General features: G+C 70.2%; 100 protein-coding genes and 2 tRNA genes. 55 read left to right on the top strand and 47 right to left on the bottom strand.

Translation table 11 applies throughout. The features are described from left to right. Window positions 1-336: 336 nt before the first annotated feature. Complete coding sequence (locus MYK68_RS13755; RefSeq protein WP_349306137.1) at window positions 337-669, top strand: DUF8548 family protein; 333 nt, start codon at window positions 337-339, stop codon at window positions 667-669. A 146-nt stretch (window positions 670-815) separates the two neighbouring features. Here the strand turns inward: MYK68_RS13755 and MYK68_RS13750 are convergent, their stop codons facing one another. From MYK68_RS13750 to MYK68_RS13730, 5 genes are all read right to left on the bottom strand, one after another. Beyond that, complete coding sequence (locus MYK68_RS13750; RefSeq protein ID WP_247864243.1) at window positions 816-1640, bottom strand: sirohydrochlorin chelatase; 825 nt, start codon at window positions 1638-1640, stop codon at window positions 816-818. Window positions 1641-1740: 100 nt separating this feature from the next. After that, on the bottom strand, window positions 1741-3057 hold the full coding sequence (locus tag MYK68_RS13745) for a sulfate adenylyltransferase subunit 1 (RefSeq protein WP_247864242.1): 1317 nt from the start codon (window positions 3055-3057) through the stop codon (window positions 1741-1743). Further along, entirely contained in the window at window positions 3057-4028 is a 972-nt protein-coding gene (cysD, locus tag MYK68_RS13740) for a sulfate adenylyltransferase subunit CysD (RefSeq protein ID WP_247864241.1), read from the bottom strand. Before cysD ends, MYK68_RS13745 begins: the two co-directional genes overlap by 1 nt. Further along, window positions 4025-4786, bottom strand: coding sequence for a phosphoadenylyl-sulfate reductase (locus tag MYK68_RS13735; RefSeq protein WP_247864240.1), 762 nt, complete (start codon window positions 4784-4786; stop codon window positions 4025-4027). The genes cysD and MYK68_RS13735 overlap by 4 nt, the downstream gene beginning before the upstream one ends. A 12-nt stretch (window positions 4787-4798) precedes the next feature. Further along, on the bottom strand, window positions 4799-6586 hold the full coding sequence (locus MYK68_RS13730) for a nitrite/sulfite reductase (protein WP_247864239.1): 1788 nt from the start codon (window positions 6584-6586) through the stop codon (window positions 4799-4801). A gap of 325 nt (window positions 6587-6911) precedes the next feature. Between MYK68_RS13730 and MYK68_RS13725 the strand changes: the two genes are divergently transcribed. Next, window positions 6912-8474, top strand: a complete 1563-nt coding sequence (locus tag MYK68_RS13725; RefSeq protein ID WP_247864238.1) for a coproporphyrinogen-III oxidase family protein — start codon at window positions 6912-6914, stop codon at window positions 8472-8474. A 123-nt stretch (window positions 8475-8597) separates the two neighbouring features. On the opposite strand, the gene MYK68_RS13720 is transcribed toward MYK68_RS13725, so the two are convergent. Then, entirely contained in the window at window positions 8598-9113 is a 516-nt protein-coding gene (locus MYK68_RS13720; protein ID WP_247864237.1) for a type II toxin-antitoxin system VapB family antitoxin, read from the bottom strand. Between the two features lie 99 nt (window positions 9114-9212). Here MYK68_RS13720 and hrcA point away from each other — a divergent pair, with 99 nt between their 5' ends. The 11 genes from hrcA to MYK68_RS13665 all read left to right on the top strand — a co-directional run bounded on the left by hrcA (window position 9213) and on the right by MYK68_RS13665 (window position 19390). Next, the gene (gene hrcA / locus MYK68_RS13715; protein WP_247868059.1) at window positions 9213-10247 is read left to right on the top strand and encodes a heat-inducible transcriptional repressor HrcA; all 1035 of its coding nucleotides are present in this window, start codon (window positions 9213-9215) and stop codon (window positions 10245-10247) included. Between the two features lie 30 nt (window positions 10248-10277). After that, the gene (gene dnaJ, locus MYK68_RS13710; protein WP_247864236.1) at window positions 10278-11423 is read left to right on the top strand and encodes a molecular chaperone DnaJ; all 1146 of its coding nucleotides are present in this window, start codon (window positions 10278-10280) and stop codon (window positions 11421-11423) included. Next, complete coding sequence (locus tag MYK68_RS13705) at window positions 11420-12172, top strand: 16S rRNA (uracil(1498)-N(3))-methyltransferase (RefSeq protein WP_247864235.1); 753 nt, start codon at window positions 11420-11422, stop codon at window positions 12170-12172. The genes dnaJ and MYK68_RS13705 overlap by 4 nt, the downstream gene beginning before the upstream one ends. Continuing rightward, window positions 12169-12939, top strand: coding sequence for an alpha/beta hydrolase family protein (locus tag MYK68_RS13700; RefSeq protein WP_247864234.1), 771 nt, complete (start codon window positions 12169-12171; stop codon window positions 12937-12939). Before MYK68_RS13705 ends, MYK68_RS13700 begins: the two co-directional genes overlap by 4 nt. 83 nt (window positions 12940-13022) lie before the next feature. Continuing rightward, on the top strand, window positions 13023-14099 hold the full coding sequence (locus MYK68_RS13695) for a PhoH family protein (RefSeq protein ID WP_247864233.1): 1077 nt from the start codon (window positions 13023-13025) through the stop codon (window positions 14097-14099). Beyond that, window positions 14096-14653 (top strand): rRNA maturation RNase YbeY, encoded by a 558-nt coding sequence (ybeY, locus tag MYK68_RS13690; protein ID WP_247864232.1) that lies wholly within the window; start codon window positions 14096-14098, stop codon window positions 14651-14653. Before MYK68_RS13695 ends, ybeY begins: the two co-directional genes overlap by 4 nt. A 3-nt stretch (window positions 14654-14656) precedes the next feature. Beyond that, a complete protein-coding gene (locus MYK68_RS13685; RefSeq protein WP_247864231.1) occupies window positions 14657-16009 on the top strand; it encodes a hemolysin family protein in 1353 nt (450 codons plus the stop codon). Next, window positions 16006-16929, top strand: coding sequence for a GTPase Era (gene era / locus MYK68_RS13680; RefSeq protein WP_247864230.1), 924 nt, complete (start codon window positions 16006-16008; stop codon window positions 16927-16929). Before MYK68_RS13685 ends, era begins: the two co-directional genes overlap by 4 nt. A gap of 321 nt (window positions 16930-17250) precedes the next feature. Next, on the top strand, window positions 17251-17700 hold the full coding sequence (locus tag MYK68_RS13675; RefSeq protein ID WP_247864229.1) for a hypothetical protein: 450 nt from the start codon (window positions 17251-17253) through the stop codon (window positions 17698-17700). A gap of 53 nt (window positions 17701-17753) precedes the next feature. Further along, the gene (gene recO, locus MYK68_RS13670; protein ID WP_247864228.1) at window positions 17754-18557 is read left to right on the top strand and encodes a DNA repair protein RecO; all 804 of its coding nucleotides are present in this window, start codon (window positions 17754-17756) and stop codon (window positions 18555-18557) included. Between the two features lie 32 nt (window positions 18558-18589). Continuing rightward, window positions 18590-19390 carry an isoprenyl transferase gene (locus MYK68_RS13665; RefSeq protein ID WP_247864227.1) on the top strand — a complete coding sequence of 267 codons (801 nt, stop codon included), beginning with the start codon at window positions 18590-18592 and terminating at the stop codon, window positions 19388-19390. A 135-nt stretch (window positions 19391-19525) separates the two neighbouring features. Here the strand turns inward: MYK68_RS13665 and MYK68_RS13660 are convergent, their stop codons facing one another. The 7 genes from MYK68_RS13660 to MYK68_RS13630 form a co-directional block, all read right to left on the bottom strand. Beyond that, window positions 19526-21091 carry an APC family permease gene (locus tag MYK68_RS13660; RefSeq protein WP_247864226.1) on the bottom strand — a complete coding sequence of 522 codons (1566 nt, stop codon included), beginning with the start codon at window positions 21089-21091 and terminating at the stop codon, window positions 19526-19528. Between the two features lie 166 nt (window positions 21092-21257). Next, complete coding sequence (locus MYK68_RS13655) at window positions 21258-22568, bottom strand: NtaA/DmoA family FMN-dependent monooxygenase (protein WP_247864225.1); 1311 nt, start codon at window positions 22566-22568, stop codon at window positions 21258-21260. Then, complete coding sequence (locus MYK68_RS13650) at window positions 22565-23446, bottom strand: LLM class oxidoreductase (protein ID WP_247864224.1); 882 nt, start codon at window positions 23444-23446, stop codon at window positions 22565-22567. Before MYK68_RS13650 ends, MYK68_RS13655 begins: the two co-directional genes overlap by 4 nt. Continuing rightward, window positions 23443-24699 carry an acyl-CoA dehydrogenase family protein gene (locus MYK68_RS13645; RefSeq protein WP_247864223.1) on the bottom strand — a complete coding sequence of 419 codons (1257 nt, stop codon included), beginning with the start codon at window positions 24697-24699 and terminating at the stop codon, window positions 23443-23445. The genes MYK68_RS13650 and MYK68_RS13645 overlap by 4 nt, the downstream gene beginning before the upstream one ends. A gap of 45 nt (window positions 24700-24744) precedes the next feature. Further along, window positions 24745-25866: a GNAT family N-acetyltransferase gene (locus MYK68_RS13640; RefSeq protein ID WP_247868058.1), complete on the bottom strand. Its 1122-nt coding sequence runs from the start codon at window positions 25864-25866 to the stop codon at window positions 24745-24747. Window positions 25867-25973: 107 nt separating this feature from the next. Then, window positions 25974-27266, bottom strand: coding sequence for a hypothetical protein (locus tag MYK68_RS13635; protein WP_247864222.1), 1293 nt, complete (start codon window positions 27264-27266; stop codon window positions 25974-25976). After that, complete coding sequence (locus tag MYK68_RS13630) at window positions 27263-28084, bottom strand: alpha/beta fold hydrolase (protein ID WP_247864221.1); 822 nt, start codon at window positions 28082-28084, stop codon at window positions 27263-27265. The genes MYK68_RS13635 and MYK68_RS13630 overlap by 4 nt, the downstream gene beginning before the upstream one ends. A 443-nt stretch (window positions 28085-28527) precedes the next feature. Here MYK68_RS13630 and MYK68_RS13625 point away from each other — a divergent pair, with 443 nt between their 5' ends. Beyond that, a complete protein-coding gene (locus MYK68_RS13625) occupies window positions 28528-28935 on the top strand; it encodes a hypothetical protein (RefSeq protein WP_247864220.1) in 408 nt (135 codons plus the stop codon). A gap of 87 nt (window positions 28936-29022) precedes the next feature. Here the strand turns inward: MYK68_RS13625 and MYK68_RS13620 are convergent, their stop codons facing one another. From MYK68_RS13620 to MYK68_RS13610, 3 genes are read right to left on the bottom strand one after another with little or no spacing between them, the layout of a single operon-like run. Further along, window positions 29023-29760, bottom strand: coding sequence for a Clp protease N-terminal domain-containing protein (locus MYK68_RS13620; RefSeq protein WP_247864219.1), 738 nt, complete (start codon window positions 29758-29760; stop codon window positions 29023-29025). Window positions 29761-29813: 53 nt separating this feature from the next. After that, window positions 29814-30218: a Fur family transcriptional regulator gene (locus MYK68_RS13615; RefSeq protein WP_247864218.1), complete on the bottom strand. Its 405-nt coding sequence runs from the start codon at window positions 30216-30218 to the stop codon at window positions 29814-29816. Further along, complete coding sequence (locus MYK68_RS13610; protein WP_247864217.1) at window positions 30215-30547, bottom strand: ArsR/SmtB family transcription factor; 333 nt, start codon at window positions 30545-30547, stop codon at window positions 30215-30217. The genes MYK68_RS13615 and MYK68_RS13610 overlap by 4 nt, the downstream gene beginning before the upstream one ends. 94 nt (window positions 30548-30641) lie before the next feature. Here MYK68_RS13610 and MYK68_RS13605 point away from each other — a divergent pair, with 94 nt between their 5' ends. The 4 genes from MYK68_RS13605 to MYK68_RS13590 all read left to right on the top strand — a co-directional run bounded on the left by MYK68_RS13605 (window position 30642) and on the right by MYK68_RS13590 (window position 33852). Beyond that, complete coding sequence (locus tag MYK68_RS13605; protein WP_247864216.1) at window positions 30642-31091, top strand: nitroreductase family deazaflavin-dependent oxidoreductase; 450 nt, start codon at window positions 30642-30644, stop codon at window positions 31089-31091. Window positions 31092-31576: 485 nt separating this feature from the next. Then, a complete protein-coding gene (locus tag MYK68_RS13600; RefSeq protein ID WP_247864215.1) occupies window positions 31577-32167 on the top strand; it encodes a hypothetical protein in 591 nt (196 codons plus the stop codon). Window positions 32168-32276: 109 nt separating this feature from the next. Beyond that, on the top strand, window positions 32277-33662 hold the full coding sequence (locus MYK68_RS13595) for a glycine--tRNA ligase (protein ID WP_247864214.1): 1386 nt from the start codon (window positions 32277-32279) through the stop codon (window positions 33660-33662). Window positions 33663-33696: 34 nt separating this feature from the next. Continuing rightward, on the top strand, window positions 33697-33852 hold the full coding sequence (locus tag MYK68_RS13590; RefSeq protein WP_247864213.1) for a hypothetical protein: 156 nt from the start codon (window positions 33697-33699) through the stop codon (window positions 33850-33852). Window positions 33853-33889: 37 nt separating this feature from the next. On the opposite strand, the gene MYK68_RS13585 is transcribed toward MYK68_RS13590, so the two are convergent. Further along, window positions 33890-34528, bottom strand: coding sequence for a lipocalin family protein (locus MYK68_RS13585; RefSeq protein WP_247864212.1), 639 nt, complete (start codon window positions 34526-34528; stop codon window positions 33890-33892). A 41-nt stretch (window positions 34529-34569) separates the two neighbouring features. Continuing rightward, window positions 34570-34992, bottom strand: coding sequence for a hypothetical protein (locus MYK68_RS13580; protein WP_247864211.1), 423 nt, complete (start codon window positions 34990-34992; stop codon window positions 34570-34572). A 150-nt stretch (window positions 34993-35142) separates the two neighbouring features. Here MYK68_RS13580 and MYK68_RS13575 point away from each other — a divergent pair, with 150 nt between their 5' ends. The 6 genes from MYK68_RS13575 to MYK68_RS13550 are packed head-to-tail and all read left to right on the top strand — an operon-like array spanning window position 35143 to window position 40794. Next, complete coding sequence (locus MYK68_RS13575) at window positions 35143-36471, top strand: NAD(P)/FAD-dependent oxidoreductase (RefSeq protein WP_247864210.1); 1329 nt, start codon at window positions 35143-35145, stop codon at window positions 36469-36471. Further along, window positions 36468-37298 (top strand): DUF1365 domain-containing protein, encoded by an 831-nt coding sequence (locus MYK68_RS13570; RefSeq protein WP_247864209.1) that lies wholly within the window; start codon window positions 36468-36470, stop codon window positions 37296-37298. The genes MYK68_RS13575 and MYK68_RS13570 overlap by 4 nt, the downstream gene beginning before the upstream one ends. Next, complete coding sequence (locus tag MYK68_RS13565; protein WP_247864208.1) at window positions 37276-38628, top strand: SAM-dependent methyltransferase; 1353 nt, start codon at window positions 37276-37278, stop codon at window positions 38626-38628. The genes MYK68_RS13570 and MYK68_RS13565 overlap by 23 nt, the downstream gene beginning before the upstream one ends. After that, window positions 38625-39437 carry a DUF1295 domain-containing protein gene (locus tag MYK68_RS13560; protein WP_247864207.1) on the top strand — a complete coding sequence of 271 codons (813 nt, stop codon included), beginning with the start codon at window positions 38625-38627 and terminating at the stop codon, window positions 39435-39437. Before MYK68_RS13565 ends, MYK68_RS13560 begins: the two co-directional genes overlap by 4 nt. 12 nt (window positions 39438-39449) lie before the next feature. Further along, window positions 39450-40019 carry an ECF RNA polymerase sigma factor SigK gene (sigK, locus tag MYK68_RS13555; protein ID WP_247864206.1) on the top strand — a complete coding sequence of 190 codons (570 nt, stop codon included), beginning with the start codon at window positions 39450-39452 and terminating at the stop codon, window positions 40017-40019. Then, window positions 40012-40794: an anti-sigma factor gene (locus tag MYK68_RS13550; RefSeq protein WP_247864205.1), complete on the top strand. Its 783-nt coding sequence runs from the start codon at window positions 40012-40014 to the stop codon at window positions 40792-40794. Before sigK ends, MYK68_RS13550 begins: the two co-directional genes overlap by 8 nt. A 14-nt stretch (window positions 40795-40808) precedes the next feature. On the opposite strand, the gene MYK68_RS13545 is transcribed toward MYK68_RS13550, so the two are convergent. Further along, window positions 40809-41327 (bottom strand): TrmH family RNA methyltransferase, encoded by a 519-nt coding sequence (locus MYK68_RS13545; protein ID WP_247864204.1) that lies wholly within the window; start codon window positions 41325-41327, stop codon window positions 40809-40811. A 279-nt stretch (window positions 41328-41606) separates the two neighbouring features. Between MYK68_RS13545 and MYK68_RS13540 the strand changes: the two genes are divergently transcribed. Continuing rightward, on the top strand, window positions 41607-42131 hold the full coding sequence (locus tag MYK68_RS13540) for a cold-shock protein (RefSeq protein ID WP_247868057.1): 525 nt from the start codon (window positions 41607-41609) through the stop codon (window positions 42129-42131). Window positions 42132-42347: 216 nt separating this feature from the next. Continuing rightward, a complete protein-coding gene (locus tag MYK68_RS13535; protein WP_283255221.1) occupies window positions 42348-43640 on the top strand; it encodes a deoxyguanosinetriphosphate triphosphohydrolase in 1293 nt (430 codons plus the stop codon). 170 nt (window positions 43641-43810) lie between these two features. Here the strand turns inward: MYK68_RS13535 and MYK68_RS13530 are convergent, their stop codons facing one another. After that, window positions 43811-44659, bottom strand: a complete 849-nt coding sequence (locus MYK68_RS13530; RefSeq protein WP_247864203.1) for a response regulator — start codon at window positions 44657-44659, stop codon at window positions 43811-43813. Between the two features lie 691 nt (window positions 44660-45350). Between MYK68_RS13530 and MYK68_RS13525 the strand changes: the two genes are divergently transcribed. Further along, complete coding sequence (locus MYK68_RS13525) at window positions 45351-45551, top strand: hypothetical protein (RefSeq protein WP_247864202.1); 201 nt, start codon at window positions 45351-45353, stop codon at window positions 45549-45551. A gap of 20 nt (window positions 45552-45571) precedes the next feature. Here the strand turns inward: MYK68_RS13525 and MYK68_RS13520 are convergent, their stop codons facing one another. The 3 genes from MYK68_RS13520 to MYK68_RS13510 are packed head-to-tail and all read right to left on the bottom strand — an operon-like array spanning window position 45572 to window position 48867. After that, window positions 45572-46954, bottom strand: coding sequence for an alpha-hydroxy acid oxidase (locus tag MYK68_RS13520; protein WP_247864201.1), 1383 nt, complete (start codon window positions 46952-46954; stop codon window positions 45572-45574). A gap of 42 nt (window positions 46955-46996) precedes the next feature. Continuing rightward, window positions 46997-48433 carry an MFS transporter gene (locus MYK68_RS13515; protein ID WP_247864200.1) on the bottom strand — a complete coding sequence of 479 codons (1437 nt, stop codon included), beginning with the start codon at window positions 48431-48433 and terminating at the stop codon, window positions 46997-46999. Next, a complete protein-coding gene (locus MYK68_RS13510; RefSeq protein ID WP_247864199.1) occupies window positions 48433-48867 on the bottom strand; it encodes a MarR family winged helix-turn-helix transcriptional regulator in 435 nt (144 codons plus the stop codon). Before MYK68_RS13510 ends, MYK68_RS13515 begins: the two co-directional genes overlap by 1 nt. Window positions 48868-48919: 52 nt before the next feature. On the opposite strand from MYK68_RS13510, the gene MYK68_RS13505 reads away from it, so the two are divergent. Next, on the top strand, window positions 48920-49474 hold the full coding sequence (locus MYK68_RS13505; protein WP_247864198.1) for a cysteine hydrolase family protein: 555 nt from the start codon (window positions 48920-48922) through the stop codon (window positions 49472-49474). Window positions 49475-49477: 3 nt separating this feature from the next. Here the strand turns inward: MYK68_RS13505 and MYK68_RS13500 are convergent, their stop codons facing one another. Next, entirely contained in the window at window positions 49478-50116 is a 639-nt protein-coding gene (locus MYK68_RS13500; RefSeq protein ID WP_247864197.1) for a hypothetical protein, read from the bottom strand. Between the two features lie 145 nt (window positions 50117-50261). After that, entirely contained in the window at window positions 50262-56279 is a 6018-nt protein-coding gene (proA, locus tag MYK68_RS13495) for an anti-phage protein ProA (RefSeq protein ID WP_247864196.1), read from the bottom strand. Between the two features lie 222 nt (window positions 56280-56501). On the opposite strand from proA, the gene MYK68_RS13490 reads away from it, so the two are divergent. Next, window positions 56502-57071, top strand: a complete 570-nt coding sequence (locus MYK68_RS13490) for a metallophosphoesterase family protein (RefSeq protein ID WP_247864195.1) — start codon at window positions 56502-56504, stop codon at window positions 57069-57071. 163 nt (window positions 57072-57234) lie between these two features. On the opposite strand, the gene MYK68_RS13485 is transcribed toward MYK68_RS13490, so the two are convergent. Then, entirely contained in the window at window positions 57235-57930 is a 696-nt protein-coding gene (locus MYK68_RS13485; protein WP_247864194.1) for a S1 family peptidase, read from the bottom strand. A 210-nt stretch (window positions 57931-58140) separates the two neighbouring features. Here MYK68_RS13485 and MYK68_RS13480 point away from each other — a divergent pair, with 210 nt between their 5' ends. Beyond that, on the top strand, window positions 58141-58734 hold the full coding sequence (locus MYK68_RS13480; protein ID WP_247864193.1) for a class I SAM-dependent methyltransferase: 594 nt from the start codon (window positions 58141-58143) through the stop codon (window positions 58732-58734). Between the two features lie 110 nt (window positions 58735-58844). On the opposite strand, the gene MYK68_RS13475 is transcribed toward MYK68_RS13480, so the two are convergent. The 3 genes from MYK68_RS13475 to MYK68_RS13465 form a co-directional block, all read right to left on the bottom strand. After that, window positions 58845-60440, bottom strand: coding sequence for an HNH endonuclease signature motif containing protein (locus MYK68_RS13475; RefSeq protein WP_247864192.1), 1596 nt, complete (start codon window positions 60438-60440; stop codon window positions 58845-58847). A gap of 185 nt (window positions 60441-60625) precedes the next feature. Continuing rightward, entirely contained in the window at window positions 60626-61147 is a 522-nt protein-coding gene (locus tag MYK68_RS13470; RefSeq protein WP_247864191.1) for a hypothetical protein, read from the bottom strand. Between the two features lie 64 nt (window positions 61148-61211). Further along, window positions 61212-61919, bottom strand: a complete 708-nt coding sequence (locus tag MYK68_RS13465) for a hypothetical protein (RefSeq protein ID WP_247864190.1) — start codon at window positions 61917-61919, stop codon at window positions 61212-61214. An 81-nt stretch (window positions 61920-62000) separates the two neighbouring features. Here MYK68_RS13465 and MYK68_RS13460 point away from each other — a divergent pair, with 81 nt between their 5' ends. Both MYK68_RS13460 and MYK68_RS13455 read left to right on the top strand, forming a co-directional pair. Continuing rightward, complete coding sequence (locus MYK68_RS13460; RefSeq protein ID WP_247864189.1) at window positions 62001-62513, top strand: O-acetyl-ADP-ribose deacetylase; 513 nt, start codon at window positions 62001-62003, stop codon at window positions 62511-62513. Window positions 62514-62515: 2 nt separating this feature from the next. Continuing rightward, window positions 62516-62980, top strand: coding sequence for a hypothetical protein (locus MYK68_RS13455; RefSeq protein WP_247864188.1), 465 nt, complete (start codon window positions 62516-62518; stop codon window positions 62978-62980). Window positions 62981-62999: 19 nt separating this feature from the next. Here the strand turns inward: MYK68_RS13455 and MYK68_RS13450 are convergent, their stop codons facing one another. The 3 genes from MYK68_RS13450 to MYK68_RS13440 all read right to left on the bottom strand — a co-directional run bounded on the left by MYK68_RS13450 (window position 63000) and on the right by MYK68_RS13440 (window position 68722). Beyond that, window positions 63000-63836 (bottom strand): alpha/beta fold hydrolase, encoded by an 837-nt coding sequence (locus MYK68_RS13450; protein WP_247864187.1) that lies wholly within the window; start codon window positions 63834-63836, stop codon window positions 63000-63002. 31 nt (window positions 63837-63867) lie between these two features. Further along, window positions 63868-65199: an MFS transporter gene (locus MYK68_RS13445; RefSeq protein ID WP_247864186.1), complete on the bottom strand. Its 1332-nt coding sequence runs from the start codon at window positions 65197-65199 to the stop codon at window positions 63868-63870. Between the two features lie 196 nt (window positions 65200-65395). Beyond that, window positions 65396-68722, bottom strand: coding sequence for a DEAD/DEAH box helicase (locus MYK68_RS13440; protein WP_247864185.1), 3327 nt, complete (start codon window positions 68720-68722; stop codon window positions 65396-65398). Between the two features lie 111 nt (window positions 68723-68833). On the opposite strand from MYK68_RS13440, the gene MYK68_RS13435 reads away from it, so the two are divergent. Continuing rightward, on the top strand, window positions 68834-72022 hold the full coding sequence (locus MYK68_RS13435) for an ATP-binding protein (RefSeq protein WP_247864184.1): 3189 nt from the start codon (window positions 68834-68836) through the stop codon (window positions 72020-72022). Window positions 72023-72032: 10 nt separating this feature from the next. Here the strand turns inward: MYK68_RS13435 and MYK68_RS13430 are convergent, their stop codons facing one another. The 4 genes from MYK68_RS13430 to MYK68_RS13415 all read right to left on the bottom strand — a co-directional run bounded on the left by MYK68_RS13430 (window position 72033) and on the right by MYK68_RS13415 (window position 75714). Then, entirely contained in the window at window positions 72033-72902 is an 870-nt protein-coding gene (locus MYK68_RS13430) for an ABC transporter permease (protein ID WP_247864183.1), read from the bottom strand. Between the two features lies 1 nt (window position 72903). Beyond that, window positions 72904-73917 (bottom strand): ATP-binding cassette domain-containing protein, encoded by a 1014-nt coding sequence (locus tag MYK68_RS13425; RefSeq protein WP_247864182.1) that lies wholly within the window; start codon window positions 73915-73917, stop codon window positions 72904-72906. 82 nt (window positions 73918-73999) lie between these two features. After that, on the bottom strand, window positions 74000-74476 hold the full coding sequence (locus MYK68_RS13420) for a DUF4262 domain-containing protein (RefSeq protein WP_247864181.1): 477 nt from the start codon (window positions 74474-74476) through the stop codon (window positions 74000-74002). A 101-nt stretch (window positions 74477-74577) separates the two neighbouring features. Continuing rightward, window positions 74578-75714 (bottom strand): DUF3089 domain-containing protein, encoded by a 1137-nt coding sequence (locus MYK68_RS13415; protein ID WP_247864180.1) that lies wholly within the window; start codon window positions 75712-75714, stop codon window positions 74578-74580. Between the two features lie 176 nt (window positions 75715-75890). Between MYK68_RS13415 and dnaG the strand changes: the two genes are divergently transcribed. Both dnaG and MYK68_RS13405 read left to right on the top strand, forming a co-directional pair. Continuing rightward, window positions 75891-77810, top strand: coding sequence for a DNA primase (gene dnaG, locus MYK68_RS13410; RefSeq protein ID WP_247864179.1), 1920 nt, complete (start codon window positions 75891-75893; stop codon window positions 77808-77810). 88 nt (window positions 77811-77898) lie between these two features. Continuing rightward, window positions 77899-79896 carry an OPT family oligopeptide transporter gene (locus MYK68_RS13405; RefSeq protein ID WP_247864178.1) on the top strand — a complete coding sequence of 666 codons (1998 nt, stop codon included), beginning with the start codon at window positions 77899-77901 and terminating at the stop codon, window positions 79894-79896. A gap of 135 nt (window positions 79897-80031) precedes the next feature. Here MYK68_RS13405 and MYK68_RS13400 read toward each other — a convergent pair whose 3' ends face one another. The 3 genes from MYK68_RS13400 to MYK68_RS13390 form a co-directional block, all read right to left on the bottom strand. Next, the gene (locus MYK68_RS13400; protein ID WP_247864177.1) at window positions 80032-80490 is read right to left on the bottom strand and encodes a TIGR02611 family protein; all 459 of its coding nucleotides are present in this window, start codon (window positions 80488-80490) and stop codon (window positions 80032-80034) included. 85 nt (window positions 80491-80575) lie between these two features. Next, complete coding sequence (locus MYK68_RS13395; RefSeq protein ID WP_247864176.1) at window positions 80576-80875, bottom strand: hypothetical protein; 300 nt, start codon at window positions 80873-80875, stop codon at window positions 80576-80578. Between the two features lie 27 nt (window positions 80876-80902). Beyond that, window positions 80903-81205, bottom strand: a complete 303-nt coding sequence (locus tag MYK68_RS13390; RefSeq protein ID WP_247864175.1) for a hypothetical protein — start codon at window positions 81203-81205, stop codon at window positions 80903-80905. Window positions 81206-81326: 121 nt separating this feature from the next. Here MYK68_RS13390 and MYK68_RS13385 point away from each other — a divergent pair. The 11 genes from MYK68_RS13385 (at window position 81327) to MYK68_RS13335 (ending at window position 98564) form a co-directional block, all read left to right on the top strand. Then, window positions 81327-81400: transfer RNA gene (locus tag MYK68_RS13385), tRNA-Ile, on the top strand. 191 nt (window positions 81401-81591) lie between these two features. Continuing rightward, window positions 81592-81897, top strand: coding sequence for a M23 family metallopeptidase (locus MYK68_RS13380; protein ID WP_247864174.1), 306 nt, complete (start codon window positions 81592-81594; stop codon window positions 81895-81897). Continuing rightward, window positions 81852-82364 carry a peptidoglycan-binding domain-containing protein gene (locus tag MYK68_RS13375; RefSeq protein ID WP_247864173.1) on the top strand — a complete coding sequence of 171 codons (513 nt, stop codon included), beginning with the start codon at window positions 81852-81854 and terminating at the stop codon, window positions 82362-82364. The genes MYK68_RS13380 and MYK68_RS13375 overlap by 46 nt, the downstream gene beginning before the upstream one ends. 59 nt (window positions 82365-82423) lie before the next feature. Beyond that, a complete protein-coding gene (locus MYK68_RS13370) occupies window positions 82424-83332 on the top strand; it encodes a peptidoglycan-binding domain-containing protein (RefSeq protein ID WP_247864172.1) in 909 nt (302 codons plus the stop codon). 18 nt (window positions 83333-83350) lie between these two features. Continuing rightward, window positions 83351-84205 (top strand): hypothetical protein, encoded by an 855-nt coding sequence (locus MYK68_RS13365; RefSeq protein WP_247864171.1) that lies wholly within the window; start codon window positions 83351-83353, stop codon window positions 84203-84205. Window positions 84206-84221: 16 nt separating this feature from the next. Further along, window positions 84222-86243: a DUF6603 domain-containing protein gene (locus tag MYK68_RS13360; protein ID WP_247864170.1), complete on the top strand. Its 2022-nt coding sequence runs from the start codon at window positions 84222-84224 to the stop codon at window positions 86241-86243. Beyond that, window positions 86243-89983: a hypothetical protein gene (locus MYK68_RS13355; protein WP_247864169.1), complete on the top strand. Its 3741-nt coding sequence runs from the start codon at window positions 86243-86245 to the stop codon at window positions 89981-89983. The genes MYK68_RS13360 and MYK68_RS13355 overlap by 1 nt, the downstream gene beginning before the upstream one ends. A 25-nt stretch (window positions 89984-90008) precedes the next feature. Next, on the top strand, window positions 90009-94700 hold the full coding sequence (locus MYK68_RS13350) for a hypothetical protein (RefSeq protein WP_247864168.1): 4692 nt from the start codon (window positions 90009-90011) through the stop codon (window positions 94698-94700). Beyond that, window positions 94700-96433: a hypothetical protein gene (locus MYK68_RS13345; RefSeq protein ID WP_247864167.1), complete on the top strand. Its 1734-nt coding sequence runs from the start codon at window positions 94700-94702 to the stop codon at window positions 96431-96433. The genes MYK68_RS13350 and MYK68_RS13345 overlap by 1 nt, the downstream gene beginning before the upstream one ends. 17 nt (window positions 96434-96450) lie before the next feature. Further along, a complete protein-coding gene (locus MYK68_RS13340; protein WP_247864166.1) occupies window positions 96451-97371 on the top strand; it encodes a hypothetical protein in 921 nt (306 codons plus the stop codon). Between the two features lie 416 nt (window positions 97372-97787). Next, complete coding sequence (locus tag MYK68_RS13335; protein ID WP_247864165.1) at window positions 97788-98564, top strand: 3-oxoacyl-ACP reductase; 777 nt, start codon at window positions 97788-97790, stop codon at window positions 98562-98564. Window positions 98565-98571: 7 nt separating this feature from the next. Here MYK68_RS13335 and MYK68_RS13330 read toward each other — a convergent pair whose 3' ends face one another. Then, window positions 98572-99303 carry a hypothetical protein gene (locus MYK68_RS13330; RefSeq protein WP_247864164.1) on the bottom strand — a complete coding sequence of 244 codons (732 nt, stop codon included), beginning with the start codon at window positions 99301-99303 and terminating at the stop codon, window positions 98572-98574. Window positions 99304-99398: 95 nt separating this feature from the next. On the opposite strand from MYK68_RS13330, the gene MYK68_RS13325 reads away from it, so the two are divergent. Further along, window positions 99399-100298, top strand: coding sequence for a VOC family protein (locus MYK68_RS13325; RefSeq protein WP_247864163.1), 900 nt, complete (start codon window positions 99399-99401; stop codon window positions 100296-100298). A 71-nt stretch (window positions 100299-100369) separates the two neighbouring features. Here the strand turns inward: MYK68_RS13325 and MYK68_RS13320 are convergent, their stop codons facing one another. After that, window positions 100370-102022 (bottom strand): MDR family MFS transporter, encoded by a 1653-nt coding sequence (locus MYK68_RS13320; RefSeq protein ID WP_247864162.1) that lies wholly within the window; start codon window positions 102020-102022, stop codon window positions 100370-100372. Then, window positions 102019-102645: a TetR/AcrR family transcriptional regulator gene (locus MYK68_RS13315; RefSeq protein ID WP_247864161.1), complete on the bottom strand. Its 627-nt coding sequence runs from the start codon at window positions 102643-102645 to the stop codon at window positions 102019-102021. The genes MYK68_RS13320 and MYK68_RS13315 overlap by 4 nt, the downstream gene beginning before the upstream one ends. A gap of 49 nt (window positions 102646-102694) precedes the next feature. Here MYK68_RS13315 and MYK68_RS13310 point away from each other — a divergent pair, with 49 nt between their 5' ends. Beyond that, window positions 102695-103246, top strand: coding sequence for an MOSC domain-containing protein (locus MYK68_RS13310; RefSeq protein WP_247864160.1), 552 nt, complete (start codon window positions 102695-102697; stop codon window positions 103244-103246). Window positions 103247-103324: 78 nt separating this feature from the next. Then, on the top strand, window positions 103325-104260 hold the full coding sequence (locus MYK68_RS13305) for a hypothetical protein (RefSeq protein ID WP_247864159.1): 936 nt from the start codon (window positions 103325-103327) through the stop codon (window positions 104258-104260). A 35-nt stretch (window positions 104261-104295) separates the two neighbouring features. Here MYK68_RS13305 and MYK68_RS13300 read toward each other — a convergent pair whose 3' ends face one another. Then, window positions 104296-104886, bottom strand: coding sequence for a TetR/AcrR family transcriptional regulator (locus MYK68_RS13300; protein ID WP_247864158.1), 591 nt, complete (start codon window positions 104884-104886; stop codon window positions 104296-104298). Between the two features lie 81 nt (window positions 104887-104967). Between MYK68_RS13300 and MYK68_RS13295 the strand changes: the two genes are divergently transcribed. The 3 genes from MYK68_RS13295 (at window position 104968) to MYK68_RS13285 (ending at window position 107386) form a co-directional block, all read left to right on the top strand. Then, a complete protein-coding gene (locus tag MYK68_RS13295; RefSeq protein WP_247864157.1) occupies window positions 104968-105747 on the top strand; it encodes an SDR family NAD(P)-dependent oxidoreductase in 780 nt (259 codons plus the stop codon). Between the two features lie 44 nt (window positions 105748-105791). Next, entirely contained in the window at window positions 105792-106241 is a 450-nt protein-coding gene (locus MYK68_RS13290) for an SRPBCC family protein (protein WP_247864156.1), read from the top strand. Window positions 106242-106372: 131 nt separating this feature from the next. Next, on the top strand, window positions 106373-107386 hold the full coding sequence (locus tag MYK68_RS13285; RefSeq protein ID WP_247864155.1) for a DNA topoisomerase IB: 1014 nt from the start codon (window positions 106373-106375) through the stop codon (window positions 107384-107386). A gap of 109 nt (window positions 107387-107495) precedes the next feature. Here the strand turns inward: MYK68_RS13285 and MYK68_RS13280 are convergent. The 3 genes from MYK68_RS13280 to MYK68_RS13270 all read right to left on the bottom strand — a co-directional run bounded on the left by MYK68_RS13280 (window position 107496) and on the right by MYK68_RS13270 (window position 109474). Continuing rightward, window positions 107496-107568, bottom strand: a tRNA-Asn gene (locus MYK68_RS13280). 84 nt (window positions 107569-107652) lie between these two features. Beyond that, a complete protein-coding gene (locus tag MYK68_RS13275; protein ID WP_247864154.1) occupies window positions 107653-108345 on the bottom strand; it encodes a GntR family transcriptional regulator in 693 nt (230 codons plus the stop codon). Then, window positions 108335-109474, bottom strand: coding sequence for an acyl-CoA dehydrogenase family protein (locus MYK68_RS13270; protein WP_247864153.1), 1140 nt, complete (start codon window positions 109472-109474; stop codon window positions 108335-108337). Before MYK68_RS13270 ends, MYK68_RS13275 begins: the two co-directional genes overlap by 11 nt. 130 nt (window positions 109475-109604) lie before the next feature. Between MYK68_RS13270 and MYK68_RS13265 the strand changes: the two genes are divergently transcribed. Continuing rightward, window positions 109605-110420: a hypothetical protein gene (locus tag MYK68_RS13265; protein ID WP_247864152.1), complete on the top strand. Its 816-nt coding sequence runs from the start codon at window positions 109605-109607 to the stop codon at window positions 110418-110420. A 247-nt stretch (window positions 110421-110667) separates the two neighbouring features. Here MYK68_RS13265 and MYK68_RS13260 read toward each other — a convergent pair whose 3' ends face one another. Beyond that, window positions 110668-111861, bottom strand: a complete 1194-nt coding sequence (locus MYK68_RS13260; RefSeq protein ID WP_247864151.1) for a TetR/AcrR family transcriptional regulator — start codon at window positions 111859-111861, stop codon at window positions 110668-110670. 170 nt (window positions 111862-112031) lie between these two features. Here MYK68_RS13260 and MYK68_RS13255 point away from each other — a divergent pair, with 170 nt between their 5' ends. Next, the gene (locus MYK68_RS13255; protein ID WP_247868055.1) at window positions 112032-112832 is read left to right on the top strand and encodes an enoyl-CoA hydratase-related protein; all 801 of its coding nucleotides are present in this window, start codon (window positions 112032-112034) and stop codon (window positions 112830-112832) included. Window positions 112833-112878: 46 nt separating this feature from the next. Further along, window positions 112879-114474 carry a fatty-acid--CoA ligase FadD5 gene (gene fadD5 / locus MYK68_RS13250; RefSeq protein WP_247864150.1) on the top strand — a complete coding sequence of 532 codons (1596 nt, stop codon included), beginning with the start codon at window positions 112879-112881 and terminating at the stop codon, window positions 114472-114474. The last annotated feature ends 97 nt before the right edge of the window (window positions 114475-114571 follow it).

Raw genomic sequence — 114571 nt, 5'->3', positions numbered from 1 at the left:
GGACATAAAGGCGGGCACGGGTGCAGCGTCACTCATACGCACACGTTAGATCACAGTTCGGACAATCAGGCCGGGCGGCCGCGTGCGCTTGCTGGTTCGCGAGACTTGTAGGCGATGTTTCATCCGTTCAGATGACAAACGGCGGACGGCGGGAGAGCAGCGGGAGGATGTCGCACAATAGGGAGGATGGTGCCTGAAGGTCCGGCCGACCACTTGGCGGCGGTGGTGAAGCTCGACCTGCAGCCGCGAGGGCAACGCTGGTCGAGCCTGAGCTCTGCAATCGTCGACGCGGTGTGAAGCATCGGCGCACGCTCCAACACTGTTGTGGTACCCGTCGTGAAACGCGTGGCGGAGCATTCCGCAGCCGTCGAGTTGATGTCGAGTGACACTCGGCTCCCGGACCTCAACGCCGAGCTTCGCAAGATCCCGGGAGAAGGCGGGCAAGGTATTCGTCGTGGCTATCTGTGGATGTTGCTGGGTGATGACCACTTGATCAAGCCCGATCGAATGATGCTCCGATGGCTGGCGGCGCACGGCGGCGACGCCAATCCTGCTTCTGCGTGGACCCTGATTGCCGATCTGGCGGTCGCTGCAACCGGCGAGGTGGGGCGCGACGTCACTCCCTGGGAGATCGACCCTGCGATGTGGCTGGCTGCGCGACGCCGGTAGCATGCAGTTCGCCGCTCAGCGGCGGCCAGAGCTGTTGCCGCGGTCGCCGCCAGGTTTGCGTCCAGACGTGGCACCGCCGGGTCGGAGGCACCCGGACCGATCACTTGTCCCCGTGCAGGGTCGCGCTATCGGCGGCGCAGCCGACCTTAGTGGTGCGGGTCATAAGGATCGTGCCAGGGTGCGAAACCAGCTGGTGCTGTCGTCAATGGTCTGGATTCGCGGGCAGAATACGGTGGTGTCCGGGTATCGGCGCGGTAGAGGTGCACGATCGCATTGATCAGGGCGGGGTGGTCAGCGATCGGGCCGGCGACCAGGGAACCGGGCGCGACGTCGTCGAGGACGCGTTCGACACGCTCGGTGAGCAGTCCCGCCGAGAGGAACAGCGGAGAGGCCGCGATCCGGGACGCCCCGGCGCCGCGGAGCCGGGCGACGGCCTCGCGGACCGCCGCGCCGCCGCGGCCGAGCCGGGTGGCGAAGACGGTCTCCACGGGCACACCGAGCGCCCGGGACAGCTCCCGGCCGCGGGCGCGGACCGAGGCATCCGACCCGGTGTCCGACGAGCCGACCGCGTACATCAGCACCCCGTCCCGAGCCGAGGGTGCCTGCAGGCCGGCTTCGGCGAGCCGGTCGATCAGCGCGGGCACGGGGGAGTGGACCCCGATCACCGGGGTCTGGTGCGGCCGCAGCCGGGGGTTGCGCGCGGCGGCGCGGTCCAGGATCTCCGGCAGGTCGGTCTTGGAGTGATAGCCGTCGCCGAACAGCAGCGGCACCACCGTGACGTCGCCGGTCAGCGCGCTGAGGGCGTCGGGCAGCAGCGGCTCGTTCAAATCGAGGTACGCCAGCTCGACGCGGACGCCGGGCAGGGCGGTGGTGGCCGCGGTCGCGACGCGTCGTGCGGTCGCCGCGAAGCGCACGTCCCGGCTGCCGTGCGCGACGAGGAGCAGGGCCGACGCCGACTCGTCGGGCGTCATCGAGCCGGCCTCCACGCGTCCGTGTCGCGGGTCCATTCTCATGTCGCGGGTCCCACAGGACGCGCGACACGCAACAGGACCCGCGACACGCCGGACGCCATCAGGCCGGCGCCGGTGACGACAGGTGCAGCGCTTCCAGGGCGTCGCCGATGAGGCCCGCGCCGAGGGTGTTGCCGCCCTGCGGATCGATCAGCAGGAAGCTGCCGGTCTCGCGGTTCACCTGGTAGTCGTCGGCGGCGATCGGCTCTGCCGTGGTCAGCGAGATGCGGCCGATCTGGTTCAGTTCGACGGTCTCCGGATCGGGCAGCAGCGCGAGTTCCTGCTCGTCGAACAGGGTTTCCAGGCCGCCGATGATCACCGGCGTGGTCTTGGTGCCGTGCTTGCACAGCAGTCGTGCACCGGGCCGCAGCGGCTTGTCGCCGAGCCAGCACACGGTCGCGGTGAACTGCTGCGCGGGCTCCGGGGCGTCGCCGACGGCGGCGATCAGGTCGCCGCGCGAGATGTCGATGTCGTCGGTCAGCAGCAGGGTGACGCTGCGTCCGGTGTGCGCGGACGGCAGCTCGCCGTCGGGGGTGTCGATCTTGGCGACCGTGGACCGCTGACCGGACGGCTGCACGACGATCTCGTCGCCGACGTGCACGGTTCCCGCCGCCACCTGGCCGGCATAGCCGCGGTAGTCCGGGTACTCGGCGGTGCGCGGACGGATCACGTACTGCACCGGGAAGCGCAGACCCACCTCGCGGCGGTCGGGCTCGTTCGGCACGGTCTCCAGATGCTCGATCAGCGTGGGGCCGTCGTACCAGGGCGTGCTGTCGCTGCGCCGGGCGACGTTGTCGCCGTGCAGCGCCGACACCGGGATCTCCAGCACCTGCTCGTCGGTGTAGCCGAGCGAGCGGGTGATCGCGTTGAACTCCTCGGAGATCCGTGCGAAGACGGCCTCGGCGTCGTCGACCAGGTCGATCTTGTTGACCGCCAGCACCAGCCGCGGGACGCCCAGCAGCGCCATCACCGCGGCGTGCCTGCGCGTCTGCGCGACGACGCCGCTGCGCGCGTCGACCAGCAGGATCACCAGCTGCGCGGTGGACGCGCCGGAGACCGTGTTGCGGGTGTACTGCACGTGGCCCGGGGTGTCGGCGAGCACGAAGCTGCGCGCCGGGGTGGCGAAGTAGCGGTAGGCGACGTCGATCGTGATGCCCTGCTCGCGCTCGGCGCGCAGGCCGTCGACCAGCAGCGACAGGTCGGGCGTGTCCATGCCGCGGTCGACCGACGCCTTGGTGACGGCATCGATCTGATCGGCGAGCACCGACTTGGTGTCGAACAGCAGGCGGCCGACGAGGGTCGACTTGCCGTCGTCCACCGAGCCGGCGGTGGCGATGCGGAGCAGATCCCCGCCGTCGGTGAGGGTGGGAGCGGTCATCAGAAGTATCCTTCGCGCTTGCGGTCTTCCATCGCGGCCTCGGAGACGCGGTCGTCGCCGCGGGTGGCGCCGCGCTCGGTCAGCCGGGACGCGGCGACCTCGGCCAGGACGGCCTCGTTGTCGGCGGCGTCGGACAGCACCGCGCCGGTCGTGGAGCCGTCGCCGACGGTGCGGTAGCGCACCATCCGGGTCTGCACGCTCTCGTCCTCGCGGGGGCCGCCCCACGGGCCGGAGGTCATCCACATGCCGTCCCGCTGGTACACCTCGCGCTCGTGCGCGTAGTAGAGCGGCGCCAGCAGCACCTGCTCGCGGGCGATGTAGCGCCACACGTCGAGCTCGGTCCAGTTGCTCAGCGGGAACACGCGGACGTGCTCGCCCGGGGCGTGGCGGCCGTTGTACAGGTTCCACAGCTCGGGGCGCTGCCGCTTCGGGTCCCACTGGCCGAACGCGTTGCGCAGCGAGAAGATCCGCTCCTTGGCGCGGGCGCGCTCCTCGTCACGGCGGGCGCCGCCGAAGACGGCGTCGAACCGGTTCTCGGTGATCGCATCGAGCAGCGGGATGGTCTGCAGCGGATTCCGAATGCCGTCCGGGCGCTCGGTGAGGCGGCCGTCGTCCAGGTAGTCCTCGACCTTGGCGACGTGCAGCCGCAGGTTGTGCCGCTCGACGATCTCGTCGCGGAACTTGATGATCTCCGGCAGGTTGTGCCCGGTGTCGACGTGCAGCAGTGCGAACGGCAGCGGAGCGGGCCAGAAGGCCTTGAGCGCCAGGTGCAGCAGGAGGGTGGAGTCCTTGCCGCCGGAGAACAGGATCACCGGGCGCTCGAACTCGCCGGCCACCTCGCGGAAGACGTGGATCGACTCGGACTCGAGGGCGTCGAGCGTGGTGAAGGACCCTTCGGCGGGGCTCAGGGACCGCCCTGCGACGGGGCTCAGGGGACGGCCGTCGGACGTGGTTTCGGTGGTGATGCTCATGAGACGTGCAACCCGCATTCTGTCTTGGCGCTGCCGGCCCAACGGCCGCTGCGCGGATCTGCTCCGGGGGCTGGTTTGGCGGTGCACGGTTCGCACCCGATCGACGGATAGCCGTCGTCCACCAGCGGATTGACCAGGACACCGTTCGCGTCGATGTAGTCCTGGAACTGCTCATCGGTCCAGGCGGCGAGGGGATTGATCTTGACCAGACCGAAACCCTCGTCGAAGGAGATGAGCGGTGCGTTGGCGCGCGTGGGGGCCTCGACCCGGCGGATACCGGTGACCCAGGCGCGATAGGGGGCCAGTGACGCCTTCAGCGGCACCACCTTGCGCAGGCGGCAGCATTCGGCGGGATCGCGGGCGAACAGGTCCTTGCCGAGCAGCGAATCCTGCTGCGCGACGGTCTGTTCCGGTTCGACGTTGACCAGGTCGAGGTCGTAGACGCTGACCACGGCGTCGCGCGTGCCGATGGTCTCCACGAAGTGGTAGCCGGTGTCCAGGAAGAGGACCTTCAGCTTCTCGCCGTGCCCGGCGCCGCGAGCTTGCGAGCGGGCCGAATCGACACGGCTCGCCTGGATGGCCTTGCTGGCGACGTCGATCAGGACCGCGTCCTGCATGTTGGCCGCGATGATGAAGTCGGTGCCGAAGGTGTCGGCGGTCCAGGCCAGCAGCTCGTCCGCGGTGGCGTCCGGGCCGAGCCTGCGGGCGCCGTCCTCGGCGATCTCCCGCAGGTGAGCGTGTTCCAAGGTGGTGGTCATGTCACTCATCTCTCACTGCAACTCGGCGTCGTCGGCGCGAGCGGCCCATTCGGCGAAGCGCTCGCCCTCGGTGCGGCCGGCGATGAAGTTCCGGACCAGACGCTCGATGTAGTCGATCGAGTCGTCGGCGTAGATCTTGTGCTGGCGCAGCTTACGGCCGAACCCGCTGTCGAAGCCGAGGGAGCCGCCCAGGTGGACCTGGAAACCCTCGACCGGATGGCCGTCGCCGTCGTCGATCAACTGGCCTTTGAGGCCGATGTCGGCCACCTGCACGCGCGCGCAGGAGTTGGGGCAGCCGTTGAAGTTGATCGTGATCGGCACGTCGAGCTGCTCGTTGAGTTCGGCGAGACGCTGCTCCATCTCCGGGACCAGCGCCTGGCTGCGGCTGCGGGTCTCGGTGAAGCTGAGCTTGCAGTACTCCAGGCCGGTGCAGGCGATCAGGTTGCGGCGCCAGCGCGACGGACGCGCGGTGAGCCCGACGGCCTCCAGGTCGGCTTCGAGCCCGGCGATCTTGTCCTCGGGCACGTTCACGACCACGAGCTTCTGGTACGGCGTCAGCCGGATGGAGTCCGAGCCGGCGCGCTCCACGGCGTCGGCGATGGCGAACAGCGCCGTATCGGAGAGCCGTCCGGAGACCGCCGAGAAGCCGACCGCGAAGCGGCCGTTGGTCTGGGCGGTGATACCGACGTGGTCGATCGGCTGCGTCGGCCGCTCGGGAGCGGGACCATCGATCAGCGGACGCTTGAGGTACTCCGTTTCGAGGACCTCGCGGAACTTCTCGGGCCCCCAGTCCTTCAGCAGGAACTTCAGGCGCGCCTTGGAACGCAGCCGGCGGTAGCCGTAGTCGCGGAAGATCGAGATGACGCCCTCCCAGACGTCGGGCACCTCGTCGAGCGGCACCCACGCGCCGAGGCGCTGCGCCAGCATCGGGTTGGTCGAGAGGCCACCGCCTACCCACAGGTCGAAGCCCGGACCGTGTTCGGGGTGCACGACGCCGACGAACGACACGTCGTTGATCTCGTGCACCACGTCCTGCTGCCCGGAGATGGCCGTCTTGAACTTGCGCGGGAGGTTGGAGAATCGCGGGTCACCGATGTAGCGGCGCTTGATCTCCTGGATCGCCGGGGTGCCGTCGATCACCTCGTTCACCGACAGACCGGCAAGCGGGGAGCCGAGCATGCCGCGCGGGCAGTCGCCGCAGGCCTCGGTGGTGTCCAGGCCGACCTCGTCGAGACGGCGCCAGATCTCCGGGACGTTCTCGATCTCGATCCAGTGGTACTGGATGTTCTGGCGATCGGAGACGTCGGCGGTGCCGCGCGCGAAGTCGCGGGAGATGCCCGCGAGGGTGCGGATCTGGGCGAGGTCGAGGTTCCCACCGTCGGTGCGCACGCGCATCATGAAGTACGGCGCCTCGAGGATGTCGATGTTGTCGTCCCCGGTGAACGTGCCGTCGTAACCTTCGGCGCGCTGGGTGTACAGCCCCATCCAGCGGAAACGGCCGCGCAGGTCGGCCTTGTCGATGCCGTCGAAGCCGACATGCTGATAGGTGTCGATGATGCGGCGCCGCACGTTGAGCGGGTTGTCGTCCTTCTTGGACTGTTCGTTCGGGTTCAGCGGCTCGCGGAAGCCGAGCGCCCACTGGCCCTCGGCGCGCTTCTTGACCGGGCGGGCGCGCTTGCGTGGTGCGTCTCCGGCGGCCGCGGCACGGGCCGGCCGGTCGGCCCGCGGGGTCCGGGCCGGGCGCTCGCGGGTCGCCTCGGGCGGGGTGTCGCCGGTCGACTCGGGGGTGGTGAGCGTCATCGATTCTCCTCGCGCACCGCGCATGGCGGCACGTCAATGGGGCTGTCAGAAAACGGTGAGAGTTGCCATCGGTATCGGCACGCGGGAGGGGCTGTTCCCGCGGCGCGCCCGGTGAAGGGACTGCTTCAGCGACCGAATGCGGCTACGACAGACACGATGCGCTGTCGCAGCGCATCAGGTCGATGTGTCGCCGTGCGATGAGGCGCACGCCCGCAGTAGTCACGTCATTCATGGTGCCACGTCCCCGGGTACCGCGTCTACTTGGGCTTATTTTTCCGCAGGGTGATTTTAACTGTCTCTGCTGGTCGTGGGTCATGATGGACGCATGTCCCTGCGCGCGCCGTCGATTCCGTTGCCCGCCGAGGCGACGGGTCGTCTCAGGTCAGTGGGGGCGCGGCCGTTCGGGCTGTACCTGCACGTGCCGTTTTGCGCGACGCGGTGCGGCTACTGCGATTTCAACACCTACACCGCGGGTGAGCTCGGGTCGTCCACGTCGCCGGCCGCGTGGGCCGAGGCGGTCCGCCGCGAGCTCGACGCGGCGGCCCGGCTGCTGTCGCCGGCCCGTCCGGTGGAGACGATCTTCGTCGGCGGCGGCACGCCGTCGCTGCTCGGTGCGGCCGGGCTGGCCGACCTGCTCGGCGCCATCCGCAATTCGTTCGATCTCGCGCCGGGCGCCGAGGTGACCACCGAATCCAATCCGGAGTCCACGTCACCGGAGTTCTTCGACGGCCTGCGCGCCGCCGGCTACACGCGGATCTCGCTCGGCATGCAGTCCGCGGCGCCGCACGTGTTGCGGATCCTGGAACGCCGGCACACGCCGGGCCGCGCGCTCGAGGCGGCGCGGGAGGCGGCCGCCGCCGGTTTCGAGCATCTCAACCTCGACCTCATCTACGGCACGCCGGGCGAGACCGACGACGACCTCGCCGCTTCCCTGGACGCGGTCCTCTCGGTGCCCGTCGACCACGTGTCGGCGTACGCGCTGATCGTCGAGGACGGCACCGCCTTCGCCCGCAAGGTCCGCCGCGGCGAGGTCCCGATGCCCGACGACGACGTCCTCGCGGCGCGCTACGAGCAGATCGATGCACGGCTGTCGGCGGCCGGTCTGACCTGGTATGAGGTGTCGAACTGGGCGGCGGCCGCCGGGTCGGGGGGCTTTTCGACACGGCCCTCGGCTAGCGCCTCGGACCGGCTCAAAGGGCGGACACAGCCTTCGGCCAGCGCCTCGGACCGGATCGAAGGGCGGACACAGCCCTCGGCCAGCGCCTCGGACCGGATCGAAAGGCGGACACGGCCTTCGGCTGGCACGTCGGGCCGGATCGAGGGGCTGACACAGCCTTCGGTTAGCGCGTCGGGCCGGATCGAAGGGCGGACACAGCCCTCGGCCAGCGCCTCGGGCCGGATCGAAGGGCGGACACGGCCTTCGGCCGGCGCATCGGAGCTTTCGTCGCCGGCTGAGCCGGTGAGGAGCGCAGCGACGAGCCGTGTCGAAGCCGCCCCGGACCCCGACTCGGTCTGCCGGCACAACGAGGCCTATTGGCGCAGCGACGACTGGTGGGGGATCGGGCCGGGGGCGCACTCGCACGTCAACGGGGTGCGCTGGTGGAATCAGAAGCATCCGGCCACCTACGCGGCGTCCCTGGAATCGGGGTCGCTCCCGGTCGGCGGCTTCGAGATCCTCACCGACGACGACACGCACACCGAACAGGTGATGCTCCGGCTCCGGATGCGGTCCGGGCTGCCCGCCGGTGAGCTGACCGTAGACGAGGCCGACCGTGCGGAGCGGGCCGTCTCGGACGGTCTCCTGGCCCGTACCGGCGGCGCCTACGTGCTCACCGATCGTGGCCGGCTGCTGGCCGACGGGGTGATCCGGGACATCTTGGTCGATTGACCTGACCGTACTGTGGCGTCCGGCGCGCCGGTGTGAGGTGTTCGCGCAGGTCGCGGGCGCTAAGACGGGCGTGAACCGGCCGGATACGTCACGGTCGGGTCGGCCCGGTCCGGTGCCGAACCCTCAGTCGATGGCGCGGTGGGCGCCGGAACCGCGGCGCGCGGAGCGTCGCGGGTTGGCCGGGCGCGGGGCCAGGCCGGTGGCCGCGGCCGACGGGTCGAGCGGCGCGCCGACGGGCGGCAGCTGGCCGGTCGCGTTCAGGTCGATCGGCTGCGGTCCGGTGAACGGTCCCGAGACGGGCGCAGGCATGCGCGCGTTCGGGTCGAACCGCCCGGTGGCGATCAGTTCATCCAGGTCGAGGAGCCGCGCGTGGATGATCGTGCGGTTGCGCAACGCCGAACGCACGGCGCGGTGCAGGCCGTCCTCCAGGTACAGCTCGCCGCGATACTGCACGACGTGGGCGAAGAGATCGCCGTAGAAGGTGGAGTCCTCCGACAGCAGCTTGTCGAGGGCGAGAACGGTGGTCACGGTGATCAGCTGGTCGAGCCGGAACTGCCGCGGCGGGATCTGCGCCCACTCCCGCGCAGGCAGGGTCAGCTCCGGGTAGGGTCGGCCCTCCTGGACACCCTTGAAGATCATCGTCGGAGTATCTTTCGTCGATTCACTAGAATTGCCGATGTGACCATCGTCCGATGGTCGCAGATCCACTGTAGGCACAACCGTTGGCGAGGTGGGCGAGTGTCGAGCACCGACGACCGTCGTTTCGAGATCCTGCGCGCGATCGTGACCGATTTCGTCGCGACGCAAGAGCCGATTGCGTCCAAGTCGCTCGTCGACCGCCATCAGCTCGGGGTGTCGAGCGCGACCGTCCGCAACGACATGGCCGTCCTCGAGGCCGAGGGGCTGATCGCGCAGCCGCACACCAGTTCCGGCCGGGTGCCCACCGACAAGGGCTACCGGCTGTTCGTTGACCGGATCCACGAGGTCAAGCCGCTGTCCTCGGCGGAACGCCGCGGTATCCTGACGTTCCTGGACACCGCGGTCGATCTCGACGACGTGCTCCGCCGCTCGGTCAAGCTGCTCGCCGAGCTCACCCACCAGGTGGCCGTCATCCAGTACCCGGTGCTGTCGACGGCCCGCGTACGACGACTCGAAGTGGTGGCGCTGAGTCCGCAGCGCCTGCTGCTGGTGGTGATCACCGACACCGGGCGGGTGGAGCAGCGAATGGTGACGCTGCCCGATCCGCTGACCGAGGACGAGCAGTCGCAGCTGCGCAGCCTGTTCGGCGCCGCGCTCGACGGCAAACCCCTGCAGGAGGCGTCAGCGGCGGTCGCCGCGCTCACCGAGTCGGCGCCGCCGAAATTGCAGCGGCCGATCGTGGCGATCGCGTCGATCCTGATCGAGACGCTCGTCGAGCGGAACGAGGACCGGCTGGTGCTCGGCGGGACGTCGAACCTGGCGCGTAGCGCGGGCGACTTCACTCCGGAGATCGGTGGAATGGACTCGGTGCTGGAGGCGTTGGAAGAACAGGTCGTGATCTTGAAGCTTCTCGCGCACACGCGCGAGACCGACACGGTCACCGTGCAGATCGGCGAGGAGACGCGGGCGGAGAACCTGCGCAGTACCTCGGTGGTCTCGACCGGGTACGGTGCTTCAGGCACCGTTTTCGGTGGCGTCGGCGTCGTCGGACCGACCCGGATGGACTATCCGGGCACGATCGCCTCCGTCGCCGCCGTCGCCCGGTATGTCGGCGAAGTGCTCGCCGACCGATAGTCGAAGTGAGTAAGTAAGGACGATTGTCACGTGGCTCGTGATTACTACGGCACTCTGGGCGTGTCCCGGGGTGCCACCGACACCGAGATCAAGCGCGCCTACCGCCGGCTCGCTCGGGAACTGCACCCCGACATCAACCCGGCCGAGGAGGAGCGCTTCAAAGAGGTGACCACCGCGTACGAGGTGCTGTCCGATCCGGACAAGCGGCGCATCGTGGACGCGGGTGGCGACCCGCTGTCCGGCCCCGGCGGCATGGGCGGTGGTTTCGGCGGCGACTTCGGTGGCCTGGGGGACATCTTCAACACTTTTTTCGGCGGTGGCGGGGGCTTCGCCGGGGGGCGCGGGCCGCGTGGGCGCGTCCGCCCCGGTGAGCCCGCGCTGGTCGGTGTGACACTCGATCTCGAGGAGATCGCCGCCGGTGCCGAACGCGAGATCACCGTCGATACCGCCGTCCTCTGCGATGTGTGCGACGGTGCGGGCACGCGGGGCGATTCGCGGCCGCAGACCTGTCCCACGTGCAAGGGCCAGGGCGAGATCCAGTCGGTCCAGCGGTCGTTCCTCGGCAACGTGGTGTCGGTGCGCGAATGCCCCGAATGCCACGGCGCCGGTGAAGTGATCCCCGATCCGTGCCTCAAGTGCGGCGGCGACGGCCGCGTCCGCAGCCGCCGGACCCTGACGGTCAAGATCCCGTCCGGCGTCGAGGACGGCATGCGTGTCCGGCTCGCCGGGCAGGGTGAAGTGGGCCCCGGCGGCGGTCCGGCCGGTGACCTGTACGTCGAGATTCGCGAGGAACAGGACGAGGTCTTCGTCCGCGACAAGGACGACCTGCACTGCACGCTGCGGGTGCCGATGGTCGACGCCGCGCTCGGCTCGACGCTCGACGTCCCGACCGTGCTCGGCGGCGTCGCGACCATCGACGTCGCGCCGGGCACCCAGCCGGGCACCGTGGTGACGGTGAAGGGCAAGGGCCTGCCGCACCTCAACACCGGGCTGCGCGGCAACCTGCATGCGCACCTGGAGGTCGTGGTGCCCGCGAAGCTCGACGGCACCCAGTCCGACCTGCTGCGCAAGCTGCGCGAGGCGAGCGGCGAGGACGTCGAACTCGTGACCGCATCGTCCAAGGGCGGCAGCGGCGGGCTGTTCTCCCGGCTGCGCAACGCGTTCGCGGGCCGATGACACCGCCGGTCTTCTGGGTCGACGACGTCCCGCGCGCCGGAGAGAGCGCGCTGGTGACCGGCCCGGAGGGCCGACACGCGGTCACCGTCACGCGGCTCCGCGCGGGCGAGAAGGTGATCGTGGGCGACGGCCGCGGCACGCGCGCCGAGTGCACCGTGACCGACGTGTCCGGCAAGGACCGGCTGACCGTGCGCGCCGGCCGCGTCGAGTTCGTCGCCCGCCCGGTGCCGCTGGTCACCGTGGTGCAGGCGCTGCCGAAGGCGGAGCGCTCGGAACTGGCCGTCGACCTGATGACCGAGGCCGGCGCGGACGCGATCGTGCCGTGGCAGGCCGCGCGCTCGGTGGCCCGCTGGTCGGGAGCCAAAGCGGTCAAGGGCGTCGAGAAGTGGCGGGCCACCGCGGCGACCGCCGCCAAACAGGCACGACGCGCCTGGATCCCCGAGGTGCACGACCTCTCGACCACCATCGACGTCCGCGCGATCTGCGCGCGCGTGCACGCCGCGGGCGGTGTCGTCGCCCTGCTGCACGAGGACGGGGCGACGCCGTTCCGGTCCATCGATTTCTCGGCCGCGCCCGAGGTGGTGCTGGTGATCGGGCCCGAGGGCGGACTGACCGACGAGGAGGTCGCCGATCTCGCGGCGCTCGGCGGACGTTCGGTGGTGCTCGGTCCCGAGGTGCTGCGGACGGCCGCCGCCGGGGCGGTGGCGCTTGGCGCGCTCGGTGCGGTGACCGCCCGCTGGGCGCGGTGACGGTCGGCGTGAAGCGCTGCAAGATCGCCTACGGCGACCACCCTTCCCAGTTCGGGCACCTCTACATTCCCGCGCTGGCCGAGTCCGAACAGCGGGCGCCGCTGGTGGTCGTCGTGCACGGCGGGTCGTGGTCGACCGAGTTCGGGCTCACCATCGAGACCGCGGTGGCCCGGGATCTCGCGATACGCGGCGCCGTCGTCTGGAACGTCGAATACCGGCGCATCGAGGAAGGCGGTGGCTGGCCCACGACCGGCCGCGACGTGATCGCCGCCCTGCAAGCCCTGGACGGACCCGTCGCCGAGGCGCTGGCCCTCGCCGGAGCACGCGTCGACCGCACCGCGGTCTCAGTCATCGGGCATTCGGCCGGCGGACAACTCGCCACCTGGTCCGTCGCCCGGCTCGGCGCCCGGACCGCGAAGCACCGGATCGCGCTGGTCGTGCCGCAGTCCGGGGTCCTCGACCTCACCCTGCCCGGTGCCCGCGACCGCGCCTCGCTGGTCCGTTTCCTGGGGGCCACGTACGACGAAGCGCCCGAGCGCTACCGCGACGCCTCCCCGGCGCACGCCCCGGTCACCGATGCGACCGTTGCCGTCGTGCACACGATCGACGACGAGTCGGTGCCGGTGGAACTGAGTCGCCACTACGCCGAGCTGATGACCGGGCGCGGGCAGACCGTCTCGCTCACCGAGGTGCCGGGCGACCACGCGGCGTTCCTCGACCTGCGCGGCCTGGCGCATCGCGCCACCCTCCGGGTCCTCGGACTGTAGAGGCGGTCGGCCCGGGAACCGATTCGACAGGCCGGGATAGACTGGTTCCGACTGACCAGCGACTTTCAGGAGTGAAGACCTTAGTGACTGACGACGACCCCGCCGGGCGCCCGGCGCGTGGCGAGCGGGCCGGCCGTGAGGCGACGTCGAACCTGGAGATCCCGCACGAGCTGGTGGCCGGACTGCTGGGGGCCGCCGACGTCAACCTCCGCACCCTGGAGTCGCAGCTACCGGCGGCGGTGCACGTCCGCGGCAACAAGATGACGCTGACCGGACGGCCCGCCGATCTCGCCGCCTCCGAGCGGGTGATCGCCGAACTGGTGACGCTGGTCCGCACCGGCACCCCGCTCACGCCGGACCTGATCCGCGAGTCGATGTCGATCCTGTCCGACACCGCGGCTGCGGAGAGCCCGGCGCAGGTGCTCAGCCTGGACATCATCGCCCGGCGCGGCAAGGTGATCCGCGCCAAGACCCTGAATCAGAAGCGCTACGTCGACGCGATCGACGCCAACACGATCGTCTTCGGGCTCGGCCCGGCCGGCACCGGCAAGACCTACCTCGCGATGGCCAAGGCCGTGCAGGCGCTGCAGCGCAAGGAGGTCAGCCGCATCATCCTGACCCGCCCGGCCGTCGAAGCCGGGGAGCGGCTCGGCTTCCTGCCCGGCTCGCTGAGTGAGAAGATCGACCCCTACCTGCGTCCCCTGTACGACGCCCTGCACGACATGATGGATCCCGAGGCCATCCCGAAGCTCATGGAGGCCGGCGTCATCGAGGTCGCCCCGCTCGCATATATGCGTGGCCGGACGTTGAACGATGCGTTCATCATCCTCGACGAGGCGCAGAACACCACCGGCGAGCAGATGAAGATGTTCCTCACCCGGCTCGGATTCGGGGCCAAGATGGTGGTGACCGGCGACATCACGCAGGTCGACCTGCCAGGTGGCGCGCGGAGCGGCCTGCGGATCGCCGCGCGCATCCTCGACGGCATCGACGACATCCATTTCGCCGAGCTGACCAGTGCCGATGTCGTCCGGCACAAGCTGGTCGCCGACATCGTCGACGCGTACGGCCGCGCCGAGGAGGACGGCACCCTGAGCGGTCAGGCATCCGGCAATCGCGCGCAGCGGCGCGCCCACACCCACGGAGGCCGGCGACGGTGAGTATCGAACTGTTCAACGAGTCCGGGGTCGACGCCCCCGAGGACCAGATCATCGAGGTCGCGCGGTTCGCGATGGCCGCCATGGATGTGCACGCCGCGGCCGAACTGTCGATACAGCTGGTGGACAACGACACCATGGCCGACCTGCACATGCAGTGGATGGACCTGCCCGGCCCGACCGACGTGATGAGCTTCCCGATGGACGAGCTCACCCCCGGCGGCCACCCGGACGCCGCCGAACCCGGCCCGGCGATGCTCGGCGACATCGTGCTGTGCCCCGAGTTCGCCGCCGAGCAGGCCAAGACGCAGCGGCACAGCTACGAGCACGAGCTGGCCGTCCTCACCGTGCACGGCGTACTGCATCTCCTCGGCTTCGACCACGCCGAACCGGCCGAGGAGAAGGAGATGTTCGGGCTGCAGAACCGGATCATCGCCGACTGGTACGACGCCCGCGAGGTCCGGGCCCGGGAGGACCGCCAAGCGGCCAAGGACAGTCGCCTGATGCGCGACCTCGGCTTCGACTCCGGTTCCGGCGCGGGCCCCGGGAGGGCCTGATTCATGGTGCGCGACATCGCCTTTCTGGGTGTCGCGGCACTGCTGACCGTGCTGGCCGGCGCCTTCGCGGCGATCGACTCGGCGCTGTCGACGGTGTCCGCGGCGCGCGTGGAAGACCTGGTCCGCGGCGAGCGGGGCGGCGCCCGGCGGTTGCTGCGGGTGATCGAGCAGCGCTCCACCTATCTCGGGCTCACCGTCCTGCTGCGGATCGGCTTCGAGACGGCGTCGACCGTGCTGGTCGCCATCCTCGCCACCGATGCGCTCGGGCTGACCTGGGGCATCGTGGTGGCGGTGCTGGCGATGACGGTCGTGTCGTTCGTGGCGGTCGGCGTCGGCCCGCGGACCGTCGGCCGCCAGCACGCCTACTCGATCGCGCTCGTCGCCGCGCCGGTGCTCACCGCCCTCGGGGTGCTGCTGCGACCGGTGACGCGGGTGCTGATCGTGCTCGGCAACGCCGTCACCCCGGGCCGCGGATTCCGCAACGGCCCGTTCGCCACCGAGGTGGAGGTTCGGGAGGTGGTCGACCTCGCCCAGTCGCAGGGCGTCGTCGACGACGACGAGCGCCGCATGATCCAGTCGGTCTTCGAGCTCGACGAGACCAATGCCCGCGAGGTGATGGTGCCGCGGCCGGAGATGGTCTGGATCGAGGGCGACAAGTCGGCGACGCAGGCCCTGAGCCTCGCGGTCCGGTCCGGCCATTCGCGGATCCCGGTGATCGGGGAGAACCCGGACGACGTCCTGGGCGTGATCTATCTCAAGGACATCGTCGAGCGGATGCTGCCGCAGGGCACCACGGCGACCGATCTGACCGCCGCGGACCTGATGCGCGAAGCCTGGTTCGTGCCCGACTCGAAGCGTCTCGACGACCTGCTGGAAGACATGCAGGCCCAGCACAACCACATGGCGATGCTGGTCGACGAGTACGGCGGCATCGCCGGACTGGTCACCATCGAGGACGTGCTGGAGGAGATCGTCGGCGAGATCACCGACGAGTACGACACCGACGAGGTGGCCCCGATCGAAGAGCTGTCCGAGGGCGTCTACCGTGTCTCCTCGCGGCTGCCCGTCGAGGATCTCGGCGAGCTGTACGACGTCGAACTCGGCGACGACGAGGTGGAGACCGTCGGTGGTCTGCTCGCCTGGAAGCTCGGCCGCGTGCCGCTGCCGGGCTCCCGGGTGAAGATCAAGGGCCTGCTGCTGACCGCCGAGGGCGGGCCCAACCGGGTGGGCCGGCAGCGGATCACCTCGGTGCTGGTGCGCAAGCACGAGAAGCGGGTCAAGGACCCGGACAAGAAGGCCGCGAAGAAGACCAAGCGGGACAAGTCGGCCGTCGTGCCGGAAGGAGAACAGCAGTGACCGACACCGACATCGAGGCCGGCGAGTTCCGGTCCGGGTTCATCTGCTTCGTCGGCCGGCCGAACACCGGCAAGTCGACGCTGACCAACGCGCTGGTGGGCGACAAGATCGCGATCACCTCGAACCGCCCGCAGACCACCCGGCACGCGATCCGCGGCATCGTGAACCTGCCGGACGCGCAGCTGGTCCTGGTCGACACCCCCGGCCTGCACCGCCCGCGCACGCTGCTCGGCAAACGCCTCAACGAGCTGGTGCTCGACACCCTCTCCGAGGTCGACATCATCTGTCTGTGCATCCCCGCGGACGAGCCGATCGGCCCCGGTGACAAGTGGATCATCGAGCAGATCAAGCCGCTCGCGAGGCGCACCAAGGTGGTGGGGATCGTGACCAAGCTCGACAAGGTCTCGCCCGACAAGGTCGGCGAGCAGCTGATCAAGCTGTCGGAGCTGCTCGGCGCCGACGCCGAGGTGATCCCGGTGTCGGCCAAGAGCGGCAAGCAGCTCGACGTGCTCTCCGATCTGCTGGTCTCGCTCTGCGAGCCCGGCCCGGCCTTCTACCCGGACGGCGAGCTGACCGACGAGCCCGAGCAGGTCCTGATGGCCGAGTTCATCCGCGAGGCCGCCCTCGAAGGCGTCCGCGACGAACTCCCGCACTCTCTCGCGGTCACCATCGAGGAGGTGATCCCGCGGGAGGACTCCGAGCCGCCGATGGTCGACGTCCACGCCACCCTCTACGTCGAACGCGACAGCCAGAAGGGCATCGTCATCGGCCACCGCGGCTCGCGCCTGAAGGAGGTCGGCACCGTCGCCCGCAAACAGATCGAGAAGCTCCTCGGCTGTCGCGTCTACCTCGACCTTCATGTGAAGGTCGCCAAGGACTGGCAGCGCGACCCGAAACAGCTCGGCCGCCTCGGCTTCTAGCACTCACCGCCCGTCGAGCCGCCGAGCCGACACAGCCCGCCGAACCGGACCTCCACCGCCCGTCGAGGCGTCGAGCCGAGACAGCTCGTTGAGCCGGACCTCCACCGCCCGTTGAGCCGCCGACGAACGAAGTGAGGAGGCGGGTCGAAACGCCGCCTCTCGAGCGAAGCCCACATGACGGTCGAGCGAAGTCGAGACCACCCACCCGAATCGGTTCGACTCATCCGTCCCGGATGATGCGCGAGCCGCCGAACCACGGCACGATGACTTCACGAGCGCAGTCCCTGCGCCGATGATCCGCGCCGTCGAAGGAGTTCTCCGATGATCCGTTTCCTGTTGAGTGTCGCGGTGAGCCTCGTCTCCGCGGTGGTGGCCTTCCTGGTCGCCTGGGCGGCGATCGACGGCTTCCATCTGACCGCCCGCGGCTTCTTCATCGCGGTCGCTCTGTTCACCGCGCTGCAGTCGCTGCTCGCCCCGTTCGTGTTCAACGTCGCCCGGAAGTACGCGTCCGCGGTCCTCGGCGGCATCGGCCTCGTCTCCACCCTTCTCGCGCTCTGGATCACCACCCTGATCAGCGATACGCTGACCATCTCCGGTGTCACCGCCTGGATCTCGTCGACCGTCGTCGTCTGGCTAGTGTCCGCGCTGGGCACCTGGGGGATCGGCTATCTGGTACTGCGGCGCTGGTGGGACGCGAAGCAGGCGGCGCAGGCCGAGAACGCCGCCGCCGATGCCGCCCTCGCCCGCCGCGAGGCCAAGAGGGGCAAGTAGGCGGTCACCGTGTCGGAGCCCGGCTTGTCGCCCCGCGATGAGACAATGCCCGGGTGAGGAATTACCAGGACGAAGCGGTGGTGATCCGCCAGCACAAGCTGGGCGAGGCCGACCGCATCATCACCTTCCTCACCGCCGAACACGGCCTGATCCGGGCCGTGGCGAAGGGGATCCGGCGGACGCGTTCGAGATTCGGGGCGCGGCTGGAACCGTTCGCCCACGTGCACGTGAATCTCTACCCGGGCCGCAGCCTGGACATCGTCACCCAGGTGCATACGCTCGACGCCTTCAGCGAGGCGATGTCGCGCGACTACTCGCGCTACACCACGGCGTGTGCCGTTCTGGAGACCGCCGAACGACTCGCCGGTGAGGAGCGCGCCCCGGCCCAGCAGCTGTACCGGCTGACCGTGGGCGCGCTGACCGCGCTGGCCGAGGACCGCCGGGAGCGGCAGCAGATCCTCGACGCGTTCCTGCTCCGGGCGATGGGATCGGCGGGCTGGATGCCGGCGCTCGACGTCTGTGCCCGCTGCGCGAATCCGGGACCGCACAAGGCTTTTCATGTCGCGGCCGGGGGAGCGGTGTGCGTCTACTGCCGACCTGCGGGCGCGGCGACCCCGACCCTCGGTGTGCTGGAACTGATGGATGCGCTGGCCCGGGGGCACTGGGCCGACGTCGCCGCGGCCACCCCGTCGCAGCAGCGACAGGCGACCGGGCTGATCGCGGCGCACCTGCAGTGGCATCTGGAACGACGCTTGCGGACGCTGCCGCTCGTCGAGCGCGATGCGCCGCCTAATCTGGCAGTACAGGCCCGGCCGGAGTCTCCCGCCCAGGCCGCGCCGACCGCCACCACCGCGTAGCACCCCGACTCGACAAGAAGGTGAGGCCGCCGATGGCCCGACTGACTCGCCGCCGCCCGGTGCCCGGGGTTCCCCGCGCGATCCGTCCGCCGGACCCGCATCCGTCGGGTGCCGTGCCGCCGGCCATCCCGCCGGAGTTCGTGCCGAACCACGTGGCGCTGGTGATGGACGGTAACGGCCGCTGGGCGCAGGACCGCGGGCTCCCGCGCACGGAGGGGCACAAGCGCGGGGAGGCCGTGCTGATGGATTCGGTGTGCGGGTCCATCGAGATCGGCGTGAAGTGGCTGTCGGCGTACGCCTTCTCCACCGAGAACTGGTCGCGCAGCCCCGACGAGGTGAAGTTCCTGATGGGCTTCAACCGCGACGTGATCCGTCGCCGCCGCGACGAGATGCACGAGATGGGCGTGCGGGTGCGTTGGGCGGGCCGTCGTCCCAAGCTGTGGCGCTCGGTGATCAAGGAGCTGGAGGTCGCCGAGGAGCTGACCCAGGACAACGACGTGCTGACCCTGGTGATGTGCGTCAACTACGGCGGTCGCGCGGAGATCGCCGACGCCGCCCGGGAGATCGCCCGCCGTGCCGCCCGCGGGGAGATCGACCCCGAACGCATCACCGAGGCGAGTTTCGCCCGCTATCTCGACGAGCCGGACATGCCCGACGTCGACCTGTTCCTCCGCCCCTCCGGCGAGCAGCGGCTCTCCAACTTCCTGCTCTGGCAGAGCGCGTACGCCGAGATGGTCTACCAGGAGAAACTGTTCCCCGACTTCGACCGGCGCGACCTGTGGGCCGCCTGCCTGGAGTACGCCAAGCGCGACCGCCGCTTCGGCAGCGCCTGACCGGCGAACACCTCCAAGCCGGAATCCGTCCCCCACCCGGTTTCCGTTCCACCCGCCGCAGCAGTGCGTGTGGTGCGACGGAAACCGGGTGCGGCGACGGAAATCGGGTGGGGGGACGGAATGCGGCTGAGAGGCTCAGGTCGCCGAGGGGGCCTGTTCCTTCTGTTCTTGAAGCAGGCCGAGATCGGCGAGGCGTTCCTGCTCCTCGATCGACAAGGTCTGGATGGAGCCGATCCGCCGGGCCACCTCCGGCCGGGTGAACCGCAGGTACGTGTACCAGGCGAGGCCGAGGGCGAGGAGGCCGAGGAACACGAACGGCAGGATGTTGTACGGCCATTCCGGTGTCGGCACCACGTTGCTGACGATCACGTATCCGAGGGCGAGGAGGGCGGCCCCGGACACGACCGCCCGCAGCGGGGTGAGCGCCTTGATCCGGTACAGCCAGATCGGGGTCGCGATCACCACGAGCAGGTAGCTGATAAGGAATCCCCAGGTCGCGACATAGCCGCCGTAGACGTCGAAGATCAGGCGGCCGGCGTTGCTGAGCGTCGCCGCCCACGAGAAGGCGATCGCCAGCACGCCGACGAACGCGACCCCGACCCACGGGGTCCCGTGCCGGCGATGGACACGGCTGAACGCCTTCGGGAGAGCGCCCTCGTGCGACAGGGTGAACAGCGAGCGCGCCGCCGAATTGGTCACCGCGGTCACGAAGACGATGAACGCGACGGCGACCGTCAGGCTCACCACCGGCTTGATCCACGGCACGCCGGTGGAGTCGGCGAGCTGCGGGAGGATCGCCTGGTCGTTGTCGATGGATCCGAACTGCAGGACCTGCGGGTACGTGGCGAGGATGTAGAGCACCCCGAGGAGCAGCACCACCCGCAGCAGGGAGCGAGCGATGGTCCGGTGGGCGTCGCGGGCCTCGGCGCCCAGCGAGGCCACCGACTCGAAACCGGCGTACGACCCGACACCGACGACGGCGGCGACGAAGGTCGAGCTGTTGCCGAGATGGCTGAGACTCCACTGCGCGGTGTCGATCCGGAAGCCGTACGAGATGTACGACGCGACGATGATCACGAACACCGAGACGACGGCGACCAGTTCGAAGACCAGCTCGTACTTCGCCGCCAGCGACGCACCGCGGTAGGGCAGATAGATCGCGACGACGGCGACTACGGTCGCGAGCAGCAGCTTGAACCACGTCGCCTCGGATCCGATACCGATCTCGGTGAGGAACGAGTCCACGTAGAGGACGCCGCCGAGCGTCCCGGTGGTCGCGAAGCCGATGTAGCCGAGCAGGAGCGCGAGGCCGGCGGCGAACGCGGCGGCCGGACCGAGACCGTTGCCGGCGTAGGTGCCGAGCGAGCCGGACGAGACGGTGCGTCGTGCCTGGAAACCGATGGTCGCGGCCAGCAGCAGCGCGATGACGAGGCCGACGACGGCGGCCCAGGCGGCGCCCTTCCCGGCCGCGACGTACAGGGATATCGGCACGGAGGCGAGGGCGACGGACGGTGCCGCCGCGGCCAGTCCCTGGGCGAACACACCCCAGGAGCCCAGTGCATCTCTGCGCAGGCCGGTGTGCTCGGCGGAGGTCAGGGTGCGTCCGGCGAGGGTGATCTCGGCGGACGGCAGGGATTCGGGCCGCGTGTCAGGTGCGGGAGATGCGGCGGAAGCCGGCGCCGGATCGTGGGTGAGGGTCATCGGAATGCCTTCTGTGCGTGTGGAGGTCACCGCGGCGTGCGGTGGAGGTCGGGGTGATTCGGTCGGCGGCGATCAGCTCGGCGGGGGTGATCCCGGCGGTCGCGCACACGTCGGTACAGAGGTAGAGCAGGTTCATGGGGCTGACTTCTCTCGTGAGTTCGGCGATTCAGGCGGATGCCCGGGCCGGGGTGTGCAACGGTGCGCTCGGTGCGGCCGCGGAGAGGTGGCCGCGCAGGGTCGACGTCGCGTATTCGTGGCGGTACAGGCCGCGGCGGCGCAGGATCGGGATCACCTCGTCAACGATCACCTCGAGGCCGTCGAGGAGGACGTCGGGCTGCAGGTTGAAGCCGTCGACGCCGCCGGCGGCGAACCACTCCTCGATCCGGTCGGCGAGTTCTTCCGGGGTGCCGACGAAACCGGCGTGCCCCGAACCGAGGTAGCGCGACTGCCGCAGGTATTCGCGGACGGTCGGATCGGTGCGGCGGATCTGCGCGACGATCGATTCCCGGAACCCGACGCTGCCGGTGAAGTGCTGTAGATCGGGCGGGGCATCGAGCACCTCGCGCGGGAACGGCGCGTCCAGGTCGAAGGTGCTCGCGTCGACGCCGATCGCCCCGGACAGCCACCGCACCGAGTACGACGGCGGCCCGGCATCGTGCAGGTCGTCGCTGCGCCGCACGGCCTCGGCGTGGGTGCTGCCGAGCGTGGTGAGCAGCCCGGGGACGATCTTCACGGCGTCGGGTGAGCGGCCCGCGGCGACGGCGAGCCGCTTGACCTGCCGATAGTGTTCGATCGCGCCGTCGAGGGTCAGTTCGGCCGCGAACACCCCCTCGGCGACCCGCCCGGCGAGGGCCCGGCCCTGTGCCGAGCCGCCGGCCTGGAACAGCACCGGTGCGCCCTGCGGTGAGGGCGGTGTGCGCAGCCGTGCGGCGACGTCGAAGTGCTCCCCGTGGTGGACGACGGACCGGCCGGTGCGCGCGGAGTCCCAGAGTCCGGTGACCACGTCGACGAACTCGGAGGCCCGTTCGTAGCGGTCGTCGCGCAGCGGGACGTCGGGCAGCCCGTAGTTCCGGGCCGGGGCCGGTCCACGCGAGGTCACGATGTTCCAGGCGGCGCGGCCGCCGGACACGTAGTCCAGGGTCGCGAGGCGTTCGGCGAGCTCGGCGGGGTCGTTGAAGGTGGTCGACGCGGTGGCCACCAGCCCGATGTGCTCGGTGTGCGCGGCCACGTGCGCCCAGTTCACCGTGGGTTCCAGATGAGCCGGGTTGGCGTCGTACGCCGGATCGTAGAGAGCGGGGATGTCGGCGAGGAAGAGGGCGTCGAGCGTGCCGCGTTCGGCCGTCTGAGCGATCCGCATCCAGTAGTCCGGATCGACGAACGAGTGGGCGTGCAGTCGCGGACTCTGCCACGACGCGGGCAGGTAGCCGAGCACCAGAGCGTTGACACCGAGGATCACATGGCCGTCGCGGGCGCTCATCGCGTTGCCTCCGCGAGATCGAAGGCCGGGGCCGGATCGAGAGTGCGGCCGGCGAGCGGAACACCGAGCGCCGGCCGCAGGGGGCCGGGCGGAGTGGGTCGCAGGCCCGCACCGAGAAGGTGCTCGGCGGCGTCGAGCAGCGCCGGAAGCGTCTCGCCGGGGCGGCTGTTCAGCAGCAGTCCGTCGGGGGCGCCCGTCCAACTCAGCGTTCGTTCCTTCCGGTCGAGGATGACGACCTGTCCGTCCGGGCCGATCGAGAGATCGGCGGGGACCGGGGTGGGGCCGCCGCGCGGTGAGTACCAGGCGAGGACACCGGCGCCGGTCGCCGGTTCGGGGACGGTGAGCGGCCCGGCGATCCGGTAGGCGCCGTCGGCGTCGACGCGGTCGATCCGGCGGGAATCGACGAACACGCCCGCGGCGCGGTCGGCGAGCACCGCGTCATACGGCCAGCTCTGCTCCAGGTCGCGGACGGCGCCGAGACCGTCGCAGAAGCGGTGAGGCGGGTCCTCACCGGGCCGCAGCCACGGCTCACCCGCCGGCAGCGGCGAGTGCCGTTCGGTGAAGACGAGGCCGATCCGGCCGCCGGCCAGGTGACCGGCCGAGGCGGACCGTCGTGCCACGTTGTAGGGGTGATCGCGGCCGAAGCCCACCGGCGCGAGGAGTCGTGCGCGGTCGGAGCCGGCCGCGAGGAACGTGGCCGTCACGGTCGCCTCGAGGCTGTACGACGACGTGGCCGCCGGGTCGAGACGTTCGACGCCGGGAACGGTGAATCCCAGGGGAAGGCGGTCCCAGCGGGCGCGCAGGGCGTCGTCGGCGAGAAGATCGATCACCTGGTCACCGGTGATCCCGAGTGCCAGATAGGGCGTGTACGTGCTCAATTCCCCTGACCTCCGCGCGGACCGCCGATGCCGCCCAGCACGGGGACCGGGTCGGTGCCGTTGACCAGCCAGTCCCCGACGATCCGGGCCTTGTAGACCCGCGGATTGTGGGAGGCGAGAGTGCGGGCGTTGCGCCAGTGCCGGTCCAGCGCGATGGACGACGAGACGCCCGATGCCCCGAGTGCGTCGAACACCTCGGTGGTGGCCGTCAGCGCGTGCTCGATGATCACGAGCTGAGCCCGGTCGGTGGACAGCTGCGCGGCGCGGACCAGGGCGGTCCGGGCGTCGAGGTCTCCGGCGGCGTGCGCGGCGGCGACGGCATCCAGATCGCGGGCGGCGGCCGAGAGCGCCGCGGCCGCGCCGAAGCCGTGAGCGTCGGCCTCGCCGATCACCTGGAGGAGCTGCGGGTCGCGCGTCGGTGTCTGGTCGGCGGCCTGCGGGTAGTTGCGGGCCCGGGCCCGCAACGCCGTCGTCGCCTCGCGGACGGCGGCGGCGGTGATGCCGGTGAGCACGGCCAGGATCGCCACCTGATAGAAGTGGCCCTGGTAGACGAAGCGCTCGGTGATGCCGAAGACATCGTCCGGGTCCACCGCGGCTCCGGCATAGGTGGCGCTGCCGCTCGCGGTGGTCTGCTGCCCGAATCCGGTCCAGTCGTCGGTGAGTTCGACCCCCGGATCGTCGCGGCGGACGAGTGCGGTGAGCAGGCCGTCCTCGGAGGCGCCGATCACGTCGAGCCAGTCGGCGTAGAGGCTGCCGGTGGCGTAGAACTTCGCGCCGTCCACCCGGTAGACGTCCCCGTCGCGGCGGACGGTGGTGGCGATGTTCGCGAATGTGCCGTTGTTCGCCTCGGTCCAGCCGCCGCCGACGAACTCGCCGTCGCGGAAGCGGGCGAGCCAGCGGTCGGTGGCGGCCGAACGGGCCGCGTTGAGACGGTCCTCGACGAAGGCCAGGTGGTTGCGCCAGACGTGCGCGACGTTGGGGTCGGCGGCCGCCAGCGCGGCGAGCAGGTCGAAGGTCTGCTCCAGCGATGCGCCGTAGCCGCCGAACTCCTCCGGGATCCGCAGCAGGCCGAAACCGTTCGTCTTCAGCAGGTCCACCTGCGCGTACGGGAAGGTCCGGCTGCGTTCGCGGTCCACGTTCCCCTCGGCGATCTGCGCGAAGAGGGGGGTGAAACGCGCGAACAGCAGATCGCGGTCGGCGGTGGGCGGTCGCAGATAGGTGCGGGAGGTGGTCGCGGCGAGCGTGTCGGTCATCGGAGTTCTCTCGTTGAGGTGGGGCGGTGGTTCGGGAGTGGTGGTTCAGAAGACGGTGCCGGCGAACGGCCGGCGATCGGTCGCGAACAGGGCGTCGAGACGTTCCGCCGCGCCGGGCCGGTGCACGACGATCCGTCCGGTCGCGGCGAGCCGCCACCAGTCGGTCCCGCCGAGATACGCGGACGCCAGCTCGGCGACCCCGACGGTCGCCTCGGCCGGTGCCCCGGTGCGGGACACCCCGGCCGGGCCGATCTCGTAGACGCCGGAGTTCTGCGGGCGCAGCGGGTCGTGCACGGCCAGGACCACGGCGGGGGCCGGCCGGTAGATACGGGCGTCGAGGGCACGTTCGACGTCGATCAGACGCAGCCAGGTCTCGTCGTGCACCGGCCCGGAGGTGAACGCGCGTTCGTCGGTCAGCGCGAGGGGCAGCGGGTCGTCGACGGCGAGCGCCCCGAACCGGATGCGGTCGACCAGGTCGAGGCCGAACAGGTGCCGCAGGAGGCCGCGGTAGGCGGCGTCGGAGTGCGCGACGAGGTCGTCGACGACGATGGTCTTCTCGCGGCTGGTGAACCAGCCCGCCGGGTCGAGCGGGCGGTAGACCACGTAGCCGTCGTCGGCGCCGCCGGTGCTGTGCACGGCGGTGTAGCGCGGTCCGGGGTGGGCGGCGGCGTGTCGTTCCTGGGACCGCCACCACCCGTCGTGCCGGGAGATCCTGCCGACCCCGCCGCCGGACGCGTAGATCCCCTCCACCACGGAGGGCGTGTCGTCGGCGAGCCGGATCGTGCCGGAGCCGAGCACCGAGTCGCGCAGCTCGGTGCGGCGCCGGTCGACGGTCGCCGACCGGCTGCGGGTCGCGACGCCGTAGCCGAACCGTTCGTAGATGGTCGCCTCGGAGGCGCGCAGCGACGCGACGAGTTCCCCGCGCGCGGCGGCGTCGTCGAGCTGACGCCGGAGCAGGGCGCTGACGATCCCACGGCGGCGATGGGTCGGCAGCACGCCGACCTGGCTGACCGCGGCGTGCGGGATTCGCGCACCGCCCGGGACGGTGAGGGTGCCGGTGTACGACGCCGCACCGCCGATCACCCGATCGCCGTCGAAGGCCGCGAGATAGCGGCCGGGTTCGATGAGGTCGACCGGATCGACGTGCGCCAGGTCGAGGCCGAGCATCGCGCGGGTGAAGGTCGCGAAGGTCTCCCGGATCCGGTCGGGGTCGGTGACGGCGTCCAGGCGCACCCCGGTCTCGAGGGCGGGTGCGGCGTCGTCGAGCTGGAGCGTCATGAGTGCCACGCTTTCTGGTGGTCGCGATGGGTGGACAGGTAGGCGCCGGGCGTGAAGTGGGTGTCGTAGAAGGCGGTATCCAGGTGCTGGGCCTGCAGATAGTTGAGGATGTGGACGGTGGGGACGGTGCCCGGGATCTTCCCGAAGGTGTCGTCGACGTAGGCCACCTGCGCGGTCAGCAGGTCGCGGAAACGCCGGTCGTAGGGGGCGGCGGATCCGCGGACGCGAGCGGTGTCGTGCCACGGTCCGGGTGTCCGCGGGTGGAGTGGTCCGCCCGGGCCGAACTTGCGCTCGACGAAGCGCTCCACCGCCTCGGCGGCGTCGCTGACGTGCGGCCGGGACAGGGTCTCGAACACCCCGGGGAGACCGGTCGGATTGGGCAGCGCCCAGCGGTCGTCGTACTGCACGTCGAAGCCGAGTCCGGGCACGTCCGGGTCGCCGGAGGCGCCGAGGATCGAGAGCCGGTCGATGCCGTCGAACGTCCAGCCGCCGAGGCCGAGCGCGCCGAGGACCAGATGCCCGTTGTAGGCGGCGGTGATCAGTTCGGCGCTCGCTTCGGCGAGGGTGTACTGCTCGACGAACGAGAGCGGGAAGGGCTCGCCCGCATGGCGGAGCGAGGAGTCGTCGGCACCCGGGATCGGACGGTGGTTGACGTCGTCGTAGACGCCGTAGCCGTTCTGCAGGAAGAACGCGAGGTTGGCGATGAAGTGCTGGGCGAGGTCGGCGACCGGGATCACCAGCAGGGAGCCGGGGTGGTTGGCGATCCAGGTGTTGTGGCCCTCCAGATAGGGCTCCTCGCGGGGGAGGTGAATACGCCGGTCGGAGAGCTTCCGATAGCGGGACACCGTCTGGTTCAGCCAGTCCTCCAGGTCGTCGCCGGTGTCGGCGGGTTCGGGGAGCGAATCACGGCTGGAGAGGAAGTAGGTGCCGGTGTCGTCGGTGAAGAAGAAGTCGGTGGTACCGAACCCGGCGGCGGTCGGGAAGGTGCGGCCGACGGCGGTGCCGGGATAGTTGGGGAGCTTCGGGGCGTAGCCGGGGTGGTGGGTGATGCCGAAGTGGAATCCGGTGACCCCGGTGACCGCGGACAGCACGACGGCCCGCTCGGTCTCCGACAGCGGCTGGACGGGTTCGGAACTCGTGTACGCGAGTTCCCCGGACGGGATCGACCCGCCGACCGGGAACCGCCGCGAACGACGGCCGCGGATCGCGTCGAACAGCGGAAACTGCGCGGCCGTCGTGAGCGCCGCCCGTTCGGCATCGGTGACGTGCAGGGTCGACGCGCCGCTCACGCCGCGGCCTTCGCCGCCGACTCGGCGTCGATGAAGTCGCCGATCACCGCCGCGACCTCGCGGTGCGCCACCTCGTTGAGCACGTCGTGGGCAGCGCCGTCGAACACCTCGATGCGCAGGTCGCCGAGGCGATCACGCCAGTCCTGGAGCAGGTCCAGTGGGGCGACGGGATCGTCGGCGCCGTGCACGGCGAGGATCGGCAGGTCGAGACCGGGCAGGTCCTCGGCGAGGACGGTCCAGGCCGGCGGGAACAGGCGGGAGGCGAGGGCGACGAGGTCGCCCTCGGTGAAGGCGAGCGGGTCGTTGACGAGTTCGTCGCGGTAGAACTCGTCGGCCGAGAGGGCGTCGAGGGTGAGTTCGACCGGGGCGGGGTCGGCGTCGTCGAGCCAGGGGAGCGGGCTCAGGGCGCTGCCGCTGACGATGAGGCCGCGGAATCGGCCGGGGCCGGCGAGCGCGGTGAGCGCGGCGACGACGCTGCCCAGGGAGTGTCCGGCGAGGAAGACCGGTGTCTCCGGGTGCTCCCGGGTGGCACGCACGACGAGCCGCTGGGCGGCGTCGACCGCGTCGCCGAGTTCCTCGATGCGGCCGCGGTCGCCGTCGCTGAGACCGTGCCCGTACTGGTCGAGTGCCCAGACCTCGATGCCGCGGGCGTTCAGCTGATTCGCGAACCGGTGGTAGAGGCCGCTGTGCTCGCCGTAGCCGTGCAGGAACACCAGGGTGGCGCGCGGGGCGCCGGTCCGGGAGCTGTCGCCGGTCGGCGAGGCGGCTCGCCAGTGGCGGTAGTACAGACGCCCGCGGGCGCCGTCGAAGTGGGGCATGTCGTCGTTCCTTGAATCCGGGGGCCGGGGATTCCCAGACTCGTGTGGAAGACGCCGCCGCTCAACGATTGCGCCGACGCTGGTTGCAACCGCACTGCGCGGAATAGACAGTCTGGCGGCGCACCCGCAGCCGGGCCGCGCCGCCCCCGGCCTCGGAATCGGGGGCGTGAGAGACGGGGCGGTGAGCGACGGACTCGGCGGGCCGGTGACCTTGCGGCGGCCAGGTCGCAGATCCGGCGCCGCTCGCTCCCGCGTGTGCCGCCCGGCCGCGTGTCGCCAGCGGATTGGGCGGCGGCGGGCGACGACCACCCGCGAGACCGGAGCCATCACGGACGTCACCGTGATCATCGGCCAGGGACGCGGCTGGATTCGGGGCACGCGCGCTGAGAACGAATCGGGCACGCGCGTCGGCGGACCGGACTCCACGGCGTAGCGTCGACGCCATGACCTGGTTCGGTGGCTTCCGAGCGGCGGGAGCGGTGGCGGCCCTCGGAGTACTTGCGGCGGTCAGTGGTTGCGGCGCCGGCGTTGAGACCGGCCCGTCCTCAGCCGGACAGCCGCCCGGGTTGATCGGTCCGGTGACGATGAGCGTGCACGGCCTGTCCGGTGCCATCGTCCATCTCACCGTCGGGCGCGTCCTCAACATCGACACCGGCGACGTACCGGTGACGAGCTACCGCGGGCAGGTCGCCGACCCGGCGGTGGCGTCGTTCGTGGCGGGCCGAAACGACGGGAGCGCACGGTTCAACCCGGGAGTCGTCGCGCGCGCCCCCGGCATCACCGAGGTTGCGATGACGGCGGGGAGCACAGCGGAGCCGGTGCGGTTCACGGTCGTCGTCGCGCCTCGCTGATTCGAACCACACCGCTGAGTGCTTCCGAGCCGCCGCGGCGAGGAAACGGCCGGGTGCCGAGCGATCGCGCGACGTGATGCCGCCGCGTTACGACTCGCCGTCCGGCTTCAGGCTCGCCAGCATCTCGAGGAGCCGGGCCTCGAAGTCCGCGGTGTCGACGCCGGAGTCGCTCAGCGGGCCGGACCCGTCCTCGACGTCGAGCAGTGCGAGGACCACGTGCTCGGTGCCGACGTAGTTGTGGCCGAGCCGCAGTGCCTGGCGGAAGGTCAGTTCGAGTGCCTTGCGCGCGGCGGCGTCGAACGGGATGAGGGCCGGGATCTCGTCGGACGCGGCGCCGAAGGCGGCGCGGGCGCGATCGCCGAGCGCGGCGAGATCCACGCCGCCCTTCTCCATCAGGGCGACGGCCAGCGATTCGGGCGAGTCAAGGATCCCGAGCAGCAGGTGGGCCGGGGTCACCTCGGCGTTCCGGGCGTCCTTGGCGATGGTGTGCGCGGCGGCGACGGCCGAGCGTGCCCGCGGCGTGAAGGCGTTGAAGCCCTGGTTCGCGTCGAGGTCGGCCGCGGTTCCGGGTTCCTTGGGGGTGAAGCGCTTCTGCGCGGCCTGTTTGGTGACGCCCATCGAAGCGCCGATGTCGGTCCACGAGGCGCCGGTGCGCCGGGCGTTGTCGACGAAGTAGCCGATCAGGTGATCGGCGACGTCGCCGAGGTGGTCGGCGGCGAGCATGGCGTCGGTGAGTTGGTCGAGCGGGTCGTCGTGGACCTTCTTGATGGCGTCGATCAGGTCGTCGAGACGGATGGCGGGGGCGGGAGAGGCGCTTTCGGACATGCGTCAACCATAAGTTGACGACTGGGAATCGTCAACCATTGGTTGACGATTGGTCAGCCGGCGCAGCCGGCGCAGGTGCCGAAGATCTCGACCGTGTGTGAGATGTCCTGGAAGCCGTGGTCGGTGGCGACTCGCGCGGCCCACTTCTCGACCGGCTCGGCCTGGACCTCGACCGTGGTCCCGCACGACCGGCAGACCAGATGGTGATGGTGCTCGTCCGAACAGTGGCGGTAGCGCGTCTCGCCGGAGCCGTCCCAGATCGCGTCGACCTGACCGGCGTCGACCAGCGCCTGAAGATTGCGGTAGACGGTGGTGAGGCCGATGGAGTCGCCGCGGGCGACCAGCTGGTCGTGCAGCTGCTGCGCCGAGAGGAAGTCGTCGGTGGCGACGAGGAGGTCGGCGATCGCGGAACGCTGGCGGGTGGTCCGCTGGCCGGTGACGGGTTTGGTGGGGGTCACGCGCCACGCTCCTGCTTGCCTTCGGTGGCGTGGGTCAGCGCGTCGAGCACGATGTGCGCGATGTGATCGTCGACCAGCATGTACTCCACCTCGCGGCCGCGCCGGTTCCCGGCGACGACGCCGGAGTTCTTGAGCACCTTGAGGTGCTGACTCACCTGGGGCTGGTTGAGATGGAGCGCGTCGACGAGTTCGTGGACGCACATCGCGCGTTCGTTGAGGGATAGCACGATCGCGATCCGGGCGGGTGCGGCGAGTGCGCGCAGCAGTTCGCTGGCGGCGGCGTGGTCGGCGGCCGTCGACGCGGTCGGGGCAAGGTCGGTCTGAGTCACCCGGGTGTCCTTTCGCGGAGCGTTGCGTCCATCCTATTTGCAATCGTTTCCATGTGGCCAGTTCGCGGCGGTGGCTCGGCGATAGAATGCGGTCATGGCGAGTCTGGGGGCGAAGGTGCTGCGTACCCGATGGCTGGTGCGGGCTCCGATCCCGATGTTCCGGGCCGGGCTCGGGGTGCTGTTCGGCGGCCGACTGCTGCTGCTGGAGCACGTCGGCCGCACGTCCGGCGAACACCGCTATGTCGTGCTCGAATGTATAGAGCGACCGGTGAAGGATCGCGTGATCGTGGCCTCCGGGTTCGGCGGTTCGTCCCAGTGGTATCGGAATCTCGGTGTCGATCCGCACTGCTGGGTGTCCATCGGTACTGCTCGGCGCCGTCCTGCCGTGGCCCGGCGGCTCACGCCCGACGAGGCCCGCGAGGTGATCGTGCGATACCGGGAGCAGCACCCGAAGGCGTACGCGAAACTGTCCGCTGTCATCGAGGAGTCCGTCGGGCGCTCGATCGACGAAATGCCGTATCTCGAGCTCGCAATGTCCTTGTGAAGGCCGGTCGGGGGGCGGTTTGCCGATTGAGAGGACTTCATGCCGGTCGAGCGAAGTGCATGCCGGTCGAGCGAAGTCGAGACCACACCCCAGTTCTGAGGGCGTTCGGCGGAGGGGTGTACATCTGAGTCGCCAGCCGGATGCGAACCCGAAGACCGGTGCGCATGACGACGGGAGCGATGATGACCGCTGGTGGAACGCCCGGACCGCGACCGGATCCGGGAGCGGGGCTCGCAGGTCCGCCGCGGAGTGCCCCGCGGCCCGCCGGTCTGCCACCCGCCGGTCCGACTCCGCACGGCCGGATCCCTCCAGCTCGTCCAGCGCAACCGGCGCCCCGTTCAGCGGGCGTGCCACCGGTCCGGCCCAGGACGTACGACGCGCCCGCGTCCGGAAGACCGCCCATAGGCCCTCCCGCATGCGGCGGCCCCGCGCCGTTCGGCTGGTCGTGGCCGGCTCCGTCGTACGCGGTGCCGCCCTACGGTGGTATGTCCCGCGGAGGCGCGGTCGCGGGGCCGCAGCCACGGACCACGGCCTGGACGGGGATCGTCGCGGCCGTGCTCGCGATCCTGGGCGCCGTCGGGCATCTCGGTGAGGTGCTGCACGCGGGCGCGAACGCGTTCGTCGGCTCGTTCGGGAGCGGCCTGTGGAGCGACTTCGCCGACATCGACGAGCAGTACGACGAGACGCAGCACGACAAGGCCGCGGACCTCGCGTATTCCGACGCACTCCATCGGCTGTCGCTGGAGGCGCGGCCGTTCATCGCCATCGGCGCTCTGCTGGCGGTCATGCTGCTCGCCGGTGCGATCGGTCTGCTCCTGCGACGCAACTGGGGCCGCTACCTGGTTGCCGCGTCGGCGTTGATCGCGCTTGCGGCCAACATCTGGTACATCCGGGTCAACATTCACATCTGGGATGCCGCCAACGGGTACAGCCGCAGCCTGGGGTTCGACGAGGATCCGTTCCCGGTGGCGTACACGGTGATGGCTGTGATGCTCGTGGTCTTCCCGGTGATCGTCGCGGTCCTCGCGCTGTTGCCGACCACCGGCGCCTGGTGCCGGGCACGGATCAGGAAGTGAGCCGGGATAGGCTGTAGGTCGGTGTCTCGCGTTGCATGCGACCACTGCAATATGCAATTTCGTCAATATACAATTTCGTCGAGTCCTCAATCCTGGAGATCAGTCAGCCGTGGCCGTGCAATCCAAAGTCGAAGCCGTCGTCAACCTCGCCAAGCGGCGTGGCCTGGTGTTCCCGTGCGGTGAGATCTACGGCGGTACGCGTTCGGCGTGGGACTACGGGCCGCTCGGCGTCGAGTTGAAGAACAACATCAAGGACCAGTGGTGGCGCAGCATGGTCACCTCGCGGGACGACGTCGTCGGTCTCGACTCCTCGGTGATCCTGCCGCGTCAGGTCTGGGAGGCGTCCGGCCACGTCGACGTCTTCACCGACCCGCTGGTGGAGTCGCTGCACACGCACAAGCGCTACCGCGCGGACCATCTCATCGAGGCGTACGAACTGAAGCACGGCCACCCGCCGGAGAATGGTCTGGCCGACATCAACGACCCGGAGACCGGTCAGCCCGGGGCCTGGACCGAGCCGCGCGAGTTCTCCGGCCTGCTCAAGACCTTCCTCGGCCCCGTCGCCGACGAGGAGGGCCTGCACTACCTCCGCCCGGAGACCGCGCAGGGCATCTTCATCAACTTCAAGAACGTGCTGACCACCTCGCGGAAGAAGCCGCCGTTCGGCATCGCGCAAATCGGCAAGAGCTTCCGCAACGAGATCACGCCGGGCAACTTCATCTTCCGCACCCGCGAGTTCGAGCAGATGGAGATGGAGTTCTTCGTCAAGCCGGGCGACGACGAGAAGTGGCACGAGTACTGGATCCAGGCCCGCCACGACTGGTACGTGGACCTCGGCATCGACCCGGAGAACCTGCGCCTCTTCGTGCACCCGCAGGAGAAGCTGTCGCACTACTCCAAGGGCACCACCGACGTCGAGTACAAGTTCGGCTTCTCCGGGAATCCGTGGGGTGAGCTGGAGGGCATCGCGAACCGCACCGACTACGACCTGTCGACGCACAGCAAGGCCTCCGGCGAGGACCTGAGCTTCTTCGATCAGGCCACCGGTGAGCGATACACCCCGTACGTGATCGAGCCCGCGGCCGGCCTCGGCCGCTCGATGATGGCCTTCCTGTGTGACGCGTACACCGAGGAAGAGGTGCCGAACGCCAAGGGCGGCACCGACGTCCGGACCGTGCTCCGGCTCGACCGTCGCCTCGCCCCGATCAAGGCCGCGGTGCTGCCGCTGTCGAAGAAGGACGAGCTCGCGCCGACCGCGCGCAATCTCGCCGACGAGCTGCGCAAGCACTGGGCCATCGAGTACGACGACGCGCAGAGCATCGGCAAGCGCTACCGCCGCCAGGACGAGATCGGCACCCCGTTCTGCGTCACCGTCGACTTCGACACGCTCGACGACCACGCCGTGACCATCCGCGAGCGGGACGCCATGACCCAGGAGCGCGTCGCTCTCGACAAGGTCGCCGAGTACCTCGGCGGCAAGCTGCTCGGCGCGTAGTCGATCACGCAGCCCCGCCGAAGGAGCGTCGACCGTGAACCCGAACTTCGTGATGTTCTTCAGCGCCGTGCTGATGTTCATCGCCGCCGCGATGATGGTGGGCCAGAAGCAGTGGACGATGCTCGCCGTGGTCCTGCCGATCTGGTTGCTGGTTCTCGGCGTCTGGCTCTACCGGCAGCGGACGCGGTGAGCGGGCGGGTGCCGCGCCGCCCACCGCGGTCCGGGGCTCAGCGGACCAGGCACAGCGGCAGGTAGTCGCTCCGGCCGCCGGTCGTGGGAGAAGTGAGGAACAGGCACGTGTTGAAGCCGCGTTCCTCGGCCTTGTCGCGCAGCATGAGCAGGGTCCGGGTGGAGATCACCCGGTCTCGGCTGAGGATGAACCCGGACAGTCGCGTCGGGTCACCGACGATGGCGTACTCGTACGGATCTCCGGGGCGAGGGCCGTCCGCCACCCAGGTGACGATGTAGTTCGGCGTGTTCTGCGGGTTCAGGGTCCCCGGTACCCCGGGGAAGCTGACCGAGAGTTGCGCCCGGGACCGCGGATCGACGACTTTCGCCTGCCCGCGGATGCCGTCGGGCCGCCCGGCCGGCGAGACGCAGGTGTTGTTCACCGAGATCGTCGTGGCGTCGATCAGACCGTAGTGGGCGGAGGTGTCGCGCAGACACCGGACGCTGTAGAAGCCCGGGATGGCGGCCTGCTGCCACCAGGTGCCGAGGTAGCGTTCGACGTCGAGGCGCGGGACCGGCTGGAGAGAACCGGCGGGCGCGGCGTGCGCGGGCGCGGCGGCGAGCGCCGTGGCGGCGGCGAGTGTCACGGCCAGCAGGCCCGAGAGCGCCCGTCGGCCCAGGTGGAACCGGATTGTCATAGCTATTCCTTGTCGAGATGGGTGCGGATGGTGGCGGCGGCCTACTGCCGGCAACCCCGCAGCGTCTGGAAGTCGCCGGCGAACGCGAATCCCTTGCCGCTGCATACCGGTCCCTTCCTGCCGTCGATCACCACGTGAGCGCCGGGCCCGGCGATCCCGATGGACAGACCGGGCCGGACGCCCGTGGCCTGCACCGACGCGCCGGGGCCGATCGCGATAGCGGCGGGACCGGAGAGGTCGTCACCCTGCGACCAGGCGATACCTCCGCCGTCGCTGATCGCGAGGCTGATGGCATCCGGCCCGGCCTTCGCCGAGCACGTCGTCATCGTCGACGACTGGCCGGGGAGCGCACCGCAGACGTCTGGGGCGGCCTGGGCGGCGCCGGTGCCGGCGAGGCCGGCGGCGGCCGACAAGCCGGCGCCGCACAGCAGAAGTCCGATCGCGAAGCGTGCGTTCGAGTTCATGATCACTCCTTGTGACGACGGCAGCGTGTTTCGCTGCTCACTCATCATTCGGAGCCGGGCCCGTCCCGGATGGGCGTGCTCGGCGAGCCGCCGGAGATCCGGGGCGGTGACCGCACCCATCCGGATCCGAGGCGGCTCCGAATAGCGGGTATGACCTTCCGATCCCTGGCGGTGGTGGGCAGCGGTGTCGCCGGCCTGGCCGCCGCGCACGTGCTCGCCGAAGCGCATCCGGTGACTCTGTTCGAGGCCGACGACCGGTTGGGCGGGCACGCTCACACCCACCTCGTCACGACGCCGTCGGGCACCGAACTGGCCGTCGACACCGGCTTCATCGTGCACAACGACCGCACCTATCCCACCCTGCAACGACTCCTCGCCGAACTGGGGGTACGCACGCAGGACACCGATATGTCGATGTCCGTCCGCTCGGAGATCACCGGACTCGAGTACGCGGGTGCGCGCGGACTCACCGGGCTGTTCCCGACCGCCGCGAACGTCGCCAGACCTCGCTATGTGCGCATGCTCGCCGAGATCCGCCGGTTCCACCGCGCCGCGCGGAGGACGCTCGACACCGGCGACGCGCGGGAATCGCTCGCCGGCTTCGTCGACCGTGAGCGATTCTCCGGATACTTCCGGCAGAACTTCCTGTATCCGCTGGTCGCCGCGGTGTGGTCGTGTGACCCGGACACCGCGGCCCACTATCCGGCGCGCTATCTGTTCACCTTCCTCCACCACCACGGCATGCTGTCGGTGTTCGGTTCGCCGACCTGGCGCACCGTGGTGGGCGGGTCGGTCAGCTACGTCGACGCCCTCGCGAGTGGCGTCGCCGCGCGGGGCGAGGTTCGGGTGTCGTCGCCGGTCCGGGCCGTGCGGGAGACCGATGCCGGGGTCGAGGTGGTCTCCGAGCGGGAGGGGAGCACCCGCACCGAGACCTTCGACGCGGTGGTCGTCGCGACGCACCCGCACCAGGCGCTCGCGCTCCTCGCACGGCCGACGACGCGGCAGCGGGAGATCCTCGGCGCGATGCCGTATCTGCGGAAGCACGCGGTGCTGCACACCGATGAGTCGGTCCTGCCGAGGGCTCGCCGGGCGCGCGCGTCGTGGAACTACCAGGTCCGCGACGAGGTGCTTCGGCCGGGCGCCGATGCGGCACCCTCGCCGATCGTCGTGACCTACGACCTGACCAGGCTCATGCGGCTGCCCACCGACGAGCCACGGATGCTCGTCACGATGGGCCGGACCGACGTGGTCGATCCCCGCACGATCCTGGACGAGATGACCTACGAGCATCCGGTCTACACGCTGGACTCCGTGGCGGCACAGGCCCGGCTGTCCGAGCTGGATACCGATCGGGTCGTGTTCGCCGGGGCCTACCACGGCTGGGGCTTCCACGAGGACGGTGCGGCGTCCGGTGTGCGCGCGGCGCGGGCGCTCGGTGTCGACTGGTCGGCACCCGCGCCGTCCGAGGAGGACCGATGACGTCGTCGACCTCTCTGCTTCCCTCGATCGTCGGCGCACGAGTGGTCCACCGCCGGACCGGACCGATCGCGCACGCCTTCGCTTACCGGACGTGCACCTGGCTGATCGACATCGACCATCCGCCGCGACTGCCCGCCCCGCTCCGGCCCTTCGCCCGTTTCCGGGCCGGCGACCACTTCCCGGAACCGTACGCACCGGGCCAGACGCTGCGGACCAGGCTGGAACACCACCTGCGGGCGATCGGTGTCGAGCCGGCGAACGGACCGGTGACCGCGCTGATGTCGCCGCGCGTGGCCGGATACGTGTTCAACCCGTTGAGCGTGTTCTGGTGTCATCGGCACGACGGCGCACTCGCCCACGTCGTCGCCGAGGTCCACAACACCTACGGCGGTCGGCACTGCTACGTGGTCGGTGTCGATCCGTCCGGCCGTGCGCTGGCCGACAAGGACTTCTACGTGTCCCCGTTCAACGATGTGAGCGGACGCTATCGGCTGTCGGTCCCGGAGCCCGCGGCCGACGGTCGGGTGCGGATCTCGATCGTTCTGGAACGGGCGGAGACCGGGCCGTTCTTCGCCGCCCTGACCGGCCGGGCCCGGCCGGCGACGGCCCGGCGCGTCCTGCTCGCGCAGGTGACGACACCGCTCGCGCCGTGGGTGGTGGCGGCCCGGATCCGGTTGCAGGGCATCCGGCTGTGGCGTCGGGGACTACCGATCGTGCCGCGGCCCGCGCAAGACCGGCCGATGACGGCCGACACCGAACACCGCAACGACGACGATCGAACGCGAAAGGACGGCAGGTCGGGACATGAGCGCACGCGCCGCCTGTGAAGGCTCTGTAGTCGAAGACGACGTAGTAGACGACGACGCCGTGGATGGCAACGCCACCGCCGGGGAGACGGCCGCTGAGGGCGAATCGGTGCCGGCGGATCGGCGGTGGCCCGGCCTCGACGTCGTGCCCGCGGGGGCGGTGGCGCGCGCCCGGGGCGCCGCCGCGTCCGCGTTGTTCCGCCGCGCGGCCCGGCGCGTGGGCGTGCGGGTCGAGTATCCCGGCGGCGTCACCGGCGGATCGGCGGGGGCCGAGGTGCCACGGATTCTCGTCCGCCGGCCTGGCCCGTTCGCCCGCCGGATCGGGGCCACCGGTCTCATCGGATTCGGGGAGGCGTACATGGCGGGGGACTGGACCACCGACGACCTCGTCGGCGTGCTGACCCCCTTCGCCCGCGAGACGGCGGCGCTGGTGCCACGTCCGCTCCAGGTGCTGCGTCGACTGGTCCTGCCGGGGCCGCCCGCGGACGAGGAGAACACGACGGCCAACACCCGGGCCAACGTCGCACGGCACTACGACCTGTCCAACGACTTGTTCGCGGCCTTCCTCGACGAGACGATGAGCTACTCCAGTGCGCTGTTCGAGTGCGAACCGTCCGGGGAGACCCGGTTCTCGTGGAGCGATCTCCCCGCGGCGCAGCGCCGCAAGATCGATCGTCTGCTCGACGTCGCCGGTGTCGGCCCAGGCACCCGGCTGCTGGAGATCGGCACCGGCTGGGGCGAGCTGTGCCTGCGCGCGGCGCAGCGGGGCGCCGTCGTGCGGTCGGTGACGCTGTCGGCCGAGCAATGCGACCTGGCTCGCCGCCGCGTCGCCGAAGCCGGGTTCGGCGACCGGGTGACCGTCGATCTCTGCGACTACCGGGAGGTCGCGGGCGAATACGACGCCGTGGTGTCCGTCGAGATGATCGAAGCCGTCGGACGCAAGTACTGGCCCGAGTACTTCCGGTCCATCGATCGGCTGCTCGGGCCGGGCGGCCGCGCCGCGATCCAGGCGATCACCATGCCGCATGGCCGGCTGCTGGCGTCGGAGAACACCTACACGTGGGTGCAGAAGTACGTCTTCCCCGGCGGCCAGCTCACGTCGCTGGAGGGGATCGGCGACGTCGTCGGGGAACGGACCTCGCTGCGGGTGACCGGCACCTCATCGTTCGGTCCGCACTACGCCGAGACCCTGCGGCTGTGGCGGGAACGATTCCGCTCCCGCGAGGACGACGTCCTCGCTTTGGGCTTCGACCGAACCTTTCTGCGGATGTGGGAGCTGTACCTGGCCTATTCCGAGGCCGGCTTTCGGTCGGGCTACCTCGACGTCGTGCAGCTGGGATTCTCGCGATGACCGGATGGGCGGGATTCGGGGTGCTCACGGGCGCCTCGCTGGTGTGGCTGGCGGTGCTGCAGACGGTGGCGTTCGCCATCGGCCACCGGATCGGCCGCTACAACGTTGTCGACGTCGGATGGGGCCTGGGATTCGTCGGGGTCGCATGGTTGGCGCTGTCGATCGGGGACGGCGATCCGGTGCGCCGATGGCTGCTGGCCGGGCTGGTGACGCTCTGGGGCGTCCGCCTGTCGTGGCACATGTACGTCAAGTGCCGCGGCCACGGCGAGGACCCGCGATACACGGCGCTGCTCGCCAAGTACGACGGCCCACCGGCGCGCATCGCGGCACGGCGGGTCTTCGGCACGCAGGGGGCGGCGCAGTGGTTCGTGTCGCTGCCCGTCCAGGCGTCGGCCGTCTGCGGCCCGACCTCCGGGCCCGCCGTGGTCGTACTGGGCGCGGGCGTGGCCCTGTGGATCGTGGGCTTCGGCTTCGAGGCCACCGGTGACGCTCAGCTCCGGCGCTTCAAGGCGGATCCAGCGAACGCGGGAACGATCATGGACTCCGGAGTCTGGGCGTGGTCGCGGCACCCGAACTACTTCGGGGACGCGTGCCTGTGGTGGGGAATATGGCTGGTGGCGGCCAGCGCCTGGCCGGGAGTGGTCACCGTTGCGTCGCCGATGGCGATGACCTACTTCCTGGTCGTGGCCACGGGAGCGCGACTGCTGGAGAGGTCGATGAGTGACCGGCCCGGCTACGCCGAGTATCGGCGCCGCACGTCGTTCTTCCTCCCGAGACCGCCCCGGCGGCGTGACCCGAGCGGCGGGTAGTGAGCTACCGTCGTGACTGTGACGACGTCGACGGGCTCAGTTCTTCCCGAACTGCTTGAGCGGGTCGCGAACGGTGACGCCGCAGCCTTCGGCACGTTCTACGACGAGACGAGCCCTCGCGTCTACGGACTGGTCCGTCGGGTCCTGCGCGATCCGGGCTACAGCGAAGAGGTGACACAAGAGGTCTACCTGCACGTCTGGCGGTCCGCCGAATCCTACGACCCGCAGGCGGGCTCGCCGCTCGCCTGGTTGCTGACCATCGCGCATCGCCGGGCGGTGGATCGGGTCCGCAGCGAGACGGCGGCGACCGACCGGAACGTCCGGTACGCGGTGACCGCGGCCGAGCGCGAGTTCGATCAGGTCGCCGAGTCGGCGGCGAGCCGCGAGACCGCCGAACGGGTTCTGGGCTGTCTCGGTTCGCTGACCGATACCCAGCGCCAGTCGGTCGATCTGGCCTACTACCAGGGCTTGACCTACCGCCAGGTGGCCGAGCGGCTGTCGGTCGCCCTGCCCACCGTGAAGTCCCGTATCCGAGACGGACTCAGCCGCCTCCGAAAGTGTTTGGGGGACAGCGATGTCTGACGAAGAGCTCATGGAGTTCGCGGCATTGGCCGGTCTGGACGCGCTCGACGCCGCCGAACTCGCCGACATCGAGACCGAGCTGAGCCGGGCGACCCCGGAGGTCCAGGCCGCCTACGCCGCGGAACTGCGGGCCACGCGGGAGCTGATGGCGACGGTCAGCGCGGCGGACGCGACCCCGCCACCGGCACGGCTCCGCGACGCCGTGCTCGCCGCCGCGACCGGCGATGCCGCCGACCGGGCTGCGCAGCAGCGATCCTCCGGCGCCACGGCCGATTCCGGACCGGCTCGGCTGCCGGCCTCGGTGGCGCCGCTTCGGGATCGGCGGCACCGGACGCTCGGCTACTTGGCCGTGGCGGCCGCCGTCGCGGTGCTGGCCGGTGTCGTGGGCTGGCTGCTCGGTGCCGGATCGGACCGGAAGGAACCGGCTCAGCCGATCGCCGAGCAGGTGTTCTCGGCCAAGGACGTCGCCTCGCGGTCGGCGGCCGTGGCGACCGGTCGCGCCACCGTCACCTACTCCGATTCCGCGGATGCCGCGGTGCTGGTGATGAACGACGTGCCGCCGCCGCAACCCGGAACGGTGTACCAGATGTGGCTCGAAGGGGCCGACGGGTCGATGCGCCCGGTGGGCACCATGTCCCCGGCGGACGTCGCGCCGTCGACGACGGCGGTGATTCCCGGGGTCCGCGACGCCACGAACCTCGCGTTCACGGTCGAGCCGCCCGGCGGCTCGAATCAGCCGACGGGCGCCGTCGTGGCGCGGGTACCGCTCAGCTGAGCACTGTTCGTCCTTCACGAGAGCCCGGCCAGCCGATACGCGACGAGGCTTCCCGCGACGGCGACGTTCAGGCTTGCGCCGTAGCCGACCATCGGGATCTCGATGCACTCGTCGACGCCGGCGAGCACGTCGTCGGGAATCCCGTTGTGCTCGTGGCCGAGGAGCAGCACCGAAGGTCCGCTCGCGGGAGTGAGCCGGGGCAGAGGCGTCGCACCCTCGGCCAGTTCGACGGCGACGATCCGCTTCCCGGCGTCGCGCCGAGTGTCGATCCAGCGGGTCTTGCCTGTCGCCACCCAGTGGATGCACGGCCGGCGACGACGCAGGGTGTCGCCGACGGCCAGGGCGTTGCGGTAGTGCGGCGAGCGGGGGACGGCCAGGCAGGCGCCGACCGCGTCGCAGGTGCGGAGGAGGGTACCGAGATTGGCGTCGTACGCGACCCACAGCGGGGCGATCACGAGGTGATCCCAGCAGCCGTGGCGGCCGTCGCGCCGGTTCGCGCGCAGTTGCCTGCGGGTGATCTTCGCGCCGCTCACCGGCGCGTGATGTGGGCTCCAGAATTCTGCAAGTGAATGACGCCTTTCAGCGGCGGCGCCGGTCCATCGTCGTAGGAACGAACCGGGACGATACACGCGGTGCCGTGCCGGCGACAGGGGCGTGCCCTCGGAAGGCCCGGTCGCATGTCCGGCGGAAGGCGCGCACGGTGGCGGTTGAATCACCTACAACCAGGACAGATAGGGCATAGTGAGGATCAGCGTTTTCGCCGCACGGGCAAGGGGCCTGGGTAGGTCGGCGGCGCGGAGAGTGAGTTTGTGGTGAGTGTCAGCGGCAAGGTCGTGCATTACGACCCGAATCGTGGGTTCGGTTTCCTTTCGCCCGAGGGCGGGGGCGACGACGTCTTCCTGCACATCAACGACATCCAAGGCATCGACGAGAACCAGTTGCGCCCGGGCGCCAAGGTCGAGTTCGACGTCGAGGACACCGATCGCGGTTCCAAGGCCACTAATGTGAAGGTGACCGAGGAGGCCCCCGCAGGCGAGTCGCCTGCGGCCGAGCGTGCGCAGCGCCGCGAGGAGAATCGGGGCGGCTTCGACCGTCGCGACGACCGCCGGGGTGGTCGTGATGATCGACGCGGCGGCTTCGAGCGCCGGGACGATCGTCGGGGTGGTCGTGACGACCGCGAGCGCGGTCCGCGTCGTTCCCCGCACGCCGGGACCCCGCTGTTCAACGAGTTCACCGAGCTGTTGATCGACGCCTCCCCGGACATCACCGCGCGCCAGATCACCTCGATCCGCAACAAGCTGATGGACCTCGCCGCCTCCCGCGGCTGGAACAGCTAGTCCCGTCGGCCGGGCTGTCCCGCCCGCTGAGCTTGTCGAAGCCCAAGGTCACTCGTTCCCGCGCGGGAACGGGTGACCGCTTCTTCAAGCTTGTCGAGACGGGCCACGTCGGTCGAGCGAAGTCGAGACCCAAGTAGCCCGTTGAGCCGATCGAGGCGCTAGCCGAGATCGTGTCGAAACGTCGCCCCACCCACGAGAACGACCCCAAGAGACCCAGTGCCCAACCCCACGACCCACCCGACGGTCGCCACCTACGACGCGCACGACCTGGAACGACGCGTCCCGGAAACCCCCAAACAGGTCGAGACGACCGACCCCGCGACCGATCTGCGCAGCCCCTTCGCCCGTGACCGGGCACGGGTGTTGCACAGTGCTGCTCTGCGACGCCTGGCCGACAAGACGCAGGTCGTCGGCCCCCGCGAGGGCGACACTCCGCGGACGCGCTTGACGCACTCTCTGGAGGTGGGCCAGATCGGCCGCGGGATCGCCGAGGGTCTCGGCTGCGATCCCGACCTGGTCGAGTTGGCCGGCCTCGCGCATGACATCGGCCACCCGCCCTACGGCCACAACGGTGAGCGCGCGCTCGAAGAGATCATGCACGACCACGGCGGCTTCGAAGGCAACGCCCAGAATCTGCGCATCCTGACGTCGCTGGAACCGAAGATCCTCGGTCCCGACGGCGAGAGTGCGGGCCTGAACCTGACGCGCGCGTCGCTCGACGCGACCCTGAAGTACCCGTGGAGCCGCAAGGCTCCGGGTACCAAGTACGGGGCGTACGTGGAGGACGAGCCGGCGCTCGATTGGGTCCGCGAGGGTGCACCCGCCGGCCGCCGCTGCCTCGAGGCTCAGGTGATGGACTGGTCCGACGACGTCGCCTACTCCGTGCACGACCTCGAAGACGGCGTGGCGAGCGGCCGAATCGACCTGCGCCAGCTGGGTTCCCGCGACGACCAGACCGAACTGGCCGAACTCGCCGTGCGGTACTTCGACGGCCTGGACGCCGACGCGATGGTCGACGCCGCACAGCGCATGTCGGAGATGGAGATATTCCAGGCGGTGGGGAAGTACGACGGCTCGCTGTCGTCGCAGGTGGCACTGAAGCGGCTGACCTCGGAGCTGATCGGGCGTTTCGCTTCTGCTGCCGTGACGGCGACACGAGCTGCGGAGGGCGCCCGCCCGCTGCGCAGGTACGACGCCGACCTGTCCGTCCCGCCCGAGATCGCCTCCGAGGTCGCGATGCTGAAGACCGTGGCACTGCGGTTCATCTTCTCGGACAAGAAGCACCTGGCGAAGCAGGCACGTCAGCGTGACCGGATCCATCGGGTGTCGACACTGCTGCTGAACACGGCGCCCGGTGATCTAGACCCACTGTTGGTTCCGCATTGGGAGTCGGCGACGGACGACGATCAGCGGCTACGCGTAGTAGTGGACCAGATCGCATCCATGACCGAAGGACGCCTGGAGCGCCTGGACAAGAGTAGCGCCGAGGTGCAGGCGCACCTCGGCTGATGCGACAGCGTGAACGCGTCGGAGGGGAGCCCGGAACGGCGGCGTCGAGGCGTTCTGTGGTGGAGAAGGTCAGCGGACGCCCGCTGACGGCGTCGCTCGGACCATCTGTCGCCTCGTCGGAAGTTGGACGAGTATGCCCCCGTTTCGGGGCGGTCTGGTCAGGTGGTGGCCTATGACCCGATCGCTAACTTCGTCAGTGCCTTCACAATGCCGCTGAAGTGTGATGTCACCGCGGCCGCTCCGGCCGCGACCAGTTCGGAATTGTGTGCCTTGATCGTCTTTTCGCTGGTGTAGACGATGACGGGAATATTTGCGGTAGCGGGGCTGCCTTTGATGAGCTCGAGCAGTCGCTGGCCGGCTGCGATGGGGACGCCGACCTCATTATCTCGTTTGTAGTCCGTGATCACTATATCGATTCTTCCGGAACGGATGATGCGGTCGGCCTCATCATTGTTGGTGGCGATCTGAAAGTCATAGTCGGTACCGAGACTTTCGCGTTCGAACTCGTTATTGGCTGGGTGGTCATCGACCCAAAGGATCGTCGGCCGTCCGGCCTGACTGCCATCGGGCGAGTCGCCGACGGCGTGAGACTCTGACTCGACTTCATCTTTGATCTGATCGAATATCCGTCGGATCGCGATCTGCTGGAGTTTGAGGACCTCGGGAATACTCTGCAGGTCGGTGAAGGTCTCGGTGTGCATCTCGGCCCTCGCCCCACCGAGCTCGATCGCTTTGAGTTTCGGAACGAATGGAGCGAACAGAATGACCGCGAGAAGTGCGACGGTGGTGGTGTCGATCTTCGGAGTGTCGTGCTCGAAGAACGTGTGCACGACCAGGGCAACCACCGCGAGAACCCAGACGATTCCGACTCCTGTTCCGGTCAGCGCCGTGAGTCGTTGTGTTGTGTTGCTCCGGGACGAGGACGAGTTCGCCAACTCATCGATGGCCTGACTAGCTCGTTCGATCTGGGCAGAGATGGACTGGGGCTGTCCGTGCGCATCAACCGATCGACGCTCCATCTCGCGATCCTAGTACGCGAGTGAGCCCAAGGCGGCTCGGTCGGGAAATGGCAGTTTGCGCTGCCGAATACCGATCGCCCGGGGTTTCCAGAATCTCGGCATAGTGCCTGTCATTCTGGTCAGCCGTCAGATCCGACCTGCATCGCGTGATGTCTTGCTTCACGAGAAGTCCCACCGGCCCGACGATCGACAGGACCGGAGTACGGGCTGGTGGTCTTCGCGTGCAGGTTCGGCTGCACGGTAGGCGTCGATACTGGCCTGCTGGCGCCGGGGCACCCGGATGCATGGCGCTGAGGCCGGCGTTGACGTGCCCGAGTCCGGTGCCGGTGTGGCCGGCAGGGCGGAGAGCGGTGCTCGTGGCCTCCCGTGTTCGATGTCGGTTCCATCCGGAATATCCCAAATTCTTGTCAACGTGACCCGACCGCGCCAAGGTGGAAGGTGCCGACCGTACGAAACCCGGAAGGAACAGTTCCATGTCCCGTCGAATCCGTCACCGCCTGATCGCCGCACTCGCCGCGGCCGGCCTCGCGACCGCTGGCACCGCAGCTGCCACGTCGCCCGCTCATGCCGCGCCATCGGTGTCGATCACCTCGACATACCTTTGGCTGGCCGACCCGTTCCCGTTCGGCTCCGAGACCGTACACATCACCGTTGAGAAGCCCGGTGTACTTCGCTTGACCCTGAGCAAGATGTGCTCGTCGATCAACCCACCGTCTGTGCCGGCTTCTCCCTGCCGATGAATGTCGCCTGGCTCAACACGGCGACCGGCCAGTCCGGCTCGGTCGTCGTCCCCCAGAAGGGACTGCGCGTGACGACCGGCCGCGGCACGATCGCACTCGGCGCGATGTTCGGTGTTCCCGCCACCCCCGGCGCCGCGATCGTGAACGCCTGACGTCGATCGGCGGTCGGCGGTCAGGCGCGGGAACGCGGCACCATGCGTTCCAGTTGAGTCACATGATTCGGTCCCAACTCGTCGAGTGAGGCGACGCCGAGCAGTCGCATCGTGCGCTCGATCTGGCTGCGCAGGATCTCGATCGTCCGATCCACGCCTTCCTGGCCGCCGGCCATCAGGCCGTACAGGTACGCCCGGCCGATCAGCGTGAAGTCGGCGCCGAGGGCGATCGCGGCGACGATGTCGGCGCCGGACATGATCCCGGTGTCGAGGATGATCGCGGGGCGGTTCCCTTCGACTCGGGCTCCTTCGTCGCCCGGCTCAGGGAGCGTCGATCGGGCGCCTTGGCTGCCGGGCTCAGGGAGCGTTGTTCGGGTTCGGTTGTCGCCGGGCTCCGGGGACGTCGATCGGGTTCCGTCGCCCGGCGCAGGGAGCGTGCTGAATTCAGCCGCGACCTCGGGGAGCAAGTGAAACGGGATCGGGGCCCGATCCAGCTGGCGCCCACCATGATTCGACAGCACGATCCCGTCGACACCGAGCGCGGCGACGGCGCGGGCGTCGTCGAGCGTCTGAATCCCCTTCACGACCAGCTTCCCCGGCCACTGCTCCTTGATCCAGGTGAGGTCGTCGAAGGTGACGGTGGGATCGAACATGGTGTCCAGCAGGTCGGCGACCGTGCCCGACCAGCGGTCGAGCGACGCGAAGGCGAGGGGCTCGGTGGTGAGGAAGTCGAACCACCACGCGGGGCGGGGGAGTGCGTCGAGCACGGTGCGGGCGGTGAGGGCGGGCGGGATCGACATGCCGTTGCGCGTGTCGCGCAGGCGGGCGCCGGCGACGGGGACGTCGACCGTGACGAGGAGGGTGTCGTATCCGGCGGCCGCGGCGCGGTCGACCAAAGCCATCGACCGTTCGCGGTCCTTCCACATGTACAGCTGGAACCAGTGGCGGCCGGTCGGGGCGGCCTCGACTACGTCCTCGATCGACGCGGTACCCATCGTCGACAGGCTGAACGGGATACCGGCCGCGGCGGCGGACCGCGCGCCCGCGTATTCACCCTCGGACTGCATCATCCGGGTGAAGCCGGTCGGGGCGACCCCGAACGGTAGGGATGACCGCTCACCGAGAATCTCGCAGGAGGTGTCGACGGCAGATACGTCGCGCAGGATGGCGGGGTGGAACTCGATGTCGCGGAAGGCTTGTCGCGCCCGGGCGAGCGACAGTTCCTCCTCGGCCGCGCCGTCGGTGTAGTCGAAGGCGGCCGTCGGAGTGCGGCGCTTCGCGATCCGTCGCAGGTCCTCGATGGTGAGCGCGCGTTCCAGGCGTCGTCGCTTGGCGTTGAACTGCGGCTTGCGGAACTGCATGAGGGGAGCCAGATCGGCGGGTTTGGGAACGCGGCGGGCCATGATGCCAGTCTGGCACCGGTGACGATCCATCGGGGCCGAACGTCAGCGTGCGGCTTCTTCCTCGACCACGACGACGTCGTCCGGCGCCGTCCGACCGACCTCCCGCAGCGACCGGTCGGCGACGGTGATCACGAGGAACACCACCGAGATGCCGACGATCACCCAGCCGAGGACGTGCACGTCGTGCGTGGTGGCGCGCTCCCCGTAGACGCTTCCGTAGATCACCGACGCGGCGATCGCGCCGAGGTAGGCGAATGTCCGCAGCAAGCCCGCCGACGACGCGATGCGCGCCGGATCGGCCTGGAAGTACAGGGTGTTCTGGATCGCCAGGTTGTTGAGTCCCTGCGGCAGCCCGAGCACGACCATCGCGACGACGAGGAACCAGATCGGCGACGACCCGGTCATGAACAGCACCAGAATGCCGACGACCAGCTGTGCGCTCGAACCGGCCATCAGTTTCCACCAGACCTCGGGGCGCCGGCCGACGGCGACCGCGAAGACGATGCCGGACGCGAACACCGGCAGCAGAATCAGTCCGGCGTGCGCGGCGTTCAGGCCGCGGCCGTCCTCCAGCCACTGCGTGAAGCCGTAGATGAACAGGTACGAGATCACCGCGGTCAGAAACGCCCGGATGAAGGTCAGCAACAGGGGGCCGTTTCCGGCCAGCACCCGCAGATCGATGAACGGCTCGTCGTGGCGCAGTTCCCACCAGATCAGGACGCCGCCCGCCACCAGCCCGGCGGCGAGCAGCCAGAGCAGCGAGAGCGACGCGTTCTGCACGAAGATCAGCAGACAGATCATCGACGCCGCGAACGCCGCGATGCCGAACCAGTCGATTCGCGGGCGGTCGCCGGACGACGCCGTAGGACGCGCCCGGCGCGGAAAGAACAGCGCCCCGAGCGCCACGCTCGTCACCCCGAGCGGGACGTTCACCGCGAACGTCGCCCGCCAGCCCCACGTCTCGACCAGCAGTCCGCCGAGCGTCGGACCGATCACGGCGACCGTCTGGGTGGTCACCGACAGGGCGGTCAGCACCCCGGCCGGGGAGGCCATGCCGGTCCGCTGCGCCTCCGACCGGATCAGGTGCATCGCCGACGGATAGCCCGCGCAGGTGCCGAGTCCGAGGATGACGCGGGCCGCGACCAGCCACCAGATCCCGTCGTGCGTGCCCGGGGCGAGCAGACCGATCAGGCCGGCGAGTGCCACCAGAGATCCGCCGGTGAGAAAGATCGGGCGTACGCCGAAGACGTCGACCAGCCGTCCGGTCAGCGGCTGCCCGATCGCGGTCGCGAGGTACAGGCCGGAGACCAGCCACACGGTCTCGGACGCGGGTGCGCCGAGTGCGATACCGATCGGGGCGAGCGCGACCGCGATGATCGCGGTGTTGACCGGGTTGAGGGCGGCACCCAGCATCATGGGTGCCAATAGCCGCCGGTCGAAGCGGTCGGCCGGACGAGTCGCCGGGACGGGCGGCGGCATCAGGTGAGGATCCGGTCGAGGATCGCCGTCGCCCGGTGGATGATCGCCAATTCGTCAGGGGAGACGCCCGAGGCGAGAGTCTCCTCCAGCCGGGTCGCGGCGGCCTCGCGGTGACCCCGCAGGCGCGCCCATCCGGCGTCGGTGAGGCTGATGATCTGACGGCGCCCGTCCGACGGGTCCTGGCTGCGTGTCACCAGGCCGAGGCGTTCGAGGGCCTCGACGGTGGCCGCCATCGACTGCGGCCGGACCTTCTCGCCGGCCGCCAGCGCGCTCGCCGTCGCCATCCCGCCCTTGCCGAGGCGGGCCAGCGCCGACGCCTGCGACGGCGTGATCGAATCGTCGGTCGTTGCCTCCCGCAGGTGCCGCAGGAGTCGTGCGGTGACCGAACGGAGATCGATCGCGACCTGGGCGGGGCTCGGCTCGACGGTACTCATATCATCAGGATAAACTGAACAGGTAAGACTGTCTATTTCGATGGGAACCGTCATGACCAGTGCCCTTGTCCTCATGGACTTCCAGAACGCCATCGGTGGGCGGCCCGGTTTCGAGTCCGTGGTCGACGCTGCCGCCCGTGCTCTCGATGAGGCGCGCCGTCGTGGCCTGCCCGTCGTGTTCGTGCGGGTGGCGTTCCGGCCCGGCTATCCCGAGGTCGCCGCCGGCAATCTCGCGTTCTCGGGCTACGCGGCCCACGCGGGGGAGGGGATGTGGCTCGACAATCCGGCGACCCAGATCATCGACCGGTTCGCGCCCCGCGACGACGAGCCGGTGGTCGTGAAGAAGCGCTTCTCGGCGTTCACCGGGAGCGATCTGGAGGTGGTGCTGCGCGGCCTCGGAGTAGACGGTCTGGTGCTCGGAGGGGTGTCGACCAGCGGCGTCGTGCTGTCGACGGTGCGGCAGGCCGCTGATCTCGACTACCGGCTCACCGTGCTCTCCGACGCGTGCGGCGATGCCGATCCGGAGGTCCACCGGGTACTGACCGAGAAGGTGTTCCCGCGGCAGGCTGTCGTGACGAGCGTCGGCGAGTGGATCGCCGGCCTCTGAATTTCAGGGTTCGGTGTTCGCGGCGGTGACGGCGTCTTTGAGGGCAGTGAATCCACAGGCCTGAATCCCAGGGGTGGCCCGCAGCGTCGAGATCGCGATGGACTTGTGTTCGGGGAATCGTGCGTCCAGCGTCCGCGTCGCGGCGACGTAGAACTCCCACTGGCCGGTGTCGAGCGGATTCGCGGCGGTGCGGTCGTCGGCGATGAAGACACAGAAGACGTAGACGTCGGCTTGGCGCTTCCGTTCCGTGCTGTACTCGTTGGTCCGGGCGTTCCACGCCTGAGTTCTTCCGATACCGAAGGACATCGAGCCGGGCTTCGTCGGTCCCCACGATTGCAGTCTCGCCGTCGACTTCACTTCGATACTGGTCCCGTCGGCGGTCTTCAGGTCGTATTGATCCCACTCGAGACGGGTGTCATCCTCGCCGATACATCCGAGGGCCGTCCCGACGAGGAACTCGGCGAGAACTCCGCGGAGGGTGTTGCTCAACAGGTCGGACGACGACCAGGCCCAGAAGTCACGCAGGGTGGGACCGAGCGGCTGGTTCGCGGTGAGAATTCGCTCGTCTCCGGATCGGCGCGGTACCGCCGCGATCGGAGCACTCAGGGTCGCGGGCGGCACTCGGGACGGTGAAGGGTCCATCGGCCTGATGGTGTCACGATCTGATGAGGGATTCTGCATTTGTCGCCGACCATCGCCCCGGGCGGCGAGCGCCGCATGACTTTGGGCGCGCGGCCGGCCTCCGGAGAGCCTCACGCGCTGGGGCCGCTGGCCTATGCCGACACACTCATGCGGATCGATAGACTCCGCCGTCGAACCGGAGCCGGCCGGCCTCGACGGCGCGGCCGAGGCATGCGCGCGCACGGTCTCGGATGCCGTCCGTGAGTCGGTTGACGCCGAGTTGGCGAAGCGCGTTGCGCACCACCGGCTCGAACTCGCCGGGGTCCTGCGCTGCTGACCAGACGAGCGCATTGATGAACTCCTCCGGTGCGATCTCGTCGATCGGCCGCTTGGACTCGCCCGCCGGAGTGCGGAAGACGCGCCAGGTCTTCGGGTCGCGGGACGCGGGCCACACGAACGACCCCAGCGGATCCTTGTGGATCAGATTCGAGGGAACCAAACCGACGACGAAGGCTGTCCGTGGACCGGTCGCACGCTTCAGTCCGAAGCGCCGCACCACGCGCGAGCAGAGCGCGTCGAGCTCGATCGGACCTTCGATGTCGATGGTTTGCTGCAGCGCCGTCCGGATGGTGGCTTGCAGGGTCCCCGAGCCGGTTCCATCGAGTTCTTCTCGGGTGCCCAGCGGGGTGTCGGGCAGCGACTCGTAGGGAACGGCATGAGGAGACTCGGCCGGGGTCTGCGCATCGCGAATCTCCAACGGCGGGAGGGATTCCGCGGTCACCGAGGCGACCTTCAGCGACTGCGGTTCGATATCGACGTTCGCTGCTGGGCCGGAACCCGGCAACGCGCCGGCATGAACGACGGAGACGCCGCCAATGTTCTCCCGGTCGAGAGGGGCACCACCCGACTGGTCCCCGACCCTCGCCGGTTCGGGCGGCTGCGGGGCCGGGATTTCCACCGGATCCGCCGAGGTGGCCGCCGCGGATGCGGCCGCGGCCTCGCGGTCGAGTCGCTCGGCCTCGGCGGTGTCGACGGCACCGCGGACTCGATCGACCACTCCGGCCGGGTCTTTCAGCCACTCCGGTAGCCACACTCGCACCACTGAGTCCCAGGACATCAGCGTTTCCAGCAGCCCGGGCATCACATCTCGATCGGTGACGGTCTCGCGATCGCGCCAGCGCGGGCCATCGAGCATGATGGCGACCTGCCATTCGGGCGAACCGGGTGCCTTCACCGCGATGTCGACGACGAACTCGGACATACCGTAGTTCGGCTGAACATCGAGGCCGGCCTTCCTCAGGGCACCGGTGAGGTCGATCTCGAGTGCGCTCTGCGGGCGGTCGGTGCGGACGGAGGTGCCGGCGGTCTGTGCGATCGCGGCTTCCATGTACCCGCGCAGGTGGGCGAGGCCGACCGACGAGGTGCGGCCGAGATCGATGTCGGCCGGATCGAACGAGGAGAACATCACCACCTTCCGCCGTGCGCGGGTGATGGCGACGTTGAGGCGTTTCTCGCCGCCGGCGCGACTGAGCGGACCGAAGTTCAGTGGCAGCTGGTCTTTGCCCGCGGGCTTGGCGAATGCGGTCGAGAAAAGGATCACGTCGCGCTCGTCACCCTGCACGTTCTCCAGGTTCTTGACGAAGAGTCCGTCGACGGTGTCGGGGGCGAGGAGCCGGCCGATCACCGGATTCTTGCTGCCCTCCAGCAGATTCAGGATCAGATCCTGCTGCTGCCTGTTGAAGGTGACCACGCCGATACTCTGCTGCGGCGTCTCGGCGGCGACCAGCCGTTCGATCTCGGTGACGATCGCTTCTGCCTCCACGCGGTTGGTCCGGAATTCGGTCTTCTTGTCCTCGCGGTTGAAGTGCCCATTTACCCGCCGGAACTCGACGCCGGCGTCCTCGCGGCGCCCCGGACTCGGCAGGCTGGCGAGCTTGGCGTCGTAGTACTTCTCGTTGGAGAAGGCGATCAGCGACTCGTCCTGGCTGCGGTAGTGCCAGTTCAGTTGCAGCCGTTCGATGCCCGATTCGACGGCTTCGGTGAGGATGCTGTCGAGATCCTCGGGTGCGGTGTCGGCGTCATCGTCGTCATCGGCGGACCCATCGGCACTGCTCACCATGCCGATCGAGGTGGGCGGCATCTGCTTGGAATCGCCGACGATGACCGCTGAGCGTGCGCGACCGAGTGCACCCACCGCCTGCGCCACCGTCACCTGTGAGGCCTCATCGAAGACGACCACGTCGAACTCGATGGATCCCGGAGCGACATACTGTGCGAGGGACGACGGGCTCACCAGGAAGCACGGTGCGGCCGACAGGATCTCGGGTCCGAATTCGCGTACCAGATTCCGCACCGACATCGCGTTCCGCTTGCCGTCGAGGGCGCGGCGCAGTGTGCCGAACTTGCCGGTCAGTCTCGACGGGTCGAACGGACGGCGCTCGGCGAGCCTGGCCGAGAGTGCGCCGGCCAGCAGATCGCGCATGTCGTGCGACGCGGCGACGAAGTCGGCGACGTGGCCGTTCTGGACGGTCGGGGCGAAGTCGGTCAGCCCGCCGGAATCGAGGCGCTCGGCGATCGACGTGTGCGCGATCCCGGCGTCGAACCGGAGCGGGGCATCGGCGTATGGGGCGGCGCCGGTGAGCAGCGCGTCGGCCAGCGCGCCGAGCCCGGCGGCTCGGAGCGGCATCAGCTGCTGCTGCAACCGGGTCCGGCGGCAGGGGATCGACGCCCCAGACTGCTGGACGTCGGCGACCCACACCGGCTGCGATTCGCGCCAGGCGGCGAGCCATGCCCGGCCTGCGCGCCATCGTTGCTGTGCGGCGTCGGTGCAGCCGAGGACCCGGGCCCAGTCGGTCCACGCTGCCGCTGTCTGGCGCAGCGTTTCGCCGGTGGTCGGCGCCGGGCGACCGGCGTCGTTGACCGCGGTCCAGACCTCGGCGTGGTCGCTGCTGAACTCGAAGACTATGCGCAAGCGGGACAGCATCGCCTGCAATTGGTGGTCGGCGGCCGGATCGGCCGGATCCCAGGTCGTGGGCAGGGAGCGTCCGTATACCGAGCGGAAGATCGTCTGCACCTCGGTGCGCTCGGCGCGAACTGATGGGACATAGGTCAGCAGGTGCTGGGCGTGCGCGAGTGGGAGGTCGACGCCCGGGTGCAGGGTGGCGCGCAGCGCGACAACCGCTTCCTCCTGCCTCTTCTTCTTGCGGAGCACACCGGACGAGGCGTCCGCGATGAGCTGGATCAGTGCCCCATGATCGCCGCGGTCGAGGAAGGTGGTGTGGAAGTAACGAGTGAGTTCGGCGGAACTCGACCGGAAAGTGCGGAACCGGGTCCAGGCGGCGTCTCGGCGGTTCCGCCACTCCTGCGTGCTCAGTTCGGCCAGGTCAGCGGGCGTCAACGGATCGCCGGGCCCCTGGCGGTTCAGCCACTCGCCGGCGATGGCCAGCTTCGCCGGATCGTCGAGGGTGGAGGCGATGCGCAGGGCGCAGTCGTCCCCGGTGACCTGGTCGAACGCCGACTGAAGGCGGTGGAGGGAGCCGGGCAGCGCCTGGTCGTCGATCGAGACGGCGAGCGTCCAGGGGCTGTCGGTGACCAAGTCGCTCGGCAAGGCGGTCCGGGAGAACTCGCTGAGGGCGTCGCGGACGGAGCTCAATTCGGCGTCGGTGCAGGTGCGGACGAATGCGCTGGGGAGCGAGTAGTACGGCACGTCCGGCGACGCGGCGACGAAATCGGCGGCCTCCCAGAGTGAGTCACCGGTGTTGTTCGGCGCGTGAACGGCAGACGGGTAGTCGGCCAGCCGGCGATGCCTCGACTTCCACAGCGCGACGCTCGTATCCCAGCGGCGCTGGTTGTGTTCGCCGCGGAATTCGAGCGAGTCCTTGAGCTGCTGCCGGATATTCGCGGACTTCTGCGCCGTGCCATGGAGGTCGAGCGTGAACGGCGCGAGTCCAACGGCGTCGAGCCGCCGCCGGACCACGTCGAGCGCGGCCTGCTTCTCGGCGACGAACAGCACCGTCCGCCCCGCTGCGAGATTGCGTGCGATGAGGTTGGTGATGGTCTGGGACTTGCCGGTGCCCGGCGGGCCTTCGAGGACGAACGTGCGTCCCTGGGCGGAGGCCTCGATCGCCTTCAGCTGCGAGCCGTCGTACGGCACCGGCAGGGGATGACCGGTCTCGTCGATGTCGATCGCCCCGAGGGGGAGGTCGCTGGTCGCTCCCGGATCGACGAAGGTGGAGCCCGCCTGATACACCAGGTGGTGGACCAGGGGACTGGCGGCGAGCTGATCCCAGTGCAGCTGGAGGTCCTGCCACAGGCCGAGGGTTCCGAACTTGCAGATCGCGATCGTCGCGGTCTCGTCGATCCGGAAGTCGAGGTCGTTGTCGATCAGTCCCTGCCGGATCTGGCTCAGCGCGGCCCGGATGTCGATGCCGCTGTCGTCGGTGGGAGGTGACGACAGCGCCGGAATCGCCACGTTGTGCACCACCCGGAGCCATTCGATCAGGCAGTGGTTCGGCGCGGCGATTCCGGTCGTGTCGACCAGGACCTCGAACCGGCTGTTCCCGGTGCCCCCGACCACTCGAACCGGAAGCACGAACAGCGGCGCGGGTGCTTCCTTGCCGGACGCCGTGTGATGGATGAGCGAGCCGAAGGTCATGTAGAGATTGGTGCTGCCGGTCTCTTCGAGCAGTGTGCGTGCGGTGCGTTGCAGGTATTTGAAGGTGCTCGTGTACCGCTCGCTACTGACTGCGCTGAAGAGTTCGCGGCGGCCGGTCAGCAGTGAACGCACCTCTGCCGGGTCGAGATCGTGGGCTGATCTCACGCCGGAGAGGACCTGAACCCCGGAGAAGTCGTCGCCCGGCCGGAGGGTGATCTTCTTTCCCGCATGCACCAGGTCATCGAGAATGGGCAGTCCCTCGGGCGGGATCATCAGCGGAATCACCTCGCGTGACGGCCGCAGATTGAGCAGGCGGTTCCTGGTGCTCAGATCGAGCAGGGCGCTCTTCCATCGCTTGACACGCACCGGGGCGCGGTCGGTGGTGTCGAGTACCTGATCGGTATCACGGATCTCGGTGAGCGTTCCGGGCAGGCTCAGGTCTGCCGCCGCCGGCTTCCGGCGCGGCGCATCGGTGATGGACGAGTCGAGCTGCCCGGAACGCGGAAGTGGCTTCACGCCGGCGCGACGGGCCGCGGCGACGTCGAGCACGAACCACAGCCGTCCCGGATCTCCGAGGTAGCGCCGGGCGAATTCTGTGGCTTCGCGGAATGTCGGCGCCTCGGCGCCGCCGTAGAACGCGGCTTCGAGGATCACCGCACGGCCGGACTCCGCGAGGTTGAGCATCTTGTTCGGTTCTAGTACCAGTGGAGCGGCGAGGGTGGCCGCCTCGCGCAAGAATCCGACGAAGGCGTGCCCTCGGATCACCCAGAGCAGTGGGTACAGCCCCGATTGTTCGAGACAGGCGGCATATGTGGCGGACAGGTCCAGGCAGGTTCCCATCCGGTCGTCTATCACCTGCGCCGGTGTCCGCACTTTCTGTCCCGACTGCTCGAACGACGCGGGCGGATTGATGTAACGGATATCCCGTGCCGCCAGCGCTGCGTAGATCGCGGCCGCGATGAGGCCCGCGCGTTTCGGGCCCGACTGATAGCCCTGCAGGGAACTGTCGCCGGTTTGCGCGGCGAGAATGGCGGCCGCATCGCTGAGCACCGCGGTGACCGCCGGGGAGTTCGGCTCGACGAATGACGCGAGCGACTCGAAGCAGAAGGGCGCCGCGAACCATTCGCTCGCGGCGAGGACGGTGAGCGGGGCAGCGATCTGGAGCACTTCCGCGTCGTCGTGTTGCACGCTGACGCGCAGCGTCGCGTCGTACGCCTCCCGGAGAGAATCGAGATGCGCCCGGGCGGGAACCAACTCCCTGATCAGTTCATGCCCGAGCGTGGCCCCGGGCGGAACGGCCGGCAGGACCGCGGACCATTCGGGTGTGTCGTCGCCGAGAAGGCCGTCGATGTGCGCCACCACCCGAAGGCCGGACAGCGGCTCGCCACCGGTATTAGTGACGGCGATCTGCTGAATGACGGGGACGCCGTTGTGCACGAGGGCGAGATTGACGATCGGGTGCGCGGTGACGGACAGCGTGATGCCGGGTGCTTCCTGTTCGTGGACCGCGATCAGCATCTTATCTGGCATGGCGTGCCTTTCCCCTCGGCGCGAGCGGCGATCGATGTCCGCTCACGGTCCTGCGTGATGATGGTAGAGGCAGGTCCGGACAATCGAGACGGCAGTCACTTCGCGGAGGAGTCCGGGCGTCGGCCATACGTGCTGCCTTCGCACGCGTGGCGGGGTGTCGCGCCGCCGGGTCATCCGAGAATTCCATTGGCGCCGCCGACAGTGTGGGAGCACACTCTGGGGGTGCGCTATTTCACGGCCGACCTGCACCTTCAGCACCCCAAGCTCGCGGAGCTTCGCGGATTCGGGTCGGTGGCGGAGCACGACGCCGCCGTGATCGGCCGGCTCGCGGAACTCGGTGCCGATGACGAGCTGTGGGTGCTGGGTGACATCTGCTCCGGCGGGGTCGCGAGCATGGAGTCGGCCCTCGGGCAGTTGTCTGGGCTCGCGGTGCGGATGCACGCGGTGACCGGCAACCACGATCCGGCGCACCCGATGTACCGCGGCGCGCAGCGTCACTTCGCTGCGTATGCGGCGGTGTTCGAGTCGGTCCAGCAGTTCGCGCGGGTGAAGATCGGAGGCAACGGGGCGCTGCTCAGCCACTTCCCGTACGTCGGCACTCCGGATCGGTACGACCGCGACCAGTTCGCGCAATACCAGCTGCCGGATCTCGGGATGTGGCTGATCCACGGGCACACGCATGGGGAGGAACGACGGTCCGGGGAGCGCTCGCTGTGCGTGTCGTTGGAGGCGTGGGATCTCGGGCCGGCGACGGAGGAGGAACTGGGCGAGTTGATGCGGCCAGGTGGGTGAGACGAGATGGCCGCGCCCGTCCGGGTGGGTGGTCTCGACTGAGATGTTGGTCGAGCGAAGTCGAGACCTCGACCGGCGTGGGAGCCCGACCGGTATGGAGCTCGACCGGCAGAACGACAATCGCCCCGGCGCGGGAGCGCCGGGGCGATTGTTCAGAGGTCGATTAGATCGGGCGGAAGCCGGCGCCGATCTTGCCGTAGCGGTTGAGCGAGGCGACGATGTCGGTCATGTTGGTGGCGACCATCGGGGTGAAGACCGGGAACGCCGGGTTCACGCAGTGGATCGCGACGCCGAGGACGTACTGGCGGCCGTTCAGCATGCCGACCACCCGGTTGCCCTGCAGGACCGGGGCGCCGGAGTCGCCGGAGTTGCCGCACACGTAGCTGCTCGACTGGAGACCGTTGGCGTCGAGCACCGGGCCGCAGGTGAAGCCGGTGGTCCGGCCCTGCTTGCAGACGTTCGCACCGAAGCCGGGCATGCGGCCGACACCGCGGATGGTGGCACCTCCGACGGTGCGGACCGGGCGGACGCGGTTGGCGTCCAGGGCGATCACGGCGGCGTCGTACTTCGAGCTGGTCAGCGCGACGCGCCCGATGTTGCCGGCGCTGCGCTGGCGCTCGGCGTAGACCAGATCGCCCGGCTTGCCGCAGTGACCGGCGGTGAGCCCGACGAGCTGACCGGTACGGTCCCGGCCGACGGCGGTCATGGTGCACGCCGCCTTGCCGCCGAGCACGATCGCGGTGCCACCGCCGACCACGGCCTTCGGTGCGGCCTCCGCCTTCGCTGCCACGAGTGCGCCGGGCACCAGGGTCAGCAGCGTCAGGATCAGGCCCACCAGGGCGCGCCGGAACAAGGTCATGTGGATCTCCCAAGGAAAACAGTCAAGCGGATGGCTGCCGGACGAGAAACAAACCGTTCTTCCCGACATTGCAGGTGAGCATAGCAGTGACCGGCGACACCGGGCGGGACCGACGCGGTCCGCACCTCGCGATGCGCCGTCGCGGCGCCCACTCGCGCGCGAGTCGCGGGGCACTGGCTACCGTCTGGGTGAATGAGGATGGAGGAACTCATGAGTGTGATGTCGTCGTTCGAGGGGATCTTCTGCCGCTCGGCGCCGTGGGGGATGGTCGCGGACTGGGTGATCCTGCCGCTGATCGATGACGACTACGACTGGTCGGGGACGGTCCTGGAACTCGGCGGGGGCGCCGGGACCATGGCCGATCGGCTGCTCCGCGACCATGCGGAGATCGAGAAGCTGGTCCTGGTCGACGTGGATCCGGCGATGGTCCGCAGCGCCGGCGCACGACTGGCCCGGCACGGCGACCGGGCCGAGGTGGTGCTGACCGACGGTCCCGCGCTGCCGGTCGATCCGGGATCGGTGGACGTCGTCTGCGCGTGGCTGATGCTGCACCACGTGATCGAGTGGAAACCGTTGCTGGAGAAGGCGTTCGGCGCGCTGAGGCCGGGTGGCCGCCTGGTCGGGTACGACCTGTCGCGCGCCGTCCTCGGCGACGTGCTCCACGGAGTCACCCGGTCGGAGTACCTGTTGATCGACCCCGGCGAACTCCGCGAGGAACTGACCCGCATCGGCTTCGGCGACGTTCAGGTGCACTCGAAGGCTCTCGGGCAGCTGATGACCTTCACCGCGGTGCGGCCCGCCTGACCGGTCTGGCTGAGCACTGTAGACCAGTGACCCTTGGAGTCGGACTTCGTGCCGGAGCCGGTCTGTGGGCTGGTCCCGGGCACGCCTGGTGGCCCGGCCACGCATGGTGGTCAGGCCGCCAGGAGTTGTTCGAGGAGGAGTTCGACGCCGGAGTCGGTGCCGGACGGCGAGGTGGTCTCGGCTGAGATGTTGGTCGAGCGAAGTCGAGACCTCGACCAGCACGGGGTGGCGCCGAGCCGGTGATTCACGATCGGTGGCGGAGAGCGGTCTTCGGCCGGGGTCTCCGGTCCGGTGCGGAGTTTGTCTGGGTGGAACAGCGGGTTGACGATCCACGGCCCTGCCCGCCCGACCGGCCGCCACCCGACGCGGCCCTTGTCCGGTCCGTCGGTGAGGACTGTCGATTCCCACTCGCCGGGGTTCTTGCCGTTCCAGCGGTTGTGCTTGCCGCACGCCCCGCCGAGGTGGTCGATGTCGGTGGGACCGCCGTCCTGCCAGTCCGGCATGTGATGGGCCTGCGTCTGGGTGAACGGCCGCGTGCAACCCGGCGCCGTGCACCCGCGGTCGCGGGCGAACAAGGCCAGCCGCTGCGCCCGCGACGCCAGCCGGTGAGCGCGGCCGAGGTAGAGCGGCTGCCCGGTGGCCTTGGCGAACACCGCCAGATACGGCACCGCGTCGGCGGCCATTCTCACCAGATCACTGACCGGCATCCGGGTCCCGGTCGCCGTCCACGCCACCCCGGCCCCGCGAGCCAGATCCTCATCGGTCACGGTCACCACGATCTGATTACGCAGACTCTCCGGCTTAGCGTGCACGGACTGGGCGTTGGCCCACGCCAGCAAGGCCAGCAGCGCGTCGTGCTGACGCCGGCCCAGTAGCCGGGTGTCGCGTTCGGCTGCCGCGGCGAGCACGGCCGGGTCGAGGCCGGGCTGATCGGCCGCACCGTGCGGGGAGTCCGGGTCGTCGGGGTTGTTCATGCCGGGGGCGGCCCACCGGGTGAACATGACCTCGAACTCGGCCCGCAACTGCGGCGTCAGGCGGGCCTGGACCGCCGACATCAACTGCCGGTCCTGCGCGGAGAGCCGGAACTTGGCCTGCCGCTGCCGGTCTTTATCGTCGGCGAGGGTGCCGTCGGGGTCGAGGTGGGCCAGGATCCGGTTCCCGACGATGGTGACCCCGGCCGGGTTCAGGGTGCGGGCCGCCGCGGCCAATAGTTCCTCGGCCCTCGCCCGCTGCTCCGGGTCGACCGAGGCGGGGATCTTGTCCATCACCTCGTCGATCGCCCACACGTGTCCGTCCCCGATCGCTCCGTCGGTGACCGCGGCCGCGGTCGCCGGATACTTCGGCGCCAGACGCTCGCCGGCCATCGCGGTGAACCGGCCGACGGAGGCCGCGGTCACCCGGCGGCGCCGGGATTCGGCTTCCCCGATCCGCAGTCCGTGGGCGAGCAGCTGGTGCAGTGTGGTGTAGCCGGCCCGCTGATAGGCGCCGCGGTCGGAGATCTCCACCAGCAGCGCCGCATCGGCGACCACACTCTTACGGCGCGTCTCCTCCCGGGATTCCAGCAGAGCGAGAAGACCGTCCTCGGACAGTGCCGCCAGCGGGGCGCCCGCCAGGGACTCCTCGGCAGCGTCGATCACCGCCACCAGGTCCGCCGGAGCAAGGCCGGCCAGGACGCCGCGGGCGTCGAACGCGTCGTCGTCGCTCATCACGGACCCCCCCTTCCGGCCGAGCTGGGGATGGTTCTTCCCTTACCCCCAGAATACGCACACCGTGGTGTGTAAACAACAGTCAGCTAGAACTTACTTTCGAGTAGACTGGTGGACGGGAGTCGACGCCCAGAATGCCGGGCGGGCTCGTCGGTGCTCCGGCGGTCTCCGAGGGGCCGGCCGGATCAGTGACCGAGACGGCGCAGGAAGTCTTCGATGGTCCAGGGTGAGCCGGCATCCGGCAGACCCGGCAGCGGCAGCGCCTCGCTGACGTCGAACCCGAACGCATCGGGGCTCGCCTCGCCGGACTCGGAGACCAGCCACGTCACGCAGATCTCGGCGGCGAGCCGGGCGTCGTCGACGTAGATCGCGCCGTCGGTGCAATCGCTGGTGGGATCCTCGCCGAACCACAGATCGGGTGTGGCGGCACTCGCGTCGTGGTCGACGTAGCTCGTCGCCTCCATCACCACATGCGACCGGCGCACCAGGTAGCGGCCGTGCCGCAGCACGACGATCTGCGCGCAGAGCGCTTCGAGCGGATCGTCGAAGGTCTCGGCGTCGAGCGGTTCGTCGTCGATCCGCATGTCCTTCGGCCCGAAGTCGATGGTGACGCCGGGCGGGATCTCGGGTAGCGAGTCGGCCAGCCAGACGGTCATCTGATCCCAGGTCTCGCAGCCGACGAAGTCCTCGTCGTGGTCGTCGCTCACGAGTCTGCCCTCCTGCCGCCGGTCTCGATCGATTCTAATCCCGCGGGGCAGGTGGGCGCTGCGCTCACTGCGCGTGGCGGCCCTCCGGCTCCGTGCGGGTCTCCGCCGGAACGATGTACGTGATCGTCACATCCCACGGGGCGACACCCCAGCGGTTGACCGCGTCGATCGCGAGCGTCCCCGCGGCCCGGAGCGCGTCGTCGGTGATAGGCGCGCTGACTGTCTGGCCCTCCGTGTCGTCGGTGGCCGGCCACACGGTGCTGCCGGCCGGCACGGGCACCGTCTCCAGCACGATCTGTTCACCGTGCTCACCCGACATCGCCGCGATGAGGCAGTAGCGGCCATCCGAATCGTCCCAGCCACCGGGTTCGACGACGATCAGCTCGCCCCGGCCGAAGGCCTCGCCGGCCGCGCACGCCACCGCGTCGCGGAGATCGTCCCACGGGCTGCCGGCGACCTCGCTCGGCGGCTCGGACGTGAAGACGCGCCCGCCGACCTGATAGCCGTCGGCGGTGTGCTCGGCGGCGTGTCGTTCCTGAAGCATCAGAGTGCCGGAATCCTCGTCGAACAGGCACGCCTCCCGGTAGCGGCCGGGCGCGATCCGGGTGCGTGCCACCCCGCCGAGCCCGACCACCGCGGAGAACGCCTCGGCGTCGTGCAGATGCCAGATGGTCGATTTGTCCGTCCACACCTGGACCAGGCCGCCGACCGGAACGCTGAAGACGGCGGTGGTGAGTGTGGTGCCCTCGTCGATCGGGAAGTCTTCGGCCATCGCTCCTCATTCTCCGGTGCGGATTCGGTCCTTCTCTCCACTATGCCCGGCCCGGCATGAGTTCGCAGATAGGCTCGATGAATGAGGCGGATCGACCTGGTGCGGGGAGACATCACCGCGCTGGTCGTGGACGCCGTGGTGAACGCGGCGAACGGCCGGATGCGTGGTGGCGGCGGCGTCGACGGTGCCATTCACCGCGCCGGTGGACCGGCGATCCTCGAGGATTGCGTACGACGCTTCCCGCGGGGGCTGGCCACCGGCGACGCGGGCTGGACCACCGCGGGCGACCTGCCCGCCCGCTGGGTGATACACACGGTGGGACCCGATCACGCCGCGGGACAGCGGGATCGTTCGCTGCTCGTCTCGTGCTATCGGCGCAGTCTCGAGGTCGCCGACCGGCTCGGCGCGCGGAGCGTCGCGTTCCCGCTGATCAGCGGCGGGGTGTACGGCTGGCCGCGCGACGACGCGGTCGCCGCCCAGGTCGACACCGTCGCGCGGTACGGTCCGGGACCGGAGCGGGTGCTGCTGGTCGCGTTCGACGACGAGATCGCCCGCCTGCAGCGGGCACGACTGCGCGCGATCGAGGAGGAATAGGGATGCGTGGCGAACAGGCTCGGTCCGGCGTCAAGGGGAGGGGGTGGGCGGCGCTGGTCGCGGTGGCGGCGATGCTGCTCGCCGGGTGTTCGGCCGACCGGCACGACACACCCGCGACGGTGGTCACGCAGATCGAGACGGTCACCGCCACGCCGTCGAGCAGCCCGGTCCCGGAAGCGCAGACGCAGGACCCGCCGGAGACGACGACGGCACAGACCGCGACGACGACGCAGACCGAGACGACGACGGCGCAGGCCGGGCCCGCGATCGGCACCCCGTGCATCGGCGCGGACACCGGGAAGCGGGCGGTGGACCCCAGCGGCACCGCGATCGTCTGCGACCAGTATCAATGGCGGGCGGACACCGGACAGCAGCCCGGCCATTCGTGGGCGGACGACCAGACCGCCTGGATGGAGTGCCTCGAAACGCACACCCAGGACGAATGCCGCGCGCTGCTCAATCACTGACGCGGCCGCCGACGGTCGATCAGTGGCTGGCGGCGATCCGCTCCAGGACGATGGTCGCCAGCTCCTCCGCGTCGTGCTCGGGAATCCAGTGCCCGGCGCCGGTGAGTACCTCCAGCCGGTAGTCGGCGATCACGTAGTCGGCGGCCAGTTCGGCGCCGCGCCGGACGAGCGCCGTGTCGCGCGCTCCCCATACGTGGGTGGTGGGCACCGCGACGCGGCGGGCGAGCGCGGGCGGGGTGCTCAGCATCATCGCGCGATACCAGTTGAGCGCACCGGTGAGACCGCCGGATTCGATGAGCCGGTGCACGTCGGTGAGCTGGTCGTCGTCCATGCCCGACCGGCGCAGCAGTTCGTCGAGCACACCTGGGAAGCGGTCGAGCAGGAGGTCGGGCACCAGTGGCGGCTGAAACGCGGCCATGTACCAGGAGTGCAGTGCCTGACTGCTGCTGAGGAACGACTTGAGGAAGGCGCCCGGGTGCGGCACCGACACGGTGGTCAGCGAACGCAGCAGCTCGGGGTGGCTGGACGCCAGGCCCCACGCGACGGCGGCTCCCCAGTCGTGGCCGACCAGGTGCACGGGGCCGTCACCCAGTTGATCGATCAGGGCCACGGTGTCGGCGACGAGTTCGGTGGTCCGGTACGGCGCGCGGCCCTTCGGCCGGGCCCGCGGCGAGTAGCCGCGCTGATCCGGTGCGACGGTGCGGTAGTGGGCGTCGTTCAGGAGCGGTGTGACTTTGCGCCACGACGACGACGTCTGCGGAAACCCGTGCAGCAGAACGACAGTGCCCTTCGCCACGCCGTGCGCCGGTGAATCGGCGACGTCGAACGTGAGGCCCTCCCGGGTGAAGTGCTCCATGGTTCGTTCCTCCCTCGATCATCTTCCGGGCTCAGGGTACGTCGGGCGCCCCGAGACCCGAGAGGTCGACGTCGGTCTCCGGCGTCGCCAGCGGGTGCGCGGCCTCGTCACGCCAGAGACCGGCCGCCAGATACAGGAGCACGGCGACCGGGAACGGCAGCAGGCCAGCCAGCACGAACGTCCACCCGATCCCGATCAGTTGCGCGGCCGGCGCGGCGAGCGCCATCGACACCGGCATGAGGGCGCCGGAGACGAAGAAGTCGAGGCTCGACACCCGGCCGAGCAGCTCGGTGGGCACCCGTCGCTGCAGCAGGGTGCCCCACAGGACGAGCGGGCCGTCGAGCATCAGGCCCATCAGGAAACCGGCCACCACGAACAGCACCGTGTGGCGGGCGAAACCCATGATCACCAGTGGGATCGCGCACACCGACCAGAGCGCGAACATCACCGTCAGGTAGCGGCGCGGCATGCGGACCGACGCGAAACCGAGAGCGCCCAGGGCGGCGCCGGCACCGAACGCGGCGAGCACGAGCGAGTGACTGGAGGCGTCGCCGCCGGCGCGGTCGCGCAGCGCGAACGGGACCAGCACCTCGATCGGTCCCATCACCATGAGGATGAGGAAGCACGCGTAGAGCAGGGTGGACCACAGCCACGGGGTCCGCCGTACGTATCCGATGCCCTCGCCGAGGTCGGCGATGACGGCGCGCACCGGGTGGCGGGTGTCGGCGGGCTTCTCGTCGCCGGTGGCCTCCCGTTCGGCGACCGGGCCCATCGCGCGATAGCAGGCGCCGGACAGCACGCAGGCGATCGCGCCGACGACGATCGCCGTGCCCGGCGAGGTCTGGCCGATGATCAGGCCGGCGAGCATCGGGCCCGCGGCCTGGTAGAGCACCGGCCGCAGAATGCCTTCGACGCCGTTGGCGGCCAGCAACTGGCCGGCGTCGATCACGCGCGGCAGCAGCGCCGAGTAGGCGGGGTAGTACATGCCGGTGGTGATCCCGCCGAGTAGTGCGGCGACGGCGAGGTGTCCGAAGGTGAGGACGCCCAGCAACGAGGCGATCCCGACCGAGCCGAAGGCGAGGAGCTTCACCGTCTCCAGGCCGACGACGATCTTGCGCTGACTCACCCGGTCGGCGAGGACGCCGCCGAACAGGGTCGACGCGATCATCCCGACCGCGGCGATCCCCGAGACGAGGGAGACGCGGCCGGGGCCGCCGCCCAGGCCGATCACCTGCCAGACCAGGGCGATCAGCCAGATGCCGTCGCCGAACAGGGCCAGTGCCAGCCCGGCGGCCAGCCACCGGTACTGGCGCACGGCGAACGGGCGCAGTACCCGGGGGAGGCGGGAGGTCGGGGCGGTCACCGGTCGAGGATGCCCGATGACGGTGGTCCGGGGCCAGCGAGATTCGGGTTCGAGGGTTGGTCTGGACTTCGCTCGACCGTCATGGGGCTCGGCCGTCGTGGGGGGTGGTCTCGACTTCGCTCGACCGTCATGGGGTGGTCGTCCATCGTGGGGTGCTCGACCGTCATGGGGGCTCGACCATCATGGTGGTCGGCCGTCACGGGGTGATGAGGCGGCGGATGTCGTCGGCGGTGAGGGCGCCGGAGAACTGCTCGCCGTCGTCGATGAGGGCGTCGAACAGGGCACGCTTGCGGTTCTGCAGGTCGATCACGCGTTCCTCGATGGTGCCGGTGGAGATCAGCCGGTAGACGGTGACGGGGCGCTCCTGGCCGATGCGGTGAGCGCGATCGACGGCCTGTGCCTCGGCGGCCGGGTTCCACCAGGGGTCGGCGACGAAGCAGTAGTCGGCCGCGGTGAGATTGAGTCCGAAGCCGCCGGCTTTGAGGCTGATCAGGAAGACCTTGGTCTGTCCGGAGGTGAACTGCTCGATCTCGTGCTGGCGCCGACGGGCGCTCATGGTCCCGTCGAGGTAGCTGAACGCGATCCCGGCGCCGATCAGCGAGTCGGCGATCAGCGTCAGGAAACCGGTGAAGCTGCTGAACACCAGCGCGCTGTGTCCCTCGTCGAGCAGTACCGGGAGGCGTTCGGACAGGTAGGTGATCTTGGTCGACGCGATCGCGGAATGCTGATCGTCGACCAGTCCGGGATGCAGGCTGAGCTGACGCATCCGGGTGAGTGCCTGGAGGATCTGCATCCGGTTGTCCTCCCAATTGTCCAGCAGTCCGAGGACCTTCTGGCGTTCGCGGGCGAGGAAGACGTCGTAGATCTTGCGGTGTGCGGGGTCGAGGTCGAGCCCGACGACGGATTCCTGCTTCGGCGGCAGGTCGTCGGCGACCTGATCCTTGGTGCGCCGCAGCATGATCGGCTTGAGCCGCCGGCGCAGGACCCGCAGCCGCTCGGGATCGGTGCCGTTCTCGATCGGTACCGCGAAGTGCTCGCGGAACTTCTTCGGGCTGCTGTACAGGCCGGGCGCGACGAGAGAGATCAGCGACCACAGCTCCATCACGTTGTTCTCCATCGGCGTACCGGTGATGGCGAGCTTGAACGGTGCGGCCAGCCGCCGGGCGGCCTGGTGCGTCTTGGAGTGATGATTCTTGACGAACTGCGCCTCGTCGAAGATCGCGCCGTCCCAGGTGATCTCGGCGAACGCGTCGTAGTCGATCCGGAGCAGCGTGTACGACGTGACGACGATGTTCGCGTCGCCGATCTGCTCGGCGAGCGACGTCCCGCTGCGCTTCTGGGTCGAGGTGACGGTGGCGACGCGCAGGCCCGGCGCGAACCGCCCGGTCTCGGCGGCCCAGTTGCCGATGACGCTGGTCGGTGCCACCACCAGGAAGCGCGCGTTCGGCCGCTCCTGCGCGACGCGGGTGATCAGCGCCAGCGTCTGGACGGTCTTGCCGAGGCCCATGTCGTCGGCCAGGATCCCGCCGAGCCCGTTGTCCCAGAGGAAGCTCAGCCAGGCGAGACCGTCGCGCTGGTAGCTCCGCAGGGTCGCGGCGAGCCCGGGGGCGGGCTCGACCGGGCCGGGTGGACGCGCGTGCGCGAGCCGCGTCATCTGCCCGTGCCACTGCGCGAGCTGCTCGGAGACCACGCCGAGGCTGAGCAGTTCGTCCCACATGGTGGCGTTGGGATGGGCGGTGTTCACCTTCGCGCCGTCGAGATCGCCCAGAGCGCGGGCCTCGAACAGCAGGTCGCGCAGGCGGTCCAGCTCCGGGGTGCGCAGATCGAAGTAGCGGCCGCTGGCGAGCACCGAATAGCGCTCGCCGTGCACCAGGTCTTCGATGATCGAGGTGATCGGGATCAGTTCGCCGTCGACCTCGATCTCGATGTTCAGGTCGAGCCATTCGTGCGCGCCGCTGGTGCCGAAGTGCAGCACCGGGTCGGTCACCTCGCGGAAGTCCTTGTCCTCGCCGGTGATCTCGACCTCGATCAGACCGGGCGCGGTGATCCGGTTGACCAGTTCGCCGCACAGGATCGCGGTGTCGGGCAGGTCGAGGCCGAGCGGGATCAGCAGATCGGCGATCGGTGCTTTCGCGGCCATCACCTCGGGCGCCGAGGGCTCGGGTACACGCGCACCGCGCCGCGGCGACGATCCCGTCCTCCATTTGTGCGCGAGCCGGGTCCCGGCCCGGTTCAGACCGGCGAGGGCGTCGCGCCAGCGGCTGTTGCCGATGACGAACAGTTCGAGTTCCGGTCGTGCCCGGCGCCACATCTGCCGTTCGGCCTCGCTGTCGCGAAAGCCGGTCTGGCGCTGAGGGACCGCCGGATCGAAGTCGCGGCGCTCGCCGTCCACGCGGTACGCGGTGCGCCAGCGGGTCCGCGAGCCGTAGTCCTCGACCTCGATGCGCAGCAGCGGGAACGGCGCGGAGACCTCCGGGGGACGCAGCCCGGCGTCGGGCACGGTGACGTGGCGTCGGGCGGTGAGCGTGGGCAGGGCCGCGGTGAAGTCGTCGTAGTCGGCGGTGGGGATCTCGATCGGATCGCCGGTGAGCAGCCGGGTCTCCATCGGGGTGACGGTGCCGAGCGGTCCCAGACGCAGCGCGGTGCCGCGCCGGACCGCGGCGCCGGTCGCCGGTTCGCCGAGGACCGCGGTGTCGTCGCCGTCGGTGGACTCGTCGTCGAGTGTGATCTCGGCGGACAGGTGCGCCCCGGTGTCGTGCGGTTCGACACGGTAGGCGACGGCGAGGGCATCGGTGAGCTCGACGCTCTCGACCTCTCCGGCCGCGAGCAGCGGCAGCCCGGCGTCGACGGCGCCGCGCAGGACCTTCCAGAAGGCGGCCGGAGCCCGCGCCAGTTGCAACTGGGCGGGTAGTCGCGCCGAGACTCCGCGGTAGCGCTGGACGCCGCCGGAGGAGAAGATCGCGGCGATCGCGCTCAGGCCGTCGAACGCGCCCGGCTCGTAGCCGTCGCCGCTGCCCTCCAAGGCGACGGTCCACGGCAGGTGCGGCGTCCACGATCCGTCGGGCTGGCAGACGAGCGGGCGGATGCCGACGCCGAGTTCGCCCAGCGGAGTGCGCCGGGCTTCCACTTCCAGGCCCACCTCCCGGACCGGGGCGGCCGGGCCGGGCTCGGATCGCTCGGCGGTCACCTCGTCGAGCAGCGCCCGCCACGGGGACTCCGGGTCGGCGGTGCCGACGGCCGCCAGAATCAGTGCGGCGCAGTGCTTGCAGTCCGATGCGACCGGGCAGGAGCAGACGCCGAAGGCATCGACCACGGTGTCGCCCCGGCGGACCAGCGTGACCGTGCTGCGATACCGGCTGGTCCCCGAGCCGCGGCAGCGGCCGCGCAGCACCGTCGGCGACGTCCACTCGATCTCGGAGATCCGGTCCTGCGCCGCGTAGCCGCGTCCGCGCTGCACGTCGGGCCCGGGCAGGTGCGCCAGCGCCTGCTCGGCCTGCGCCGACGACCAGTTCGGAGTATCCATCGAGGCCAGGGTAGCGAGCCCCGCCGACGCCCGGCAGACGCTGTCCACAGCCCGGTTCGCGTGACGGCGGCGGGCCTGTGGACAACTCCCGGCGCCCAGTAGGCTGACCGGGTGACAGCGGCGACGATCGGTCTGCTCGGGCCGGTGACGGTGGACGGCACGCCCGTGCCCGGAATCCGCGCGCGCCGCCTCCTGGTCTCCCTCGTGCTGGCCGGCGGCCGGGTGCGGTCGGCGCAGCGGCTGATCGACGACGTCTGGGACGACGCGCCGCCCAAGTCGCCGCACGCGGCCCTGCACACCCAGATCTCCCGGCTGCGGCGGTTGCTGCCGCCCGCCGAGGTCGTCGGCGATCCGGCCGGTTACCGGCTCGACGGCGCCGTGACCGATCTGGCGCTCGCCGACGACCTGCTGGCCGCCGGAACCCCGGAAGCGCTGGCGCGGGCGCAGGAACTCTGGCGCGGTGCTCCCGGCGACGACCTGGACGGTGGGGAGCTCGCCCGCGAACTCCAGGTGGCCGCCGAAGGCGTACGGCGCCGCGTCGACGACCGGCGCGCCCATCTCGCGCTGACCGCCGGCGAATTCGACGTGGTCCGGGGGCTCGCCGAAACCCGTTGTGCCGCGGATCCGCTGGACGAGGAGGCGCATCTGCTGCTGATGCGCGCACTGTCCGGTCAGGGACGTCGTGCCGAGGCGCTCGCCGTCTTCGCGGGTCTGCGTCGCGCGCTGGCCACCGAACTCGGCATCGATCCCGGCCCCGAGATCACCGCCCTCAACACCGAACTGTTGACCGGTCCACCCGCATCGAAGGCGCAGGTCGCCGCGCCGGAGTCGCCGGTGCGGGCGGTACCCCGCGCCCGGGCGAGTGGCCTGCGGGCCGAGAGCACCCCGCTGGTCGGCCGTGACGACGACCTCACCGCCGTCGAGGCGCTGCTCGCCGCGCATCGGGTGGTGACGGTGCAGGGACCCGGCGGCATCGGCAAGACCCGGTTCGCCAACGCCGTCGGACTGCGCCTCGCCGGGCGCGGAGACACCGTCTGGTTCGTGCCGCTCGCCTCGGTCCGGAACGACGACGACGTGGCCGCCGCGCTGGCCGGTGCGCTCGGCGTGGGCGAGGCCGACGTGTCCGGCTCGGGACGCATCCGCACCACGATCAGCGAGGTCACCGCCCTGCTCGCCGAGGCGGTGGCCGGGCGCCGGGCACTCATCGTGCTGGACAACTGCGAGCAGGTGGTCGACGGCGCCGCGCGCATCGTCGACGAGCTGGTCGCCGTCGCGCCGGAACTGACCGTGCTGGCCACCAGCCGTGCTCCGCTGATGATCCCGGCGGAGCAGACCTACCAGCTGCCGGTGCTGGCCACCGATGGTCGTGCGCCGGCGGTGGAACTGTTCCTGATGCGGGCCCGCGCGGCACGACCGGCCGCGCAGCTGGACCGGGCCGCCGTGGCGCGGCTCTGCGAATACCTGGACGGACTGCCGCTCGCGATCGAGCTGGCCGCGGCGCGCATTCGCACCATGAGTGTCGAGGAGATCACCGAGCGGCTCGCCGAGCGATTCACCCTGCTGCGCTCGACCGATCGCACCGTGCCCGACCGTCACCGCACCCTGCACGCGGTGATCGAGTGGAGCTGGGAACTCCTCACCCCCGACGCCCGGCGGCTCCTGACCCGGATGTGCCGGTTCCCCGGTGGCTTCGACCGCCGGGCGGCGGCGCAGGTCAGCGGTTTGCCGCCGATGGCGCTCGACGATGCGCTGACCGCGCTGGTGAACCAGTCCCTCCTTCAAGTGATCGACGACGGTGCGCACGTGCGCTACCGGATGATGGAGATGGTCCGCGAGTTCGGTGAGGAGCAGGTGGCGGCCGATCCGGACCGGTCGGCGGAGATCGATGTCGCGATGGCCGCCTGGGCCCGGCTGCTCTGCGAGCGGCTCCGGGAACATTTCGATCGGTCCGTCGACCGCGCGCTGGTCGATTCGGTCGCCTCCGACGTGGAGAACCTGGTTTGGGTGCTGCGCGGCGCGCTCGCGGGGCCGGTCGTGGACACCGACACCGTGGTCCATGTGTTTCCGGTCCTGTCCGCGCTGTGGTCGGTGCGGGGTCTGCACGCCGAGATCGGTTCCTGGGGTGACCGGATTCTGCGGTCGCTGGGCGGTCCGCCGGCCGATCTGGACGAGGCCGCCCGCGAGCGCTGGCAGCTGACGGTGATCGCGGCGGCCGCACCGCTTCTCGCGCAGCAGTCGCCGCGGGGACTGGCGATCGCACGGTCGCGGTTGCGGCACATGTACCGGCCGGATCTGGTGCTGGAGCGGCCCGCCGACTTCATCAGCGGTTTCGCGGTCGCCCGCACCGGTGTCGACCGGATCCGGCTGCTCGAGCGCGCGCCCGATCACGGTGGCCGGGACGTGCGGGAACTGGCGCTCGGCCTGCGCACGAACATCCGGGAGAACGCGGGCAACCTGGTGGGGGCGATGCGCGACTGCGTGCGGCTCGCCGGGTCCGGCGCGCGGGACCCGTGGGTACACGCGATGAATCAGCTCAGCATGGGCAGCCTGCACAGCCAGCAGGGCGATTGGGCGGCCGCCGCTCCGCATTTCCAGACCGCGATCGACGAACTCGAGCAGATGGGTGCGTCCGACGATTCGCTCCAGGCACAGTACTTCCTGACGGTCGCCCTGATCGCCACCGGCGAGCTCGACCGCGCGGAGGCACTGCTGCTGTCGGTCTGCGAGTTCGATCCGGATATGCCGCTGCCACAAGGCGATACCGAGGCGATCGCGGCCCAGGCCATCTGCTGGGCCGCCCTGCGTCACGCGCGCGGCGAGGACGGCGCCGAGCTGTACCGCGGCGCGGCGGAAGTCCTGCTGCGCGACTATCGGCCCGACCGCGCCGACCCCGGCGCGAACGTCCTGCTGGCGAGCGCGGTGTGCGGGCTGGTGCAGGTCGGCCGCGCGGACTGGGCCCAGGAGTGGCTGCCGACGGTCGCACGGGGATTGCGAGAGGCGCTGGCCAATCCGCTGTGGCGCGACATCCCGCAACTCGGGTCGACGTGTCTGGCGGTCGGCCTGCTGCTGGTGCGCGAGCCCGGCGCGGAGAGCGACGGCGCGGTGCTGATGGAGATCGGTGCCCGCCTGCGAGTACGGCAGGACTATCCGGCGGTGTACGACACGCTGGTGCGCCGGCGGGAGTTCGCCCCGGTGGACGCGCGGACCTGGGACGCCGTCGCGCGGCGGACGGAACAGATGTCCCGCCGCCGCGCGATGGAGGAGGCCGCCGAGATCCTCGACCGGCGCTTCGGCCGGTGAAGGCCCGGGGTCAGCGCGCCTCGCGGATGTAGGCGCGGACCGTGAGGGGAGCGAACACGGCCACCAGGACGGCGGCGCCGAGCAGGCTCCAGACCACGTGCATGCCGACGTGGCCGCTGTTGCAGAGTTCGCGGACCGCGGAGACCAGCTGGCTGACCGGGTTGACCTTGACGAAGGCCTGCAGCCAGCCGGGCATGGTGTCGACCGGGACGAACGCGTTGGAGGCGAAGGTCAGCGGGAAGATGACCATCATCGAGATGCCCTGCACCGCGGACGACTTCTTCACCAGGCAGCCCATCAGGGCGAAGATCCACGACACGGCGAACGCGCACACGAGGATCAGCAGCACCGAGCCGACGGCCCCGGCGGCATCCGGTCGCCAGCCCATCGCGATACCGACCACGAAGGTGATGACCGACGCGATCAGATAGCGGATGACGTCGGCCAGGAGTGCGCCGGCCAGCGGACTGATCCGCGCGATCGGCAGTGACCGGAAGCGGTCGAAGACGCCCTTCTCCATGTCCTCGCGGAGCTGGGTGCCGGTCACGACCGACGACATCACGACGGTCTGCACCAGGATTCCGGGGATGATCACGGGCAGGTAGTTCTTGACGTCACCGCTGATCGCGCCGCCGAAGATGTAGGTGAACATCACGGTGAAGAGGATCGGCATGAAGGTGACGTCGAACAGCTGCTCCGGGTTGTGCCGCAGCTTCAGCAGACCGCGATAGCCCATCGAGAACGACTGCCGGATCGTGTCGGCGAGACCGATGGAGCGGGTGGCCGTGGAACGCACGGCGGCGATGGAGACGCCGGTGGTCGCCGCATCGGGGGCGCCGGGCGCGGTGGGCGAGTCGGAGGTGGTCAGGGTGGTGGTCATGTCAGACCTCCTTCTGGTCGGAGTCGGCGGCGGCCGCGCCGTCGCCGGTGAGAGTGAGGAAGACCTCGTCGAGAGTCGGCCGCTGGACGTTGATCTCGTCGAGTGCGATACCCGATTCGCGCAGTGCGATGAGGACGTCCGGGACCAGGTCCGGCTGGTGCATCGGCACGGTCACCCGGCCCGCCTCGGGGGAGACGGCCGCGGTCTCGCCGAGCACGGTCCCGGCGAGTTCGGCGACGCGGGGGATGTCGGCGCGATCGACCGGGGTGAGCTGCAGCGTGCTGGAACCGACGGACTGCTTGAGATGGTCGGCGGTGCCCTCGGCCACGACCAGACCGCGGTCGATCACGGCGATCCGGTCGGCGAGCTGATCGGCTTCGTCGAGGTACTGGGTGGTGAGCAGCACGGTGGAGCCGCCAGCGACCAGTTTGCGGATGGTGGTCCACATCTGGGCGCGGGTCCGCGGATCCAGGCCGGTGGTCGGCTCGTCGAGGAAGATCAGCGGCGGGGTGTCGACCAGGCTCGCGGCCAGGTCGAGGCGTCGCCGCATGCCGCCGGAGAAGTCTTTGAGGGGACGGTCCGCGGCCTCCTCGAGCGCGAAGTCGTGCAGCAGTTCCTCGGCGCGCGACCGGGCGGCGGCACGCGAGAAGCCGAGCAGCCGGGCGAACAGCCGCAGGTTCTGGCCTGCGGTGAGGTCCTCGTCGACCGACGCGTACTGGCCGGTGACACCGATCAGCGAGCGCACGGCGACGGCGTCGCGCACCACGTCGTACCCGAAGATCTCGGCGCTGCCGGCGTCCGGGTGCAGCAGCGTCGCGAGCATGCTGATGGTGGTGGTCTTGCCCGCGCCGTTGGGTCCGAGGACGCCGTAGACGGAGCCGGCGGGTACGGCGAGGTCGACGCCGTTGACCGCGCGGGTGGCACCGAAGTGCTTCACCAGGCCGCGAGCGTCGATCGCCAGGTCGGTGGTGGCGGTGGCCCGGCCGATGGGGTCGGGCAGAGTGGTGTTGGTCATGACGGCAACTCTGCGCGCCACCGCTGTCGCCGCCCTTGCACCGGCTTGCGTGGGCTGTCCCCGGCTTGCCTCACGCGGCGCGTCAGGCGGCACCGATCTGCGGCACCCCGGACAGGGGCTGCACCTCGCGCGCGTACTCGTAGCCCGGCTGCCAGGGGAAACGACCGCCGACGTCGGGCCAGATCAGCTGCACGACGGGCACGTCCGGCCCGTAGAGCAGGCGCGTGACCGTCAGTTCCGCGGTGTCGACGGCGGGCAGTGCCGCCAGCCGGTAGGGCGGACGCAGCACGCGGTCGATGCGGGGGCGGTCGAGCAGGGCGGCGTCGTCGATCAGCAGTTCCGCGGCGCGGTTGAGAAGGCCGCACGCGGTCTCCGGCTCGAGGCCGTAGATCAACAGCTCCGGCCGGGAGAACTCGGTGAGGCCCGTGGTGTAGGCGAAGGCGGGGCCGAGTTCGTCGCCGTAGACGCCGGTGACCGCCCAGCGGCCCGCCGCGATCTGGGCCAGCGCGTTGCCCACGAGGTCGTCCGAACCGTCGCAGCGAGGGTCGAATTCGCACATGATGTTCTCCTTGTCGGGACCGGGTATCGATCGTCTGTTCGATACGGTGCCGACGCTACGCCGGGGGTACGACAGTCGCGGAGAACGCGCGGATGCCCAGGTCAGGCGCGGTACGCCGCCGACTGCTGCGCGACGATGGAGACGAGTCGTTCGAGCCCGAAGTTCATGTCGAGTAGATGGGTGTCGAACAGCGGCAGCTCGTTGACCGACTGCGGTTTGACCATGGAGATCCGCAGGCGATGGAAGCCGTTCGGGTCGACGCAGCGGCTGACGCCGCGCCCCGGCCCGGTGGTCCAGGTGGACGAGGAGCTCGGCAGCCCGTCGGGCAGCGTGGTGTAGGTCATCAGGAGGCTGATCACGCCGAACGCGTACGGCGTGGACGGGACCGTGGCGCCGACCGGGGCGGTGATGCCGCTCAGCTTCGCCGGATCGGTGCAGGCCACCTGGTACGCCGGGCCGGTCGGCAGACCCATCGGTCCGCTCAGCAGATCGAGCGAACTGCTGCCGAACAGTGACGGCAGCGGCAGCAACTCGGTGGAGTAGGCGGTGACGCAGCCGGCCTGCCCGCGCCGGGTACAGATCGGGATGTGCCGGAAGTCGCCGCCGGTGGTCTTGCCGCGAGCGGTCAGGACGTTGCCGCCCATCAGTACCGCACCGACGAACCTCTTGCGCAGCTCCGGCTTGGGATCGATCTCCTCGCGGATCAGCTTGCGCAGCATCATGGTGCCCTGCGAGTGCCCGATGAACACGACGCCGCGGCCGTGGTTCTCGGTGCGCAGATAGGTCTTCCAGGCCCGCAGGACGTCGCCGTAGGCGACGTTCGCCAGGTCGCGGTTGCCGACCCACGACGCCATCGCGGCCGGGGAGAGGCCCCACAGCGTCATCTGGCGGTAATTCGGGGCGAAGACCCGGCACTGGCTGTTGAACGGCGCCGCCTGGAACCGGGCGATGGACTCCGTCGCCGGCACCGCGTGTCCGGGGGCGAGGAACGAGGGGTTGTCGGTGACCGTGGGGTAGACGTAGAAGCAGTCGATCGGCTTGTCCTGCTGGCGGCCGTTGGTGGCGGGGTACTTCTTGCCGGTGCCCTTGTCGGTGCGGTCGTTCGGCAGGTCGCAGGGATCGTTCTTCATCTTCGGATGGCACAGCCAGTCGACGCCGTCGATCACCTTGGCGGTCGCCGTGCCGGGCGCGATCACCGCCAGGCCGAGGACGAGCGCCAGGACCGCCGCGATCGTCATGCTCCGGTTTCGTATGTTGCGCATGGTGAAGAGCCTCGTTCCCATCGAGTGATCACAGCTGTAAGCAGATACTAGGGATGGTACGGCCGGGTGGGTCCGGGAGGTTCGCTTCGGCCGAAACCGCGCGGGGTCGTGACCGATCCCGGCTGGGTGCGGCGCCCGGCTAGACTGGCCGGGTGCCAGGCAGAATCCCCGATCGCGACATCACGGCCATCCGTGAACAGACGCGGATCGAGGACATCGTCGGCGACTACGTGGCGCTGCGCCGCGCCGGCGCCGACAGCATGAAGGGTCTGTGCCCCTTCCACGACGAGAAGACGCCGTCGTTCCACGTCCGGCCCAACCACGGACACTTCCACTGCTTCGGCTGCGGTGAGGGCGGCGACGTCTACACCTTCCTGCAGAAGCAGGAGCACATCAGCTTCGTGGAGGCCGTCGAGCAGTTGGCCGACCGGATCGGCTATCGCATCAACTACGAGGGCGGTGGCACGACGATCCACCGCGACCGCGGGACGCGCGCGCGGCTGGTCGCCGCCAACGCCGCCGCGCAGCGCTACTACGCCGAGCAGCTGCGGACGCCGGATGCCAAAGTGGCCCGCGACTTCCTGACCGAGCGCGGGTTCGACGCCGCGGCCGCGGAGACCTTCGGCTGCGGGTACGCGCCGGCCGGCTGGGACACGATGACCAAAGTGCTGCTGTCGCAGGGATTCTCGTTCCAGGAGCTGGAGGCCGCCGGGCTGTCCAAGCAGGGGCGGATGGGCCCGATCGACCGGTTCCATCGTCGTCTGCTGTGGCCCATCCGGAACCTGGCCGGCGACGTGATCGGCTTCGGTGCGCGCAAGCTGTTCGACGACGACAACCTCGGCAAGTACATGAACACCCCCGAGACCATGCTCTACAAGAAGAGCCAGGTGCTGTTCGGGCTCGACCTGGCCAAACGGGAGATCGCCAAGGGGCACCAGGTGGTGATCGTCGAGGGCTACACCGACGTGATGGCCATGCACATGGCCGGGGTGCCGACCGCGGTCGCGTCCTGTGGCACCGCCTTCGGCGAGGACCACCTCGCGCTGATCCGCCGGTTGATGATGGACGACAGCTACTTCCGCGGCGAGGTGATCTACACCTTCGACGGTGACGACGCCGGGCAGGCGGCGGCGCTGAAGGCCTTCGAGGGAGAGCAGTCGGTATCCGGACAGACCTTCGTCGCGGTCGCGCCGGACGGGATGGACCCGTGTGAACTGCGGCAACGGTCGGGTGACGCCGCCGTCCGCGACCTGATAGCCCAGCGCATCCCGATGTTCGAGTTCGCCATCAAGGCGCTGCTGGCCACGCACGACCTGGACACCGCCGAGGGCCGTGTCGCCGCGCTGCGCGATGCCGTGCCGGTCGTCGCGCGGATCCGTGACGTCGCCCTGCGCGACGAGTACGCGCGGCAGCTCGCCGGCTGGGTGGGCTGGGAGGACGTCGCCCAGGTGCTGGGACGGGTTCGGCAGCAGGCCGGGCGCGGTCGTGGCCGATCAGGGCAGGCGGCTCCCGGGCGGGGCCGTCGTCCGGGCCGGTTCGCCGCGCCGGAGGCGTCGTCTCCGCCGCCCACCGCACGGCCCCTCGCCAACGACCCGCGGCTCTGGCCGCAGCGCGAAGCTCTCAAGGCGGCGATCCAGTATCCCGGCATCGCGGGTACCGTCTTCGATTCGCTTCCGGTGGAGTGTTTCACCGAGCCGGCGTATGCGCTTGTGCGACAGGCGATCTCCACCATCGGTGGTACGGCGGCGGGCATGTCGGGCGCGTCGTGGGTCGATGCGATCAGCCAGGCCGTCGACAATCCGGCGCTGACGCCGCTCGTGACGGAACTGGCCGTGGAGGACCTGCCGGTGGCCGAGGACGGCCTGCCGCGCTACATCAACAGCGTGCTCGCGCGGTCGCAGGAGGTGTGGGTCGGCGCGCAGATCGGCGACCTCAAATCCAAGTTGCGGCGCATGTCGCCCGGCGGCGACCCGGATGCGTACAACGCGCTGTTCGGCGATCTGGTCGCGCTGGAATCGTACCGGCGGAGCCTGCTGGAGCAAGCCGTCGACGCGGGTGCCGGCACCCTGTAGCACCGGGCTCGGGCCCAAGCTGCCCGCGCGGGCGCGGCGGGGTTTAGGGTTTCTCTCAGTATCCAGGGGGCGATGAGGGAGAGTGCACATGACGACGACCCGCACCGAGAGGGCCCCGGGCGCTTCGGTCAAAGAACTGACACTGCGGGGCGTGATCCTGGGCGGCGTGATCACCCTGATCTTCACCGCCGCGAACGTCTACCTCGGTCTCAAAGTGGGTCTGACCTTCGCCACCGCCATCCCGGCCGCGGTGATCTCGATGTCGATCCTGCGGTACTTCGCCAACCACTCGGTGGTGGAGAACAACATCGTGCAGACGATCGCCTCGGCGGCGGGCACGCTGTCGGCGATCATCTTCGTGCTGCCGGGTCTGATCATGATCGGCTGGTGGACCGGATTCCCGTACTGGGAGACCGTCGCCGTCTGCGCGATCGGCGGCCTGCTCGGCGTCATGTATTCGATTCCGCTGCGGCGGGCGCTGGTGACCGGGTCCGACCTGCCGTATCCGGAGGGCGTCGCGGCCGCCGAGGTGCTCAAGGTCGGCGACAGCGAGGTCGGTGCCGAACAGAACCGCGGCGGTATGCGGATGATCGTCGTCGGGTCGCTGGCGGCGGCCGGGTTCTCGCTGCTGGCCTCTCTCAAGGTGCTCAGCAGTTCCGTCGCCGGGGCCTTCCGGATCGGCAGCGGTGCGACGATGTACGGCGCGAGTCTGTCGATGGCGCTGATCGGTGTCGGGCACCTGGTGGGTATCGGCGTCGGCATCGCGATGCTGATCGGCCTGGTGATCTCGTACTTCGTCCTGCTGCCCGTGCAGACCTGGGGCAGCCTGCCGAGCGGCGACCTCCTTGACAGTGTCGGCGGGGTGTTCAAGGACGACGTCCGGCTGATCGGCGCCGGTGCCATCGCCGTCGCGGCGGTCTGGACGCTGCTGACCCTGATCGTGCCGATCGTCCGCGGCATCGTCGAGTCGCTGGCCAGCGCGCGGGAGCGGCGCGACGGCGGCGAGGTCGACATCACCCAGCGGGACATCCCGATCCAGTGGGTCGGCCTCAGCGTCCTCGTCGCGATGATCCCGATCGGCTGGCTGCTGTGGGACTTCCTGCAGGGCACACCGCTGGCCCACAAGAGCGGCGGCATGGTCGCGGTCTCGGTGATCTTCGTGCTGCTGATCGGCCTGATCGTCGCCGCGGTGTGCGGCTACATGGCGGGCCTGATCGGGTCGTCGAACAGTCCGATCTCCGGTGTCGGGATCGTCGTGGTGCTGCTGGCGGCGGTGCTGCTCAAGCTCACCCACGGCAGCGAGGACGCGCTCGCCATGACCGCGTACACGCTGTTCACCGCCGCCGTCGTCTTCGGTGTCGCGACCATCTCCAACGACAACCTGCAGGACCTCAAGACCGGTCAGCTGGTCGGGGCGACGCCGTGGAAGCAGCAGGTGGCGCTCATCATCGGCGTCGGTTTCGGCGCGATCATCATTCCGCCGGTGCTCGGCCTGATGAACACCGCCTTCGGTTTCGAGGGAGCGCCGGGAGCGAAGGCCGACGCGCTGTCGGCGCCGCAGGCCGGGCTGATGTCGACCCTGGCCAAGGGCGTGTTCGGCAACGACCTGGACTGGAGCAAGATCTGGCTGGGCGTGGCGATCGGCGCGGCGGTGATCCTGGTCGACGAGATCCTCAAGCGCACCACGACCAAGTTGCGCGTGCCGCCGCTGGCCGTCGGCATGGGCATGTACCTGCCGATGGCGGTCACCCTGATCATCCCCGTCGGCGCGTTCATCGGGCGGGCCTACGACAAGTGGGCCGAGCGCGACGCCGGTGACGCCTCTCGCAAGAAGCGCCTCGGCATCCTGATGGCCACCGGCCTGATCGTCGGCGAGAGCCTGTACGGCGTGGTCTTCGCCGGGATCGTCGCCGGTTCCGGCAAGGACGAGCCGCTGGCGCTGCCGTTCATTCCGGCCGGCTACGGCGACTGGGCGGAGCTGGTCGGTGTGATCGTGTTCGCGCTGATCGTCGTCTGGCTGTACCGGTACGTCCGCACGACCGCGTCCAAGCCGTACGACGGCCCGCCGGTCACCTCGGAGCTGTAGCGCTTCGGGGCTGCGCGTTCGTGGCGCTTCCGGCCGCCGGGTGTCGCCCCCTTACCAGGGGTGCCCGGCACCCCGGCGTCGTTCTCGCCCCCTCCGCCGAGGGAGCGAGAACGAGCTGCGGGGCGACCGGGCGACTCACCGGGACAGCGGGGAGACCAGCCACGGCCAGTCGAGCCCGACCCAGCCGCCGGCCAGATGCAGCGCACCGGTGAGCCAGAGGGTGAGGAACACGATCGCGCAGGTCACGACGCCGAGCGTCGCCTGCGCAAGGCGGTTACCGTCGATGTGGTCGCGATACAGCCGGTTGAGCCAGTACATGATCGCGTGCCGGAGTTTTGCGGCCCACTCCAGTTCCTGGGAGAGGATCAGCAGGCCGAGGAAGACGATCGCCCAGCCCGGGCCGGGGTAGGGGATCGCGATGATGCCGGCCACGGTGACGACAGCGCCGACGAAGATGGTCACGTAGCGCAGCAGAAAGCCGAACCGGTGGTGGTACCGGACGTATCGGTAGCGGTCGCCGAGGCGCTTGATCAGGCCGGGCGACTCGTCGGCCGTGGTGTGGGCGTCGGTGGCGGTGGTTCCGTCGGCGGGCATGGCATCGATGATGCCGGGGCATCGCGCGCGCGTCGAGGCGGTGCGGAGTGCCGGGCACGACGTCCCCGTGCCCGCGGCGCGGCGGTCAGTGCAGCGCGATCGCCCCGCCGGTCGGAGTGTCGGTGGGCTTGTCACCGCCGCCGATGTCGCGGCCGATCCACACGCCGGAGGTGAGCTGCCGGTATTCGTGGCGGCTGAGTTCGACGCCCAGGAAGTCGCGGGCGAAGTCTGCGGCGTAGACCGGCTTGCCGTCGATCCGCGACACCGACGGCACCACGGCGGAACCGATGTCCCGGCCCCACAGGTAGTCCTTGTACACCCACGGCCCGCCGTCGCGGGTGGTGAAGGTGAGGGTCTTACCGAGGTTGCTCTGCGCGCGGGTCATCGGCCGGGCGGTGCGGTACGGCAGCGGCTACCCGTCGACCTGGAACATCGGCAGTAGCGAGATGGTCTTGGTTCCGGTCGGTACGGTGCCGAGTTCGGCGCCCTCGAACAGGGCCAGGATCTGCGAGGCGCTGCAATGGTTCATCAAGGAATCGACCGTGCGGGCATCGTCGGCGGGATCGACGACGCAGCGTTCCCGTGCGCCCGTCGAGGTGTCCGGATTCGGTACGGCGGCGGCGGTCCCGGCGCCGGCTACGACGGCCACCGCGAGTGCGCAGGAAGACAACAGCGTCGACGTGGAAGCGAAACGACGGATCCGGGAGATTCTCACCCTCCGAGTGTAGATCGATCGGATGACACCCGCAGGGGGTGCGACGCGGGTGCTCGGGTGCGCCGCGAAGGGTTGGTGGTGACCCGCTAGGCTCGTGGTGGCCCGGCTTCCGCCCGGTCAGGGGGCTATAGCTCAGTTGGTTAGAGCCGCGGACTCATAATCCGCTGGTCCCGGGTTCGAGCCCCGGTGGCCCCACCGTAAAACCGCAGGCCACGGCGTATTCGAGCCGTGGCCTGCGGTGCTTCCGGGCCGTCGCCGGCGGCCACTCGATGCGCGGGGCCCGATGCCGCTGAAGATCAGGTAGTGCACTACTCGATCCGCCGGGGCCGGGGGATCCAACACTTGAACCAGACACGGCGACCACGCCAGGTTCGAGGAGGAATCTCATGCCCGCTTTCGAGATGCAGTTGTCGAATCCGATCCGCACGGGCGGCCGGACCCAGAACTACGGGGGTCCGGGCGTCGGCGGACACAGCTTCGCCGCCGAGTGGTACATCGGCTACGGGATGGATCTGGGCGCGCCGGGCGGGACGCCGGTGTACGCGGCGTTCGACGGGCACGTCACGCGATTCAACACCGGGAACATCGACAAGACCTCCGGCAAGTCTTCGGCGCGGAGCTGTTCGTCCGCTCGCCCGACGACCGGATGGGCGGCTTTTACACGCACTTCCGGGAGGTACCCGCGGAGGTGAAGCCCGGCGCGACGATCTCTCGCGGCCAGTACCTCGGGACGCTGGTACCGGTCGCGGGCTCCCCGCACGTCCACCTCGCGCTGGTCGAGATCATCGGCACCAAGTACCAGGGCGTCAACCTGTATTCGTGGTTCGACGCGACGGTGGGGTCCGACGCGGAGTGCACGGTGACCTTTCACCAGGACGGCTCGGCGCCGTCGATCGACGGAGAGGGTTCCAGCCCGTCGTCGGGTCCGACGCCGTCGTCGAGCATCGACCTGCGGACCGTGCTGGGTGTGCAGCTGGCGCTCGTCGCACTCGGCTACGACCCCGGGACGCCCGACGGTATCCCGGGCCCGCGGACGACCGCGGCGGTGCGCGCGTTCCAGTCCGGCGCCGGGCTCACCGCCGACGGCGTGGCCGGCCCCAACACCCGTGCCGCGCTGAGCGCGGCGCTCAGCGCCCGCGGCATCACCAGCCAGTCGTAGCAGCCCGACACAAGCGGCCGTCGCCGCGCAGAACCACCGAATTCCAGGAGGACCCCGAAATGGCTTCATTGCAGAGCAAGATCTTCGCCGGCGACCAGGATCTGGCCCGGGTGCTGGACGGTTCGCTCCGGCTCGCCGCGAAAGGCACCCCGCCGTCGCCGGCACCGGTGTTGTCGAGCGGCCCCGCCGTGACGAAGGTTCAGCAGGCGCTGATCGCCCTCGGCTATCCGATGCCGAAGTACGGCGCCGACGGCGGCTTCGGGGGTGAGACCGGCAGCGCCGTCGCCGCGTTCAAACGGGACTGGCACCTGTCGCCCGCCGACCCGGTGGTGGGTCCCGGAACGATGGGTGCCCTCGACCGGGAGATGGTCGCCTACCAGAAGTCGTCGCCGACGCCCGGACCGGTGAATCCGGTCAAGCCCGACGGCCCGACACCGTCCGGCACGTCGAAGACGAGCCATCTCTCCGACCAGTTCTTCACCGACCTCAAAGCGCTGTGCGCCGAGATGAACTGCTCTCCGGTCGACCTGCTCGGCGTGATGAACAGCGAGAGCGGGGTGAAGCCGTGGGCGCAGCATCCGACGTCGAAGGCCACCGGGCTGATCCAGTTCATGCCGGACCGACTCAAGGAGTACCAGTTCGCCGGAGGACCGGACGAGTTCAAGAAGCTGAGCGCGGTGGCCCAGCTCCCGTACGTGCGGCGCTACTACTGGGGCTACCGGAAATACCTGACGTCGGCCGGCCGGATGTACCAGGCGACCTTCCTCCCGGCGACGCTCGCCGGTACCGACGAAGACGCCGCGATCTGCGGAAAGGCGGGCCCGTACGCGTGGGCGTACACGGCGAACCCGGGTCTCGACACCAACAAGGACGGCGTGATCACCGCCCGCGATCTCAGCGACCGGATCGGCAGCCTGCAGCGCGGGCCGTACTGGGACGAGCTGATGCAGCGGCTCGCCCGGGCCTGAGCGATACGGAGCCGACCGATGAACGCCACGCCGATCGAACGCCCCGAAGACTTGGGTGCGGTGGTGACCGATCTGCTGTCTTCGATCGCCGGGCAGGCGGCGCAGGCCCCCGACCGGGTCGCCGAACTGTTCGACGCGGCACGACAGGACGCCGAGAAGACCGCGGGCGACACCCTCCGGGCACTGCGCGACGCGGTGGAGCATCCGGACTGGGTGTCGTTGCTGATCCTGATTCTGGTGAAGGTCGCCGAACTCGACCCGGAGCACATGCGGGTCGAGGTGATCGACGGCGGCGACGTCGCCGGGACTGCCTGGGCGCGGGCCATCGGCATCACCTACACGCCGGACGACGTCGGGCCGGGCGGGGGGAGCGCCACGCTCGCGGTGGCGTTGCGCGAGACCTCGACTTCCCAAGCGGCGCAGGGGATCATCTTGCGCACCAGCGCGCAGATGACCGCCGGCGTGCCGCACACCGAGGCCCTGAGCGTCACGTGCAGCAGCACCGGAAAGGCGGAGTTCCGGTGGCCGTTCGGCGGTGCCCTCGCGGTGCCGGACCCCGGCGGAGACCTCACGGCGTCGATCTCCTGGACACCGCTGACCGATCCGATCAAGGCACCGCCGGACGTCGCGCACCTGCTCGTCGGCCCGCTCTCCGCCCGCGTCGCCCTGACGGCGGGCCCGGGCGGCCCCGCGTACGCGGTGACGCTGGGTATCGGTGACGACCGCCGCAGCGGCGTTCACGCCGCCGTCGACCCGTTGGCACTCCTGGGACCGTTCGGCTCGATGGTGAACATCGCGGCGGTCGACTACTCGCCGTCGCTGGAGCTCGCGTCGCAACAGTCGCCGAGGTTCTCCCTCGGCGCCGCCCACTGACGAGGAGAGATCGATCATGAGCGGATCACACGCACACGCCGAACTGGAACTGGGCGGCAGTGTCGCCGGGACGTCGTCGTCGCTGGAGGTGGCCCTGGTGGTCGGGGCCGAGGTGAACGAGATACCGGGGATCACCTTCGCCGTCGACCGGATGGGCGCGAAGGCGGTGCTGCTGCTGGTGCTCGACGACGGCGGGCCGCGGCTCGACGCTCGCGCCGAACCGATCTACCCGTCCGGGGCGCTGGCCTCGATCGCGCTGCCGCCGGTCACCGGTGGCGGCTACTTCAGCCACGACGGCGACACGTGGAGCGGGGCGCTCTCCGCCGACCTCGGCCCGCTCAGCGTCGACGGCTTCGGCATCCTGACCCTGCCCCGCGACGGGGACCCCTCGGTCCTGGTGATGCTGACCGGCACGTTCACCCCGCCGATTCAGCTGTCCTTCGGATTCACCCTCGTCGGGGTCGGCGGCATCGTCGGCATCAACCGGCGCGCCGACCGCAACGCCCTGGAACAGGCGCTGCACGCCGGCGTCCTGGGCGACCTGATGTTCCCGCGCCACGCGGTGGCCGATGCGCCGCGACTCCTCCCGGCCCTGGGCACCTGCTTCCCGCCGTCGCCGGGCTCGACCGTCGTCGGGCCGATGCTCAAACTCGGCTGGGGCACCCCGACTCTCGTCTCCGCGTCGGTCGCCGTGCTGATCAGCGACGCGAACGTCTACCTCCTCGGCAAGGTCGCCATCACGCTGCCGCACGAGGACCTGGCGCTCATCGACCTGCGGGCCACGATCCTCGGCTCCATCACCGGCGCCGGCCTGTCGATCCAGGCCAGCCTCGCCGGTTCCAGCATCGTCGGACTCGCCGTCACCGGCGACCTGTCGCTGCGCATCCGCGGCGGCGACGACCCGCTCTTCGAACTGTCCGCCGGCGGATTCCACCCGCAGTACCGCGAACCCGGCCGCCCGGAACTGGCGCGGATCGGCGCGGAACTCTCACCCGGCCCGTTCCTCCGTGTCCGCCTCGGCGCGTACCTCGCGGTGACGTCCAACTCGGTCCAGTTCGGTGCCGCCGCCGACCTGCACGCCGGAATCGGCGGCTTCGGGATCTCCGGCGGATTCAGCTTCGACGCGCTGATGACACTGAGCCCCTTCGCCTTCACCGCCGATCTCGAAGCGCACGTCAGCATCGATTGCGCGGACTTCAGCGTCGGCAGCGTCACGCTGTCCGGGCACTTCTCCGGGCCGGCACCCTGGCGTATCCGCGGCCGCGCCAGCGTTCACGTGCTGTTCTGGAAGGTCACCGTCACCCTCCCGGAGATCACCTGGGGGTCGTCGACCGCCGACGCCCTGCCGCCCGGGCGCGACCCGCTCGCGGCCCTGCGCGACCAGGTCGGGGTGCCCGCGAACTGGACCGATCTGAGCACCTCCCAGCCCGAACTGGTGCAACGACGGCCCCGGCCCGCCGAGGCGGCGCTGCTGCATCCGATGACGACGCTGAACTTCCGGCAGAACGCGGTCCCGCTGGGCACGCCGATCACCCGGATGGACGGGCTACCGCTGCCCGAGGAGACCGTGCTGAACGCGCAGACCGCCGGTGACACGACGGTGAGCCACGGCAAGTTCGCGCCCGGCCAGTTCCTGGCGCTCGACGACGACAAGCAGTTGACCAGTGCCGGATACGCGACCTACCCGGACGGCTTCGTGCTCAACCATCAGGAAGCGCGGACCGGGACGATGGTGGCGCGCGACGTCAGCACCGTCGAGACCGAGGTGCACGGCCTGCCGTCCGGCCTGCTGGCCTTCGACATGGTGGCGGTCGGCGTCGCCCTCCCGACCCGGCTCGCCGAGTCGGCCGGCACCTACCTGACCGTGCGGGATCCGGCGCAGTCGACGATCGCGAACAAGCACGATCTGGCGGCGGCCGAACACCTCGCCACCGCGGTCACGACCCGCGACACGGCGAGCCTCGGTGCCGCGCTGACCACGATGCCGTTCACCGCCGCAGCCCGGCTGCAGGTGGTCCCGATCTGGGAGACGCTGTGATGGAGACCTATTCGACGCTGCAATTCGGGTCGTGGACCCGGCGTGGACTGGGCGCCGCCACGGATGCCGGGATCACCTCGAGCCGGGTGAACCGCCGGGTGCAGATGGCGGTCACCGTGTCCGCGCACGCCGGCCCGAGCGACCGCACCGATGTCGCGCAGTCGCCGTCGTTCGCGCTGCTCGGCCCGGCCGATGTGATCGGAGTGGCGCCCGGCCAGATCGTCCGCCGCACACCCGAGGAGGGGGATCAGCGCCAGGAGCCCAACTATCTCGCGGCCATCGAGTTCGCCCACCCGGACATGCCGTGGCTGCTCAGCCTGGCGCCGACCGGGCCCGCCGACGCGCTGACGCCCTGGCTGATGCTGATCGTGCTGCCGCGCGACCGGTCCGGGCCGATCGGACCGGCACCCGTCGACGCCCCGTGCCGCCGGATGATCACCCTGCCGTCCGCGGACTCCGTTCCGGCACCCGCAGCGACGGCGGCCTTCGCGCACGTGCAGGCCAGAACCGAGAACGCCGACCTCGGACGGGGCGCCGACATGCTGTCGCGCGCGGAGCCGGGCGCCGCGTCCAGGATCGTCTGCCCGACGCGGCTGCTCCCGGACACCGAATACGTGGCGGCGCTGGTGCCCACGTACCGGGCCGGGGTCGCGGTCGGCCTCGGGATTCCGGGGACGGTGTCCGGCGACCTGTGGCAGCCGTCCGCGGGGCTGGAACTTCCGGTGTACGCCGAGTGGACCTTCCACACCGGCGCCGCGGGCGACTTCAAGACGCTGTGCCGCCGGCTCCACCCCGTCGGCTCCGCGGTGTCGGCGCAGATCGGCACACGATCGGTCGCGATCGAAGCGGTGGCCTCCCGCATGTACACCGAGGCGCCGGAGGCCACGTTCGACGGCGTCGCTACGGTCCCGACCGTCCTGACACGCATCCCGCGCGATCCGGAGTCGCACCAGGCGCTCGGGTCGATCCCGCGGTCGTCGTTCGATCCGCTCGCGGTGACGCCGCCGGCGTCGGCGCAGATCCTGCACAGCAGGCTCGCCGCCCTGGTCGACGTCGGCGCCGGCCAGACGAGCGACGATCCGATCGTCGGCCCGCCGCTGTACGGGCAGTGGGCGGCGTGCGCCACCGCCGTCCGGCAGTCGCCGCTGTCCGGTACTGCCGATCCGGCCGGACGGCCGACCTGGCTGGAACAACTCAATCTCGACCCGGCCGCGCGGATCGCCGCGGGCGTCGGCGTCGGGGTGGTGCGCCGCGACCAGGAAGAACTGATGACGCAGGCCTGGACGCAGCTGCAAAGCGTCGTCGACGCGAACCGGCTGGCGCGCTGGGCCGGGCTGTACGCGCTGTCGGCGGCGCAACTCCACCGCAAGGTCACCGCACTCCCGGAAGGTGAGGCGTTCGCACTGCTGTCGCCGGCCGCGGCCCGCATCCGCGTCGACGGCGGCGAGACCATGCTCGCCACCCTCGACAAGAGCACCGTCTCACCGGCACTGGTGTCGCCCGCGATGAGCCGCGTCGCCCGCTACGGCGTCGCCGCGATCGCGAAGACACCCGCGGCGGCCCTCTCACAGAACAGCATCGTGGTGGCACTCGCCGGCAAGTTCGCCGCCGGCGCCGACACGGTGCTGCCGGCCACGATCACCGGCACCCGCGGCATCGACCATCAGGTGCTGGTCGACCTCAGCGAAGACCCCCGGATGCGCGACGACTTCCGCAAGCAACTCGGCGGCGAGGATCCGCGAAAACTGGTCGACCAGGTCTTCGACGTCGCCGCGACGATCAAGGAGCTCGGCGGCAAGATCAACCCGGCGGCGGAGCCGGGCCTCACGCCGTTCGCGCCGGGCATCGTGCTCACCGACGCGGTGAAGGACCGGATCGGCCTGGCCGGGATCACCGTCGACCGGTCACAGTTCGCGGTGCCCGACCTCTTCCAGCGGCCCGAACTGGCCGCCGCAGAAGGCTCCAGCGTGCTCACCAAGGTGGTCACCGTCAAGCTGGCCGACGCGGCGAAGATCGACACGGCGCCCACCACGAAGATCGGGCACGCCGCGACGATCGAGACGGGGCACGTCACGAAGATCGCCGGAAAAGGGGCGTTCACGGAGGGGCCGGGGCTCACCGAGGGCGCGGCGGTCACCGGTACCGACAAGATCGGCACGAAGATCACCGGATCGCATGTGATGACCACCGGCCGGATCGGCACCGGACTCGACCTCACGCGCATCGGACCCAGACTCACCGACCTCGGTGCGGGGGAGTTCCCGACGTTCGCCGCCAGTCCGCTGGTCGGCATACACACCATCACCGGCTCTGGGCCGGTCCCGGCGTCGGGCATCTTCGATGAGATCATCGCGCAGGGCCAGGACGCCGACGCTTCGGTCGTCGTGGTCAAGGCCGGCGAGCACCACGCCGACACCGTCCAACTCGACCTGGGCAAGGTGTCGCGGGCGCTCCGCTCGGTCCTCGACGGATCCGACGGCGACGCCCTGCCGGTCGCGCAGGTGGTGGCGCGGATCGACCGCGCGCCGGTCTCCGCGGCGGCGTCGTCGATCACCCGCGTCGCCTGGGGGGACGACTTCGACGAGCAGCTGTCGGTCAGCACCGCCCTGCAGTCGAGCGCGATGAGCCTGCTCGGCCTGCCCGACACCGAAACGCGCACGCTGGCGCTGCTTCCGCAGTTCGACGCCGGCACCGCTCGCCGGCTCGGGGACGCGGTCGCGAGCGTGGTGAAGTGGGACGTCGCCGCCGCCGCGCTCAGTCCCGGCATCGGCGACCTGGAGACGGTGACCCCGGTGTCGGCGGCCGCCACCCTCACCGCCGGGATGGAACCGCTCGCCGCCTACACCAAGATGATCGACTGGGCGGTCCAGATCGGCCCGGCGGAGGGGGCGGTGCGCCGCGCCTCCGTGTTCCATCCGGCGCAGGCCGCGCCGCGTTTCGCCGACCCGGTCGCCGCACGGCTGACGGAACTCGACAAGAACTGGATGCTCGGCGGCGTCGACCAGGTGCCGTCCGATTCGGTGTCCCTGCTGGCGGTCAACACGCGGTTCGTCGAGAGCGTCTTGGCCGGTGCGAACCACGAAATGGCCCGTGAACTGCTGTGGCGCGGCTATCCGACGGACCAGCGCGGCACCTGCTTCCGGTCGTTCTGGCCGGGCGTCGAGGACATCACCGCCATGGACGGCTGGGGTGGTCGCGATCTGGGGGAGCATCGCGCGGGCGGAGGCGGCCCGCTGATCGCGGTGCTGGTCCGCGGCGAGCTGCTGCGCCGCTACCCGGGGACGCTCGTCTCGCTGGTCAAAGGCGAGGCGGCCGTGCACGACGGCTCGGCGGCCTTCACTCTCGCCGAGGAGATCCGGCCGATCTCGTCCGGCCCGATCGGCGGTGACGTCTTCTACTTCGTGCTGCCGCTGGATCCCGCGCGGCTGACCGCCGAACAGAACTCGGTGAGCCCGACCGGCGCGGACGGCTGGTTCATCTCCCTGCAGGAACCGGCGCACGACGCCCGGTTCGGTCTGGTCGAGTCGCCGCGCGGTGCGCCGCACGTCGCCAACAAGCAGCGGGACACCGCCGCGAAAGACCCGTGGGCGAGGTCGGACGACTGGTCGTGGGCCGGGGTCGCCGGCCCACACCTGAGCAGCGGCGACGGCTTCCTCGGCGCCAGCAGCGCCGAGGTCGGCGCCGCGCTGTTCCGCAAGCCCTTCCGCATGCTGCTGCTCGCCACCCAGTACATCGCCTGACAACCGTCGATCCGAGGAGATCCCGATGAAGCCGACACCGCCCCCGGACGGGCTGTGGACCGACCTGGACCCGGCCTATCCCGTCACGCTGCTGCCGATCCGCCTCGAGACCAGATTCTCGTCGCGCCTCGCCGAGGGTGCGTCGCCCGGTACCGCCGCGACGCGGACGCTGCTCGTCCGGATCTACCCCGACGACCTGACCGTCGCGCAGACCCGTGCCGGGTACTGGCCCGCCGAGGTGGCCGCCGGCCGCGAGTACTGGGACGCGCTCGGCGCCGCCCCGGCCGACGCGGAAGCGGAACTGACCGCGGTCGGTGCGCTCACCGGCCTGACCGACGCGGAGCGGGCGGCGCGCCTGAGCGCGGAAGCCGATGCCCTCGGTTTCCGGGCCTGGGAGGTCCTGGTCCGCCACGTCGGCCTCGAACGCGCGGTGCCGGTCGCCGAGGCCACCCGGGACGGCGCGGCACCCGTCGAGGAGCCGCGGCACGGTGCGCCCGTCGCCCGGCTGCTCCCGGACGCCTGGGTGATCACCGGTCAGGTGGACGGCCGGACGGTGTTCACGCACTATCTGCCACGCGTGCCGGGCGAACTGAAGACCGGTCCCGACCCGGAGGCGCCGGGCCTGTCGGCCACCGATCCCCGGCCGCTGGGCGACGACGAGGAGATCGCGTGGCTGGTCGACTTCCGGCGGGCCTGCGAGATCGGCATGGCCGCCGAGATCGACCTGCCCGATCAGTCGCCGGCCACCCGGCTGTCACGACTGACCGTCGTCGGCGTGGTCTCCGAGAGCCCCGACCGCGGGCCGGTCCAGCTCGCCGACGAACTGGCCGGCCTGCTGACCCGGGACGCCGCCGCCGGCCGCTGCGGACTGGTGCGGCAGGGCACGCCCACCAACCAGCTCGACGATCGCCGGTCCGGATACACCTCCACCCCCGACGTCTACACCGGACACCGGCTGCTGACGGGGCGGTCCGCGCCCGACGAGCGCGGCACCGCCGTCGTCACCGGCGACGGGCCCGACGGCCGGCGGCTCGAACGCGCACTCGGCCTCGACACCGGCGCGCTCAGCGGTGTCGACGGCTACGCCAACGCCGACGGGGACGCGGCCGGCGCGATGAACACGGCGCTCTTCCCGATCCTGCTGGGCGAGGCGATCGCTCACCTGGGCCGGCCCAACGCGGCGGGCAAGGGGAATCCCGTCCTGGCGCAGGGACGGCTCAACACGCTGCGCGACTTCGCCGCCGGACATGTGGCGCAGCACGTGCGCGCCCGCGGTCCGCTCCCTGTGGTCCGCGTCGGCGCGCAGCCGTACGGGGTGCTGCCGGTGCTGGCGCCGCGCCGCTGGGAGCCGCTGCCGTCCGACCCGGCCGAACTCGCCGGACTGGTCGCCCTGCTCAAGAAGTTGCGGTGGTTCTTCGAGCAGGCGGCCGCCCGGAGCCTGGTGACCGTCGCCGGGTCCGCGGCCGGGACCGGCGACGTCAGTGACCGCATCGCCCAGATCCTCGGCCGGTCGCCGGTCGCGCATCCCGGCGGATACCGGGTACGCAGCATCACCGACGGCATCACCGCGGCCTTCGGACAGGCCAAGGCATCCGGGAGCGGCTCGGGCCTGGCCGCCGATCTCGCGAACCGGGACGACGTGACGGAACGGGTCCTCGAGGTCGCCCGGCGCTTCATCACCTCGCTGAACCTGCTCCCGATCCTCAACCAGACCCTGTTCGCACCCCTGCACGTCGGCCGTGAACAACAGATGATCCAGCACGTGGCGACCGGAGCCGACGAGGCGACGGACTCGCGGCCCGGAACTGCGGAGTACCTGCGGGGACTGCTCGCCCCGGCCGGAAAGGAGGGGCCGGCGTCGCCGGATCTGCTCTACGTGCTCGCCACCAAGGCACTCGACGTCGGCATGGGCCTGGACCTGATGCGGTTGGCCGTCGAACTGGTGGATCTGCCGGGTCTCGAACCGCTCAGCGACGCGCCGGCGGAACTGGTGACGACCTACGACCTGATCGGCGACCGCAGCGTGTACCGGCCGGTGGCCGCGGCGCCCGGTCACCCCGCGGCGATCGGATCCAGCCTGGCGTTGTCCGCTCACCTGAACGTCGACCTCACGCACCTCACCGCCGACCCCGAGATCCACCACGCGGCGGAGAAGTACGGGGCGTCGAGCCCCGCCGATCTGATCGACAAGGTGGCCCGCGCCACCGACGCGGTCGAGGTGGGAACCGCGAAGCTCGCGGTGAACAACGGCTCCTCGCGCCGGGCCCTGACCACGCTGTGCGCGCTCGCCGAGGCGCACGGCTACACCACCGACGACTGGGAACGACTGGTCGGTGAGGCGCTGGACATCACCGCGACCCGGCTCGACGCCTGGTACACCTCCCTCGCGTCGGCCCGGCTCACCGCGCAGCGCGCCACCGCCGCGACCGGCACCCACCTCGGGGCATGGGGAGTCCTGCTCGACCTGGCCCCCGAGCCGGTGGTGCCGGCGACGGCACCGAACGGCTGGGCCGACCACCTCGCCGGTGCGGAACCGGCCGGCCCGGCGTCGCCGATGCGTGCGCCCCGTGCCGGCGCCGGCTTCGTCCACGCGCCGTCGATCCCGCAGGCGATCACCTCGGGAGTGCTGCGTGCCGGGGAACTGGCGGCATCGGACGCGGCCGACCCGCTCGCCAAGATCGACCTGACGTCCCGGCGTACCCGGCTGGCGCTCGACCTGTTCGACGCCCTCGCGCAAGGACAGAGCCTGGACGCGCTGCTCGGCTACCGCGCCGAACGCGTGCTGCAGGAACGGAAGGCGTACGCGCTGATCGCCGACTTGCGTGCGCGATTCCCACGGACACCGCCGTCGGCCACCACCCCCGATGCGGCCCCGTCGGCGGTGCTCGACGGCCTCGCGCTGCACCGGGCCACCGATACCGAGATCGCGGCGCTCGGCGGCGACCCGTCGTCGGCGGCCGCGCTGCACGCGGCCCGCGCCGAACTCACCGAGGTGGTGGACTCGATGTCCGACCTGCTGCTCGCCGACGGCGTCTACCAGCTGGCCAACGGCCGGATCGAGAACGCGGCGGGGTCGTTCACGGCGCTGGCCCAGGGTGCCCACGCGCCCCGCCCGCAGGTCGCCGACGAGCCACGATCGGGTCTCACGATCACCCACCGGGTGATCCTGGCCCTGGACCGCCCGGCGTCGCCGGACGATGCGGGCTGGCGCGACGACGCGCCGCGCGCCCGGCTGGCCCCGGAGACCGAGCGCTGGGCCCGCTCGATCCTCGGTGCCGCCACCGGGATCCCGATCACCCGCGGTACCGAACAGTCGACCCTCGACACCCTCGGCCTCTGCGCACTCGACGTGGTCTGCGAGTCGGTCCGCGGCGGTGAGCGGCGGCGGATCGCCGCGCGGGCCGAACTGCCGGAGACGACGCTGGCCATGGCCGAGGCGATCTACCGGACGCTGTCGACGGCCCGGCCGGTGATCCCCGCCGACGTGGTCCTGCCCGATCAGCCGGCGACCGCCGAGACGGCCGGCGTGGTGGCCGAGGTGCCGGGACCGGCCGTCGGCGAGCTGACCCGGATCGCCGGCGAGATCGCCGCGCAGGTGAGTGCGCTGGCGGCCGCGGCAGCGGCGGTGTCGACGGCCACCGCACCCGGCCCGGACGGACAGCAGCCGCCGCGGGTGCCCGTCGCGCTGATCGCGCCGCTGCGCGGCTGGGCGATCCCCGGAGCACTGCCCGCGGCCGCCGAGGCCGAGGACGGCACCGTCACCACCGAGGCCGCACTGACCTGCGCGATCGCCGCGCAGCAACTCGTTCTCGATGTGCTCGACGAGGTGCAGCGCGCCCAGCCGGACGCCGCCGCGCTGCCGCCCGGGGTGTCCCCGCTCGACCGGGCCGTCGACACCGCGAACGCGGCACGCGGCCTGGAACTCCTGGCCCACCATCCGTCGGCGCTGACCGTCCTCACCAAGATCGTGCGCAGGCTCGGCGGCGAGGCCGTGGTCCCGGCGATCGCGGTGGACCACGGGCTCGCGGAGCGCCGGGTGCCCGGCGTCGCGCCGCACGAGGTGAGCGAATGGCTCGCCCGCCTCGGACGGGTGCGCGGTCCGCTCGCCGCCTACGACGACCTGCGGCTCTTCCAGCAAGCCGCCGGGCGGGCGGCCGGTGGCCTGATACCGCATCACCTCCCGTGCGAGGACGGTCTCGCGTGGCTCGGCGGGCCGCTCGGGCCGGCCGAGAACGACGGCGACGGCCCGGTCAACGAGCTCCGCCGCTGGCGCCGTCCGGCCGAGCCGACCGCGCACGTCGTCGTCGCCGGCGATCCGGGACCCGGCACGCTGCACGGCCTGGTGCTCGACGAGGTGGCCGAGGTGCTGCCGGAACCGACCGTCACCACCGGGCTGGCCGTGCACTACAACGCGCCGAACGCGCGCCCGCCGCAGTCGATCCTGCTGGCCGTCCAGCCGGCCGCCGCCGGAAGCTGGGGGAGCGACCTGCTCACCGAGACCGTTCACGAGGCGATGGACCTGGCGCGGCTGCGGTCGGTGGATCTGACCGCGCTGGAGACCGTCGGACTCGACGCCTACCTGCCGCTCACCTACCTGCCGGTGGGCAACCCGGACCCGAGCATCGACTCGCTGGTGCCCACCACCTCCGGACCGCTTCTCCGCCTCGACATCCCGAACGCGGTCCGCAAGGCCAATCTCCGGAAAGGAGTCCGGTGATGAGCTGGGCCCGCATCGAACCGCACTGCGCCACCACCGCCGTCGACGAGGGACTGGCCGCGGCCGTCGCCGATCCGCTCTGGTTCCTGCTGCGGCAGTGGCAACTGGGCGAGCTGACCGGCGACGACGGCGGCACCCCCGTTTCGCTCGACGTCCAGGCGAGCTGGTCGCCGTTCGCGCGCTTCCGGGCTGCGGGCAGCGGCCCGGCCACGACGGTGGACCTCGCGGAGGACGGCGAACCCGTCGAACGGCTCGTGGAACGCCAGAACACGCTCACTCCCGACGATCCCGCGCGCACACCGTGGGCGGCGGCGGTCCGCGCGGGCCGGGCGCTTCTCGACCGCGTCGCCGAAGCCGATCCGGCCGCCGCCGAGCGGATCCGCGACTATCCGGCGTTCGCCTTCACTCCCGAGACCACGCGCCCGGCGGAGGCCGCCGGCCCCGATGACGACCTGTACCGCACCCTTCTGACCGGATCGCGGACCGTCGACGGCGTCCGCGTCTTCGCGTACCTCGACCAGCACGGCGGCCTGCCCCCGGAAGTGACCGGCGACAGCGGCGCCGACCTCGCGGAGGTGGTCGCGCGGTGGCGGACGGCGATGGACGCCGAATGGGGCATCGGTGCCGTCGCGGCGCCGGACAGCTGGATCGGCGACCGGCTGGAGTACTCGTTCGCGCTCGCCGCCCCGCCGCTTCCCGACGGCGGAACGGGGGTCGCCGAGTCGACCGGACCGGTCGTGCTCGCCGGAAGCGAATACGACGGCAGCGGAGTGTCGTGGGCGCAGGTCGACGCCGTGGATCCGGTGCCGGACTGGGCCGCCGACCTCACCGGCGGTCCCGGTACCGGGACGCGCATCGTGTCGCTGCTGCCGGCGCCGCTGAGCTATCCGTCGATGCCCGCCGACCGGTTCTGGGAGTTCGAGGACCGCCGGGTGAGTCTCGGCCGGGTCGGTGGCGGGTCGACCGACCTGGTCAAGATCCTCGCCGTCGACTTCGCCACGGTGTTCAGCCCCGACTGGTATCTCGCACCGGTGGAGGTGCCGGTCGGGGCGGTCGCCCGGGTGGACTGGGTGGTGGTGCGCGACACCTTCGGGTTCGCGACCCTGGCCGGCACCGCGGCGGGCGAGCAGACGAGCCGCTTCGGGCGGCAGTACCGCGCCGAGCCCGACGGTGGGGCGGGCTCGGCGCCGTCGTACATCGCGGTGCTCCCGAGCGTGCTCGCCTCGCTGACCTCGGCGCCGAGTGAGGACGTGTGCTTCCAGCGCGACGAGGGGGCCAACCTGGCCTGGGCCGTCGAACAGGCGGTGCCGGGGCCGAGTGGACGGCCGGTGACCCGGGACTGGTCGCTCGCCGACTTCGAGCCACCACCGGCGAACAGCGCGGACGCCGAACTGGTGTGGCGGCTCTCGACGCCCGTCCCGCGGAGCTGGACCCCGCTGGTGGCGACCCAGCCGAACGACGGCCGGTTCCTGCTGCCCGCGCGGATGTTCGACACGGCCACCGACGAGCTGCGCTCCGCGCTCGGCGACCTGGTCGCCGAACTGCGTGGCCGCGGAATCCGGGACGAGGAGATTCCGCCGGAGGGCATTCGCGTCCGGGTGCAGGACCAGCTCTGCCGCACCCCGGACGGCCGGACCTGGGTCTGGCGGGGACGGCAGAAAGACCTGTGGCGCGGGGAGGCCTCGTCCGGCCTGCGCTTCGACGACACCACACCGAACAACCGGAACAGCTGAATCACCAGGAGGAAGACATGACAACGATCACCATTGCAGGCAGCGTCGGGCGCGGCGGCAAGAACTTCCCGGCGGACGTCGAGAGCATCGGAGCGGCGTTGGCCGAGGTCGGGCCGGATCGGGGCGGGGCGGCGGAGCAGCCGTCGACGCCCGATGAGCTGATCGCCGCGATCGAACGATTCCAGGAACTGCAGGACCTGCCCGTCGCGGACGGCCGGGTGGACCCGGGCGGAGCGACGCTCGCGAAGATCGGTGCGGTCATCGATGCGACGGGTCAGCCGCCCGTGCCGCTCGTGGCCGGCGATCACCTCTGGTACTACGACGGCCAGGGCAACGACCGGGCCATCGCGGGGCCGCAGGTCTGCACGGCGCGGAACATCCCGCGCCGCACCTGGTTCCCGACGTCCAACCCGGGCGACCGGAACGACTACTGCGACAACGGCAAGCACATCTTCAACGTCGTCCTGTACGACACCGAACTGCGCATGGGGCAGCCGCAGTTGCTCGGCGGGAAGGGGACCTACGCGTGGCTCAACAACAATCCGGGAAACCTGACCAGCGACGGGGGCTCGTACGACCAGTTCCCCGGCAAGCTGAACTGGCACGACTTCATGATCTTCCCGGATCACGACACCGGCTTCGCGGCGATCCGCCCGTGGCTGCAACGGAACGGCTACCTGCCCCGCACCATCGAGGCGACGTTCCAGAAGTACGCGCCGCACGGTGACGGCCGCAATTCGCCGGAGCAGTACGCGGCCGACGTCGCCGCGGCCGCGGGAGTGCCGGCGTCGACCGTGCTCGCCGACCTGTCGGACGACCAATGGCAGTGCCTGCTGAACGGCATCGAGCGGGTCGAGGGCACGGTGGCGGGCACCCGGTTCACCTACGACGATCCGGACATCCCGGCGCTGATCGCCCAGGTGGCGCTCGAGGTCTGAGTGTCCGTGCGGCCGGACCGCCTTGTGCGACGGCGGCGTCCGTGATGGGATGGCGGAGCGACACGGGGTGCCGGTCGCGCTCTCTCCGGAGCGTGCATCGGCTGAGATGACACCCGTCGAACCTGATCCAGTTTGGCCGTGTTGCGAAAGTCCCTTTGCGGGCCTCGTCGGCCCGATGAACGGCTGGCTGCGTTGTCGTCGGTCAGGATACCGGCCGGTATCCCTCCCTCCTCCGCCTTGCCATCCGCCCATCGGACTCGCCGAATGCCTCGCAGAAGACTTTCGCAACACGGCCCAGCACTGGCGAAGGGATTGTCACGTTCGGCGTTCCGCGATGATCTGCGGGTCGTCACTGCGGCCCGGTCGGCGCCGGGCGACACGGCAGTCTCTCGCCCGACGCCCGAGAGGCACCCGATATGGCATTCCCGGTACGGTCCCTGTCTGAACAGATCGTCGTCGTGACCGGCGGCGCGCGAGGACTCGGCGCCGCCCTGAGCCGCGCCTTCCTCCGCGAAGGCGCCCGCGTGGTGATCGACTACCACTCGTCGAAGCGTGCGGCCGAGGCGCTCGCCGCCGAGTTCCCGGCGTCCGCGCTGCCGGTACGTGCCGACGTCCGCGACCGCGCGGACGTCGAGGCGATGATGGCCGGCGCGGCCGATCACTTCGGTGAACCGGTCACCACGGTCGTCAACAATGCTCTCGCCCACTTCACCTTCAACGGCGACGCCCGATCACCCGCGGACACCATCGGATACCCGGAGTTCGCGGCTCAGTTCGCCGGTTCCGGGGAAGGCTCGCTCAACGTGATCCAGTCGGCCGTGCCGGCTATGGCCGACGCGGGCTTCGGCCGGGTGATCAATATCGGTACCAACCTGTTCCAGCATCCCGTGGTGCCCTACCACGACTACACCGCCGCGAAGGCGGCGCTGCTCTCGCTGACGCGGACCTTTGCCGACGATCTCGGACCGCGCGGAATCACGGTCAACATGATCTCGGGCGGACTGCTCCGCACCACGGATGCGTCAGCGGCCACCCCGGAGCCGGTGTTCGATGCCATCGCCGCGGGCACCCCGCTGCGTACGGTCACGACGCCGGAACAGCTCGCCGACGCCGCACTGTTCTTCGCCTCGCCGTGGGCGCGCGGAGTGACCGGTCAGAACCTGATCGTCGACGGCGGCCTGGTGAAGGGCTGAGCCGGGTTCAGTGCGCTTCGGTGAGACCGAACGACGGGAAGAACACGTACGTGGTGCCGCCGCGTTTGACGGTGCCGTAGATGGCGCAGAGCACCAGGCCGGGACCGGTTTCGACGACGCCGCCGCGCACCCCGTTCGACGGGATCACCGCGAGGGCGCGTTTGAGGGCGCTGACCGGCGTGGAGTAGGCCGTCGCCGGGATCGGGGCGGCCTTGGCATGGCTGACGACGGCGTCGAGCACGGTGTCGATGAGACCGCCGAGCGGAGTGTCGAACCCGCCGCGCAGCGTGTTCAGGTTCAGCCAGGCGACATGGATGCCCGACTTGTCGCCGAAATCGGCGAAGATCCCGCCGACCGGCACGAATCCGCAGAGGATCTCACCGCGGCGGACCGCGTTGAGGCTGAAACCGGCGACGCTGAGGTTGCCGACGCCCGGCGTGTACGGGCCGGCCACCGCGCCGCCGACGCCGATCGGGAGCGTCAGATCGGTGCTGAAACCGAGCGTGGGGGTGAAGGCGTTGATGCCGAGCTGGCGGAGCAGCTTGTTGGCGGCGCTCACGCCCTCGGCGGGAATCTGCGGCGGCTGCACCGGCGCGTAGGAGCGGGCCACCTCGAGGGCCTTGCTCGCCGGGCGGGCCGCGGCCTGGGTCGCCGCATCGGCGGCACGGTTGACCAGCGACGATGCCTGATCGGCGACGGCGGAGAGTCGTCGAGCCCCGAGGTCGGCCACGCTGGTCATGGCCCAAACGATACAACGAACGTTGGCATGATCGACAATCAGTGACGGCGGACACGCACAATGGAGACGCACACCACTCGAGCCCGGAGGCTGCCATGGCGAAGATCGTCCCGAACATCTGGTGCAACGGCACCGCCGAAGAGGCCGCGGCGTTCTACGCGTCCGTCTTCCCCCGCACGCGGGGCGCGGTGATCGCCCGCTACCCCGACGAGGGGCTGCCGGACTTCCAGCGCGAGATGGCCGGGAAACCGCTGATGGCCGAGGTGGTGATCGACGGCTACCAGCTGATGCTGATCAACGCCGGGCCCGAATTCAGCCCCAACGAGTCGATCACCTTCCTGCTGAACTTCGACCCCGACCGCGACCCCGACGCCGCCGGCACGCTCGACGCGGTGTGGGCCGGCCTGGTCGACGGCGGCGAGGTGGTCCGGGAACTCGGCGAGTACCCGTTCAGCCCGCGCCACGGCTGGGTCCGCGACCGCTACGGCGTCACCTGGCAACTGCTGTTGAACAATCCCGACGGAGAGACGCGCCCGTTCGTGATGCCGTCGCTGCTGTTCTGCGGCCCCGCGCAGAACCGGGCGCGGGCGGCGATCACCAAGTACACCGGCCTGTTCCCCGATTCCGGGATCGGCATGGTGGTCGACTATTCGACGACCACCGGTGCGGTGCGCCCCGATTCGGTGATGTGGGGCGACTTCCGGCTGGCCGGCCAGTGGTTCACCGCGATGGACTCGATCGAGCCGCAGGACTTCTCGTTCACCTGCGGCGTGTCGTTCCAGGTGAACTGCGACGGCCAAGAGGAGATCGACCGGCTCTGGGCGGCGCTCTCGGCGGTCCCCGAGGCCGAGCAGTGCGGATGGTGCGCCGACGAGTTCGGTGTCAGCTGGCAGGTGGTGCCGGGCGACCTGGGTGAGCGGATGGTCACGCCGGAGGCGTACCGGGCGATGCTGGGCATGAAGAAGATCGTGCTGGCCGATCTCCCGCTTCCCTGAGCGCTTCGCCGGTATGACCGACGGCCGCGCGAGTCGGCGCGGCCGTCGGTCATGGGTGGTTCCGGGAGCCGTCAGACCCGAACGGGTTCGCGGGCGCCGTCGTCGGCGGACGCGCCGGTCGCCGGACCGCCGAAGGCGGTGATCCCGTCGCCGTCGTCGACCATCTCCAGCAGCTGGCCCTCGGCGAGGGACTCGGCCGGCGCCTCCTTCTGCACGCTGGTGGCCAGCGGCTTCGGCTCGATGAACAGCAGCGCGATCAGTGCGATCACCGCGAGCGGCACCAGGCACAGGAAGATCGGCAGCAGCGCGCCGTTGTAGGCGTGGATGATCGGCTGGCGTACCGCCTCGGGCAGGCCGTTCACCACCGAGGGGGTGAGCTGCTTCAGGGTGCTCTCGCCGCCCTCGGCGGGCAGCTCGCCGGAGGCCATCCGCCCCATGATGGCGTCGACCAGGCGCGAGGTGAAGATGGAGCCGACGATCGCCGAGCCCAGGGTGGCGCCGACCTGGCGGAAGTAGTTCATCGACGCCGTCGCGGTGCCGACGATCCGCAGTGGGAACGAGTTCTGCACGATCAGCGTCAGGATCTGCAGAGCGAGGCCGATACCGACGCCCAGAACGGCGAGGTAGGTGCACATCAGCCAGGTCGGGCTCTCGACGCGCAGGGTCGACAGCAGACCGAGGCCGACGGCGATGATCACCGAACCGACGATCGGGAACGCCTTGTACTTGCCGGTGGCGCTGACCACGCGGCCGGAACCGATGGAGGCCACCAGCAGGCCGCCCATCATCGGGATCATCAACAGACCGGCGTGTGTCGCGGTGACGTGGGTGACCATCTGGATGTAGGTCGGCATGTAGCCGAGCGCGCCGAACATGGCGACGCCGATCATCAGCGCGGCGATGGTGCTCAGGGTGAAGTTGCGGTCGGTGAACAGTGCCAGCGGGATCACCGGATTCTCGGCACGGGTCTCGGCCCAGCAGAAGGCCGCGGCCGCGGCGACGGTCGCCACGATCAGGCCGATGATCTGCGGGGAACCCCAGGCGTACTGTCCGCCGCCCCAGGTGCAGACCAGGACGAGCATGGTGGTGGCCGCGGCGATCAGGCTCATGCCGAGGTAGTCGAGCTTCGGGCGCTCGGTGCGCTCCACCGCGGGCAGCTTGAGGAAGACCAGGCAGGCGGCGAGGGCGAGGACGCCCAGCGGGATGTTGACCCAGAACGCCCAGCGCCAGCCGGGGCCGTCGGTCAGCCAGCCGCCGAGCAGCGGTCCGGCGACCGAGGAGACGGCGAAGACGGCACCGATGGCGCCCATGTAGCGGCCGCGGTCGCGGGCCGGGACGACGTCGGCGATGGCCGCCTGCGACAGGATCATCAGACCGCCGCCGCCGAGTCCCTGCAGGACGCGGGCGGCGATCAGGACGTCGATGTTCGGCGCGAGGCCGCCGACGATCGAGCCCACGATGAAGATGCCGATGGCCGCGAGGATCACCGGTTTGCGGCCGAGGAGGTCGCTGATGCGGCCGTAGACCGGCATCACGATGGTGCTGGCGAGGATGTAGGCGGTGATCACCCAGGTCATCTGCTCGACGCCGTTGAGCTGTCCGACGATGGTCGGCAGTGCGGTCGACAGCACGGTCTGGTTGAGGGAGGCCATCAGCATGGTGATCATCAGGCCGATGAAGAGGAAGAGGATGTTCCGGTTCTTGCCGGATACGGGCTGGGTCATGCGAGATCTTTCAGAGCGTTGCGGAAAGCGGTCATGGCGTTCTTGACGGCGGCGGGGTCGGGATCGTCGAACGGTCCGGGGTCGTCGCCGTGCGCGAAGCGGAGTACGGCGCCGGAGAGCAGGATCAGGGCGCGGGCGCTGTCGGCGGCGCTCGCCGGGCTGTGCTGCTGGGCCAGGCGCTCGGTGAGCGCGTCGACGAGCAGTTGTTGCGTCGCGTCGCGATGGGATCGGATCCGGTTGATGAGTTCCGGGTACCGGCCGACGATGACCGCGATGTCCTGACTCGGGCGGGGTCCGACGGAGGCCAAGGTGGTCACCGTCAGTTCGAGGGCCTGCGCGAAGCGATCGGCCCCCGCGTCGTCGCCGGCCGGGGGAGCCGGGTGGAGGAACGACTCCAGCGCGTGCGGTGGAATGCGCGGCTCCGAGATGCCGAGGACGGCGTCTTCCTTGGTGGGGAAGTAGTTGAAGAACGTACGACGGGAGACGCCGGCGCGTTCGGCGATGTCGCTGACCGTCGCGGCGGCGAGCCCGTCGCGCAGGGTCAGCTCGACGGCGGCGTCGTGAATGCGCCGGAGTGTCTCGGCGCGCTTCTGTTCACGCGGGCTGGTCGTAGTTTCTTGCACTAGTGCAGTATTGCACTAGTGCAAGAAACTGGCAAGTAGGCTGTTCGTCATGCCCGGATTGGTTCTCGACGTCTGCGTGGTCCATCGATTGCGGCCCGACCCCGGCGCGGTCGGCGTGACCGCCATCGACAAACAGCCGGTGACCGGGCCGGTGAAGGCCGGACCGTACGGCCTGTACGCGGACGTCCAGGCCGACCGCAAACACCACGGCGGGCTCGACAAGGCGGTGTACGCGTACGCGGCCGAGGACGCCGAGTACTGGTCCGGCGAGTTGTCGCGCCCCACGCCGCCCGGCTGGTTCGGTGAGAACCTGCGGGTGTCGGGCCTGGACGTGTCCGGTGCCCGGATCGGTGACCGCTGGCGGATCGGCGGGCGGCTGGTGGTCGAGGTGACCGGGCCGCGGATCCCGTGCCAGACCTTCGCACGTTGGGTCGGCGGCGCCGACGAGCGCGGCTGGGTCAAGCGATTCCTGCAGGCCGGGCGTCCGGGAGCCTATCTGCGGGTGGTCGACGCGGGGCCGGTCGCGGCGGGTGACGCGATCGACCTGATCGCCCGCGTGGACGGCGCGCCGACCGTCGCGGAGGCGCTCGTCCCGGGGTGAGTGCCGGATTCGGCCGACCTGCGCCCTACGCTGGGCAGAGGTGACCGGCGAGGCCGGGCGCGCGGAGAGGACGAGGGTGTGACCAATCCATACGGTGGACAGCCGGGGCAGTACGACCCGACGCAGCAGGCGGGGATCCCGTCGCAGCCCGGCTGGTCGAGCCCGCCCGGGCCCGCCGCCGGCGGCGGCTATCCGCCGATGGGCGGGCCGCCGCCGGCCGGCCCCCCGATGCAGCAGCCCGGCTATCCCCAGCCCGGTTACCCACAGACCGGCTACCCGCAGGCCGGTTACCCGCAGCCCGGTTACCCGCAAGCCGGTTACCCACAGGCCGGCTATCCCGCCGGGGGCCCGCCGCCAAAGAAGTCGCGCACCGGCTTGATCGTCACGGCGATCCTGGTGGTCGCGGTGCTGATCGCGGGCGGTATCACCGCGGCGATTCTGCTCAGCGGGGACAAGAAGAAGGACGATACGTCCGCGACCGGCTCGCCCTCGGCCAGTGTGCCGACGAGCGGGTACCCGTCGTCGGAGTCCCCGAGTTCGTCGGTGCCGGTGCCGCTGCCGGGCGGCAAGTTCAGCTACACCGAGTTCGGGCAGGACTGGAATTTCCGGCTGGGTGACATGTCGGCACAGGCCGACTGGGTCCGGGGTGCGGACTACCCGAGCTGTTCGGCCTTCGAAGAGGCCGGCAAGATGACCGAGCTCGGCTGCCGCTATGGATCACTGCTGGTGTGGAAGGCGCAGGGCGGCGACCTGATGCTGACCCAGCTCGTGATGACCTTCACCGACTCCGCGGCGGCCTCCGCCTCGGACGGCAAGTTCACCGACGACGACCTGGATCTTCCGTCGGGCAGCTACCTGACCGGATTCGCCACCGGCAAGTGGCGCAACGGTGCCGCGCGTGAGTTCGTGGTGGTCACCGTGGCGACCGCGACGTCCGCGGTGCCCGTCGACACGGTGCAGAAGTACCTTCAGTACCGGCAGGCAGACACGATCGGCGCGCTGGCTCTGCGCTGATCTCTCGCGGGGATCTCTTCCGGGCTGCTCTCGGCTCAGTGCTGCGCGTCGGCGCCGAGCAGGGCGGTGACGATCAGGTGGGCGTCGTCGGCGGGCGTCGTCCGCCACGGCGCCTCCGGCTTGTGCAGGCGCAGCGAGGCGATGCCGTGCGCGACGCTCCAGACCCGCAGGGCGAGGGCGTCGTCGGCGGCCGGGGCGACGGCGGCGAGGGCGTCGCGCAGACGGCCCAGCAGATCGAGGCCGGGGCCGATGCCGGTGTCCGGCGGCGGATCGGGGCGTTCGAAGAGTAGCTGATAGGCGCCGGGATGCTCCTGTGACCAGTGCAGATACGCGTCGATCATCGCGTCCAGGCGCTCTCTGGGTTCCGCGCCGGGGGAGTCGGCGGCATCGAGGGCCGTGCGGAGCCGGGCGAAGAGCTGGTCGACGACGGCGTACATCAGCTCCGCCTGCGAGGGGAAGTGCATGTACACCGCGCTCGGCGCGACGCCGCATGCGCGGGCGATCGCGCGGAGCGACGGCGTGCCCGTCGATGCGGGGTCGAGCAGCAGGGTGATCGCCGCGTCGACCAGTTCCGCGCGTAGACGCTCGCCCCCGCCGCGCTCGGAACGGCGCCGTGTTTCGGTCACCGGGAGTCCTCCTCTTGACAGCTCTATCTGAACAGGTGTTCAGTGTATATCACTGAACACCTGTTCACTTAGGAGGATGACATGCTGGATGTTCATGGTTCGACCGCGGTGGTCACCGGTGCGAGCAGCGGGATCGGTGCCGAGTTCGCCGAACAGCTCGCGCGCCGGGGCGCCGATCTGGTGCTGGTCGCGCGGCGCGAGGACCGGCTCCGGGCGCTCGCCGCACGACTGGCCGCGGAGCACGGCGTCGGCGTGCGGGTGGTGGCCGCTGATCTCGCCGGCCCGGCGGGGCGGCAGACGCTGCTCGACGCGCTGGCGGGCACGGACGTCGACGTGCTGATCAACAACGCCGGTTTCGCCACGCACGGCGCCTTCGCCGAGCTGGACCCGCAGCGGGTGCACGACGAGATCGCGGTCAATGTGGTGGCCGTCACGATGCTGACGCGCGCACTGCTGCCCGGCATGCTGGCGCGCGATCGCGGGGCGATCGTCAACATCGCGTCCACCGCGGCCTTCCAGCCGATCGCGCACATGGCGGTCTACGGGGCGACGAAGGCGTTCGTGCTGTCGTTCACCGAAGCGCTGTGGGGTGAGACCGAGCGCGGGGGCGTCGACGTCGTCGCGGTGTGCCCCGGTGCCACCGACACCGAGTTCTTCGACGTGGCCGGCGAGTCCGCCAGCGTCGGCTCCCGCCAGACACCGGCGCAGGTGGTCGAGACGGCGCTGGGTGCGCTCGACCGGCGCTCGACGCCGCCCAGCGTGGTCTCCGGCGCCGCCAACCGCTGGGCGTCGCGGCTGCCGCGAATCCTGCCGCGCCGCACCACGATTCGCGTCACCCGCAACCTGGTGGCGCCGAAATGACCATGCACGGCCTCCGGCCCGCGTGCCTCGGCGACATTCCGGAGATGACGCACCACCTTCGCACCGAGCGCGTGGTCCGGGCGCCCGCCGACCGGGTCTTCGATGTCCTGGCGACGGGGGAGAATCAGCGGGAGTGGGCCGAGGGCTACCGCGCGACCACCTGGTACGGCACCGCGCCCCACGGGACCGGTTCGGTGCGCGACATCCACCTGCGATGGATCACCGTGCGCGAGCGCTTCCTGGTCTGGGAGCCGGGGCGGCGCTTCACCTTCGGCGCCGACGCGATGTCGATCCCGCTGGCGCGCCGGATGATCGAGGACATCAGCGTGGAACCGGCGGAGGCCGGGACGTGCGTGCTCCGCTGGGCGGTGCATCTCGACGTCGCCGCCGCCCTCCGGCCGATGGCCGGCACGGTGGTGCCGAAGGTCTTCGCGCCGATGTTCGACGGCTTCGCGGCCGGGCTGGCGCACTATGCGGAGACGTTCCCGCACTGATCGTGGCTGCGGCCGGTAGGCGGTAGGTGGTTCGCGATGCGGAAGGCCCGCCGGCCGGCCGTCACGTGCGTGCGTTCAGCGCGGTCGGTGACGGCGTTCGGTCCTCGGATCTGCGTGGCACGATGAGGGCTGTGACTGAGGACACCTACCTGCATTGGCCGCCCGGGTTCCGGCGGCAGCCAGACGGTGGCTGGATCGATGACGACGGCGCCGCGGTCACCGATGCGGCGACGCTCGCTCGACTGCGCGCACTCGTGCTCCCACCCGCCTGGCAGCACGTCTGGGCGGCCCCCGATCCGCAGGCGGAGATCCAGGCGCGCGGGATCGACAGTCGCGGCCGGGTGCAGTACCGGTATTCGGCCGAGCACACCGAACTCGCTGCACAGAATCGGTTCCACGACATGCTTCGATTCGCCGCCGGACTGCCGGACCTGCGCGCCGATGTGGCCACGCAACTGCGGCGACGTCCTGCCGAACCCGACGCCGGGCAACTCACCGCCCTCGCCGTGCGCATGCTCGACCTCGGCCTCTTCCGCGTCGGCCACGAACGCTACGTCCGCGACGACCACACCTACGGGCTCACCACTCTGACCACGGACCAGGTGAAGGTGCACGACCGGCAGATCCGTTTCGACTTCATCGGCAAAGAACACATCCGGCAGATCCACTCGGTCACCGATCCGCACGCCGCTCGAATCATGAATCGGCAGTTGGCGGTCCGGTCGGCCGATCCGACGGGACACCTGTTCGTGATCGGTGCCGACGGCAGCCGGATCAACTCGGCGACGGTGAACACCTACTTGCATTCGGTCGGCGGCGCCGCGGCCTCCGCCAAGGTCTTCCGGACCTGGGGCGGCACGGTGATAGCCGCCTCGATCATGGGCGGTGCGACCCTTCCGGGCGGTCGGCCCCACCGTGATCCGGCATTGACAGCGTTCGATGCGGCGGCCTCGGTCCTCGGCAACACTCCGGCGATGGCTCGCAAGTCCTACGTCGATCCGGCGGCGCTCGACATCGGAGGGTCGGCGGACATCCGCAGCGCGGTGGCAGCCGCGGCACAGCGGGCAGGCACCGATCACGTCGACAGGGTCTTCACCGACCCAGAACTTCAGGAGACGGTGCGTACCGCCCTCGCTGGCCGGTGACGACGGCGACAGGTGCGGGGACCCATCGGCTCGCCGTCGCCAAGTCGTCACGGCGTCGAGATGCAGAAAGCCCGCCACCGGCGATCGCGCTGGTAGCGGGCTTTCGTTGCTCCCCCAATTGGACTCGAACCAATAACCTGCCGATTAACAGTCGGCTGCTCTGCCAATTGAGCTATGGGGGATGGCGTGGCGATTCGGGCGAGTCACCTCTTTCCGAACCGAGATGAAACTTTAGCCCATCGGCCCCGGGCTCACAAAACGCGTGGTCAGTGCGCTTCGGGAGCCCAGATCGCGGTGGTGTCCAGGTGGGTGATCAAGCGTCGTGCGCCGTCGTCGAACTGCAGGCGGATGGCGGCGGCGGCCGCTTCCGCGTCGCCCGCCCGATAGGCCTCGATCAGCCGCTCGTGGCTGTCCAGGGCGACCTCGCCCCAGGCCGGGTCCGCCGCGTACATCTGGTGCGGGGTGTACCGGGTGGCCGAGAGCAGGAACCAGGCCAGCTTGTGGCTCTCGCTGATCCGGTTGTGGGTGCGGTGGAAGGCGAACTCGGCATCGGTGATCCCCGGGACGTCGCGGGCGTCGAGCGCCCGGCGCAGGCGGTCGTTGGCGTCGGCGAGGGCGGCGAGGCCGTCGTCGTCGATGAGGCCGGCGGTGCGGCGCGCGATCTTCGCCGCCGCCTCGCCCTGCAACCAGAAGATGTCCTCGACGTCGGTCCGGGAGAGCGCGGCGACGACGTAGCCGCGGTGCGGGGCGCTCTCCACCATCCCCTCACCGCGCAGGGTCAGCAGCGCCTCCCGCACCGGCGTCACGCTGACGCCGAGTTCCACGGCGGTCTCGTCCATCCGGATCGGCGCACCGGGCAACAGCCCGGCGGTCATGATCTGGTGCCGCAGGATGGCGGCGACCTCCTCGGACAGCTGCGGGCGGCGCCGCAACTGGGCGACGGGGGAGTCAGAGGCCATAGGTCTTTCCGATGATGTCGCGCTGGATCTCGTTGGTGCCGCCGTAGACGGTGGAGATGATAGCGCCGCGCATCAGCCGCTCGGCATCGAACTCCGTGGCATAGCCGTAGCCGCCCATCATCTGCATGCCGTCGATGGTCATCGCCTTGCTGACCTCGGTGGCCTTGAGCTTCACCATCGACGCCTCGCGCGGCATCATCTTGCCGGGATTGGCGTCGCTCGCCTGGGCGAGCGCGTAGATCAGCTCCTTGGTGGCGGCGATCTCCGTGGCGTGGTCGGCCATCCGGTGCCGCAGCGCCTGGAAGGTGCCGATCGGACGGCCGAACTGCTTGCGCTCCTTGATGAAGGCGAGAGTGTCGTCGAACGACCGCTCCGCCACGCCCAGCTGCATGGCGGCCAGGATCAGCCGTTCGGTGTTCAGGCCCGCCATCAGCTGGGTCCAGCCGTTCCCGACCTGGCCGACCACCGCGGAGTCGGGCACGAAGCAGTCGGTGAAGTAGAGGTCGTTGACCTCCTTGCCGCCGAGAGTCGAGATGCCGCGGATCTCCAGGCCCGCCGTGTCGCTGGGGACGTGGAACTGGGTGAGGCCCTCGTGCTTGGCGCCGGAGGCATCCGTGCGGGCGATCAACAGGATGGACTTCGCGAAGTTGGCGTTGGAGCACCAGGTCTTCTGGCCGTTGATCTTCCAGCCGCCCTCGACCTTCTCCGCGCGGCAGGTCAGCGCGCCGACGTCCGAGCCGGCTTCCGGTTCGGACATCGAGATCGACAGCGAGTCACCGGCGACGACGCCCGCCAGCACCTCACGCTTGAGGTCCTCGCCGGCGAACTTCTCGTAGGCCGCGGCGGTGATCAAGGTCGGGCCGACGCCGCCGATCGGGGCCTGCCCGCGCATCGCCTCCTCCAGGAAGATGCACAGCTCGACGTTGCCCGCGCCGGCGCCGCCGTACTCGTCGGCGACGTTGATGCCGGCCCAGCCGAGTTCGGCCATCTTGCGATAGAGCGGCTCGGAGTGATTCAGCGTTCCGCCGTCGGTCCAGGCGTCGCGCTGCGCTCGCGTCCCGGTCTCGCGTTTGCAGAAATCCGCGACCGAGGCGGCGAAGTCGGACTGTTCGGGGGTGAAGGCGACCATCGGGGTGTGCTCCTTGGTGTCATCGATGTGGGACGTTCCGTTGCATCTGTTCCTATCACATATATGTGATAGGAAGGCGATCGGCAAGGCTTCACGGGATTCTCGCGGTCGCGGCGCTAGATTGGTGCGCATGCCGACGAGCCCCGACGACCAGCCCGACGTGCCGACCGGAGAGGTGCCCGCGGACGCGGACGCCGACAGCGGCGCCACCGTCGCGGACTCCGGTGACGGCGACGCGACCACGGCACAGGTCACGACGATGTCGCCGGAGCAGCGGGCCGAACTGCTCGCCGACAACCGGAAGACCCGGGAAGAACTGCGCGCCCGCGAGACCGCGAAGGACGCCACCGACGACGACTCCGACGGCGAGTCCGGTGACGAGCAGCCGGCCGCCGGCCCGGTGGATCCCGCGCGCGTTCCCGGCCGGGTGCCGAACCGGCCGGCCGGCCGGCCGAAGAAGCTGGTCGGAGTGCTCGTCGCGCTGGTGGTGGCGCTCGCGGTCGCCTGCGGGGTGCTCGGCTACCTCTATGCCACCGCCGACCAAGGCGGCGAAGGCATCGATTCGGCTGCCGCGAAGTCCGCGCTCGCCGACGCGAAGAAGTACGCGGCCGAGGTCGTCACCTACTCGCCGGGGAATTACTCCGATCTCGACCGGCGGATCCGGGAGATCTCCACCAAGGAGTTCGCCGACCGCTATGTCGAGTCCTCGCAGGATGCGCGCCGCGGGAACGACGAGGCCAAGGCGTCCTCGGTCGGCACCGCGGTGAACGCGGGCCTGACCTCGCTGACCAGCGATCAGGCGGTGGTCCTGGTGGCGCTGGACCAGAAGGTGACGTCTCCCGAGGTCCAGAGTGGGAAGGACGGCATTCCGTACCAGACGCGGGTGCTGCTCACCCTGAAGCGCGACGGGGATCGCTGGCTGATCGCCGATCTGGAGACGATCTAGGCGACCGCTTCCCGGCGCGGTCGTCGGCGGGGGTCCGGCGCGCGGCTGCTCGGAGTCGTCGAGGGCGGTGGCTTCGACTCGGTTCGTCACTTCGTTCCTCACCGGCTCACCCTGCTGAACCGGGTGGTCACTTCGTTCCTCACCGGCTCAGCCGGCTAACGGGGAGCGGACGGCCGAAGTCGGCGGAAGCGGGACGGTCCGGCTGGCGAGGGAGGCGGGCTCGGCCGGCGGGTTCAGGCCGGCGGGTTCAGGCCGGGGTGTCGCGAAGGACGGCCAGGGCGATCACCGCGGCGGTGTGCGGGTCCGTCGCGTGCGGGCTGCACGTCAGATCGGTGATCACGTCCAGCGCCGCGTGGACCAGGAAACGCGCTGCGCCGCTGGATAATTCGGGCCGGGCGTCGCGGAGCCAGGTGGCCCACTCATCGACGTTGATCCGCTGCTGACGGCGCAGGTCGGCGCGCTCTGCGTCGCCGAGCGCGCCGACGCAGCGGCGATAGACGGTGATGATCGCGGGGTCGCCCGCGCAGAGGCGCGCGTACTGCTGGGCCAGGCCCGTAAGCGCCTGGTCGCGAGAATCGGTGCGCGCCAGTCCGGTGGCGACGGCGGCCGTCGTACGCTCGGACGCCCGGTGCAGCGCCGCCACCAGGATCGCCTGTTTGGACCCGAAGTGCCGGTACACGCCGGACGGCGGCAGGTCCGCGGCGGCGGCGATCTGCTCGATGGTGACCTCGTGGAACCCGTGGTCGGCGAACAACCGCACGGCCTCGGTGAGGACGGTCTCCCGGCGGGCCGTGGGTGAGAGACCCGGTGGCGGGACCGGGACGGTCGCCGGTTCGGGCAGCTCGGCGGCACCGGCGGTGAGCGCGGCGTCGCGGATCAGCGTCTCGATCTGCTTGCGGGGCAACGACACCCGGTGGTTCGACGGGCTCGCCGCCACCGCGAAGACGGCATCGGTGAGCACATCGGCATCGCGCTTGCCGAGTCCCGGGCGGGTGGCGCGCAGCAGGCCGCGGACCCGTCGATGCAGGGCGAGCCGGATCTCGCGGATGAACGCGCGATCATCGGGGCTCAGGGCGCGCCACTCCCACCGGTACAGGTCCCCGGTCTGCCGCTGTGTCAGCACGCCGGCGGTGAACGCTTCGAGGAGCGCGGCGAGCTCACCGGCCGGGTCGTCCGGCCGCGGCGGAACCGAGTCGAGGATCTCGGCGGTGCTGACCGCCATCTGCCGTGTCACGGCACTGAGCAGGTCCGATTTGCCCGCGAAATGCCGGTACAGCGCGGGTGCGGAGACCCCGGCATCGTCCGCGATCTCGGTCAGCCGGGCGCCGTGGAAGCCGTGCCGGCTGAACGCCGAAGCGGCGGCGGCCACGATGCGGTCGCGCCGGTCCGGCGGGCGCACCCGCGGATCCCGGGCCGCCGACGATACGCGCGCGGAACTCATGAAGGGCCATGCTAGCGGAAGCCGGTAGTGGCGTCGTTGTTTGCCGAATCTGGTCATAGTCCCAGTTGGCAGGCTTCTCAACAACACATAAGTTAATCAGGATTCACATGACACAGATCACGTTCGGTGCTACGGTGGCCCGCAATGACGGTCTCCGCGGAGAGGAATCGATGACGCTGCACGACGAGGTGGACGGGATCCGGAGCGGGATCGACGACGCCGGGGTCGCCCGGTTGGTGATCGACCGGCCGGGCCGGATGAACGCCCTCGACGGAGCCGCCTCCCGGCGCGTCATCGGCCTCTGCGCCGACTGGGCCGCCGATGACCGCGTGCGGGTGGTGGTGCTCTCCGGCCGCGGCGAGGCGTTCTGCGCCGGTGCCGATGTCGCCGGGATGGCCTCCGATTCGGCCGCTTCGGGCGGGTTCGACGAGGCGGCGTCGCGGGCGATCATCGAGAACGGCTCCCGCCTGATCGGTGCCGTCCGGGCGCTGCCGATGCCGGTGATCGCCGCGGTCGACGGTCCCGCCGTCGGGATCGGGGCGTCGCTCGCGGTGGCCGCGGACCTGATCTACGCGACCGCCCGCAGCTACTTCCTGCTGAGCTTCGTCGGTATCGGGCTGATGCCCGACGGTGCCGCGACCGCCACCTTCGCGGCCTCGTTGGGCCGCGCGCGGGCCAACGCCATGGCCCTGCTCGGCGAGAAGCTGTACGCCACCGAGGCCGCGGAGTGCGGCCTGATCAACGGCTGCGCCGAGGAGGCCGAAGGGCTCGCGTGCGTCGTCGACCGGGCGACGGCCCGGCTGCTCGGCTCGTCGCCCCAGGCGCTGGCACTCACCAAGGCGGCTCTCGACGGCGCCACGCTCGCCCAGTACGACGCCGCAGTCGACCGCGAGATCGCCGGTCAGACGCGGCTGCTCCAGTCTCCCCAGTTTCAGGCGGCCATCGCCGCCTTTGCCGCGTCCGGCCGCTGACGGCGGCATGTCGTTTCCACCCGCAGACCCATCCGAAGGAGAATCCGTGACCAACGCCCTGGGCCTCGAGCCGAACTCGGAGCCGATCCGATCGCGCCGGAACCACTGGAACAACCAGGTGCGCCGCCACGCGGCGATGACCCCGGACAAGCCGGCCCTCAAGTTCCTGGGCGAGGTGACCACCTGGAAGGAACTCGACGACCGGACGCATCGGCTCGCCGCCGCGCTGCGCCGCCGCGGGGTCGGCTTCGGCGACCGGATCCTGGTCGTGATGCTCAATCGCCCCGAGTACGTGGAGCTGGTCTTCGCGGCCAACCTGATCGGCGCGATTCCGGTGCCGGTGAACATCCGGATGACGCCGCCGGAGGTCGGGTTCCTGGTACAGGACTCCGGCGCCGAGGTGATCGTCACCGAGACGCTGCTGGCGCCGCTCGCCGACGCCGTCGCGGGGATGACCGGCGGGATCCGGGATCTCATCGTGGTCGGGGAGACGCAGAACGACGCGCACCTGGCGTACGAGGATCTGGTCGCCGAGGAATCCGATCTGCCGGAGATCGACATCCCGGAGGACACCGTCGCGCTCATCATGTACACCTCGGGCACCACCGGAAAGCCCAAGGGCGCCATGCTTACCCACCAGAACATGCAGTCGCAGGCGCTGACCACCATCCAGGCGCTGTCCACCAATCCCGACGACGTCGGCTCGTGCGTGGCGCCGCTGTTCCACATCGCCGGCCTGGGCGCGATGGCGCCGCTGTTCCAGACGGGTGCGCTGTCGGTGATCCACCCGCTGGGCGCGTTCGACCCGGATCAGCTTCTCGACGTCCTGGAAGCCGAGGGGACGACGTCGATCTTCCTGGTGCCGGTCCAGTGGCAGGCCGTCTGCGCGGCGCAGCAGGCGCGGCCGCGCGACCTGAAGCTGCGGGTGATCTCATGGGGCGCCGCCCCGGCGTCGGACACGGTGCTGAACGCGATGAACGAGACCTTCCCGGACGCGGTGAACGTCGCGGTCTTCGGGCAGACCGAGATGTCGCCGATCACCTGCGTGCTCGAAGGCAAGGACGCGCTGCGCAAGATCGGGTCCATCGGCAAGGTGGTGCCCGCGGTGACCGCGCGCATCATCGACCCGGCCGGTGAGGACGTGACTCCCGGAGAGGTGGGCGAGATCGTCTACCGTGGCCCGAATCTGATGGCCGGGTACTGGCGGAACCCGGAGGGCACCGCGGAGGCGTTCCGCGGCGGCTGGTTCCACTCCGGCGACCTGGTGCGGCAGGACGAGGAGGGCTTCCTCTACGTCGTCGACCGGGCGAAGGACATGATCATCTCCGGCGGCGAGAACATCTACTGCGCCGAGGTGGAGAACGTGCTGTTCGGGCACCCGTCGATACTGGAGGCCGCGATCATCGGCCGCCCGCACGCCAAGTGGGGCGAGGTGCCGGTGGCCGTCGTAGTGCTCATGGAGGGCATCGAGTCGCTGACACTGGCGGAGATCGAGCCGTACCTGAACGAGAATCTGGCCCGTTTCAAGCACCCGAAGGATCTCGTCGTCGTCGATGAGCTGCCGCGCAACGCCGGGGGCAAGGTGGTCAAGCCGAAGCTCCGCGACGCCTACGGCGGCAAGGACGAGGGGCTCGCAAACTAAGAACTGGAACGTGTTCCAATTTCGGCGCGCGGTGACTACGCTCACAAGGAGAGCGGGTCACCGCGCGTTTCGTATCGGTGCCGCCGGATTCCCGTTC

Source organism: Gordonia sp. PP30, assembly GCF_023100845.1.
In the GTDB taxonomy this organism is placed as follows: domain Bacteria; phylum Actinomycetota; class Actinomycetes; order Mycobacteriales; family Mycobacteriaceae; genus Gordonia.
The sequence above is the reverse complement of the archived record's forward strand: the minus strand, read 5'-3'. Positions and strand labels throughout refer to the sequence as shown.

Excerpts from the sequence above, each read along its gene's own strand:
- MYK68_RS13750 (WP_247864243.1), bottom strand. The coding sequence starts at position 1,640 with ATGACGCCCGACGAGTCGGCGTCGGCCCTGCTCCTCGTCGCGCACGGC.
- MYK68_RS13745 (WP_247864242.1), bottom strand. The coding sequence starts at position 3,057 with ATGACCGCTCCCACCCTCACCGACGGCGGGGATCTGCTCCGCATCGCC.
- cysD (WP_247864241.1), bottom strand. The coding sequence starts at position 4,028 with ATGAGCATCACCACCGAAACCACGTCCGACGGCCGTCCCCTGAGCCCC.
- MYK68_RS13735 (WP_247864240.1), bottom strand. The coding sequence starts at position 4,786 with ATGACCACCACCTTGGAACACGCTCACCTGCGGGAGATCGCCGAGGAC.
- MYK68_RS13730 (WP_247864239.1), bottom strand. The coding sequence starts at position 6,586 with ATGACGCTCACCACCCCCGAGTCGACCGGCGACACCCCGCCCGAGGCG.
- MYK68_RS13725 (WP_247864238.1), top strand. The coding sequence starts at position 6,912 with ATGTCCCTGCGCGCGCCGTCGATTCCGTTGCCCGCCGAGGCGACGGGT.
- MYK68_RS13720 (WP_247864237.1), bottom strand. The coding sequence starts at position 9,113 with ATGATCTTCAAGGGTGTCCAGGAGGGCCGACCCTACCCGGAGCTGACC.
- MYK68_RS13705 (WP_247864235.1), top strand. The coding sequence starts at position 11,420 with ATGACACCGCCGGTCTTCTGGGTCGACGACGTCCCGCGCGCCGGAGAG.
- MYK68_RS13685 (WP_247864231.1), top strand. The coding sequence starts at position 14,657 with ATGGTGCGCGACATCGCCTTTCTGGGTGTCGCGGCACTGCTGACCGTG.
- MYK68_RS13675 (WP_247864229.1), top strand. The coding sequence starts at position 17,251 with ATGATCCGTTTCCTGTTGAGTGTCGCGGTGAGCCTCGTCTCCGCGGTG.
- MYK68_RS13665 (WP_247864227.1), top strand. The coding sequence starts at position 18,590 with ATGGCCCGACTGACTCGCCGCCGCCCGGTGCCCGGGGTTCCCCGCGCG.
- MYK68_RS13660 (WP_247864226.1), bottom strand. The coding sequence starts at position 21,091 with ATGACCCTCACCCACGATCCGGCGCCGGCTTCCGCCGCATCTCCCGCA.
- MYK68_RS13655 (WP_247864225.1), bottom strand. The coding sequence starts at position 22,568 with ATGAGCGCCCGCGACGGCCATGTGATCCTCGGTGTCAACGCTCTGGTG.
- MYK68_RS13645 (WP_247864223.1), bottom strand. The coding sequence starts at position 24,699 with ATGACCGACACGCTCGCCGCGACCACCTCCCGCACCTATCTGCGACCG.
- MYK68_RS13640 (WP_247868058.1), bottom strand. The coding sequence starts at position 25,866 with ATGCTCGGCCTCGACCTGGCGCACGTCGATCCGGTCGACCTCATCGAA.
- MYK68_RS13630 (WP_247864221.1), bottom strand. The coding sequence starts at position 28,084 with ATGCCCCACTTCGACGGCGCCCGCGGGCGTCTGTACTACCGCCACTGG.
- MYK68_RS13625 (WP_247864220.1), top strand. The coding sequence starts at position 28,528 with ATGACCTGGTTCGGTGGCTTCCGAGCGGCGGGAGCGGTGGCGGCCCTC.
- MYK68_RS13620 (WP_247864219.1), bottom strand. The coding sequence starts at position 29,760 with ATGTCCGAAAGCGCCTCTCCCGCCCCCGCCATCCGTCTCGACGACCTG.
- MYK68_RS13605 (WP_247864216.1), top strand. The coding sequence starts at position 30,642 with ATGGCGAGTCTGGGGGCGAAGGTGCTGCGTACCCGATGGCTGGTGCGG.
- MYK68_RS13600 (WP_247864215.1), top strand. The coding sequence starts at position 31,577 with ATGTCCCGCGGAGGCGCGGTCGCGGGGCCGCAGCCACGGACCACGGCC.
- MYK68_RS13585 (WP_247864212.1), bottom strand. The coding sequence starts at position 34,528 with ATGACAATCCGGTTCCACCTGGGCCGACGGGCGCTCTCGGGCCTGCTG.
- MYK68_RS13580 (WP_247864211.1), bottom strand. The coding sequence starts at position 34,992 with ATGAACTCGAACGCACGCTTCGCGATCGGACTTCTGCTGTGCGGCGCC.
- MYK68_RS13575 (WP_247864210.1), top strand. The coding sequence starts at position 35,143 with ATGACCTTCCGATCCCTGGCGGTGGTGGGCAGCGGTGTCGCCGGCCTG.
- MYK68_RS13570 (WP_247864209.1), top strand. The coding sequence starts at position 36,468 with ATGACGTCGTCGACCTCTCTGCTTCCCTCGATCGTCGGCGCACGAGTG.
- MYK68_RS13565 (WP_247864208.1), top strand. The coding sequence starts at position 37,276 with ATGAGCGCACGCGCCGCCTGTGAAGGCTCTGTAGTCGAAGACGACGTA.
- MYK68_RS13560 (WP_247864207.1), top strand. The coding sequence starts at position 38,625 with ATGACCGGATGGGCGGGATTCGGGGTGCTCACGGGCGCCTCGCTGGTG.
- MYK68_RS13550 (WP_247864205.1), top strand. The coding sequence starts at position 40,012 with ATGTCTGACGAAGAGCTCATGGAGTTCGCGGCATTGGCCGGTCTGGAC.
- MYK68_RS13530 (WP_247864203.1), bottom strand. The coding sequence starts at position 44,659 with ATGGAGCGTCGATCGGTTGATGCGCACGGACAGCCCCAGTCCATCTCT.
- MYK68_RS13520 (WP_247864201.1), bottom strand. The coding sequence starts at position 46,954 with ATGGCCCGCCGCGTTCCCAAACCCGCCGATCTGGCTCCCCTCATGCAG.
- MYK68_RS13515 (WP_247864200.1), bottom strand. The coding sequence starts at position 48,433 with ATGCCGCCGCCCGTCCCGGCGACTCGTCCGGCCGACCGCTTCGACCGG.
- MYK68_RS13510 (WP_247864199.1), bottom strand. The coding sequence starts at position 48,867 with ATGAGTACCGTCGAGCCGAGCCCCGCCCAGGTCGCGATCGATCTCCGT.
- MYK68_RS13505 (WP_247864198.1), top strand. The coding sequence starts at position 48,920 with ATGACCAGTGCCCTTGTCCTCATGGACTTCCAGAACGCCATCGGTGGG.
- MYK68_RS13500 (WP_247864197.1), bottom strand. The coding sequence starts at position 50,116 with ATGGACCCTTCACCGTCCCGAGTGCCGCCCGCGACCCTGAGTGCTCCG.
- proA (WP_247864196.1), bottom strand. The coding sequence starts at position 56,279 with ATGCCAGATAAGATGCTGATCGCGGTCCACGAACAGGAAGCACCCGGC.
- MYK68_RS13485 (WP_247864194.1), bottom strand. The coding sequence starts at position 57,930 with ATGACCTTGTTCCGGCGCGCCCTGGTGGGCCTGATCCTGACGCTGCTG.
- MYK68_RS13480 (WP_247864193.1), top strand. The coding sequence starts at position 58,141 with ATGAGTGTGATGTCGTCGTTCGAGGGGATCTTCTGCCGCTCGGCGCCG.
- MYK68_RS13475 (WP_247864192.1), bottom strand. The coding sequence starts at position 60,440 with ATGAGCGACGACGACGCGTTCGACGCCCGCGGCGTCCTGGCCGGCCTT.
- MYK68_RS13465 (WP_247864190.1), bottom strand. The coding sequence starts at position 61,919 with ATGGCCGAAGACTTCCCGATCGACGAGGGCACCACACTCACCACCGCC.
- MYK68_RS13460 (WP_247864189.1), top strand. The coding sequence starts at position 62,001 with ATGAGGCGGATCGACCTGGTGCGGGGAGACATCACCGCGCTGGTCGTG.
- MYK68_RS13455 (WP_247864188.1), top strand. The coding sequence starts at position 62,516 with ATGCGTGGCGAACAGGCTCGGTCCGGCGTCAAGGGGAGGGGGTGGGCG.
- MYK68_RS13450 (WP_247864187.1), bottom strand. The coding sequence starts at position 63,836 with ATGGAGCACTTCACCCGGGAGGGCCTCACGTTCGACGTCGCCGATTCA.
- MYK68_RS13440 (WP_247864185.1), bottom strand. The coding sequence starts at position 68,722 with ATGGATACTCCGAACTGGTCGTCGGCGCAGGCCGAGCAGGCGCTGGCG.
- MYK68_RS13430 (WP_247864183.1), bottom strand. The coding sequence starts at position 72,902 with ATGACCACCACCCTGACCACCTCCGACTCGCCCACCGCGCCCGGCGCC.
- MYK68_RS13425 (WP_247864182.1), bottom strand. The coding sequence starts at position 73,917 with ATGACCAACACCACTCTGCCCGACCCCATCGGCCGGGCCACCGCCACC.
- MYK68_RS13420 (WP_247864181.1), bottom strand. The coding sequence starts at position 74,476 with ATGTGCGAATTCGACCCTCGCTGCGACGGTTCGGACGACCTCGTGGGC.
- MYK68_RS13415 (WP_247864180.1), bottom strand. The coding sequence starts at position 75,714 with ATGACGATCGCGGCGGTCCTGGCGCTCGTCCTCGGCCTGGCGGTGATC.
- MYK68_RS13405 (WP_247864178.1), top strand. The coding sequence starts at position 77,899 with ATGACGACGACCCGCACCGAGAGGGCCCCGGGCGCTTCGGTCAAAGAA.
- MYK68_RS13400 (WP_247864177.1), bottom strand. The coding sequence starts at position 80,490 with ATGCCCGCCGACGGAACCACCGCCACCGACGCCCACACCACGGCCGAC.
- MYK68_RS13395 (WP_247864176.1), bottom strand. The coding sequence starts at position 80,875 with ATGACCCGCGCGCAGAGCAACCTCGGTAAGACCCTCACCTTCACCACC.
- MYK68_RS13380 (WP_247864174.1), top strand. The coding sequence starts at position 81,592 with ATGCCCGCTTTCGAGATGCAGTTGTCGAATCCGATCCGCACGGGCGGC.
- MYK68_RS13375 (WP_247864173.1), top strand. The coding sequence starts at position 81,852 with ATGGGCGGCTTTTACACGCACTTCCGGGAGGTACCCGCGGAGGTGAAG.
- MYK68_RS13370 (WP_247864172.1), top strand. The coding sequence starts at position 82,424 with ATGGCTTCATTGCAGAGCAAGATCTTCGCCGGCGACCAGGATCTGGCC.
- MYK68_RS13365 (WP_247864171.1), top strand. The coding sequence starts at position 83,351 with ATGAACGCCACGCCGATCGAACGCCCCGAAGACTTGGGTGCGGTGGTG.
- MYK68_RS13360 (WP_247864170.1), top strand. The coding sequence starts at position 84,222 with ATGAGCGGATCACACGCACACGCCGAACTGGAACTGGGCGGCAGTGTC.
- MYK68_RS13355 (WP_247864169.1), top strand. The coding sequence starts at position 86,243 with ATGGAGACCTATTCGACGCTGCAATTCGGGTCGTGGACCCGGCGTGGA.
- MYK68_RS13350 (WP_247864168.1), top strand. The coding sequence starts at position 90,009 with ATGAAGCCGACACCGCCCCCGGACGGGCTGTGGACCGACCTGGACCCG.
- MYK68_RS13345 (WP_247864167.1), top strand. The coding sequence starts at position 94,700 with ATGAGCTGGGCCCGCATCGAACCGCACTGCGCCACCACCGCCGTCGAC.
- MYK68_RS13340 (WP_247864166.1), top strand. The coding sequence starts at position 96,451 with ATGACAACGATCACCATTGCAGGCAGCGTCGGGCGCGGCGGCAAGAAC.
- MYK68_RS13335 (WP_247864165.1), top strand. The coding sequence starts at position 97,788 with ATGGCATTCCCGGTACGGTCCCTGTCTGAACAGATCGTCGTCGTGACC.
- MYK68_RS13330 (WP_247864164.1), bottom strand. The coding sequence starts at position 99,303 with ATGACCAGCGTGGCCGACCTCGGGGCTCGACGACTCTCCGCCGTCGCC.
- MYK68_RS13325 (WP_247864163.1), top strand. The coding sequence starts at position 99,399 with ATGGCGAAGATCGTCCCGAACATCTGGTGCAACGGCACCGCCGAAGAG.
- MYK68_RS13320 (WP_247864162.1), bottom strand. The coding sequence starts at position 102,022 with ATGACCCAGCCCGTATCCGGCAAGAACCGGAACATCCTCTTCCTCTTC.
- MYK68_RS13310 (WP_247864160.1), top strand. The coding sequence starts at position 102,695 with ATGCCCGGATTGGTTCTCGACGTCTGCGTGGTCCATCGATTGCGGCCC.
- MYK68_RS13295 (WP_247864157.1), top strand. The coding sequence starts at position 104,968 with ATGCTGGATGTTCATGGTTCGACCGCGGTGGTCACCGGTGCGAGCAGC.
- MYK68_RS13290 (WP_247864156.1), top strand. The coding sequence starts at position 105,792 with ATGACGCACCACCTTCGCACCGAGCGCGTGGTCCGGGCGCCCGCCGAC.
- MYK68_RS13275 (WP_247864154.1), bottom strand. The coding sequence starts at position 108,345 with ATGGCCTCTGACTCCCCCGTCGCCCAGTTGCGGCGCCGCCCGCAGCTG.
- MYK68_RS13270 (WP_247864153.1), bottom strand. The coding sequence starts at position 109,474 with ATGGTCGCCTTCACCCCCGAACAGTCCGACTTCGCCGCCTCGGTCGCG.
- MYK68_RS13265 (WP_247864152.1), top strand. The coding sequence starts at position 109,605 with ATGCCGACGAGCCCCGACGACCAGCCCGACGTGCCGACCGGAGAGGTG.
- MYK68_RS13260 (WP_247864151.1), bottom strand. The coding sequence starts at position 111,861 with ATGAGTTCCGCGCGCGTATCGTCGGCGGCCCGGGATCCGCGGGTGCGC.
- MYK68_RS13255 (WP_247868055.1), top strand. The coding sequence starts at position 112,032 with ATGACGCTGCACGACGAGGTGGACGGGATCCGGAGCGGGATCGACGAC.